This window comes from Streptomyces sp. SUK 48, assembly GCF_009650765.1.
GTDB lineage: Bacteria > Actinomycetota > Actinomycetes > Streptomycetales > Streptomycetaceae > Streptomyces.
Genome location: NZ_CP045740.1, coordinates 4,393,793 through 4,509,135, shown reverse-complemented (window position 1 = coordinate 4,509,135; position 115,343 = coordinate 4,393,793). Strand labels below are relative to the sequence as shown.

Below are 115,343 nucleotides of genomic sequence, written 5' to 3'. Positions count from 1 at the left end.
CCGGTGGAGGACGACAGCGAGGACGAGGTGGCCCGGCTGTCCCGGTCCTTCAACTCCATGACCGCCTCGCTGGCCGGCTCCCGGGAGCTCCAGCAGCGGCTGATCGCGGACGCCGGGCACGAGCTGCGCACCCCGCTGACCTCGCTGCGCACCAACATCGAACTGCTCACCCGCAGCGAGGAGACCGGCCGCCCGCTGCCGCCCGAGGACCGCAAGGCGCTGCTGAACTCGGTGAAGGCGCAGATGACGGAACTGGCCTCGCTGATCGGCGACTTGCAGGAGCTGTCGCGTTCGGAGGGGCAGCGCGGCGAGCGGGTGCAGGTGGTGCCGTTCCAGGACACCGTGGAGGCGGCGCTGCGCCGGGCCCGGCTGCGCGGCCCGGAGCTGACCATCACGGCGGACCTGGAGCCCTGGTTCGTGGTCGGGGAGCCGTCCGCGCTGGAGCGCGCGGTGGTCAACATCCTGGACAACGCGGTGAAGTTCAGCCCGGAGGGCGGCACCGTGGAGGTCCGGCTGACCGACGGCGTCCTCACCGTCCGCGACCACGGACCCGGCGTCCCCGAGGACGAACTCCCTCATGTCTTCGACCGCTTCTGGCGCTCCCCCGGCGCCCGCGCGCTGCCCGGCTCCGGCCTCGGCCTGTCCATCGTCGCCCGCACGGTCCAGCAGTCCGGCGGCGAGGTCACGCTGGCCCCGGCCCCCGGCGGCGGCTCGGTGGCGACCGTACGCCTGCCCGGGGCCCCGGTACCCCCGCCGGAACCGGCGGCGGCCGAGGTGGCAGGGTAGCGGCGTCCGGTCCTTTTGAAGGGTCACCATGTCCCGCGTACCCACCTGCGTACTCAGCAGCTTCCAGGCGCCCCTGATCCTGCACGGCCACGACCCCGACCGGTTCGTGCAGATCGGTTCCCTGACCAAGCCGCTCACCGCGACCGTGCTGACCGCCCTGGCCCATCGCGGGGTCCTGGCCCTCGACGACCCGATCGAACGGTTCCTGCCGGCGCCCGGCGGCACGGGGATCACCCTGCGCCACCTCGCCGAGCACACCTCGGGCCTGCCCCGGCTGCCCGGCGGCATCCGCGGACGCGACCCCTACGCGGGCTTCGACGAGCGGGCCCTGGACGCGGTCGTACGGCGCCTCGACACCCTGGCCACGGCCCCCGCGGGCAGCGCCGAGGAGTACTCCAACCTCGGATACGCCCTGCTCGGCGCCGCCCTGGTCGCGGCCACCCGCACCCCGTACGAGGAGCTCCTGCGCCGCCATGTCCTCGACCCCCTCGGCATCACCGACGTCGGCGCCGATCCCCCGGCGGACGTCCGGCTGTGCCGCCGGGGGCTGTTCGGACGGCCCGGGCGCCCCTGGACCATGACCGGCGCGATCCTGCCCGCCGGGGGTCTGTGGGCGACCCCCCGGGCCACCGCCCGCCTCGTCACCGGCCTGCTGGTCGAGCGCGGGCTCGGCGAGCCCGCGCCGGGGTGGCAGCGGACGGGGCGGCTGCTGTGGCACAACGGCGCGACACGCGGCGCGTCCGTCTTCGCCGGCGTCGTGCCGCGGGGCTGGATCGTCGTCCACCGCCTGACCGGTGCGAGCGACGCGACGGACAAGCTGGCCATGGACACCCTGAGCGCCTTCGTGCGGTCCGCGTGAAGGGCGCCGCGGCGCCGTCCTGGTGAACGCGCCCCGGCCGAACTCCCGGCCGGTGGTCACGGCGGCGCCCGTGACCGCCCCGTACCCTCGTACGCATGAGCAGCGACGACACCGTACGGGCCTTTCCCGCCCGCTCCATCGAGACCCATTCCGCGCTCACCCCGGACCAGGCCGAGGCCGTGCTCACCCTGCTCGGCGAGGCCGCGCGGGTCGACGGTCAGCAGCCGGTGTCCGAGCAGGGCCGTCTCCAGCTGCGCGCGGGAGCCCGGGAGGGCGTCTCGCATCTGCTGCTGTCCGTCGACGGCCAACTCGTCGGCTACGCCCAGCTGGAGGACACCGATCCGGTAGAGGCGCCGGCCGCCGAACTCGTCATCGGCCCCGAGTACCGCGGGCACGGGCACGGGCGGGCGCTGGGCGCGGCCCTGCTCGCCGCCTCCGGCAAGCGGCTGCGCGTGTGGGCCCACGGCGGCCACCCGGCCGCCCGCCATCTCGCCCAGGTGCTCGGCCTCACCCTGTTCCGCGAACTGCGCCAGATGCGGCGGGAGTTGACCGGTCTCGAACTGCCGGACCCGCAGCTGCCCGAGGGCGTGCGGGTGCGCGCATTCGAGCCGGGCGAGGACGACACCGCGTGGCTCGCGGTCAACGCGGGCGCGTTCGCCCACCACCCCGAGCAGGGCTCGCTGACCCAGCGCGACCTGGACGACCGCAAGGCCCAGCCGTGGTTCGACCCGGCCGGGTTCTTCCTCGCCGAGCGGCGCGGGGAGCTGATCGGCTTCCACTGGACGAAGGTGCACGCAGAGGAGGGCCTCGGCGAGGTCTATGTGCTCGGGGTCCGCCCCGGCGAGCAGGGCGGCGGCCTCGGCAAGGCGCTCACCACCATCGGGCTGCGCCACCTCGCCGCGCAGGGCCTGCCGACCGCGATGCTCTACGTCGACGCCGACAACAAGGCCGCGGTCTCGGTGTACGAGCGGCTGGGCTTCGCCACGTACGAGACGGACCTGATGTACCGCACGGAGACGTGACCTAGAAATGTGACATAAGACCCGCAGGGCGCCCTTAAGGGGCGGTCGTCTTGACGGCCGCCCCTTCTTTGCACCACCCTTTCACTACTCAATTAGTGAAAGGGTGGTGCTCTCGCGTGGTCGAATACCGCATCGACCGGCACAGCGGTGTCGCCACATACGTCCAGATCGTCCAGCAGACCAAACAGGCCCTGCGCCTGGGCCTGCTGCGCCCCGGCGACCGGCTGCCGACGGCCCGCGAGGTCGTCGAGGCCACCGCCATCAACCCCAACACCGTTCTCAAGGCGTACCGCGAGCTGGAGCGGGAGGGCCTGGTCGAGGCCCGGCGCGGACTCGGCACCTTCGTACGCCGCGCGCTGGGCGCCGCCCCCGCCGACTCCCCGCTCCGCACCGAGCTGGAGGACTGGGCCCGCCGCGCCGGCGCGGCCGGCCTGGAGCGGGAGGACGTGGCCGCGCTCTTCACCGCCGTACTCGACAAGCACTTCCAGGGAGATCCGTCATGAGCAGCGACACGGCCCTGCGGGCCGACGCTCTGGGCAAACGATTCGGCAGCCGGGGCGGCTGGGCCCTGCGGGACTGCGCCTTCGCCCTGCCGACGGGTCGCGTGTGCGCCGTCGTGGGCCCCAACGGGGCGGGCAAGTCCACCCTCCTGTCCCTCACCGCCGGGCTGACGGGCCCCACCGAGGGCACCCTCGCCGTCCTCGGCACCACCCCCGCGCAGGCCCGCCCCCGGGTCGGCTACGTCGCCCAGGACAAGCCGCTGTACCCGCAGCTCACCGTCGCGGAGACGTTGCGCATGGGCGCCGACCTCAACCCCGGGCGCTGGGACGCGGAGCTGGCCGGCCACATCGTCGGGCAGCTGGACGCGTCCGCCCGCGTCCGCACCCTCTCCGGCGGCCAGCGCACCCGCGTCGCGCTCGCCCTCGCCCTCGGCAAGCGGCCCGACCTGCTGCTCCTGGACGAGCCGATGGCCGACCTGGACCCGCTGGCCCGGCACGAGCTGATGGGCACGCTGATGGGCCAGGCCGCGATGCACGGCACCACGATCGTGCTCTCCTCGCACGTCATCGCGGAGCTGGAGGACTCCTGCGACCATCTGCTGCTGGTCGCGGGCGGCCGCATCCGGCTGGCCGGCGAGATCGACGAGCTGCTCGGCTCCCATCTGCGGGTCAGCGGCGCCGCGAGCGCCGACCTCGCCCCGCACACCGTCGTCGAGTCCCGCGTCACCGGCCGCCAGCTCACCGCGCTGATCCGCCCGGCCGGACCGCTCGCCCACGACTGGCGCACCACCGCGCCCTCCCTGGAAGAGCTGGTCCTCGCCCACCTGCGCGACGCCGGCGCCCCGAACCCCGCCGAGGAGCGTGCCGCGTGAGCGCCATGACCCTGACCGCCGCCCCCGCCGACCGGCCCCGGCAGACCCGCTGGCTGCTGCGCCTGCACCGGCCCGCGCTGTACACCTGGGCCGTGCTCTGGCTCGCCCTGGTCGCCCTGCTCATCGCCCTCTCCGGCCCGCTCGCGGACGCGGCGGCCGAGGGCTGGCGGCAGTACGAGGCATGCGGCATGAGCGAGCGGTGCAGCTACGACCAGAACGCGATCCTGCGCTACAAGTCCTCCTACGACTACGCCACCATCGCCCTGAACGTGCTGCCCTTCCTGCTGGCCGCCTGGGCGGGCGCCGCGCTGACCGGCCGCGAGCTGGAGTCCGGCACCGCCCGGCTCGCCTGGACCCAGGCCACCTCCCCGGCCCGCTGGCTGGCCGTGCGCCTCGCCGTCCCGGCGCTCGGCGTCACCGTCTGCACCGCACTGCTGGCCTGGCTGCACCACCGCGCCTGGGCCGCGGGCCAGGGCCGGATCGACTCCGCCAAGGAGTGGTACGACCGCTTCACCTTCCACGCGGGCGGCCCCACCCTCGTGGCCATGGCCCTCGCGGGGCTCGCGGCCGGCGCCCTGGCCGGCCTGCTGCTGCGCCGGACGCTGCCCGCACTGGCGGTCGGCCTGGTGGCGGCGGGCGTCGTGCGCGGGCTGACCGAGCTGGCGATGCCGCACCTGTGGCCCGCGGTGACCCGGCTGAGCACCGTCGACCAGGGCTTCCTCGGCAAGGGCATGGTGGTCGACCAGGGCATGGTGACCGCCTCCGGCGCCCATGTGCCGCCCCCGACGTGCGACTCCCCCGCGTCCTGCGCGACGGCGTTCGACCGCTTCACCGGCCGCTACAACACCTACCAGCCGCAGTCCCACCTCTGGGACCTCCAGCTCACCACCACCGCGCTGACCCTGGCCGTCGCCGCGCTGCTGGTCACCGGCTGCTTCCTGGTGCTGCGCCGGCAGACCGGGACGCTGCGCGCCGCGCGGGCCACCGGCTGACGCCTTCCGACCCCGGTGCGGGACCGTACGACGGCGTACGGTCCCGCGTCCGCGTTCCCGAACCCGTACGGCTTGGGACGACCGTGCCCGAGCCGCCGCGGAATCCCTCGCCGCCGCGTCCCCGACCCCCGGGAGCCGCCCCCCGCTATCCCGCACGTCATGTCGCCGTAACCATCGATTCAGACGGACTTGCGACGCTCGGCCAATGAAACCCGTCGTGCCAGAGCCTTCGCCGCCCCCGAGGGGCCCGCGGGGAACGGGACCGTGACGCTCCCGCCCGCACGTTCCGACGCGCCTGCCGCACCGGTCGCGCGGAAGAATGGGTTCATGAGCCAGCAAGACACCCAGGCAGAGGTACAGCACCCGCAGCCCTCCGTGGGCTCCATCGCGGCGCACCGGCCGCACACCCTGACCGCCGCGGTCTCCGACCTGGAACCCGACATCGACGCGGACCTCGACACGTACGAGGAGTCCCCGGCCGACGGCGCCCCGCTGCCCCAGGGCCGCTTCCTGGACCGGGAGCGCAGCTGGCTCGCCTTCAACGAACGCGTCCTGGAACTGGCCGAGGACCCGAACACGCCCCTGCTGGAGCGCGCCAACTTCCTCGCCATCTTCGCCAGCAACCTGGACGAGTTCTTCATGGTCCGGGTCGCCGGACTCAAGCGCCGCATCGCCACGGGCGTTGCCACCCGGTCCGCCTCCGGGCTCCAGCCGCGCGAGGTCCTGGAGATGATCTGGGCCCGCTCGCGCGAGCTGATGGCCCGGCACGCCGCCTGCTACCACGAGGACGTCGCCCCCGCACTCGCGGAGGAGGGCATCCACCTGGTGCGCTGGAGCGAACTGGCGGACAAGGAGCAGGCCCGCCTGTTCACGCTGTTCCGGCACCAGATCTTCCCGGTCCTCACCCCGCTCGCCGTCGACCCCGCGCACCCCTTCCCGTACATCTCCGGCCTGTCCCTGAACCTGGCCGTCGTCGTACGCAACCCGGTCAGCGGCCACAAGCACTTCGCGCGCGTGAAGGTGCCGCCGCTGCTCTCCCGCTTCCTGGAGTCCAGCCCCGGCCGGTACGTCCCCGTCGAGGACGTCATCGCCGCGCACCTCGAAGAGCTGTTCCCGGGCATGGAGGTGCTGGAGCACCACGCCTTCCGGCTCACCCGCAACGAGGACCTGGAGGTCGAGGAGGACGACGCCGAGAACCTCCTCCAGGCCCTGGAGAAGGAGCTCATGCGGCGCCGCTTCGGGCCGCCGGTGCGCCTGGAGGTCGAGGAGTCCATCGACCGCGAGGTGCTCGACCTGCTGGTGCGCGAGCTGAAGATCTCCGAGGCCGAGGTCTACCCGCTGCCCGGCCCGCTCGACCTGACCGGGCTCTTCCGCATCCACGGCCTCGACCGGCCCGAGCTGAAGTACCGCAAGTTCGTCGCGGGCACCCACCGCGATCTCGCCGAGGTCGAGTCGGCCTCCGCGCCCGACATCTTCGCGGCACTGCGCCAGCGGGACGTGCTGCTGCACCACCCGTACGACAGCTTCTCCACCTCCGTGCAGGCGTTCCTCCAGCAGGCCGCCGAGGACCCGGACGTCCTCGCGATCAAGCAGACCCTGTACCGCACCTCGGGCGACTCCCCGATCGTGGACGCGCTCATAGACGCCGCCGAGTCCGGCAAGCAGGTCCTGGTGCTGGTGGAGATCAAGGCCCGCTTCGACGAGCACGCCAACATCAAGTGGGCGAAGAAGCTGGAGGAGGCCGGCTGCCACGTCGTCTACGGACTGGTCGGCCTGAAGACGCACTGCAAGCTGTCGCTGGTGGTCCGCCAGGAGGGCGAGACCCTGCGCCGCTACAGCCACGTCGGCACCGGCAACTACCACCCGAAGACCGCCCGGCTGTACGAGGACCTCGGCCTGCTCACCGCCGACCCGCAGGTCGGCGCGGACCTCTCCGACCTGTTCAACCGGCTGTCCGGCTACTCCCGCCGGGAGACCTACCGCCGGCTGCTGGTCGCCCCCAAGTCCCTGCGGGACGGCCTGATATCGCGGATCACCAAGGAGGTCCAGCACCATCGTGCGGGCCGCCCGGCGTTCATCCGCGTCAAGGTCAACTCGATGGTCGACGAGGCCGTCATCGACGCCCTCTACCGGGCCGCCCAGGCGGGCGTGCCGGTGGACGTCTGGGTCCGCGGCATCTGCGCGATCCGGCCCGGCGTCCCGGGGCTCTCGGAGAACATCCGGGTCCGCTCGATCCTCGGCCGCTTCCTGGAGCACTCCCGGGTGTTCGCCTTCGGCAACGGCGGCGAGCCCGAGGTGTGGATCGGCAGCGCCGACATGATGCACCGCAACCTCGACCGGCGGATCGAGGCCCTGGTGCGGGTCGTCGACCCCGGCCACCGCGCGGCCATCAACCGGCTGCTGGACACCGGCATGTCCGACACCACCGCGTCCTGGCACCTCGGCCCGGAGGGCGAGTGGACGCGGCACGCGACCGACGCGGACGGCCAGCCCCTGCGCAACATCCAGGAGATGCTCATAGACGCCCGGAGGCGCCGGCGTGGCACAGCGACACCTTGACCCGATGGACCCCCCGGCCGAGGTGGTGAGGGGGACGCCCTCGCGGGCTATCTGCGCACCCACGCCACGGAGTTCCTGCGCGCCCTGCGGCTGCACCGGGAGACCGGGGGCGCCACGGGCTCCGGCGAGGAATCCGTCGACGCGGCCCGCGCCCTGCGCCGCTCGGCCCGGCGCATCAGCGGCAGCCTGCACACCTACCGCCCGCTGCTCGACCCCGCCTGGTCGGAGTCGATCCGGCCCGAACTCGCGTGGCTCTCGGGCACCTTGGCCCTGGAGCACGCGTACGAGGCCCGGCTGGAGCGGCTGTTGCAGGCGCTGCACCGGCTGTCGGGGGCGGCGGCCTTCCCCGAGCAGGTGACGGTGCCCGGCGGCCCCGCGGCCGCCGGGCCGGAGCGCGGCAACCTGACGGTGGGCGCGGCGAAGGCGGGCGCCCTGCTGGACCGCCAGCTCACCCTCGCCCGGACCCGCGCCCACTCCACCGCCCTCCAGGCGCTCGGCTCCAGCCGCTTCCACGCCGTCGCCGACAAGGTCGCCGTGCTCGCCAGCGAGGTCCCGCTCACCCCCGCCGCCCCCACCACCGACCTGCGCCCGCTGGCCGGCGCCGCGCGGGAGCGGCTCGCCGATGCCGTCACCGCGCTGCCGCTGCTCACCGCGGGCCATCCGTACAACGCGGAGGCCCTGGTCCACGGCCTGTCCCCGGACCCGTCCCCGCACCCCCAGGACGGCCCCTGGCACCAGGTACGGCTGCTGCTGCGGCTGCACCGCTACGCCCGCGAGGTGCTGGTCCCCGAGACCCCCGTGGACGTACGGCTGCTGACGGCGGGCCAGGCCCTGAACCGGCACCGCGACGCCTCCGAGGCGGCCGCCGCCGCGGCCCAGGCCGCCCGCACCCCCCGGATCGCCCCCGCCACCGCCTACGCCCTCGGCGTCCTGCACGCGGACCAGCGCCACGAGGTGGAGGCGGCCCGGTTCGCCTTCCAGCGCGCCTGGCAGCGCGAGGCGGTGGAGGCGGTATGACCGGGACCCCGGTACGGGCCGCGGGCTGCGTCCTGTGGCGCCGCTCGCCCTCCGGAACCGTGGAACTGGCCCTGGTCTGGCGCCCGAAGTGGTCCGACTGGTCCTGGCCCAAGGGGAAGCTGAAGCGCGGCGAGAGCGCCGAGGCGGCCGCGCTGCGCGAGGTCGAGGAGGAGACGGGCCACACCTGCCGGCTCGGCACCGCCCTGCCGACCGCCCGCTACGTCGACCACGCGGGCCGCCCGAAGGAGGTCACGTACTGGGCGGCCGAGTCGACGGGCGGCACCTTCACCCCCAACGCCGAGGTCACCACCCTCCTCTGGCTCCCCCCACCCGAGGCCCACACCCGCCTGACCCACCCCCACGACCGGAACCTGATCGGCCCGGCACTGGCGGCCATCGCGACGAGCCTCGGCTAGCAGCCGCTCTCGTGCCGGGTCGCGTCCGTTCTGGCCTGGCTGCGCGCTCTGCGGGCCGGGCCGCGCCAGCCGCAGGTGCAGCGGGCCACGCAGAAGCGGCCCTGCTCGGTCGTCGTCGTCAGATGGTCCGCGTCCCGCGCGTCCTGCTCCGCCACGCCGTCCACCGTACCGAGAAGCCAAGGGCAGAGCGTGACGGCAGTCCCCTACTCGTCGTTAACCGGACGACAGGGGGGCCGTAACGGACGTACCGGCTGGGGGAAGGCAGGGCGATGGAACGGCGGCAGTACAGACGGCGCACGGGCAGGACGGCCGGCGCGCTGGGCCTCACGCTCGCGCTGGGCACGGGCGTGGGCGGCTGCTCGGACCTCGGGCTCCCCGCGGCGGACGTCAGCAGCGGCGCGGGCGATCCGATCACCCTGCTGACCGGCGCCGCCGCGGCGCTGACCGACGCGGGCAGCTCCAAGGCCGGCACCGCCATGGAGATGGCCACGGGCGGCACCCGGGTCACCATCCGCGGCAAGGGGGTCTACGACTACGTCCACCGGCTCGGCCGGCTGACCGTCGTACTCCCCGAGGACCCGGCGGGCACCGCCGAGCACCGCCCGCTCACCGAACTCCTCGCGCCCGGCGCCCTGTTCATGAAGAACCGGGGAGCGGGGGTGCCCGCCGACAAATGGGTGCGGGTGGAGACGGCCACGCTCTCCGACGGCAATCTCGTCACCGGCGGCGTCACCGACCCGTACACCGCCGCCGAGGTGCTGCGCGGCACCCGGCGGGCGAGCTATGTGGGCCGTACCGAGGTCGCCGGCGTTCCGGTGCGGCACTACCGGGGCACCGCCGACCTCGCCCACGCGGCCCGGTACGCACCCGCGGACGTACGGAACTCCCTGACGGCCGCGGCGAAAGGGTTCGCCACGGCGCAGGTGCCCTTCGACGCCTATCTGGACGACCAGGGCCGCCTGCGCAAGCTGCGCCAGCGCTTCAGCTTCGTCAACGGCCGGCAGAAGACGCCCGTCGCGGTCACCTCGACGACCCTGCTGTACGACTTCGGCGCCCCCGCCGTCGTCGCGCTGCCGCACCAGAGGGACATCTACGCCGGCCGAATCGCGGAGGACGCGGGGACCGACGGGCCTGGCGGGGTTTGATGGGGCCCGACCGTGCCTGACAGGGGCTGAATCCGGCCACCCGCCGGACCCTTACTAGTCCCTTGACGCCACCCCGTAAGTAGCCCGTCCGTGCCATGCGCGCTAGGTAAACCGCCTCCTACCCTAGGAGTTCGGTGACGTCAGGGAAGAGGTGAGGCGGGTGGCGGCGGTCGGCGGTACGGCGGTTCAGGACCATGTGGCCCTCGCCGAGATCGAGCTGTGCGGCGAGCTGATCATCGCGGCCTCGGCCGCCGAGGACCGGCTCAGCCTGGAGAGCATCGACGAGGTGCTGCGGGTGGAACGGCAGGAACCGGACGACTGAGGCGCCGGGCGGGTATCAGGTGCGCAGCAGGCGGCCGATCGCCTTCGTCGCCTCGTCCACCTTCGTGTCGATCTCCTCGCCGCCCTTGAGGGCCGCGTCCGCCACGCAGTGCCGCAGATGCTCCTCCAGCAGCTGGAGCGCGAAGGACTGGAGCGCCTTGGTGGAGGCCGAGACCTGGGTGAGTATGTCGATGCAGTAGGTGTCCTCGTCCACCATCCGCTGAAGGCCCCGGATCTGCCCCTCGATCCGGCGCAGCCGCTTGAGGTGCTCGTCCTTCTGCTTGTGGTAACCGTGCGTGGTGTGCTCGGCGCAGTCCGTCTGCTCGGAGGGTGCCGTGGCGCCGGCCTCGGTGGTCGTCATAGCGGGCCTCCATCTCGGGACGGGTGTTCTCGGTCACACACCGGGGGACATATCACCCGGCATACCCCTACTGGGTATATGGTAGCGAATTTTGCTGGGTATGGGGGCCTTGGTACGCCCCCGTGATGATCGCTCTGCTCGATGGGCGACACTGGAGGGCGGCCCGATAGCCGTGGCCGGATGATGCGCCTAGCATCAGCCTGACCGAAACCGAAGCACCCCGAGGACCCCACGTGCGCTTTCGTCTGACCCCCAGGGAGACGAGCTTCTACGACATGTTCGCCGCTTCCGCGGACAACATCGTCACCGGCTCGAAACTCCTGATGGAACTGCTCGGGGCGGACTCCTCCGCCCGGGCCGAGATCGCAGAGCGTATGCGGGCCGCGGAACACGCAGGTGACGACGCCACGCACGCGATCTTCCACCAGCTGAACTCCTCGTTCATCACGCCGTTCGACCGCGAGGACATCTACGCCCTCGCCGGGTCCCTGGACGACATCATGGACTTCATGGAGGAGGCCGTCGACCTCGTCGTCCTCTACCAGGTCGAGGAGCTGCCCAAGGGCGTCGAGCAGCAGATCGAGGTGCTGGCCCGCGCGGCCGAGCTGACCGCGGAGGCGATGCCGAACCTCCGCACCATGGACAACCTCACCGAGTACTGGATCGAGGTCAACCGTCTGGAGAACCAGGCCGACCAGATCCACCGCAAGCTGCTGGCGCACCTCTTCAACGGCAAGTACGACGCGATCGAGGTGCTGAAGCTCAAGCAGATCGTGGACGTGCTGGAAGAGGCGGCGGACGCGTTCGAGCACGTGGCGAACACGGTGGAGACCATCGCCGTCAAGGAGTCCTGAGGCGTCGATGGACACCCTGGCTCTGGTCGTGACCGTAGCGGTCGCGCTTCTGTTCACCTACACCAACGGCTTCCACGACTCGGCGAACGCGATCGCCACGTCGGTCTCCACGCGGGCGCTGACCCCGCGGGCGGCGCTGGCGATGGCCGCCGTGATGAATCTCGCCGGCGCGTTCCTCGGCTCCGGGGTCGCCAAGACGGTCAGCGAGGGGCTGATCGAGACGCCGTCGGGCGGCACGGGGATGGGCATCCTCTTCGCCGCGCTCCTCGGCGCGATCGTCTGGAACCTGGTCACCTGGTACTACGGCCTGCCCTCGTCCTCCTCGCACGCGCTGTTCGGCGGCCTGGTGGGGGCGGCCCTCGCGGGCGGTACGGCGGTCCACTGGGACGGCGTGGTCAACAAGATCATCGTGCCGATGTTCCTGTCCCCGGTCGTCGGCCTGGTCGTCGGCTACCTCGTGATGCTGCTGATCATGTGGCTCTTCCGCCGCGCCAACCCGCACAAGGCCAAGCGGGGCTTCCGCATAGCGCAGACGGTCTCCGCGGCGGGCATGGCGCTCGGCCACGGTCTCCAGGACGCCCAGAAGACGATGGGCGTCGTGGTGATGGCCCTGGTCATCGCCGGGCACGGCACGTTCGACGACCCGATCCCGGTGTGGGTGAAGCTGGTCTCGGCGATGATGCTGTCGCTCGGCACGTACGCCGGCGGCTGGCGCATCATGCGCACGCTCGGCCGGAAGATCATCGAACTCGATCCGCCGCAGGGGTTCGCCGCGGAGGCGACGGGCGCGTCGATCATGTTCGGTACGGCGTACCTCTTCAAGGCGCCGATCTCCACGACCCACGTCATCACCTCGGCCATCATGGGCGTCGGCGCGACCAAGCGGGTGAACGCGGTGCGCTGGGGCGTGGCCAAGAACATCGTCCTGGGCTGGTTCATCACGATGCCGGCGGCCGCGCTGGTCGCCGCGCTGGCCTTCGGCCTGGTGAAGCTGACGGTCCTCTGACCGTCCCCGCTTCCCTCTCGCCCACCCGTCCCGCTCGGCCGCAAGGCCGTCGAGACGGGTGGGCTTTCTTCTGCCCTGCCGCGCCCGGGAGCGTCAGTCGGCGTACCGCGGGAAGTGACTGTGCCGCGCCGCGATCTGTCCGGCCGTGAGCGCCGGCACCGTGAGATCGCCGGTGACCAGGACGTCCTGGTTGCACCAGGAGCCGCCCAGCTCCACGGTCCAGCCACCGGGCGCCATCACCCAGTCGGCGTCGGAGAGCTTCACGACGACGCCGCTTCCGCAGATGAACGCCCGGGACGCCTGCGAGACGATCCACTCCGCCTTCCTGGCCTCCGCCGCCCCGTCGGTGTGGCACCTCTCGGCCATCCGCCACAGCAGGCGCCAGCCGATGCCGGGGGTCAGCGGCCCCACGTAGGCGAGCTACCGGTCCTCCACGAGCGTGGTCGCGTAGCCGAAGACGGGCCCGAACAGGGAGAAGACGGTCACCCGGCCCCGTCCTTTGACTCCCTCGGTGGTCACCACGGTCTCAGCAGCAGGGGCCGTCGCCGCAGCACGCCGGTTCGTTGCAGTCCGCCCTGGTGCCCCACAGGGACTCGTCCACCAAGAAGCCGTGGGCGCGGATCGTGGCCACGACATCCGCTGTCGTCACCCTGTCCCGGTACCGGGACCTGGGCGCGTGATGGACGAACCGGCCGTACCGCGTCCGGCAGAACGCGTCGTACTCCTCGGTGTGCAGCATGAACGTGTGCCACCCAGGGTCCACGGCCCTGGAGGGCGACATGGCTTCGCCGGTCCGGCCCATGACGTCCACGAAGGCCAGGGCCTCGTCCATGATCCGCTCGGCCAGGGAACGCTCGTACCCGTACTCCTCGGCGCAGAAGTCCGTCAGCCGTTCGAACAACTCGGGTGCCACGAGGTCGCGGCCGTGCCGCAGGGCGGCAACCGGCATTTCGGCGGTCACACTCATGGAACGCCCTCCCTTTCACCTGATCCGGTGTGTGCTCGGCGACCAGGCTGGAGCGGCGGAGAACTCGGGGTCCATGAGCTTCTACGGACTTGCGCGGCCGTCACCCAAGGGCATCGATGGCCGATGTGATGAGCGACCTGGCCTGCGCCCCGTACACGGCGATGGCGGAAAGCTCCACGAACGCTCTGGAATATTCGGCGATCTCGCCGGGCTGCGTGACCGTCAAGTGTGCCGACACGAGTTCTACGTTTGCCTGCGCGTCGTCGTACAAGGTGAACGACTCGACAGGCCAGCCGGCGCCACGGGGCGTACCGAGCGGGATGATCCCCAAGCTCACCGAGGGCAGTGAGGCTACGAAGACCAGGTGGCCGAGCGCGCCAGCCATGGTGTCGTTGTCGCCGATGACCGTGCGCAGCACCCACTCCTCTACGAGCATCGCGAATCTGTGGTCACCGGAGCGCAGGATGCGCTGGCGGTCCATACGGACGGCAACGGCGTCGTCGATGTCGTCGGGTACGTCTCGCAGGTGGGCCACTGTGCTCAAGACGGCCCGCGTGTACGCGGCCGACTGGAGTAGCCCCGGGATCACCCAGGACTGGTAAGCACGGAAGTGGCGCGTTCGCTCGAACAAGGGTGCCACCGATTGCTGGACCCGCTTCAGGCCCGCCCGCTCCATACGCCGCCACTGGACGTACGCGCCCTCTATACCGCGCGCCGTGGCAATGAGGTCGGCGGTCTCACCCTCGGCAGCGCAGTGCGCCGTGTACGTGCGGATGTCGGCGTCGGACGGCAGCGTGCGCCCGTTCTCCAGTCGTGAGCACTTCGACTCGTGCCAGCCCGCACGCAGGGCCAGCTCGCGCGCCGTAAGGCCGGCGTCCTTGCGGATCTCGCGCAGACGTCGGCCGAGGGCCTGCCGTGCTTGCCGAACACTGGATGAGGTCACGCCAGGAATGGTGGATCAGGAGAGCCGGTAGTCGGCGTGCGGCACCGCCAGGAGCCACACGGCGTCGAACGCGTCCGTGCACAGCTTCACAGTCGCCGGATCCTCGGTGAACTCCTCGTCGTCCGGCGCCAGCTCCCCGTCCCCGGCGAAATGGTGGAAGACCACCGAGCCGTCGTCGAAGAGCCAGAAATCGTTGCCCGGCAGCGCCAGCCCCGAGGCCAGACGGCGCGGCAGCCAGCGAACCTGCTCGCCCGCCACCACGGTGGGGCCGGTCAGGTGGTGCTCGAACCTGATGTAGTCCGAGACCGGTTCCGACACGATACGGGCCCTGCGCACCTCGACCCCTCGGCTCACCAGGCCGGCGATCAGCCGCAGCCACGGCCGCCGCACGGGGTCGCGGTCGGCCGGATCGTCCCGGACACCCTTCTGCCAGGCGGCGAACCGAGGATCGGAACGCATGTATCCGTCGCGCATCTCCAAGTGCACCGCAGACCGGACGCAGCCTCGAAGCCGCTCCTCAAGCGTCGGTGCGGTCAACGCCGTTCACCTTCAGGAAGAACTGCGCCATACGTCGCGGGATCTCCACCACGTCCTCATGGCCGGGAAGATCCAGCTGTGAACGCCTGTCCCCGTCATCCACCTTCCAGCCCTGGACCAAGTAGGTGTCCCTCTCCTCGTCCAGATACACGGTCGGCGACTTGCCCTCCGGGCTCTCAGGGTCCTTTCCCAGCATGCGCAGCGCCATAGGGCGGCCTCCTTCAGCCATGGTGCCATCCGTGCTCACGAGCTTGCACGTCGTGAGGCATGCGGCGCGACAAACTTGCACGGACTTCTACGGGGGCGAACGCCGTGGGCCCGCCCCGGGAAATCCGGGGGCGGGCCCTTCGCGTCCTCGCGGTGGCACCGCCATGCAGCACCGCGAGGAGTTCTACGCCACCGCCGGCTCAGCCGAAGCGGCCGGAGATGTAGTCCTCGGTCGCCTGGACCGACGGGTTGGAGAAGATCCGCTCCGTGTCGTCGATCTCGATCAGCCGGCCGGGCTGGCCGACCGCGGCGAGGTTGAAGAAGGCCGTGCGGTCGGAGACGCGCGCCGCCTGCTGCATGTTGTGCGTCACGATGACGATCGTGAACCGCTCCTTCAGCTCACCGATCAGGTCCTCGATCGCGAGCGTGGAGATCGGGTCGAGCGCGGAGCACGGCTCGTCCATCAGCAGGACCTTGGGCTCGACCGCGATCGCGCGGGCGATGCACAGCCGCTGCTGCTGGCCGCCGGAGAGACCGGAACCCGGCTTGTTCAGGCGGTCCTTGACCTCGTTCCAGAGGTTCGCGCCCTTGAGCGACTTCTCGACGATGTCGTTCAGTTCGCTCTTGCGGTAGCTGCCGTTCAGCCGGAGACCGGCGGCCACGTTGTCGAAGATCGACATGGTGGGGAACGGGTTCGGGCGCTGGAAGACCATGCCCACCTCGCGCCGCACCGACACCGGGTCGACCCCGTTGCCGTACAGGTCCTCGTCGTCGAGCAGCACCTTGCCCTCGACCCGCCCGCCCGGGGTGACCTCGTGCATGCGGTTCAGGGTGCGCAGGAACGTCGACTTGCCGCAGCCGGAGGGCCCGATGAACGCCGTCACCGAGCGCGGCTCGACGGTCATCGAGATGTCCTCGATCGCCTTGTGGGAGCCGTAGTAGGCGGTCAGTCCGCTTACGTCGATTCGCTTGGCCATTGCTTGCTTCACTTCCGTCAGTCGCTGAGGGGCCGCGTCAGCGACCGGTCTTCGGGGCCTTCCAGCGGGCGATGCCGCGGGCCGCCAGGTTGAGGATCATCACGAAGGCGATCAGCGTGAGCGAGGCCGCCCAGGCGCGGTCGTACGCCGCCGTGGAACCGGAGCTCTGCGAGTACTGCTGGTAGATGTAGAGCGGCAGCGACTGCTGAGCACCCGAGAACGGGTTGTTGTTGATGAAGGAGTTGCCCCACACCAGCAGCAGGACCGGCGCCGTCTCACCCGCGATACGGGCGATGGCCAGCATGATGCCCGTGGTGATGCCGCCGATCGAGGTCGGCAGGACCACCTTCAGGATGGTGCGCCACTTGGGCACACCGAGCGCCAGGGACGCCTCGCGCAGCTCGTTCGGTACGAGCTTGAGCATCTCCTCCGTGGAGCGGACCACGACCGGCATCATCAGGATCGCCAGCGCCAGCGAGCCGGCGAAGCCGAAGGGCTGCATGTCGGCCATCAGCATCAGGCTGAGGATGAACAGACCCGCGACGATCGACGGGATGCCCGTCATGACGTCGACGAAGAAGGTGACCGCGCGGGCGAGGCCGCCGCGGCCGTACTCCACCAGGTAGATCGCGGTGAGCACACCCACCGGCGCGCCGATCAGGGTGGCGAGGCCGACCTGCTCCAGGCTGCCGATGATCGCGTGGTAGATGCCGCCGCCCGGCTCGGAGTCCGCGACGACGCCCATGGAGTGCGTCAGGAAGTACGGGTCGAGGACCTTCACACCGCGCTTGGCGGTCGTCCAGACCAGCGAGACCAGCGGGACCACGGCGAGCAGGAAGGCGACCCACACCAGCGAGGTGGCGATGCGGTCCTTGGCCTGGCGCCGGCCCTCCACCGCGGAGGCGATGACGTAGGTGCCGAGGACGAACAGCAGCGCGGCGATCAGGCCCCACTGGATGTGACTGGTCAGGCCGGCGCCCTCGCCGATGCCCACCGCGACCACGATCGCGCCCGCGGCGATCGCCCACGGCGACCACTTCGGCAGGCTGGCGCTGCGCAGCGAGCTGCCGCGCTTGTCGGTGACGGCTGCGGTGCTCATGCGTTGGCCCCCGAGTACTCCTTGCGGCGGGCGATGATCGCGCGGGCCGCGCCGTTGACCAGCAGGGTGATGACGAACAGGACCAGACCGGAGGCGATCAGCGCGTCCCGGCCGTCCTGCGTGGCCTCGCCGAACTTGCTGGCGATGTTCTGGGCGAAGGTGCCGCCGCCCGGGTCGAGCAGGCTGGTCTGGATGTCGAAGGTCGGGGAGAGGACGGTGGCCACGGCCATCGTCTCGCCGAGCGCGCGGCCGAGGCCGAGCATCGAGGCGGAGATCACGCCGGAGCGCCCGAAGGGCAGCACCGACATGCGGATGACCTCCCAGCGGGTGGCGCCGAGGGCCAGCGCGGCCTCCTCGTGCATCCGCGGGACCTGGCGGAAGACCTCGCGGCTCACGTTGGTGATGATCGGCAGGATCATGATGGCGAGCAGGATGCCCACGGTGAGCATCGAGCGGGGCGCGCCGCCCTGCCAGGAGAAGATCCCGGTCCAGCCGAGGTACTCGTTGAGCCAGCCGAACAGGCCGTTCAGGTGCGGTACGAGGATCAGGGCGCCCCACAGGCCGTACACGATGGACGGCACCGCGGCGAGCAGGTCGATCACATAGGCGACCGGGCCGCTCATCCGGCGGGGGGCGTAGTGCGTGAGGAACAGCGCGATGGCGACGGCGACCGGCACGGCCAGGGCCATGGCGACGATCGAGGAGACCACGGTGCCGAACGCCAGGACCGCGATGCCGAACGACGGCGGCATCAGGTTGGTGTTCCACTCGAAGGTGGTCAGGAAGTTGCCGTGGTCCTTGCTGATCGCGAGGGACGCGCGGTAGGTGAGGAAGACCGCGATGGCGGCCATGATCACCAGAAGCAGGATGCCGGAGCCGCGGGACAGGCCGAGGAAGATGCGGTCACCGGCGCGGCCGGCGCCGCGGTTCGCGCTCTTCTTCGGTTCGGCGGTCGGCTGGGGTGCGGGGGGTGGTACGTCGGTTGTCTTCGTTATGTCCATCGGGTTCTCCGGTCTGCGGAGCCGTTCGTCCCGGTGGGGGCGTACGGCTCGTGGCGGCGGTGCACCGGACGGTGCGGCCCGGCCCGCGGAAAGGCCGTGGGACCGGGCCGCACTCTCGGATCAGGTCAGCTCAGGCCCGCGATGGTGGTGCGGACCTTGCCGATGATCGCGTCGGGCATCGGCGCGTAGTCGATGCCGCTGAGGAGCTTCTGGCCGTCCTCGGAAGCCATGTAGGTGAGGAACGACTTGACGGTGGGCAGCGTGTCGGCCTTGTTGCCCTTGTCGCAGGCGATCTCGTACGTCACCAGGGTGATCGGGTAGGCGCCGTCGGCCTTGGTGTTGTAGTTCAGCTGGAGCGACAGGTCGCTGCCGGTGCCGACGACCTTGGCGTCGGCGATGGCCTTGGTGGCGCTCGCGGTGCTGGGCGCGACCGGCTGGGAGGCACCGGTGCTGATGTTCACGGCCTTGACGCCGTCACCGACGTAGGAGAGCTCGAAGTAGCCGATGGCGCCGTTGGTCTGCTTGACCTGCTGGGCCACGCCCGAGGACTGCGCGGCGGACTGGCCGCCCTTGGCCTGCCAGGTCTTGCCGCCCGAGTACGTCCAGTTCTCCGGGGTGGCGGCCTTCAGGTACTTGGTGAGGTTGTCCGTGGTGCCGGAGTCGTCCGAGCGGTGGAACGCCTGGATCTTCAGGTCGGGAAGCTTCGCCGAGGGGTTCAGCTTCTTGATCGCGGCGTCGTTCCAGTTGGTGATCTTGCCGTCGAAGATCTTGGCGAGGGTGGGGGCGTCCAGGACGAGGTTGTCCACGCCGTTCAGGTTGTAGCCGATGGCGATCGGGCCGCCGACCATCGGGAGGTCGATGCCCTGGCCGCCGGAGCAGACCTTCTTGGACGCGGCGACCTCTTCGGGCTTGAGCGCCGAGTCGGAGCCCGCCCACGGGATCTGGCCCTGGGTGAAGGAGGTCACACCGGCGCCGGAGCCGCCGGCCTTGTAGTTGATCTGCACGCCGCAAGCCTGCGAGAAGTTCTTGACCCAGGCGTCGATCGCGTTCTTCTGGGCGGAGGAACCGTCCGAGAGCAGCTGGCCCTTGGCACCGTCGCACTTGATGGAGGAGGCGTTGGACGCCGAGGTGCCGCCCGAGGGCTTGGAACCGCCGCCGTTGTCGTCGGAGCCGCACGCCGTCAGGGCCAGGGCGCCGGAGACGGCGAGAGCACCGAGGGTCGCGGCGCGCAGCCGGTTCTTGCGCTGAAGCTTCACGTTCGGGAGTTCCTTCCAGGAGCCGCCGCTGATCGGCGGCGTGCGAAGTCGTGGGTGCGGTGAGCGCATCCGAACCGCACTCCGCACCGGGTAAGGCCGAAATTAGGCAGATCAGGTGAAGCGGCCGAAGGCCATAAATGAACGGCGGGTGAACCCCTGCCGTCAGCCCGGTGAGGTCACGGAACGCTCACGGGGAGGGCACGCCCCGATCCCGGCGACCGGGGCGCGGGAACACGCATGCGATCTCCGGCACCCGTACGGGGGAACCCTGATGTACCTGGCGTCGTCTCGTCTCCCGTAGGCCACTTTGGCCGCGGAAAGGCGACGGAGACATGGAACGGCGTACGTTCATCTCGGGCGGCGCGGCCGCGCTGGCGACGACGGCACTGACCGCGTGCGGTACGGGCGGGGGACATCCCGCCGCCGCGCGGGCGAACTCCCCGGGCGCGTCCGGGATCTCCTCGTCGTCGCTCACGGCGATGCGGACCACCGGCGCGAGCGGTACGGCCGGGGCGAGCGGCCCCGCCGACTGGACCGCCCTCGGCCGGGATCTCGACGGTTCCCTGGTGCGGCCGGGCGACGCCCAGTGGAAGACCGCGCACCAGCTGTACAACACCCGCTTCGACGGCCTGAAGCCCGCCGCGGTCGCCTACGTCGCGCACGCGGCCGACATCCGCACTGTGCTGTCGTACGCGAAGAGCCGGCACATACCGGTGTCGATACGCAACGGCGGCCACTCCTACGCCGGTTACTCCTCCGGCGACAACCGGCTGATCGTCGATGTCTCGCGGCTCAATCGGATACGGGTCGGCGGCGGGCAGGCGGTGGTCGGCGCCGGTGCCAAGCTGATCGACGTGTACCGGGGGCTCGGCGCGAAGGGCGTGACGATACCGGCGGGCTCCTGCCCCACGGTCGGCGTCTCCGGCCTGGTGCTCGGCGGCGGCCACGGGGTCGTCTCCCGGGCGTACGGCCTGACCTGCGACAGCCTCACCCAGGCGACCCTGGTCACGGCCGACGGCAAGCAGCTCACCGCGGACGCGACGCAGCACTCCGACCTCTTCTGGGCGCTGCGCGGCGCGGGCAACGGCAACTTCGGCGTCGTCACCGAGCTGCACTTCCGCACCCACCCGGCCCCGCAGGCGGTCACCGCGTACCTGTCCTGGCCGTGGTCGAAGGCGGCGGCGGTGCTCAAGGCGTGGCAGGAGTGGGGGCCGTCGCAGCCGGACGAGATCTGGTCCTCCCTGCACCTGGCGTGCGCGCCGGGCGGCAAGCCGACGATCTCCGTCTCCTGCTTCTCCATCGGCACCTACGGCGAGCTGCAGAACGCGGTGGACCGCCTCGCCCACCAGGCCGGCGCCAATGCCACCTCGGTCTCCCTGCACCGGCGGGGCTACGAGGAGGCGATGGAGATCTACGCCGGGTGCTCCTCCTTCTCCGCGCAGGCCCAGTGCCATCTGCCCGGCAGCACGCCGGGCCGCTCGGCGCAGGGGGCGCTCGGGCGCGAGACGTACGCGGCCCGCTCGGACTTCTTCGACCGGTCCCTGTCCGCGGCGGGCATCCAGACGGTGCTGCGACAGATCGCGGGGGTGCGCGGCGGGGCGGGCAGCGTCGCGTTCACGGCGCTCGGCGGGGCGGTGAACCGGGTCGCGCCGACGGCGACGGCCTTCGTGCACCGGCGCTCGCGGATGCTGGCCCAGTACATCGCGTCCTGGCCGGCGGGCGCGTCCGGCACCACGGCGCAGTCCTGGCTGACCTCGGCCCACAAGGCGATGGCGCCCTACGCCTCCGGCGCGGCGTACCAGAACTACACCGACCCGACGCTGACGGACTGGCGCAAGGCGTACTACGGGGACGCGGCGGCGCGGCTGGCGAAGGTGAAGCGGCAGTACGACCCGTCGAGGTTCTTCTCGTACGCGCAGGGCGTGTAGGGCGGGGTACGGGGGCGCCCCCAGGGGGCGCCCCTGAAGGGGCGCCGCTCCGGCCCGGCTACGCCGCCAGGTCCCGTTCCCCGGAGTCCATCGGCTCCACCGACCGGCGCGCGCCCGGGACCACCGGCACGTCCACGGCCGCCCTGCGGCGCACGAGCCACGCCGCCCTCGGCGTCCGCTCCACCGCCTTCATCAGCGGGGTGAGCAGGGCGGAGGCCAGCGGGGCCAGCAGCAGGGCGACCGCCGTGCCGAGGGCGAATCCGCCGATCACGTCCGTCGGGTAGTGCACGCCCATGTAGACCCGGCAGAACCCCTCCAGCAGGGCCAGCCCGATCCCGGCGACGCCGAACCTGCGGTGGGCGACGAACAGTCCCACACCGAGCGCCATCGTCAGGGTCGCGTGATCGCTGACGAAGGAGAAGTCGGTCTTGCCGGAGACGAGGACGTCGAGTCCCTGATGGTCCACGAAGGGCCGCGGCCGGGACACGAATCCCCGGATCGGGATGTTCACCAGCACCGCGATCCCGGCCGCGAGCGGCGCCCACACCAGCGCGGCCACGGACGTCGCCGCGTCCTCCGCGCCCCGGCGCCGCACCGACCACCAGCACCACAGCACGAGCAGGACCATCGCGAGCAGCAGTCCGTACTCGCCCACGAACTCCATGACCCGGTCGAACCAGTGCGGCGCGCTCCTGGCCAGACCGTTGATGTCATACAGCAGTTCGACGTCGGGGTTCGATCCGGATTCGGCGAGTACAGCCATGGTGCTGCGGCCCCTTCGTCGTCTTCCCGGACGCACCTCGTGTGCGTCGCACCGACCCCCGTCAACAGGAACGCACGGTCACCACCATTGCGTTCCACTCTCCACTGAAAGATCACGTAGACGTTATCGAAGAGATACTCATCATCGCAGCTCAGGGGGTAGGTTCACGCGCGGTTCACACCGTCGTGGGCAGCGCTTTTGCGCCATCTTCGGTCACCCGGGTGGCACCAAAATAATCCGCTCCGTCGATCGGGTCGAACCGGATCACCGCACCGGTGCGCGGCGCGTCGATCATGTAGCCGCCGCCGACGTAGATACCCACGTGGTGGATGGCCCGGGAGTCGGTGGGGTCGTGGGAGAAGAACACCAGGTCGCCGGGGAGCAACTGGCTGCGCGAGGGGTGCGGACCGGCGTTGTACTGGTCGTTCGCCACGCGCGGCAGCTTGATCCCGACGCTCGCGTACGCCGCCTGCGTCAGCCCCGAGCAGTCGAAACGCCCGCCCTGCGCGGCCGTTCCCACGCCGCCCCACAGATACGGCGTGCCCAGCTTCTTCTGCGCGAAGTCGATCGCGCCGGCCGCCTGCCGGGTGGGATCGAGCCGGCTGGGCGGGGCGGCGAAGCTCTCCGCCAGGCTGTTGATGCGCTGGACGTAGTTCTGCGTCTCGCTGATTCCCGGGACCCCGCCCGCCTGGATGACCCGGTACGCCCCCGCGTTGTACGCCGCGAGCATGTTGTCGGAGACGTTGCCCGGAACGTCCTTGACGTACTTGGCCAGTTCGCAGTCGTACGACGCGGCCGACGGAATCGCGTCGTTCGGGTCCCAGATGTCGCGCTTGCCGTCGCCGTTGCCGTCGATGCCGTGCGTCGCCCAGGTGCTCGGGATGAACTGCGCGATGCCCTGGGCGTCGGCCGGGCTGACCACCCGGGGGTTCCAGCCGCTCTCCTGGTACAGCTGCGCCGCGAGCAGCGCCGGGGACAGCGCGGGGCACAGGTTCCCCCACTTCGCGACCAGTTGCTGGTACGCCGCCGGCACCGCGCCCTTGGCCAGCGCCCGACCGCCCGAGGCCATGCCCCCCAGGATGTTCCCGGCGACCAGGTACACCGCGACCACGAGCACCATGACGAAACTCAGGCCGCCCGCCACGACGGCACCACCGACGATCCACGCCTTACGCACCGTCAACCGCCCCTCACCGTCGGCCAGTCCGCCGAGTGCAGTGTAGGAGCCGCGGCCGTCCAGCACGAGAACGCCCGTCCGAGTCACGGCGGTTCGACCGCGCGCGGGGGGAGGAGAGGGGTCAGCCGGCCGCCGTCGCGTCCCGGTACAGCCGCGCCGCCTCCGCGCTCAGCACCACGCTGTACGACACGTCGTCCGTGGAGCCGCCCTCCTCGTGGCCGCCGAGGATGCCGACGACCTGGTGGTCGCCGTTGATCCAGGGGCTGCCGCTGGTACCGCTCGTGAAGGAGGGGCAGTAGATGCGCTGCTGGGTGGAGCTCTGCCGGCGGGGCTTGTTGGTGCAGCGGATGGGCAGTTCGTGCGAGTCGGGGTAGCCGGTGACCGTGACCGCGGTCGCGCCGGTCGTCGCACCGGTGACGAAGCGGTTGCCGCCGACCACCTGTTCGACGCTCTGCCCGTCGGCATCGGCCACGGTGGCGAGGGCGACGTCGCTGTCCTCGTCCTGGGCCTTCGCCCAGCTGTCCGGCAGGAAGCGCCGGGTCACCCGCCACACCCCGTACGGCGCCCGCCCGTTCCGGTAGCCCGGCACGAACACCAGGTCCCGGTCCTGGGCGTTCACGCAGTGCGCGGCGGTGGCGATGAGGTCGCCCCGCGGACTGTGCACCACCGAGGCCGTACAGAAGTGGCCGCCGGCCAGCCGCGACGCCCGGTCCGCGTCGAACAACGCGCCCACCCGGGCCTCGCGCACGGACGCGACCGCGTCCGCGGTGACCCCGAAGGGTCCCGGCCCGTCATCGGCGGAAGCCACGGAAGCCGACGTCAGGGCGAGCATCACCACCGCCCCGAGCAACGCGGGACGCGAGGTGACCGAGATGCGTGAGATGCGCTTCATCAGCCCTCACTCTGTCTCACGAAGGTGAGAAACCCGCTCCGACTTCGCTGAGAATTCCCGCAGAAACCTCCCGATGGCCGGTGCGGGCACCACGCTACTGTTCCCCGGCCCGGGCCGCCTCCCCACCGGACACCGCGACATCGGCGAGCGTCAGAACGTCGTCGTCATCCCGCCGTCCACCGCGATGGTCTGCCCGGTGATGAAGGACGCCGCGTCGCTCGCCAGGAAGACGACGACCCCGGCGATCTCCTCCGGCCGGCCCCAGCGTCCGAGCGCGGTACGGGTCCGCAGCCAGCGCTCCCAGCCGGGATCGGTGGCCAGTTCCGCGTTGACCTCGGTGGCGAAGGTGCCCGGCGCGACCGAGTTGACGGTCGTACCGCTCGGTCCGAGGTCCGCCGCGAGGGCCCGGGTCAGGCCGTCCAGGCCCGCCTTCGCGGTGGCGTAGCCGACATCACCCGTACGGCCCAACTGCCCCACCACCGACGACACGTTGACGATGCGGCCCGGCACCCCGCGCGCGGCCAGTCCCCGGGCCACCGCCTGGCTGAGCGCGTAGGCCGAGGTCAGATCGATGTCGAGCAGCGCGTTCAGATCCCCGGGCGTCAGCTCCGCCACGCCCCGCCGGTCCCGGTGGCCCACGTTGTTGACCAGGATGTCGAGCTCGCCCAGCTCCTCGACCGCCGCTTGGGCGGCCGCCCGGTCCGTGACGTCGAAGGCGGCGGTCGTCACGTCGTACCCGCCCTCCGTCCGCAGCCGCTCGGCCACCGCGGCGAGGGCCGCCGGGTCACGGCCGTTGAGGACCACCCGGGCGCCGGCCCCGGCCAGACCGCGCGCCATCTCCAGGCCGAGGCCGCGCGCCGATCCCGTCACGAGGGCCGTACGGCCGTCGAGCCGGAAGGTCACGGGGCCGCCGCCGGGCGCGGGGGTGCCGCCGTTCACCGGGCCGCCGCTGCCGGCGCCCGTGTCTGCCGAGGTCATGGGGGTCGGTCTCGGTCCGTGGTGCGTCCTGACGATTCCTGGAAAGTTCCAGGCAATCCCTTACCCGCACCGTATCCGGTCCCCTACGGGTTTCCCCTCCCCTTCACCCGTTCCCGTCCCTTCACCCGCGCCCTCCCCTTCACCCGTTCCCGGCGGGTGCCTTCCACTCGACCCCGGTCAGCTCCTCCGACAGGGCCCACAGCCGCCGCGCCGCCTCCGGGTCGCTGGCCGCCGCGCTGCGGGCCGCCAGGGCCGGGGCGCCGCGGAACTCGCCGGGGCCGTCGGGGCCGACGTAGGCCGCGCCGGGCAGGTCCTGGGTGGCCGCGAAGAGGGTGGGCAGGGCGCCGGCCCGGTCGCTCTGCGCGACGACCCGGTTGGCGACGGCCATGCCGACCCGGGCCAGGGGGTTCGCGTGGTGGCTCTGGAGGTTGGTGGCCGCGTAGCCCGGATGGGCGGCCAGCGCGCGCACCCCGGAGCCGGCCGCGGCCAGGCGGCGCTGGAGTTCCAGGGTGAACAGGAGGTTCGCCAGCTTCGACTGGGCGTAGGCGCGGGTCGGGGTGTAGCGGCCGCGCAGGTTCACGTCCTCGAAGCTGATGCGCCCGTCGCCCCAGCGGTGCGCGGCGGAGGCCAGCGTCACCACGCGGTCGGTGAGGTACGGCAGCAGCAGGTTCGTCAGCGCGAAGTGCCCGAGGTGGTTGGTGCCGAACTGCCGCTCGAAGCCCTGCGCGGTGCGCTGCTCCGGCAGCATCATCACGCCCGCGTTGTTGATCAGCAGGTCCAGCGGGCGGTCCCAGCCGGCGGCGAAGGCGCGCACCGAGTCCAGGTCCGCGAGGTCGAGCCGGCGCACCTCGGTGCTGCCGGGCACCCGCGCCGCGGCGGCGCCGCCCCGCGCCTCGTCCCGTACGGCGAACACCACATGCGCGCCGGCCCGGGCCAGCGCCTCGGCCGTCACCAGGCCGAGGCCGCTGTTGGCGCCGGTGATCACGACCGTACGGCCGGTCTGGTCGGGGATGCGGGTCACGTTCCACTTGCGCGCACCGCGCGCGCCGGTCGTCTCAGCCATGGGGTCAATGTAGGCAGAGGCTACAATGCTGTCAATGACAACAATCGGGTGTCGCCCGGCCTCCGCCGCCCCGCCCGGCCGCCCATGATGACGCCGCCTACATCGGGATACGATGGCGCACATGCCCGCAAGCCGCCCCTACCACCACGGAGACCTGCGCGCCGCGCTGCTCCAGAGCGCCGAGCGCACCCTGCGGGAGAAGGGGGCCGGCGCGCTGTCGCTGCGCGAACTGGCCCGGGACACCGGCGTCAGCCACGCGGCCCCGGGCCGGCACTTCAAGGACAAGCAGGCCCTGCTCGACGCCCTGGCCCTGGAGGGGTACGAGCGGCTGGAGGGCGCCCTGGCCGAGGTGTACGGCGCGGGCCCCGGCTTCGAGCGGCGGATGGCGGCGCTCGCGCACGCCTACCTCGGCTTCGCCGTCGACCATCCCGAGCTGCTGGAGCTGATGTTCGCGCGCAAGCACCGCCCGGACAGTTCGGCGCGGCTCGGCGCGGCGGTCGACCGCACCTTCGGCTCGCTCACCCGGCTGTTCGCGGACGCCCAGGCGAGCGGCGAGATCGTCGACGGCGACCCCGAGCGCATCGCGCTGGCCGCCGCCGCCGGCCTGCACGGCCTGGCCGCCCTGATCGCCGGCTGCGCACTGGACGCGGACGAGGTCATGGCCGGTCTGGACGAGCACGTGCACCTGCTCCTGCACGGCCTCAAGCCCCGCTGAGCCGGGCCCACTTGCTCAATCCCTGCTCCACATATCCCACTTGACCTGCCCTGACGGTCATCTCGCCGCCATCGTGCCGTCATTGATCAGTAAGCCGGGCACCCCATTTGGGTAACGCGGAAGTCAGGAATCCGAAAGCCTCTTGTTGTCGCGTACTCAACAAGCGATGGTCGTCGCGGGCCGCCGCCCCCATCGGCGAACACGCCGGTGGTCCCCCACCGCAGGCCCCTGCCCCACCACTTCAGGAGGCTGTACCTTGCGCACGACCAGCACCCCCCACATATCCGGCAGATGGCGCCGGGTCGGCTCGGCCGCCGCTGCCGCCACCGCGCTCGCCCTCGCCGGCTTCGGTGCCGCCGCCCAGGCGGACGCCGCCACTCCCCACAAGGTCGGCGCCCGGACCATCGCCACCCAGGTGGCCAAGGCGCACGTGCAGACCACCAACGCGTGTGCCACGACCCCCAAGAAGGGCTACGCCTCCTGTGACGCGCTGCGCGTGACCGGTGGCACCACCGCCTTCATGGAGAAGCAGGCCGCGCTCAAGGGCGTCGCGCCCGCGACGATCAAGCCCCACGCCTCCGCCGGCACCCCGACCGGCTACGGCCCCTCGGACCTCCAGTCGGCCTACGGCCTGGCCTCCGCCGCCGCCGCCAAGGGCTCCGGCGCGACCGTCGCCATCGTGGACGCCTACGACGACCCGAACGCCGCGGCCGACCTCGCGACGTACCGCTCGTACTACGGGCTGTCCGCCTGCACCACGTCCAACGGCTGCTTCAAGAAGGTCAGCCAGACGGGCTCCACCACCTCGCTGCCGTCCGCGGACAGCGGCTGGGCCGGCGAGATCTCGCTCGACCTCGACATGGTCAGCGCGGCCTGCCCGAACTGCCACATCCTGCTGGTCGAGGCGAAGTCCGCTTCGATGGCGAACCTCGGCACCGCGGTCAACGAGGCCGTGAGCCTGGGCGCCAAGTACGTCTCCAACAGCTACGGCGGCTCGGAGTCCTCCTCCGACACCGGCTACGACACCAAGTACTACAAGCACGCGGGCGTCGTCATCACGGCGAGCGCGGGCGACGAGGGCTACGGCGCCGAGTACCCGGCCGGCTCCCAGTACGTGACCGCCGTCGGCGGCACCGCGCTCAAGAAGGCGTCCAACACGCGCGGTTGGAGCGAGAGCGTCTGGAACACCTCCAGCACCGAGGGCACCGGCTCCGGCTGCTCGGCCTACGACGCCAAGCCGTCCTGGCAGACCGACACGGGCTGCGCCAAGCGCATGATCGCGGACGTCTCCGCCGTGGCCGACCCGGCCACCGGTGTCTCCGTCTACGACAGCTACGGCGCCGACGGCACCGGCTGGAACACCTACGGCGGCACCAGCGCCAGCTCCCCGTTCATCGCCTCGGTCTACGCCCTGGCGGGCACCCCGAGCAGCGGCTCCTACCCGGCGAAGTTCCCGTACGCCAAGGCCGGCACCGCCGCGCTGAACGACGTCACCAGCGGCAGCAACGGCTCCTGCTCCACCAGCTACTTCTGCACCGCCCGGTCCGGCTACGACGGCCCGACCGGCCTGGGCACCCCCGAGGGCGTCTCCGCCTTCACCGGCTGAGCCACCGCCCCGAGGCCGTGACACCCCGTCGGGTCACGGGGGCGCCGCCGGACGAGAGGGGGACGTGGGGTCCCCTCGGCGGCAGGGCAAGAAGGAGGGCGGATCGCGGCAGCCGGCCGCGGTCCGCCCTCCGGCCGTTGCCCGGAGGGCCCTTACTTCCCGGCGGGCCCCGTTTTCCGTGCGTTCCCTGTGAGCCTGGTCAAGGCGACGGCAACGGAAGGTAAGGCGGAAGCCAGGATTCCCACGGGCCGGCCACGGACTCTTGTTGTCGCGTACTCAACAAGTCATCGTCTTCGTCGTACCGCCGCACGCACCAGCAACGTCCCTGTTCCCACCCCATGTCCGGAACATCTGGAGGCTGCACACATGCGTACGTCCCCCACCGCCACCACCCCGGCCACCGGCCGCAGACGCCGGATCGGCGCCGCCTTCGCGGCCGCCGCCGCGCTCGCTCTCGCCGGGTTCGGCACCGCCGTCCAGGCCGACGCCGCCACCGCCGCACCGGCCGCGGCGACCTGGGCCAAGACCCCCTGCGCCACCCCCAAGCACCAGGGCGAACTCGCCTGCAACTCGCTGCGGGTGACCGGCGGACTCACCGCCTTCCAGAAGCAGCGGGCCGCCGCCGGCATCACGCCCAAGGCCACGACGCCCTCCGGCTACGGCCCCTCCGACCTCCAGTCGGCCTACGGCCTGACCTCCGCCGCCGCGTCCAAGGGCGCCGGCGAGACCATCGCGATCGTGGACGCCTACAACGACCCGAACGCCGAGGCCGACCTCGGCAAGTACCGCTCGTACTACGGCCTGTCCTCCTGCACCAAGGCCAACGGCTGCTTCAAGCAGGTCGGCCAGACCGGCTCCACCACCTCGCTGCCCACCAGCGACTCCGGCTGGTCCGAGGAGATATCCCTCGACCTCGACATGGCCTCCGCGATCTGCCCGAACTGCCACATCCTCCTCGTCGAGGCCAAGTCGGCGACCATGGCCAACCTCGGCACCGCCGTCAACGAGGCCGTGAGCCTGGGCGCCAAGTACGTCTCCAACAGCTACGGCGGCTCGGAGTCCTCCTCCGACACCGGCTACGACACCTCGTACTTCAAGCACCCGGGCGTCGCCATCACCGTCTCCGCGGGCGACGAGGGCTACGGCGCCGAGTACCCGGCCGCCTCCCAGTACGTGACCGCCGTCGGCGGCACCGCCCTGTCCAAGGCGTCCTCCACCACCCGCGGCTGGTCCGAGTCGGTCTGGAACACCTCCAGCACCGAGGGCACCGGCTCCGGCTGCTCCGCCTACGACGCCAAGCCCTCCTGGCAGACCGACACCGGCTGCGCCAAGCGCACCGTCGCCGACGTCTCCGCCGTGGCCGACCCCGCGACCGGCGTCTCCGTCTACGACTCCTACGGCGTCACCGCGGGCTTCTACACCTTCGGCGGCACCAGCGCCAGCTCGCCGATCATCGCCGGCGTCTACGCCCTGGGAGGCACCCCGAGCAGCGGCAGCTACCCGGCCAAGTTCCCGTACGCCAAGGCCGGCACCACCGCGCTGAACGACGTCACCACCGGCAGCAACGGCACCTGCTCCACCAGCTACCTGTGCACCGCCCGTGCGGGGTACGACGGCCCGACCGGCGTCGGCACCCCCGAGGGCGTCTCGGCCTTCACCGGCTGACCGCTCGTCAATCCGCTCTTCCGCGGGCCCCGGTGGCATCGGCCGCCGGGGCTCGCGGCCGTCTTGTCGCGCCCGCGCGTGAGACCATCGAGACGGTCCCTCACCCGACCGGTCGTCACAGACCGTGCCAGGGCGTAAAGGAGGTCAACGACGGAACCACGTGGCAGGTTCCGGTCGGATCTCATTGCCCGGGGTGACCTGCCGTGATACACAGAGTGACCGTACGTGGTATTCGTACGAAACCCACCAGTCAATGACGTCAAGTCGACATACGACGGCGACGTTGTCGGCGACAATGAGTCCGACCTCTGCACACCGCAGGGGGCTCGCGGAACTACCCATCAGGGGCGGTGACTTACATGCTCTTTGCGGCCGACAAGGGAGACATCAACACCATCATCGGCGGGATCGCTCCGGACTGGGGGCCCTTCGGCAGCCTGGGCAACGAGGCCAAGGTGATGATCGAGGTGGTGATGGCGGTGGCCATCCTGCTGTGCCTCGGCATCGCGGTCTGGGGTGCGGCCAAACAGCGCATCGGGGCGACGGCGCTGCGCGACACCTTCAGCGCGGAACAGGGCAAGGGCCTCATCATCGCCGGGCTCACCGGGGTCTTCATCATCGGTTCCCTGGGCACGCTGTTCACCATCGTCTACGGCATGGCGGTCTAGCGCACCCGTGTTCCCCTCCCCTTAGAGGTTGCGTCTCCCTGATGTCGAGTCACCACACCGCGCCCGCGCGGGAACCAGCACGGCTACCGTCGTATGTCTACGAGGCGGAGGGGGCGTACACGGCATGAGTCACGGAGACGAGCAGGGCTACTCCGACTACGGCGGCACGGGGCACACCCGCACGCGCCTGCCCGACCAGGACCCCTACGGCGGCGCCCCCCGCCGCCCCACCCGGTCGCCGTCCCGGGGACTCATCACGGTCGTCGGCGTGGTCGTCCTGCTGATCGCCGCCATCGCCTTCGCCAACCGCGGCGACCACCCCTCCACAAACAGCTCGACCCCCAAGGGCACCCGCCCCCAAGCCGCCCCCACCTCCCCGACCGGCACCCACCCCGTGAACACCAAAACGGGCGGTATCCCCTCGGGCTTCGCCCGGACGCAGCAGGGGGCGGAGAGCGCGGCGGCCAACTATTCGGTGGCGTTGGGATCCGCCGACATGTTCAACACCGCAACGCGGCACGCGCTCGTCGACAGGCTGTACACCCCCGATGCCGCCGCAGGCAGGCAATCGGCGCTGGACAGCGCCTACACGAGCCCGAAGTTCCTCTCCAACATCGGCCTGACGAAGGACGGCACCGCACCGAAGGGCGAGACCTTCGTCTCCCGGGTCGTCCCCGTCGGGACCAAGACCACTGCCTTCTCGGAGGACACCGCCACGGTCGCGGTCTGGTACACCTCACTGTTCGGTCTCTCGGGCGACGCCTCGACCAACCCGGTGACCGAGAGCTGGTTCACCACGACCTACGAACTGAAGTGGGTCGACGACGACTGGAAGGTCAGCGACTTCCAGCAGAAGGACGGTCCCGTGCCCGTAGGCCGCGACCAGCAGGCATCCACCGCCACGGACATGACGAAGGCCGTCGAGGAGTACGGAGGGTTCACGTATGCGCGCTAACCACCGCTTCCTCAAGATCACTGCCGTGCTCGGCACTCTGCAGACGGCCACGGTGCTTCTGGCCGCGCGTGCCTTTGCCGCACCGTCCCCATCACCAACTACAAGCAGCGATCACTGCGACTTGGTGCGCGGCCCCGCCAAGCAGTACTGCGAACAGGGCAACAGCGGCTCCAAGGGTGGCACCGGTTCCGGTTCCAACCCCCTCACCGACACCCTCGACCCCCTCTCCTCCCTCGCGCAAGGTTGTGCCAAGGCCGCCTCCTGGACGGTCAACAAGCTCAGTTCCGCTGTCAAAGACACCGCCAATGTGGACTTCACCAATCAGAAGTTCCTTCAGCAGTACGCCATCGTCTTCGCCGCCTCGACCATCCTCACGCTGCTGCTCTGGCTCCTCGCCGTCGCCAAGCGCGCGGTGCGCGGCGTGCCGCTGACGACCGCGATCTCCGAGGCCGTCGGGTTCCTGTGGCTGACGGTGATGGCCTCGGCGTTCACACCGCTGATCCTGTACACCGTCGTCTCCGCGACCGACAGCGTCACCGACGTGCTGGCCAAGGCCACCGGCGACCAGGCGGACACGTTCTTCGGCACGTTCTCCGGCGCGCTGAACAAGGGCACCGACATCGGCGGCGGCCCCATCATGCTGATCGTCGTCTCCCTGGTGAGCATCCTCGCCGCCGGCGTCCTCTGGCTGGAGCTGGTCATCCGCGCCGCCCTCCTCTACGTCGGCGCCCTCCTCGGCACCGTCGTCTACGCCGGCCTCGTCGACAAGAACATGTGGGGCCACGTACGGCGCTGGGCCGGCATCATGATCGCCGTCATCCTGGTCAAACCGGTGATCGTGATCGTCCTCGGCCTCGCCGGCGCCCTCTCCTCCGGCAACGGACCCGACGCCTTCTCCGCCGTCGTCTCCGGCCTCGCGATCATCCTGCTCGCCATCTTCGCCAGCGCCGCCATCTACCGCTTCGTCCCCGGCTTCGGCGACGAGATCGCGGCCGGCCGCAACAACCGCCTCATGCAGGGCGCCGAGGGCAAGGCCGCCGCCGTCATCAGCTCCCCCGCCTCCCTCGTCGCACAGGGCATCAAGACCCACAGCACCCGCGCCGACAGCAACGCGGCACAGAGCGGCGGCGGCTCCAGCACCCCCCGCCCGGCCAACCCCGCCACCGGCGGCGTCGCCGCGCACAGCAGCCGTACCCCCGGCGGGAGCGGCGGGGCCCCCGCGCCCCGGGCGTCCAGCCCGCTCAACACCCCGCACGCAGGCAACACCCGCAACAACCGCACGGGAGGTGAAGGGCGTTGACGACCGATTCCCACCTGTCCCATCCGGTCACGCCCCGCCGTACGTATCTCATCGGCCGCGCCCGGCCGAACGCGATCGTCGGCCGCAACCGCGAGTCCGGAGAGATCGCGCTGATCATCGTCGGCGCGTTCCTCGGCATGATGTGCGGCCTCCTGGTGCCGACCCTCTCGCTGCGGATCGTGCTGCTGATGGGCTTCCCGATGCTCGCGCTCGCCGCGGTGTACGTGCCGTACAAGCGCCGCACCTTCTACAAGTGGTTCGAGATCAACCGCAGTTACAAGCGCACCGTGAAGCGCGGCGCCACCTACCGCTCCAGCGTCATGGAGGCCGGCACCCGCATCGACGGCGAGGAGGTGGAGATCGGGCCGCCGCCGGGCATCGGACGGATCAACTGGCTCGCCGCACCCTTCGGGCCCGACGAGATCGCCGTACTGCTGCACGCCGACCGCAAGACCGTCACCGCGGCCATCGAGATCGAGGGCCCCGGCGTCGGCCTGCGCGACTCCGAGGACCAGGAGGCCCTGGTCGACCGGTTCGGCACGCTGCTCAAGCACGTCGCCAACGGCGACGGCTTCGTCACCCGGCTCCAGATGCTCGCCCGCACCCTGCCCGCCGACCCCGACGCGCACGCCAAGGACGTCAGCCAGCGCGGCGACGGCCGCTCCCCGGCCTGGCTCCAGCAGTCGTACGACCAGCTCCAGTCGATGGTGTCCACGAGCAGCGAGCAGCACCGCGCCTACCTCGTCGCCTGCATGCACCACAGCCGTGAACTGGGCGCCGAGGCCCAGGCGATGGCCCGCGCCGCCCGTCCCCAGTCCGGCCGCAAGCTCGACCGGGACGCCGGGCTCGCCGTCGTCATGGCCCGTGAGCTGACGGACATCTGCTCCCGCCTCCAGGAAGCCGACATCCGCGTCCGCCAGCCGCTCGGCCAGGGCCGGCTCGCCTCCCTGATCCACTCCATGTACGACCCGGACCACCCCATCGACCACATCCAGGCGATGACCCGGCGCAACGCCTGGCCGGCCGAACTGGACGCCACCGAGCCGATGTTCCTCCAGGCCAAGACCCGCGAGTCCACCACCCGCGCCCCCTGGTGCCACGCCACCGCCTGGGTCAAGGAGTGGCCGATGACCCCGGTCGGCGTGAACTTCCTCGCGCCGCTGCTGGTGCACACCCCGGACGTCATCCGCACGGTCGCGGTCACCATGGACCTCGAACCCACCGAGGTCGCCATCGAGCGCATGCTGACCGAGAAGACCAACGACGTGGCCGAGGCGTCCCGCGCCGCCAAGATGAACCGCACCGTCGACCCCCGCGACATCGCCGCGCACAACCGCCTCGACCAGCGCGGCGAGGACCTCGCGAGCGGTGCGGCGGGCGTCAACCTCGTCGGCTACATCACCGTCTCCGCCCGTACCCCGGAGTCCCTCGCCCGCGACAAGCGGACGATAAGGGCCTCGGCGGGCAAGTCGTACCTCAAGCTGGAGTGGTGCGACCGGGAGCACCACCGCGCCTTCGTGAACACACTTCCTTTCGCCACCGGCATCCGAAGGTAGGGGCTGATTCGCCGATGCGGGATCCGCTGTCCGTCCTCACCGAGGCGTTCACCTCCTTCCTCTTCGGGAAGGTCGAGACGACCCGGCTGCCGGTGCGCACCTCCACGGGCCAGGCCCAGGCGGTCTACCTGCCCACGGCCGCGCCCGGCCTCGGGGACTCCGGCGTCATCATCGGCCGCGAGGTCTACTCCGGGAAGGGCTACATCTACGACCCCTTCCAGCTCTACGGCCAGCAGCTGCCGGCCCCGCACTGGCTGGTCCTCGGCGAGTCCGGCAACGGCAAGTCGGCGCTGGAGAAGACGTACGTCCTGCGCCAGCTGCGCTTCCGCGACCGCCAGGTCGTCGTCCTGGACGCCCAGGGCGAGGACGGGGTCGGCGAGTGGAACCTCATCGCCGAGGAGCTGGGGATAACGCCGATCCGGCTGGACCCCACGGCCGCCCTGGACCACGGCATCCGCCTCAACCCGCTGGACCCGGCGATCACCACCACCGGCCAGCTGGCGCTGCTGCGCACCATCATCGAGGTGGCGCTGGGCCACGGCCTGGACGAGCGCTCCGGCTTCGCCCTCAAGGTCGCCCACTCCTATGTCAACGAGACCATCGTGAACCGCCAGCCGGTCCTCACCGACATCGTGGAGCAGCTACGGCACCCCGAGCCGGAGTCGGCCGAGGCGATGAACGTCGCCCTGGACGACGTACGGGCGTGGGGCCTGGACGTCGCCCTGGTCCTGGACCGGCTGGTCGACGGTGACCTGCGCGGCATGTTCGACGGCCCGACCACGGTCGGCATCGACCTCGACGCCCCGCTGATCGTCTTCGACCTCTCGCACATCGACCGCAACTCCATCGCCATGCCCATCCTGATGGCGATCGTCGGCGTGTGGCTGGAGCACACCTGGATCCGGCCCGACCGCAAGAAGCGCATCTTCCTGGTCGAAGAGGCGTGGCACATCATCAACAGCCCCTTCGTGGCGCAGCTGTTCCAGCGCCTGCTGAAGTTCGGCCGGCGTCTCGGCCTGTCCTTCGTCGCGGTCGTCCACCATCTGTCCGACGTGGTGGACGGCGCGGCCGCGAAGGAGGCGGCGGCGATCCTGAAGATGGCCTCGACCAGGACGATCTACGCCCAGAAGGCCGACGAGGCACGGGCCACCGGCCGCGTCCTCGGCCTGCCACGCTGGGCGGTCGAGATCATCCCGACGCTGACCCCGGGCATCGCGGTCTGGGACGTCAACGGCAATGTCCAGGTGGTCAAACACCTCATCACCGAGTCCGAACGCCCGCTGGTCTTCACCGACCGCGCGATGACCGAGTCCTCCAGCGACCACGCGCCGGACGACGTCCTGCGCGCCGCGGAACTGGAGGCGGAGCAGCGGGCCGCGGCCTTCGTGGAACAGCACCTCGGCGACTCCGAGTCGACGGTGGCGTAGGGAGGCACGGCAGGTGGCACCGGACGCTCGCGCACCCCGGGAGGACCGGCGGGCGCAGGAGAGACAGGGACACGGCGGCATCCCCGACGGGCTGCTGCTCGGCCTCCTCGCCTTCCTGCTCGGCATCACCGTGCTGGTGTGGACGGCGACGGGCCTGGCGGCCCTCTTCGCCCACGGCGCCTGGCCCGGGGGCGTCACCTTCCCGCACACCCCCATGGCCATGCGCCATCTGCTCGGCCGGCCCCACGACCTCGCCGGCGCCTGGCCGGACGCCCCCGCCTCGGGGCTGTCCGGGTGGGGCCTGTTCTGGGGGCTGTTCATCGCCGAGCTGATGGTGCTGCTCGTCGCCATCGTGTTCGTGCTGGGCACGGTGGCGCGCTGGCGGGCCGGCCGGGCCCGGGCGCGGGCCGCCGCCGCGGCACCCGTACCGGAACCGGCGCCCCTGCTCACGCCCGAGCCGGTCGCGGCGGTCGCGGCGCCCGTGGAGGCACCGCAGCGGTACGACGTCCCGGTGCAGCGGCACGAGATGCCGCTGCCGCCGGCCGCGGTCGAACAGGCGCCCGCCGAGCCCGTGTTGACCCAACTCCCCGCGGAGGGACGACCGCGGGCCGGGCGGGAGAAGATCGTCATCGCACCGCCGGACATCCGCCGTACGGCCGCCGCAGGGGCCGTACGGGACGCGGTGGGGCCCGCCCTCGTCGTCACCTCGGACCCGGCCCTGTGGGCGGAGACCAAGGACGCCAGGGCCAAGCTGGGCCCCACCCATCTCTACGACCCGGCCCACCGCTGCGACACCCCGGCCCGCCTGCACTGGTCCCCCACGGCCGGCTGCGCGGACAAGCAGACGGCGCTCCAGCGGGCGACCGCGCTCCTCGCCCCCGTGCGCCCCACCGCGCGCATCGACCAGGCCGTGGTGGACACCGCGACCACCCTCCTGCGCAGCTGTCTGCACGCCGCCGCGCTGGAGAACCGCACCGTCCGGCACGTCCACCGCTGGTCCCAGGGCATCCAGGTGCAGGACGCCGTACGCACCCTGCGCACCCATCCCAAGGCCGCCCCGGGAGCCGCCGGCGAGCTGGAGGCCGCCCTCACCGCGCATCCCGAACGCCGGGACATCGCACAGGAGTTGACCGGCAGGGCGCTCGCCGCGCTCTCCACGGTCAACATCCGCGAGGCATGCACCCCGAACCGAACTGATGCGCTCGCCCTGGATTCCTTCGCCGACGAAGGGGGCACGCTGTACGTAGTCGGTGAATCCATCGAGGACCCGAGGAGCACGCCCGGCGCGATGCCCCTCCTGACGGCCCTCGTCTCCAGCGTGGTCGAGCACGGCCGGCACATGGCCGCACGGTCATCCTCCGGTCGGCTCGACCCACCACTGACGCTGGTCCTGGACGACATCGCCGCCGTCGCCCCCTTCCCCCAGCTCCCGGATCTGCTGGCTACCGGGGACGAGCAGGGCCTGCCGACGTTCGCTCTGTTCCGCTCGCGCGAACAGGCCCGCGCCCGCTGGCCGCACCAGGAACTGCCGGGCCTGCCCGGACTCCCGGTCTAGCGGTCCAGCGGGTCCGGCGGGCGGTCAGCGGTCCCGTACGAACTCCAGCTCGTTCTGCGTCGCGTCCTTCACGAACGGCACCCGCACCCCGCTCGGGCCGAACCCCGCCTTGCGATAGGCGCCCTGCGCCCGCTCGTTGTCCTCGTGCACCAGCAGCCGCACCCGCTCGGCGCCGCGGCCCCACGCCCAGGCCACACCCGCGTCGAACATGGCCTTGATCAGCCCGTTCCCCCGGTGCTCCGGGCGCACATACACCCCGACGACATGCCCCTGCCGGCGTTCCACCGGGAACCCGGCCCAGTCCTCGGTGCCGGCCTCCTCGATCAGCACGGTCAGCGAACCGGCCCATGACCCGTCGGGCAGCTCGGCGATGAACTGCCGTGCCGTCGCCGATCCCTCGCCCGAACCGGCCGCCCGGTCCTGCCAGAAGAGGTCGGCCCTCGCGGCCGCCTCCTCGTACCCCTCCAGGAAGGCGAGCGGCGCGGCCGGATCCCGCAGCGCGTCCAGCCGCAGGCCCCTCACCTTCTCCCACTCCGCGGGGCGTATGGCGCGTACGACGTAGTCCTCGCTGGTCAACCTGGTCATGCCCGCCACCGTAGTGCTGCCGCGGGGGCTCGGCATCCCATAATCTGCCCGCATGACCACTCTTCAGGAACGACCGCACACCGCCGTGCTCGTCATCGACGTCCAGAACGGGGTGGTCGCCGGCGCGCCCGTTCTGGACGATGTCCTCGCGAACATCAACACCCTGGTCGACAGGGCCCGCTCGGCGGACGTCCCGGTGGTGTGGGTGCAGCACCAGGACGAGGACCTGGTGCCGGGCACGGAGGACTGGGAGTACGTCGCCGGGCTGAAGCGCCTCGACACCGAGCCCCTGGTCGCCAAGAGCTACCCGGACTCCTTCGAGGACACCGCCCTCGAGTCCGTGCTCGCCGAACACGGAGTGGGCCGGCTGCTGGTGACGGGCGCGCAGACAGACTGCTGTGTCCGCTCCACCCTGCACGGAGCCCTGGTCCGCGGGTACGACACGGTGCTGGTCGCCGATGCCCACACCACGGAGGACCTCACGGCGTACGGCGCTCCGTCCCCGGAGCAGGTGATCGCGCACACCAATCTGTACTGGAGCAACCAGTCCGCGCCGGGCCGCGAGGCCGGAACGGTGAAGACGGCCGACGTGACGTTCTGAGATCGCCTCTGAAATTGCTCCTGAAACCGCCCTGAACGCAGAAAACCCCCGCACCAATGGTGCGGGGGTCTCCCTAAAAATTGTTCGGCGGCGTCCTACTCTCCCACAGGGTCCCCCCTGCAGTACCATCGGCGCTGAAAGGCTTAGCTTCCGGGTTCGGAATGTAACCGGGCGTTTCCCTAACGCTATAACCACCGAAACACTATGAAACTGACAACCGGCACTTTGGTTGTTCGTGGTTTCAGAACCAACACAGTGGACGCGAGCAACTGAGGACAAGCCCTCGGCCTATTAGTACCGGTCACCTCCACCAGTTACCTGGCTTCCAGATCCGGCCTATCAACCCAGTCGTCTACTGGGAGCCTTACCCCATCAAGTGGGTGGGAGTCCTCATCTCGAAGCAGGCTTCCCGCTTAGATGCTTTCAGCGGTTATCCCTCCCGAACGTAGCCAACCAGCCATGCCCTTGGCAGGACAACTGGCACACCAGAGGTTCGTCCGTCCCGGTCCTCTCGTACTAGGGACAGCCCTTCTCAAGACTCCTACGCGCACAGCGGATAGGGACCGAACTGTCTCACGACGTTCTAAACCCAGCTCGCGTACCGCTTTAATGGGCGAACAGCCCAACCCTTGGGACCGACTCCAGCCCCAGGATGCGACGAGCCGACATCGAGGTGCCAAACCATCCCGTCGATATGGACTCTTGGGGAAGATCAGCCTGTTATCCCCGGGGTACCTTTTATCCGTTGAGCGACGGCGCTTCCACAAGCCACCGCCGGATCACTAGTCCCGACTTTCGTCCCTGCTCGACCCGTCGGTCTCACAGTCAAGCTCCCTTGTGCACTTACACTCAACACCTGATTACCAACCAGGCTGAGGGAACCTTTGGGCGCCTCCGTTACTCTTTAGGAGGCAACCGCCCCAGTTAAACTACCCATCAGACACTGTCCCTGATCCGGATCACGGACCCAGGTTAGACATCCAGCACGACCAGACTGGTATTTCAACGACGACTCCACCCACACTGGCGTATGAGCTTCAAAGTCTCCCAGCTATCCTACACAAGCCGAACCGAACACCAATATCAAACTGTAGTAAAGGTCCCGGGGTCTTTCCGTCCTGCTGCGCGAAACGAGCATCTTTACTCGTAGTGCAATTTCACCGGGCCTATGGTTGAGACAGTCGAGAAGTCGTTACGCCATTCGTGCAGGTCGGAACTTACCCGACAAGGAATTTCGCTACCTTAGGATGGTTATAGTTACCACCGCCGTTTACTGGCGCTTAAGTTCTCAGCTTCGCCCCACCGAAATGGAGCTAACCGGTCCCCTTAACGTTCCAGCACCGGGCAGGCGTCAGTCCGTATACATCGCCTTACGGCTTCGCACGGACCTGTGTTTTTAGTAAACAGTCGCTTCTCGCTGGTCTCTGCGGCCACCCCCAGCTCAGGGAGTAAATCCCATCACCGAGCGTGGCCCCCCTTCTCCCGAAGTTACGGGGGCATTTTGCCGAGTTCCTTAACCATAGTTCACCCGAACGCCTCGGTATTCTCTACCTGACCACCTGAGTCGGTTTAGGGTACGGGCCGCCATGAAACTCGCTAGAGGCTTTTCTCGACAGCATAGGATCATCCACTTCACCACAATCGGCTCGGCATCAGGTCTCACCCTTATATGAATGGCGGATTTACCTACCACTCGGGCTACACCCTTACCCCGGGACAACCACCGCCCGGGATGGACTACCTTCCTGCGTCACCCCATCACTCACCTACTAACCGCTTGGTCCGGCGGCTCCACCACTCCCCTCAACTCCGAAGAGATCAGGGCGGCTTCACGGCCTTAGCATCACGATGCTCGATGTTTGACGCTTCACAGCGGGTACCGGAATATCAACCGGTTATCCATCGACTACGCCTGTCGGCCTCGCCTTAGGTCCCGACTTACCCTGGGCAGATCAGCTTGACCCAGGAACCCTTAGTCAATCGGCGCACACGTTTCTCACGTGTGTATCGCTACTCATGCCTGCATTCTCACTCGTCAACCGTCCACAACTACCTTCCGGTGCTGCTTCACCCGGCAGACGACGCTCCCCTACCCATCACAGCACCCGTTGGGGCTATATGCTGCAATGACACGACTTCGGCGGTACGCTTGAGCCCCGCTACATTGTCGGCGCGGAATCACTAGACCAGTGAGCTATTACGCACTCTTTCAAGGGTGGCTGCTTCTAAGCCAACCTCCTGGTTGTCTGTGCGACTCCACATCCTTTCCCACTTAGCGTACGCTTAGGGGCCTTAGTCGATGCTCTGGGCTGTTTCCCTCTCGACCATGGAGCTTATCCCCCACAGTCTCACTGCCGCGCTCTCACTTACCGGCATTCGGAGTTTGGCTAAGGTCAGTAACCCGGTAGGGCCCATCGCCTATCCAGTGCTCTACCTCCGGCAAGAAACACACGACGCTGCACCTAAATGCATTTCGGGGAGAACCAGCTATCACGGAGTTTGATTGGCCTTTCACCCCTAACCACAGGTCATCCCCCAGGTTTTCAACCCTGGTGGGTTCGGTCCTCCACGAAGTCTTACCTCCGCTTCAACCTGCCCATGGCTAGATCACTCCGCTTCGGGTCTTGAGCGTGCTACTGAAACGCCCTGTTCGGACTCGCTTTCGCTACGGCTTCCCCACTCGGGTTAACCTCGCAACACACCGCAAACTCGCAGGCTCATTCTTCAAAAGGCACGCAGTCACGAGATGCAGCAAGCTGCATCCGACGCTCCCACGGCTTGTAGGCACACGGTTTCAGGTACTATTTCACTCCCCTCCCGGGGTACTTTTCACCATTCCCTCACGGTACTATCCGCTATCGGTCACCAGGGAATATTTAGGCTTAGCGGGTGGTCCCGCCAGATTCACACGGGATTTCTCGGGCCCCGTGCTACTTGGGTGTCTCTCAAGCAAGCCGCTGACATTTCGACTACGGGGGTCTTACCCTCTACGCCGGACCTTTCGCATGTCCTTCGTCTACATCAACGGTTTCTGACTCGCCCTACGGCCGGCAGACCGTAGAAGAGAGATCCCACAACCCCGCACACGCAACCCCTGCCGGGTCTCACACGCATACGGTTTGGCCTCATCCGGTTTCGCTCGCCACTACTCCCGGAATCACGGTTGTTTTCTCTTCCTGAGGGTACTGAGATGTTTCACTTCCCCTCGTTCCCTCCACTTGCCCTATGTGTTCAGGCAAGGGTGACAGCCCATGACGACTGCCGGGTTTCCCCATTCGGAAACCCCCGGATCAAAGCCTGGTTGACGGCTCCCCGGGGACTATCGTGGCCTCCCACGTCCTTCATCGGTTCCTGGTGCCAAGGCATCCACCGTGCGCCCTTAAAAACTTGGCCACAGATGCTCGCGTCCACTGTGCAGTTCTCAAACAACGACCAGCCACCCATCACCCCACCAGACAAACTGGTGAGTGCACTGGGGCCGGCGACTGAGGAGAAGATCAGATCATTCCCTCAGACACCCAACAGCGTGCCCGACCAGAACCCGTCCGAGGATCATGCGTTCCACACTCCGAAGAGCAGTACTAACAGCCCCCGACCCGGATAACCGGCCGAGTAGTCAACGTTCCACCCATGAGCAACCAGCATCAGACATTCGCCGATGTACTGGCCTCTGACCGAACAAAGTCCGGTAAGAAGTGCTCCTTAGAAAGGAGGTGATCCAGCCGCACCTTCCGGTACGGCTACCTTGTTACGACTTCGTCCCAATCGCTGGTCCCACCTTCGACAGCTCCCTCCCACAAGGGGTTGGGCCACCGGCTTCGGGTGTTACCGACTTTCGTGACGTGACGGGCGGTGTGTACAAGGCCCGGGAACGTATTCACCGCAGCAATGCTGATCTGCGATTACTAGCGACTCCGACTTCATGGGGTCGAGTTGCAGACCCCAATCCGAACTGAGACCGGCTTTTTGAGATTCGCTCCACCTCACGGTATCGCAGCTCATTGTACCGGCCATTGTAGCACGTGTGCAGCCCAAGACATAAGGGGCATGATGACTTGACGTCGTCCCCACCTTCCTCCGAGTTGACCCCGGCGGTCTCCCGTGAGTCCCCAGCACCACAAGGGCCTGCTGGCAACACGGGACAAGGGTTGCGCTCGTTGCGGGACTTAACCCAACATCTCACGACACGAGCTGACGACAGCCATGCACCACCTGTACACCGACCACAAGGGGGCACTATCTCTAATGCTTTCCGGTGTATGTCAAGCCTTGGTAAGGTTCTTCGCGTTGCGTCGAATTAAGCCACATGCTCCGCCGCTTGTGCGGGCCCCCGTCAATTCCTTTGAGTTTTAGCCTTGCGGCCGTACTCCCCAGGCGGGGCACTTAATGCGTTAGCTGCGGCACGGACAACGTGGAATGTTGCCCACACCTAGTGCCCACCGTTTACGGCGTGGACTACCAGGGTATCTAATCCTGTTCGCTCCCCACGCTTTCGCTCCTCAGCGTCAGTATCGGCCCAGAGATCCGCCTTCGCCACCGGTGTTCCTCCTGATATCTGCGCATTTCACCGCTACACCAGGAATTCCGATCTCCCCTACCGAACTCTAGCCTGCCCGTATCGACTGCAGACCCGGGGTTAAGCCCCGGGCTTTCACAACCGACGTGACAAGCCGCCTACGAGCTCTTTACGCCCAATAATTCCGGACAACGCTCGCGCCCTACGTATTACCGCGGCTGCTGGCACGTAGTTAGCCGGCGCTTCTTCTGCAGGTACCGTCACTTTCGCTTCTTCCCTGCTGAAAGAGGTTTACAACCCGAAGGCCGTCATCCCTCACGCGGCGTCGCTGCATCAGGCTTTCGCCCATTGTGCAATATTCCCCACTGCTGCCTCCCGTAGGAGTCTGGGCCGTGTCTCAGTCCCAGTGTGGCCGGTCGCCCTCTCAGGCCGGCTACCCGTCGTCGCCTTGGTGAGCCGTTACCTCACCAACAAGCTGATAGGCCGCGGGCTCATCCTGCACCGCCGGAGCTTTACACCATCAAGGATGCCCAAGATGGTCATATCCGGTATTAGACCCCGTTTCCAGGGCTTGTCCCAGAGTGCAGGGCAGATTGCCCACGTGTTACTCACCCGTTCGCCACTAATCCACCCCGAAGGGCTTCATCGTTCGACTTGCATGTGTTAAGCACGCCGCCAGCGTTCGTCCTGAGCCAGGATCAAACTCTCCGTGAATGTTTACCGGTAATCCGGTGACACGTTGGAGAGCGGAACGGTCGGAGGAATAGTCCGACCGTTCACAGCGTCCTCGCTGTGTTTATTTCAAAGGAACCACGTCCCGATCGTGATGACCGGAGACGGGGTATCAACATATCTGGCGTTGACTTTTGGCACGCTGTTGAGTTCTCAAGGAACGGTCGCTTCCTTTGTACTCACCCTCTCGGGCTTTCCTCCGGGCTTCCCTTCGTGTTTCCGACTCTATCAGATCTTTTCTCGATCCGATTTCCTCGGTGCTTTCCAGGTTCTCGCTCTCGCGTTTCCCTTTCCGGCGATTCCGACTCTATCAGATCCTTTCGGCGTCTGACCCCCAGTCAGCGGGGCTTGTCTTCCCGGCCGTTGGGCCGTTCCGACGTCTCAAACCTTAGCGGATCGCTCCGGCAATTCCCAATCGGGCCGCCGAATCCCTATTCGAATTGAATTCGGGCACGCCGAAATCAACCCGGAGGGAGATCGTGCTGTTGGTGTGAGAGTGCCGCTCGAAGCGGCCAAGGTGTCACCGTGGAGACACTAAGGCTCCGTGGCAACCCGAAGAACTATACGGACCGGGCCGAGACGTGTCAACCGCGCCCTGTCAAGATCTTTTCTGCCGCTCAGTCGAGGTCGCTGAGCCGGCCGCCGGCGTCCGGCTGCGCGTGCTCCACCCTGCGCAGAAGCGTGGTGAGCACTTCGCCGAGGACCGAGCGCTCGGCGGCAGTGAGGTCCTGGAGCAGGTCCTCCTCGAAGACGGTCGCGAGGCGCATCGCCTCCAGCCACTTCTCCCGGCCCTCGGTGGTCAGCTCGATGATGACCCGCACCCGGTTGGCCTCGTCGCGCTCCCGGGTGACCAGCCCCTCGGTGACCATCCGGTCGATCCGGTGGGTCATGGCGGCCGGGGTGAGGCCGAGGCGCTTGGCGAGGTCGCTGGGGCCCAGGCGGTACGGGGCGCCGGAGAGGACCAGCGCCTTGAGCACCTCCCACTCGGCGTTGCTGATGCCGAGGGCGGCGGTCTGGCGGCCGTACGCGACGTTCATCCGGCGGTTGAGCCGGGACAGGGCCGACACGATCTTCTCGACCTGCGGGTCGAGGTCCTGGAACTCGCGCTGGTAGGCGGCGATCTGCTCTTCGAGGGTCGGCTCAGTGACGCCGGCGGTGTCGGCCATGGGCCGAGTATGGCACGCGGCCGCTTTGCCTTGAAGTCCTTCACTGTGTACTCTTTAGCTTCGAACTTTAGCTTTGAAGTCTTCACTCCTAACTAGTGAGAGAGGTGAACGTGACCAGGGCGATGGGCGCCGCGATGCGCCGGATCCACGTGGGCAACGCACTCAGCGCATTCGGGCTCGGCTTCACAGTCCCGTATCTGTACGTCTATGTGGCGCAGGTGCGGGGTCTGGGAGCCATGACGGCGGGACTGGTGCTCGCCGTCTTCGCCGTGGCCGCGTTGATCGTGCTGCCGTTCGCCGGCCGGGCGATCGTGCGGCGCGGCCCGTTGCCGGTCCTGCTCGCCGCCCTGGTCACCGCCGCGCTCGGGGCGCTGAGCCTGGGGCTCGCGGGCAGCGCGTGGTCCGTACTGCTCGCCGCCTCGGCGCTCGGTGCCGGCCAGGCCGTGATGCAGCCGGCGCTGGCCACGATGATCGTGGACTGCTCCAGCGCCGACACCCGCTCGCGGGCCTTCGCGATGCAGTTCTTCCTGCAGAACCTGGGCCTCGGCGTCGGCGGCCTCATCGGCGGTCACCTGGTCGACACCACGCGCGTCTCCTCGTTCACCCTGCTGTTCGCGATCGAGGCGGCGATGTTCCTGCTGCTGGTCGCGGTGATGGCGACCGTGCGGATGCCGCACTCCCCCCGTCTGGAGGACGCGCCCGCGTCCGCGAAGGGCAGCTGGAAGCGGCTGCTCGGCAACCGGGCGATGGTGCAGCTGTGCGTGCTGGGCTTCGTGCTGTTCTTCGCCTGCTACGGGCAGTTCGAGTCGGGTCTGAGCGCCTACGGCGTGGAGGCCGCCGGGATATCCACCTCCACGCTGGGTACGGCCCTGGCCGCGAACACGCTGATGATCGTGGTCGCCCAGTTCGCCGTGCTGCGGTTCGTGGAGCGCGCCCGGCGTACCCGGGTGATCGCCCTGGTGGGTCTCATCTGGGCGGTGGCCTGGGTGGCCGCGGGTTACGCGGGGCTCGGGCACGGCAGCCAGGAGATGGCGACGGCCGCGTTCGTGTCGACGTACGCGCTGTTCGGTCTCGGCGAGGCGATGCTGTCCCCGACGGTGGCCCCGCTGGTCGCCGACCTGGCGCCGGAGGGTCTCGCCGGTCAGTACAACTCGGCGTTCGCGCTGGTCAAGCAGCTCGCGCTGGCCGTCGGTCCGGCGGTGGGCGGCCCCCTCGGGGCGTCGCTGCACGCGCCGTACATCGTGACCTTCGTCCTGTTCTCGCTGGGCATCACCTATCTGGCGCTGCGGCTCGGGCGGCAGCTCACGGCGGTGCAGGACCAGCCGTGGTCGGTGCGGGCGAGCCGGGTGGTCAGCCGGGGCGGGGCGACCGCGGAGACGGTGCCCGCGGAGGCGTGAGCCCCCGGTGTGCCAGGACGGCCGTCACCTTCGGGTGGCGGCCGTCGCCGTATGCCCACGGCTCAGCGGATCGCCGTCACCAGCCGCACGGTGAAGGGGAGGACCGCCGTGCCGTCGGGCGCCGTGCGCGGTGCCAGCTCGCCGCGGACCAGCCGGGCGGCGCCCAGGACGGCCGCCTCTCCGCCCGCCGCCCTGAGCAGCCCGCCCCACAGAGCCGCCAGATGGTCGTGGGCGTACGCGTCCAGTGGCGGGAGCGCGATGTCGGACGTGATCTCGCGGTGGGTGACGGCGTCGTAGCCCGCCGCCCGGAGGGAGGCCGTGAGCTGGTCGGCCGTCCTGACGAAGGCGCGGGTGAAGTAACGGAGCGCGCCCGGGGCGTACCGCCGGAGCGCGCGCTCCTGGGCGAGGAAGTAGGGCTGGCGGTCGAGCGGGGCCCAGACGGTGGCGGCGAAGCGCCCGCCGGGGCGGGTGACCCGGGCCGCCTCGGTGAGGGTGGCCGTCAGGTCGGGGAAGAACTGGGCGCCCTGCTGGCAGACGACCGCGTCGAAGCCGGCGTCCTCGTACGGGAGGCAGTCGGCGGGGGCCGCGGTGAAGTCGGTCTCCGGACCGCGGGCCCGCGCGACCCGGACCATGCCCTCGTCGATGTCGGCGCCGCGGACCCGGCCCGCCGGGCCGACCCGGACGGCCGCCGCGCGGGCGGCGAACCCGGTGCCGCAGGCGAGGTCGAGCACCGTGTCACCGGGGCGGAGATCCACGGCGTCCAGCAGCGCGGCCACGAAGGGCCGCATGATCGGCGCGCTGTGGGTGTCGTACGCCTCGGGGCCCTCGGTGCCGCGGTGTCTGCCTGTCATAGGTGTGCTTGTAACACCGTGAGCGGTGTGCGGGCCAACCCGTGGCCGGCGCTCAGGGTCTCGGTCTCGGCAGCAGGAACTCGCACCAGACCGCCTTTCCGCCGCCCGGGGCGCGGCGGCAGCCCCAGGTGGAGGCGATGGTGGCGACGATGGCGATGCCCCGGCCCGACTCGTCGGCCGGTTCGGCGCGGCGGCGCCGGGGGAGGTGGTCGTCGCCGTCGGTGACCTCCACGATGAGGCGGCGGTCGGTGCGGCGCAGCCGCAGGCGCATGGGCGGGGTGCCGTGCTGGAGGCTGTTGGCGACGAGTTCGCTGGTGGCGAGGACCCCCAGGTCGTGCAGTTCGGTGGGGAAGCGCCAGCTGGTGAGGACGCCGGAGGCGAAGGCGCGGGCGCGCGGGGCGGCCTCGACGCCGCCGAGGAGTTCGAGGGCCGCGTTGCGGAACAGCTCGCCCTCGGGGCCGGTGCGGGCCGGGTGCTGGAGGACGAGGACGGCCACGTCGTCGTCGTGGTCGGCGGTGACGCCGGCCGAGCGGACCAGGCGGTCGCAGACGACCTGGGGGGAGCCGGTGGCACCGGCCAGGGCGCGTTCCAGGGCGGCGATGCCCTCGTCCAGGTCTTCGTCGCGGCGCTCCACCAGGCCGTCGGTGTAGAGGACCGCGGTGGAGCCGGGGAGCAGCGCGATCGAGCCGGAGGTGTGCATCCAGCCGCCGGTGCCGAGCGGCGGGCCGGTGGGTTCGTCGGCGCGCGAGACCGTGCCGTGCTCGTCGCGGACCAGGATGGGCAGGTGCCCGGCGGAGGCGTACACCAGCCGCCCCTCGTTCGGGTCGTGGACGGCGTAGGCGCAGGTGGCGATCTGGTGGGGGTCGATCTCGGTGGCGAGCCCGTCGAGGAGCTGGAGCACCTCGTGCGGGGGCAGGTCGAGGCGGGCGTAGGCGCGGACGGCGGTGCGCAGCTGGCCCATGACCGCGGCGGCGCGCACGCCCCGGCCCATGACGTCGCCGATGACGAGCGCGGTGCGGCCGCCGCCGAGGGTGATCACGTCGTACCAGTCGCCGCCGACCGCGGCCTCGGTGCCGCCGGGCTGGTAGGTGGCGGCGATGCGCAGGTCGTCGGGTTCCTCCAGGTCCTGCGGGAGCAGGGAGCGCTGGAGGGTGACGGCGGTCTCGCGCTGGCGGCGTTCGCTGGCGCGCAGCCGTTCGGCGGCCTCCGCGTGATCGGTGACGTCGGTGGCGAAGACGAGGACTGTGCCCTCGCCGTCCTCGCCGTCCTCGCCGCCCTTGCCGGCCGCGGTGACGGGGGTGCAGGTGAACGTGTAGGAGCGGCCGTCGGCCGCGCGGCGGGACTTCAGGGTGCGCGGGCGGCCGCTGCGCAGCACCTGGTCGAGCAGCGGGAGCAGGCCCAGTCCGGCGAGTTCGGGCAGCGCCTCGTGGGCGGGGTCGCCGGTCCGGCGGGCGCCGAAGGCCGTCGTGTACGCCTCGTTGACGTAGGCGAGGCGGTGGTCGGGGCCGTGCACGAGGGCGACGAGGGCCGGGACCCGGTCGAGGACGTCGCGGGCGGGCAGTTCGTCGACGGCGGGGACCGGGCCGGTCCCGTCGGCGGGGCCCCCGGCGCGGGCCGCGGGCACGGAGCCCTCCCCTCGCCGGTCCATGGGTACCGCGGTCTCGGTCCGCGCGGCGGCGCGGCGCTGCGTTCCGGGGAGCCGGGCGCTCCAGCGCGTGAAGTTCACTGTGGGCAGGGCCTCATGGGTGCTAGGGCGGGCGGGGGCCCGTCCGATGTCGTGGGGCAGTCTGGCAGGGAGCCGGCCGCGGCGGGCGACATCCGTCAGACGCTGGGGCGGGCCGTGGAGTTCCTGGATCCGGTCAGGAGGACCCCTTCGGGTCGTGAGGATGCTTTCCCCTGGCCGCGAGTTCGAACTCCGCGCGCGGGTGTTCGAGTGAACCGAGCGAGACGATCTCCCGTTTGAAGAGTCCGGAGAGAATCCATTCGGCGAGCACGCGGGCCTTGCGGTTGACGGTGGGCACCCTGCTCAGGTGGTAGACGCGGTGCATGAACCAGGCAGGGTAGCCCTTCAGCCGCCGTCCGTAGACCTGCGCGACGCCCTTGTGCAGACCGAGGGAGGCGACGGAGCCCGCGTAGGCGTGCTCGTAGGTGTCCAGGGGCTCGCCGCGCAGGGTGTGGACAAGGTTGTCACCGAGGACCCTGGCCTGGCGTACGGCGTGCTGGGCGTTGGGCGCGGTGAGGGCGCCGGGTCCGGCGGCGGTGACGTCCGGTACGGCGGCGGCGTCGCCCGCGCCCCAGGCGTGCCCGATTCCCTCGACGGTCAGCTGGGCGGTGCACCGCAGCTTGCCGCGGTCGGTGAGCGGCAGGCCGGTGGCGGCGAGCAGCGGGTGCGGCTTCACGCCGGCGGTCCATACGACCGTACGGGTCGGGAAGCGCTGGCCGTCGCTGAGCACGGCAATCCGGTCGGCGCAGGATTCCAGGCGGGTGCCGAGCAGTACCTGGATGTTGCGGCGGCGCAGCTGGGTGACGGTGTAGCGGCCCATGTCGGCGCCGACCTCGGGCAGGATGCGGTCGCTCGCCTCGACGAGGATCCATCTCATGTCCTCGGCGCGGACGTTGTGGTAGTAGCGGGTGGCGTAGCGGGCCATGTCCTCCAGTTCGCCGAGGGCCTCGACGCCCGCGTAGCCGCCGCCGACGAAGACGAAGGTGAGGGCGGCGTCGCGGATCGCGGGGTCGCGGGTGGAGGAGGCGATGTCCATCTGCTCGATGACGTGGTTGCGCAGCCCGATGGCCTCCTCGACGGTCTTGAAGCCGATGCCGTACTCGGCGAGGCCGGGGATGGGCAGGGCGCGGGCGACGGAGCCGGGGGCGAGCACCAGTTCGTCGTAGCCGAACCGTTCGGTGCGGCCCGCGTCGGCGGTGGCGAGGGTGGTGACGGTGGCGGTGCGCGCGTCGTGGTCGACGGCGGTCGCCTCGCCGACGACGACATGGCACTGGTCGAGGACCCGGCGCAGCGGCACGACGACATGGCGCGGCGAGATCGAGCCCGCGGCGGCCTCGGGCAGGAAGGGCTGGTACGTCATATAGGGGTCGGGTGTGACGACGGTGATCTCGATCTCACCGCGCCTGAGCTCGGCCTTCAGCTTCCGCTGGAGGCGCAGGGCCGTGTACATCCCGACGTAGCCGCCGCCGACAACCAGAATGCGCGCACGTTCCTTCACCATCCCATGACGCACCCGGCGCTGTGGTTTGTCCACAGGCCCGGCAATTTGTGTGACCGGAGCTCCTGTGACGGGTGGTGCGTGTCCGCTGGCCGGGTCGGTGCGAAGGGGGCAGGTCAGCGGGGGCGGACGCGCGATCGGGCGGGCCGGGAATCGGGACGTATACGGCTCGTACTCCGATCGGGGGGCGCAGTGTGCGGAACCTGCCCCTTCTGAATTGACTGCCTCTCAACTATGTTCGTGTCGACGGGGTGTAGGGGATGTGGTCGTACGGGCTCGGCGACGGGCGGGCCCGCGACGACCGGTGCCTCTTCGCACACTCCGGCATCAGTGACGGGGAGTGTCTCCGGGGGAGACGTCATGCACCGGGGGGAAACACATGCATATTCAGGACACACACTGGTCGGCCGCCACCGCGATGGTGGCCGGAGGACCGGCGATGCCGGGGGTGCCGGCGGTCGCGGCGGTGAACGGGCGCGCGGACGGGGCGCGCACGACGCCGCTGCGGGTGGACGCACAGCGCAATCTGGAGCACGTGCTGCGTGCGGCGCGTGAGGTGTTCGGCGAGCTGGGCTACGGCGCGCCGATGGAGGACGTGGCGCGGCGCGCACGGGTCGGGGTCGGGACCGTCTACCGGCGCTTTCCCAGCAAGGACGTGCTGGTCCGGCGGATAGCCGAGGAGGAGACCGCCCGGCTCACCGAGCAGGCGCGGGCGGCGCTCGGGCAGGAGGACGAGCCGTGGTCGGCGCTGTCCCGGTTCCTGCGCACATCGGTGGCGTCGGGGGCGGGCAGGCTGCTGCCGCCGCAGGTGCTGCGGGTCGGCTCCGCGGAGGGTTCCGCGGGTCCGGCCGGCGGTGTGCGCTCGGTCGTCGAGGAGGCCCGGGTGCCGCATCAGCGGCTCAAGACCGGGGCCGCCGAACTGCGGCTCGTGGGGCCGGACTCCACCCTCGCGGAGGACTCCGGCTCCGGTGAACTGCTGGCGGTCGTGGGGCAGTTGGTGGAGCGCGCACGGGCGGCCGGGGAGCTGCGGGCCGATGTGTCCGTCTCCGATGTGCTGCTGGTGATCGCGACGGCGGCCCCGTCGCTGCCGGATGCCGCGCAGCAGGCGGCGGCCTCGGCGCGGCTGCTGGACATCCTGCTGGAGGGGCTGCGATCCAGGCCCGCGATCGGCTGACCCCGTCCTCGGCGGGAGTTTCACCCGGCCACCCGCGTCACCCGAGCGATCTTCACGCCCGGGTGACGCGGGTGGCTTTTTTCGCGCCACCTTTCGCGTCGCCCTTCGCATCACCTTTCGCATCACCTCTCACGTCTTCTTTCGTGTCTTTTTTCGCACGTCCCCTCGGACGGGTGACAGGAGGCGGAGAGGGTCGTTGAAGAAATGACGATGTGGGACTCTGTGAGGGTGATGTCGGGCCGGGGCGGGGGCGTTCCACGATGAGTGTTGGCGGGGCGCGAGAGGACGAGGGCGCCGGGACGCAGGTGCCCAGCCAGGGGCGCCGGACGGGCAGCAGGAACGTCCCCGCACAGCGGGGCACCCCGACCGGTGACGCCGAGCTGATCGAGCGGATGCGGGGCGGCGACGACTCCGCGTACGAGGAGCTGTACCGGCGGCACGCGGCCGCGGTGCGCCGGTACGCGCGCACCTGCTGCCGGGACGCGTACACCGCCGACGACCTGACCGCCGAGGTGTTCGCCCGGATGCTCCAGGCGGTGCGCGGCGGCTCCGGGCCCGAGCACGCCGTACGGGCCTATCTGCTCACCTCGGTACGGCGCGTCGCCGCGCACTGGGTCGACTCGGCCCGGCGCGAGCAGCTCGTCGACGACTTCGCCGCCTTCGCCCAGCAGGCCGCCCGCTCCTCGGCGGTGTCGGACGACGACACCCTCGAACTCGGCGCGGACGTGAGGGCGTTGCACGACGCCGAGCAGTCCATGGCCATGCGGGCGTTCCGCTCGCTGCCGGAGCGCTGGCAGGCCGTGCTGTGGCACACCGAGGTGGAGGACGAGTCCCCGAGCGAGGTCGCCGTCCTGTTCGGGCTGGACGCCAACGGCACCCGGGTGCTCGCCAGCCGCGCCCGCGAGGGCCTGAAGCAGGCGTACCTCCAGGCCCACGTCAGCACCACCCTCACCGACGACGCGGAGTGCGCGCGCTACGCCGACCAGCTGGGCGGCTACGCCCGCCGCAAACTGCGCGTCCGTGCCGAACGGGGGCTGCGCAAACACCTGGAGGAGTGCGCCAGGTGCCGGCTCGCGGCGGCGCAGATCGAGGAGGTCGCGGGGGGCATCCCCGCGGTCGTGCCGGTCGCGGTCATCGGCTGGTTCGGGGCCGCCGGGTACGCCAAGGCGCTCGGCCTGGTCGCGGGCGGCGCGGGGGCCGGGGCCGCGGGCGCGGCCGCCGCGGCGGGCGGCTCCTCCGGCGGATCGGGTGCCGCGGGCGGGGCCGCCTCGGAGGCGGTCGGGGCGCCGGTCAAGGCGGGCATCGCCGCGGGGGTCGTCGCGGTCGCGGCCGCGGCGGTGGCCTTCGGCCTCGTCTACGACAGCCATCCGGCGAAGGAGGTCGCCAAGCCCTCGGCACCGCCCCCTCCGGTCGCCGTGCGGACGCCGTCCCCGACGCCCACCCCGCCGAAGCCGGCCCCGACACCGACCCCGGCCCCCGTCTCGAAGCCGACGCCCGCGCCGGTGGTGCCCGCCGCGCCCGCGCCGAAGCCGGCCCCGACACCCCCGCCGAAGCCGACGCCGAAGCCCACGCCCCCGAAGCCCACACCGACCCCCGCGCCCACACCCACGCCCACCCCGACCCCGACGCCCCCTCCCCCGTCGCCCCCCGCCGTCTACCAGCTCAGCGAGCTGGGTTACGACGTGAGCGGCGACGGCACCGGGCCCGAGATCGCGCTCGGCACGAGCAGCTGGGTGTGGCAGCGGTACGGCCTCGACATCGGCGGCACGCCGTACACACACGGCGCGACCGTCCACGGCGACTCCTCCGTGACCATCGACCTCAACCGGCGGTGCACCGCGTACGACGCGATGGCCGGCGTGGACGACATGACCCTCGGCCTCGGCAAGGTGAGCTTCGCCGTCTACGGGGACGGGGTCCCGCTGTGGCACTCGGGGACGGTCGAGGGCCGCGAGCGCGCCGTCCCCGTCCATGTGGACCTCACCGGGCGCAGGACCGTCCAGCTCGTCGTGCGCCCGCACCGCACCGCCTTCGACCCGACGGCACTGGCGGACTGGGCGGAGTCCCGGTTCACCTGCGAGTAGCCCCGTCCACCGGACGAGGACGGGCTCAACCGGCGGCGGCCGGGATCACCCGTCGGCGGTCCGGCGCAGCTCGCGCAGGACGTCGGCCGCGTCGTAGCCCGCGCCCCGGGCCTGTTCGGCCGCGTACCGGGCGGCGGGCAGGGCCGCGCGGGCGTCGGCACGGACCCGGGCGGCCTCGGCGCGCTCGGGTTCGCTGCCCGGGCAGCCGGCGCGCCAGTGGTCGGCGGCCGCGTACAGCCGTACCGCGCCCGGCAGGTCCCCGAGCCGGGCGAGCAGACCGGCCGCGGCGGCCACCATGCCACCGGTGACCGACTCGGCGCAGCCCGCGGCGACGGCCTGCTCCAGCGCCCCGGCCAGGATCGGCACGCCCTGCCCGGGGCCCGACTCCCCGGCGACCAGCAGCGCCTCGACGGTCCGCAGCCCGGCCACGAACTGCGGCGGGGACATCTCGGGTCCCGCCACCTCCCGGATCGCCTCGAAGTGCGCCCGCGCCTGCGGATACCGGCCGTCGTGCACGGCGATCCAGGACCGCATCAGCAGCACGAAGGCGCGGGACTCGGGGACCGCGTACCGGTCCGCGGCGGTGCTCGCCTCCTCCAGGGCGGCGAGCGCGGTGTCCCGGTCGCCGAAGCGGAAGGCGATGTCGGCGAGGCGGGCCAGCAGGAACGGCGACTCCGCGTACGCGCCCACCTCGTAGGCGAGCCGCAGCGCCTCCTCGTACTCGCCGCGCGCCTCGGTGAACCGGCCGCGCGCCATGTGCGCCTCGCCGGCCGCGCCGCACACCTGGGCCCGCATCCAGCGGTCCCCGACCCGGCGGCCGAGCACGCGCAGTTCGGCCAGGTCCTCGTCCACACCGTCCAGGTTGCCGGGGGAGTCGACCCGCACATGGGCGCGGAACATCAGCGCGGCGCCCAGCTCCCAGTCACCGCCGTACGCACGGCAGTTGGCGACCACCGGGGCCACGTCCCGGACGGCGTCCTCCGGGCCGCCCAGGTAGTAGCCGGTCATCGGCCAGACGACGCCGGGGAGGCGGGCCGCCGCCGGGCCGCCCGGCTCGTACGCGGCCCGGACCAGGGCGAGGTAGCGCGCGGCCCGTTCGTCGGTGGCCAGCTGGTCCATGCTGCCGCCCGCCGTCAGGAACAGCTCGAACAGCCGCAGGTCCATGCGGAGTTCGCGCAGTGGATGGGCGGCATCGGCCTCGGGGGCGGCGAGCAGGGCGGCCACATGGTCGGCCGACTCCGTCCGGGCCGGGAGGGTCGCCCGGTCGTCCGCCGCGCCGGCGTCGAGGGCGGCGCCGAGGCGGAGGACCTGGCGCACCCTGCCCACCCCTTCCTGGCGGTAGTTGCGCAGCCACCAGAACCAGCACATGGCCCGTACGACCGCGCCCGCCTCGGCCTCCTCGCCCGCGCGCACCGCGCGGTCGAGGGCGGCGCGGATGTTGTCCAGGTCGCTCTCCAGCCGGGCGATCCAGCGGAGCTGGTCGGCCGAGCGCAGCAGCGGATCGGCCTCCTCGACCAGGGCGCGCGCCCAGGCGCGGTGGCGGCGCTCGGCGGCGGCGCGCTGCCCGGGGGCCTCGGCGGCGCGCTCGACGGCGTACTCGTGGATGGTCTCCAGCATGCGGTAGCGCATGCCGCCCGCGCCGCCGGGGGCGGCGACCACCAGGGACTTGTCGACCAGCGACCCGATCAGGTCCGCCACCGGGCCGGTGCACACGGCCTCGGCGGCGGCGAGGTCCCAACCGCCGGCGAAGACGGAGACCTCGCGCAGCACGGTGCGCTCCCGCTCGTCCAGCAGGTCCCAGGACCAGTCGACGACCGCGCGCAGGGTCTGCTGGCGGGGCAGCACGGTGCGGCTGCCGGAGGTGAGCAGCCGGAAGCGGTCGTCGAGGCGGTCGGCGATCTGCCGGGGGGTCAGCAACCGCAGCCGGGCGGCGGCCAGTTCGATGGCGAGGGGCAGTCCGTCCAGGCGGCGGCAGATCTCCGCCACGGCCGCGGTGTCGGCGAGCACCGTGTCGGCGTCGGGGCGTACGGCCCGCGCGCGTTCGGCGAGGAGGCGGTGTGCCTGTTCCGGGGCGAGGGGTTCGACCGGGCGCACGAACTCGCCGGGCACGCCCAGGGGTTCGCGGCTGGTGGCGAGGACGGTGAGGTGCGGGCAGTGGGTGAGCAGGGTCTCGGCGAGGGCGGCGGCCGCGTCGATGACGTGCTCGCAGTTGTCGAGGACGACGAGTTCGGCGCGCGGGGCGCAGTACTCGATCAACAGGGCCGTCGGGTCGGTCTGTTGCGGGACCAGCTCGGTGTGGAGGAGCACGGTCTCGCGCAGGCCGAGGGCGCTGACCACGGCGCCGGGTACGGCGTCCGGCCGGTCCAGCGGGGCCAGTTCGACGAGCCAGGCCGGGGCGAGGGCGGCGGCGGCCTCCTCGGCCAGCCGGGTCTTCCCGGAGCCGCCGGGTCCGGTGAGGGTGACCAGCCGGGAACGTCTCACGTCGGCGCGTACGGCTTCGAGTTCGCCTTCTCTGCCGACGAAGGAGGTGAGCCGGGGGCGGAGGTTGCCGCGGCGGGCCGGGGGCGGAGGCGCGGGCCGGTGCTCCGCCGCCAGCAACTCGGCGTGCAGGGCGCGCAGTTCGGGACCGGGGTCGGTGCCGAGGGTGTCGGCGAGGGTGCGCCGGGCGGACTCGTAGGCCGCGAGGGCGTCGGCGGGGCGTCCGGTGCCGGCGAGGGCGCGGATGAGCAGGGCGTGCAGCGGTTCGTCGTACGGATGGGCCGCGGTCAGCTCCCGCAGCTGAGGTACGACGTCTTGGGCGCGGCCCAGGGCGAGCGCGGCGGCGGCCCGGGCGCGGGTCGCCTCCAGGCGCAGGGCCTCGGGGCGGGCGGCGGCGGTGCGGTCGGGGAGGTCGGCGAGGGCGGGGCCGTACCAGAGGGCGAGGGCGGCGGTCAGGGTGCGGTGGGCGGTGGCGGGGTCGCCGGCGGCGAGGGACTCGGTGCCGGTACGGGTGAGCCGTTCGAAGACGTACAGGTCGATGTCGTCCTCGGTCGCTTCGAGGCGGTACCCGCCGGGGGTGGAGGTGACGGCGTCCTTGCCGAGGGCGCGGCGCAGGCGGCCGACGAGCGCCTGGAGGGCCGCGGGGGCGTCCTGGGGCGGGGCGTCGGCCCAGATCTCCTGGACGAGGGTGCCGGGGGTGGCGGTGCGGCCGGGGCGCAGGGCGAGGGCGGCGAGAAGGGTGCGGAGGCGGGGAGCGGTGAGGACGTGGGGCGTGCCGTGGGCGTCCGCCGCCTGGGTGATACCGAGAATTTTGTACCGCACCGGGTCATTGTCGCCGGTGGCGGCGGCTGCGTACGAAGGGTTTGCGGCGGGGGCACGACGCCTGCGGCCGGAGCGCCCCGAAGGGGCGCGGGGAACCGCGCGACCAGCCCCCACCGGCCCGCGGCCGAACCACCGCCGCCGTCCCCCGCTCACATGCCGGAGGCCAACGCGTCCCTCCGCCGCTGGATCCCCGCCGGCACCGCCCGCGACCGCGCCGGCGTCCCCGTCCAGCACGTCCCCCTGCGGGACAGCAGCCGGTGCAGCCACAGCTCCAGGGAGACCAGGTCGGCCAGCCCCTCCACCGTGGCCCCCGCCGCCGCCGAGCGCAGCGCCTCGCGGACCACGCCCCCGTCCACCAGCCCCGCGTCCGCGAGCAGCGGGCGGGAGAAGAGGTCCAGCAGCGGCTCGGCGGACAGCCGCAGGCCCGCCCGCGCGGCGGCGGCCGAGGACGCGTGCGACGGGGTGCCCCAGCCGGGCGGCAGGTCGGTGATGCCGGTGCTCTCCAGGACCGTGCGCAGGATCTCGGCCCGCGCGCCGGGCCGCACCCGCAGCGCCTCCGGCAGCTCACGGCACGCGCGGACGACCTGGTTGTCGAGGAAGGGCGCGTGCAGCCGCTGCGAACGGATCTCCGCGGACTGCTCCAGCACCCGCAGATCCGCGGCGTACCGGGCGAGCGCCGCCCGCGCCCGGTGCTCGCCGGGCCGCTGGCCGCCCGTACCCGACCGGTCCCCCTCGACCCCGAGCAGAACCGATACTTCAGCCAGCGCCTCCCCCGTGAGCCACCGGGCGGCCGGACCCGGAGCCGCCCAGGTCAGCGCCGCGAGCGACGCCCCGACCGCCCCCCTAGGCTCCTCGAACCGCCGCCGCATCAGCCGCTCGGCCAGCTCCTCCAGGCCCGCCCGGTACGGCGTCCGCGCGAGCCGCCGGGCCGCGCCGTACACCCGCGCCGTCACGAGGACCGAGCCGTCCGCCCGGGCGAGGGCGGCGACCGGCCGGACCAGATGGCGGCGTCTTCGGTCCATCAGCAGGTCGGCGAGTCGGGCGGGGTGCGCGTCCAGGACCTGCCGCGCGCCGTGCCCGGTGAAGTGGTCGGCGCTGCCCGCGGCCAGCCGCGCCCGGTGGCGCCCGGCCGTGACCAGCGAGGGCCCGGGTTCGTCGGTGAGGGGGCCGTCGAGGTCGGCGTAGGGCAGCGCCTCCTCGGCGCCGGTCACCACCACGTGGTGCAGCCGGGGGTCGGCCGCGAGCGCCCCCGCCCGCTGCACCTCGGCCTCGCGGCCGCCGACGGCGAGGTCGTTGAAGGTGACGGCCAGGAGGCGTTCGCCGGTGCCGTGGCCGAGGAGGGTGCCGGGCCGGCCGGGCAGCCCGGCGGCGAGCAGCGCGAGGGTGGCGGAGGCCGGGCCGCCGGACAGGTCGGCGCCGATCCCGGGCACCGGCATCCCGCGCCGGGCGCGCCGCTCGGCGGGCCCCATCCCGGGCACCGGCCCCGGATCGAGGTCGGGCACGTGCCGCGGCGCCGCGAGCCGGGTGCGCACCGCCTCCACCAGGGCGTCGCGTACGGCGTCCACCGCGCGGTCGGGGTCGGCCGGGACCGCGGACACGGCGAGCGAGGAGACCGGGTCGTACCCGGCGATCTCCCGCGCCCCCGCGCGCAGCACCAGCGCGTGCCCCGGCGGAATGCGCCGTACCCCTTCGTAGGGGGTGGTGTCGCGCAGCGCGGCCGGGACGTCCGGGGCGGCGAGCAGGGCGGCGAGATGACCGAAGTCGAGGTTGGCCTCGATGAGGTCGGCGAGCGGCAGCGCGGCGGTGGCAAACGCCGTGCCGCCCGCCCACGGGGTGTGGAAGACCGGGCGGGCGCCGGCGAGATCGCCGCAGACGGTGACGCGGCGGCCGACCTGGACGACGGCCGTGTAGCTGCCGGGCCAGTTCGTCAGATGGCGCAGCGCGCCCCCGCGCGCGGTGAACAGGCCGCGCCGCAGGTCCTCGTCGGAGGCGCCGCAGATGCCGAGGACGGCGATCCGGTTCTGCTCGTCGGCCTTGACCACCCGCACCTCGTCCGGGCGCCAGTCGCCGACCGCCCACAGCGGGTCGGGGTCGCCCCACAGGAGCTGAGAGCCGACCGGGTGCAGGGTCTCGCCGTCGTGGCCCAGCGAGCCGGCGGAGCCGAGCCCGGCCGCGCGCGCGGCGGCGCTGCTCCACCCCACCAACCACCGCATCGTGCCTCCACAGCCTGTGGACAACCAGTGCACCGATCGAACCGGTCCCCATGCTGCCACGAAGGACGCCTGGGAGAGGTGTGGTGACACCGCTCGGAACGGCGGGAGGGAGAACGGGAGGGGAAGGGGGTTCGCGGCCGTACGGCCCTCATGATCCCGGCTCCGGGCGGGCGCCGCCAGGGAGCGCGCGACGCGAATGCGCCCCCGATACACTCCCCCAAAACGCCTTTCACGCCCCTGAGTCGCGTGATCGGAGCAGAAAATCCCCGGACAGCTGCGGGACGATTTTCAGCCAATTACCAAACCGCGCCCCGGAGATGAGCACGCTCCGTAGGGGCTCGCGACGCTCGCGGCACCCCGGACGCACGCACGGTCCGGGAGACGGCATCCGCCTCCCGGACCGGTCCGCCACCCGCGGGGATGAAGGTGGCGGTGTCCCCCAGCCCACTGGATCCAGTACAGCGGGCCGACCCACGCAAGACCAGGAAACCGTCGGCGAGTTGGCCGGAGAAGAGCGCACGGCCGGGCGCACGGCCACAGGCGCGGGGGCACGCGGGGACCGGTCCGTGCACGGTGCGTACTGGTCCGCACTCCCGTACGGACCACAATCCCGCCATCCGGAACAATGCCCCTTAACGCTTGGGATGCGGCGAACTACGCTGGGTTTACGAATGCCGCGCGGTTATGCCCGCGCGGCGGCCGTCTGTGTCGAGGGGTGGCGCATGTCCAGGGAGCAACGCGGGCCGAACGAAAAGCTCGGCGCCGTTCTCGCCCTCGCGGGAATCAGCAACGCAGGACTCGCGCGTCGCGTCAACGACCTTGGCGCCCAACGCGGGTTGACACTTCGCTACGACAAGACGTCCGTGGCGCGCTGGGTGTCGAAGGGCATGGTGCCGCAGGGCGCCGCGCCCCACCTCATCGCGGCCGCCATCGGACAGAAACTCGGCCGCCCGGTGCCGCTCCACGAGATCGGCCTGGCGGACGCGGACCCCGCGCCCGAGGTCGGCCTCGCCTTCCCGAGGGACGTGGCGCAGGCGGTGCGCTCGGCGACCGAGCTGTACCGCCTCGACCTCGCCGGGCGCCGGGCCGGCTCGGGCGGGATCTGGCAGTCGCTGGCCGGCTCCTTCGCGGTGAGCGCCTACGCGACGCCCGCCTCGCGCTGGCTGATAACCCCCGCCGACAGCTCGGTCGCGCGGGAGGACGGCTTCGCCGAGGGCACCGGCGCACCGGTCAGGGTCGGCCACAGCGACGTCCGCAAGCTGCGGGAGGCCGCCGAGGACGCCAGGCGCTGGGACTCCAAGTACGGGGGCGGCGACTGGCGTTCGTCGATGGTGCCGGAGTGCCTGCGCGTCGAGGCGGCGCCGCTGCTGCTCGGCGGGTACTCCGACGAAGTCGGCCGCGCGCTGTTCGGCGCCTCCGCCGAACTGACCCGGCTCGCCGGGTGGATGGCCTTCGACACCGGCCAGCAGGAGGCGGCGCAGCGGTACTACATCCAGGCGCTGCGGCTCGCCCGCGCGGCCGCCGATGTGCCGCTCGGCGGGTACGTCCTCGCCTCCATGTCGCTCCAGGCGACCTACCGGGGCTTCGGGGACGAAGGGGTCGACCTCGCGCAGGCCGCCCTCGAACGCAACCGGGGGCTGGCCACGGCCCGCACCATGAGCTTCTTCCGGCTGGTCGAGGCGCGCGCCCACGCGCGCGCCGGGGACGCCCAGGCGGCGGGCGCGGCGCTGAAGGCGGCGGAGAGCTGGCTGGAGCGCTCCCGCGAGGGGGACCCCGATCCCTCGTGGCTCGGGTTCTACGGCTACGACCGCTTCGCGGCGGACGCGGCCGAGTGCTACCGCGACCTGAAGCTGCCGCGCCAGGTGCGCAGGTTCACCGAGCAGGCGCTGTCGAAGCCGACGGAGGAGTTCGTGCGCTCGCACGGGCTGCGCCTGGTCGTCTCCGCGGTGGCCGAGCTGGAGTCCGGCAACCTCGACGCGGCCTGCGAGCAGGGGGTGCGGGCGGTGGAGGTGGCCGGCCGGATCTCCTCGGCGCGGACCACGGAGTACGTGCGGGACCTGCTGCACCGCCTGGAGGCGTACGGCGACGAGCCGCGGGTGGTCGAGCTGCGCGAGCGGGCCCGGCCCCTGCTGGTGACCCCTGCGTAGCGCCACGCCCCGGCACCGGTGCGGTACTGATCACCCCGGCGTTTGAAGGCACTGTCAGTGGCGCAGTGCACTATCGACGTGGGAGGTGGTGCAGGTGCCGGTCGGGGCGTACGACTGTGATGTGCTCGTGGTCGGAGGGGGGATCGTCGGGCTGTCGACGGCGTACGCGATCGGCCGGGCGGCGCCGGGGACGCGGGTGACCGTGCTGGAGAAGGAGCCGGGTCCCGCCCGCCACCAGACGGGCCGCAACAGCGGGGTGATCCACAGCGGGATCTACTACCGCCCGGGTTCCCTCAAGGCGCGGTACGCGGTGCGCGGCGCGGCCGAGATGGTGAAGTTCTGCGCCGAGTACGGCGTCGAGCACGCCGTCACCGGCAAGCTGATCGTGGCCACCGAGCGCGCCGAGCTGCCCCGGCTGCACGCCCTGGTGCAGCGCGGCCGGGAGAACGGAATCCCGGTGCGCGAGCTGGGCGCCGCCCAGATCGCCGAGTACGAACCCGAGGTGCGCGGACTGGCCGCGATACACGTCGGCAGCACCGGCGTGTGCGACTACGCGGGCGTGGCCCGGCAGCTCGCCCTCGCCTCCGGCGCCGACATCCGCTACGGCGCGCGGGTCGTCCGGGTGGACCGGCGCCCGGAGCGGGGCGTGGCCGTGCGCACCGCGGCCGGGGACGTGGTGCGCGGGCGGGTGCTGGTGAACTGCGCCGGGCTGTACTGCGACGAACTGGCCCGGCTGACCGGCGACGAGCCCGGCGTGCGGATCGTGCCGTTCCGCGGGGAGTACTACGAGCTGGCCCGGCCCGAGCTGGTGCGCGGTCTGGTGTACCCGGTGCCGGACCCGGCGTTCCCGTTCCTCGGCGTGCATCTGACCCGGGGCGTCGACGGCGGCGTCCACATCGGCCCGAACGCGGTGCCCGCGCTGGCCCGGGAGGGGTACGACTGGGGGGTCGTACGGCCCCGGGAGCTGGCCGGCACCCTGGCCTGGCCGGGATCGTGGGCGATAGCGCGGCGGCACTGGCGCTACGGCGCGGGCGAACTGCACCGCTCGCTGTCGAAGGGGGCGTTCCTTGCGGCGGTGCGCAGACTGCTGCCGGCGGCGCAGGCCGAGGACCTGGTGCCGGCGCCGGCCGGGGTGCGGGCGCAGGCGGTGCTGCGGGACGGCTCCCTGGTGGACGACTTCCTGATCAAGGAGGGCCCCCGCGCGGTGCATGTGCTGAACGCGCCGTCCCCGGCGGCCACCGCGTCCCTGCCGATCGGCCGGGAGGTCGCGCGCCGGGCGCTGGAGATGCTGGCGGCGGCCGGTGGCGCGGGCGTATCCGCGCCGCGCCCGTAGACTCGTTCGTACTGTGTCTGATGCGCTGAACACCCCCGACGTCCTGTCCGAGCCGGCCCCGGACGCCCCCGGTGCCGCCCCGCGGCCCGCCCGGGCCAAGGGCGAGCCGCGCTTCCCGGACGGCCCGCGGGCCGATCCCGCGGGCTCTCACTTCGAGCGGCGGATCCGCAGCTTCCAGCCGCGCCGCAGCCGGGTGACGACCGGGCAGGCCGACGCGCTCCAGCGGCTGTGGCCCGCCTGGGGACTGGACATCGACGGACAGCGGGTGCTCGACCTCGCCGCTCTGTTCGGCAACGACCGTCCGGTGGTCCTGGAGATCGGCTTCGGCATGGGCGAGGCCACCGCGCAGATGGCCGCCGCCGACCCGGGCACCCATGTGCTCGCGGTCGATGTGCACACCCCCGGCCAGGGCAATCTGCTGAACCTGGCCGAACAGAACGCGCTGGACAACGTCCGGGTGGGCAACGGGGACGCGATCATCCTGCTGCGCGAGATGCTCCGCCCGGACGCGCTCGCCGGGCTGCGGGTCTACTTCCCGGACCCCTGGCCCAAGAAGCGCCACCACAAGCGGCGGCTGATCCAGCCCGAGTTCCTCGACCTCGCCGCGACCCGGCTGCGGCCCGGCGCGCTGGTGCACTGCGCGACCGACTGGGAGCCGTACGCGGAGCAGATGCTGGAGGTGCTCTCCGCCCACCCCGCCTTCGAGAACACCCGGACCGACGGCGGTTTCGCGCCCCGGCCCGGGTTCCGGCCGCTGACCCGTTTCGAGGGCCAGGGGCTGGACAAGGGACATGTCGTGCACGATCTTCTGTTCCGCCGCAGGTAGACGCCGCGGCCGAAAGCCGCAGGTAAACCGCTCAGCCCCTCGTCCCGACACCGTTAGGGTCGATGCCGTGGCCACCCGTTCCGTGTACCCGACGTACCCCCCGAACCCCGGTGCCGAGGCGCTGCGCCACCCGCACTGGTGGCAGCTGCGCTGGGTGCGGTACGGCGCGCTGATCACCCTGCTGGCGATGTCCGCGCTGGTCATCCTGGCGCTGGTGCGCAAGGAGACCGGCACCGAGGGCTTCCTGGTGGGGCTCGGCCTCGCGGTGCTGCCGGTGCCGTGGCTGATCACCGCGTTCCGCTGGCTGGACCGGGTGGCGCCCTTCGCCTGGCGGAACCTGGTGTTCGCGTTCTGCTGGGGCGCGTTCGCGGCGGCGCTCATAGCCATCGTCGCCAACAGCTTCGCGACCAAGTGGATAGCCACCTCCACCGCGGACCCGGCGAGCGCCAACACCCTCGGCGCCACCGTGATAGCCCCGATCGTCGAGGAGTCCGCCAAGGCCGCGGCCGTCCTGCTCGTCTTCCTCTTCCGCAGACGCGAGTTCACCGGGATCGTGGACGGGATGGTGATAGCCGGGATCACCGCCACCGGGTTCGCGTTCACCGAGAACATCCTCTATCTCGGCACGGCCTTCGGCACCGACCAGGTCACCGGCGGCCACGGCATCGTCTCCGTCACCGCCGCCACCTTCTTCGTGCGCGTCGTGATGTCCCCGTTCGCGCACCCCCTGTTCACCACCTGCACCGGCATCGGCTTCGGCCTCGCCGCGGTGTACGGGTCCCGCGGGCGCGCCCGGCGGCTGCTGATCCCGCTCGGCGGGCTGCTCCTCGCGATGTGCATGCACGCCCTGTGGAACGGCTCCGCCAGCTTCGGCCAGTACGGCTTCCTCGCCGTCTACGGCGCCTTCATGCTGCCCGTGTTCGGGCTGCTGACCTGGCTCGGGATCTGGACCCGGCAGCGGGAGCTGCGCACGGTGCGCGAGGAGCTGCCGACGTATGTGCTGGCCGGCTGGCTGGGCCCGGCCGAGCCGTTCGCGCTGAGCTCGATGCGGGCCCGCCGGATGGCCCGTGACTACGCCCGCCACCACGCGGGACGGCCCGTGGCGCGGACGGTCGGGCAGTACGAGACGTACGCCACCGCTCTTGCGCAGCTGCGCGCGCGGGGCCGCCGCGGCCGGGCCGGCGCGGACTTCGCCGCCCGGGAACGGGAGCTGCTCCAAGAGCTGTGGCAGCGCCGGGAGGCCGCCCGCCCCGCCCTGGAGTACGCGGCCCGCAGGGCGGCCCCGGCCCCCGTCCCGATGGGGTGGTCACCCGCGCCGTACGGGCACGCGTATGTACGGGGTCCGGAGCACGGGCCCGGCCCCGGGTACGGGTATCCGCAGGGCCCGGGACACGGGTACGCGCAGGGCCCGGGGCCCGGGTACGGCTACCCGTCGGCGCCGTACCCGTCGTACAACCCGTACCGGATGTGAGCCTTACGCCGACGCGTCCGTCAGCTTCTTCAGTTCGTCGTCCGTCAGCTTCAGGTCGCCGACGGCCACCAGCGGCGGGAGCTGCTCCAGGGTGCGGGCCGAGGCGATGGGGGCCGTGACGGTCGGCTGGGCGGCCAGCCAGGCGAGGGCGACGGTGGCGTGCGGGGCGTCGTGCGCGGCGGCGATCTCGTCGAGGGCGGCGAGGACCTTCTGGCCGCGCTCGGTCTCCGCGTACTTCGCGGCCCCGCCGGCACGAGGGCTGTCCACCGTCGCGCCGGGCCGGTACTTGCCGGTCAGGAAGCCCGAGGCGAGCGCGAAGTACGGCACCGTGGACAGGCCCTCGCGGGCGACGAGGTCCTGGAGCGGGCCCTCGTAGGTGTCCCGGGAGACCAGGTTGTAGTGCGGCTGGAGCGCCACATAGCGGGCCAGGTTCTCGCGGGTGGAGAAGTCCAGGGACTCCTTGAGCCGCTCGGCGCTGATGTTGGACGCGGCGATCTGCCGGACCTTGCCGGCCTTCACCAGTTCGTCCAGCGCGCCGATGATCTCCTCGACCGGCACCTCGGGCTGGTCGAAGTGGGTGTAGTAGAGGTCGATGTGGTCGGTGCCCAGGCGGGCCAGGGAGGCGTCGGCGGCGGCCCGGATGGTGGCCGCGGACAGGCCCTTGTACTGCGGGTGCTGGCTGACCTTGGTGGCGATGACGACGTCGGAGCGGTTGCCGCGGGCCTTGACCCACTTGCCGATGACGGTCTCGGACTCGCCGCCCTGGTGGCCCTCGACCCAGGCGCTGTAGGAGTCGGCGGTGTCGATGAAGTTGCCGCCCGCGGCCGTGTACGCGTCCAGGACGGCGAAGGAGGTCTGCTCGTCGGCGGTCCAGCCGAAGACGTTGCCGCCCAGGCAGAGCGGGAAGACCTCGAGGTCGGAGGAGCCCAGTGTGCGCAGAGAAGTCATGCTTCACATCAACACCGGCGGCGGATGATCGCATTCCGCCGCCGGTGGGGAGATCCGCGCGGATCGCGCGCGGGTTCCGTCAGGGGTTGAGGCCCTTGTCGCGCAGCCAGGGCGCGGGGTCGACGGCGGTGGCCTGCCCGTTCGGGTGGACCTCCAGGTGCAGATGCGGACCGGTGACATTGCCGGTGGCGCCGACGCGGCCGATGACCTCGCCGGTGGTGACCTTCTGGCCGGCCGAGACATTGATCGAGGACTGGTGGCAGAACCACAGCTCGGTGCCGTCGTCCAGGGTGAGGACGGTGCGGTAGCCGTAGGCGCCGGCCCAGCCGGCCTGGGTGACGGTGCCGCCGTGCACGGCCTTGATCAGGGTGCCGGTGGGGGCCGCGAAGTCGAGGCCGGTGTGGTAGCCGGAGGACCACATGGCGCCGGGCTGCCCGAAGGTGCCGGTGATCGTGTACGAGACGACGGGCAGCGTGTACTGCTTGGCCAGCTCGGCCAGCCGCTTGGCCTCGGCCGCCTTCTTGGCGGCGGCCTCCGCCTTCTCCTTGGCGGCGGCGGCCTTGCCGGCGGCCTCCTGCTCCGCCTTGGCGGCCACGGCGTCGCTCTGCTGCTGGGCGGCGGCGACCCTCGCGGCGGTGGCCTTGCTGTCGGCCTGGCCCTGCTGCTGCTCGGCCTGGGCCATGATCCGGTTGCGCAGGGCCTCGCCGGCGCCGCTGTCCCTGACACCCTCGGTGGTGTGCCCGAGATCGGTGAGCGCGGTGGCGGTCTCGGCCTTGGGCCCGTCCGTGGAGTCGTCGCCGAAGAAGTGCTCGACGGTGGACAGCTGCGGCACCGAGACGTTCGGCATGTCCGGCATCGAGATGGAGACCGGCGGCTTGCCGGTGTTGGCGCTGGCGATGCCGCCCGCGCCGACGGCGGCGATCACGCCGACGCCGAGGACGGTGGAGCTGCGGGCGAAGCCGCCGCGCTGCTTGGCGACGCGGTGGCGGCCGCGGACCGGGGCGACGGTCTCCTCGGTCGGGTTCCACTCCTCCCAGGGGCCGTCGTCGTCGAGGCCGGGGCCGGGGCCGAACGACTCGGGCTCGCGCTGAGCGGGCACGAACGGGGATTCTGGGGCAGGCCGGTTGGACGCCACGGGGGCGTGCTCCTTTCCTTCCTCCGCCTACCGGGTTAGCTGACGGGTTCGGAGCAGGAAGGTCTCCTACGCGCGTATACCGCTCGCGGACCGGCGTGCGGTCCGTGACGGTTTTCGCGTGATTCACCCCAAGGTGGTGGTTCCCCGGTTCCCTTGCGGGATTCGGCGCGTGCGCGCGGAGCCGTCGCGGGTGACGGCTGGGACGACCGCGCTGCGTTATCGAACGTTAATAGACCCGGGGGAACTTTCCAAGCCGTTCGGCTTGATCATTAACGCTTCAGGCCATGGACGTATCCCCCAGCAGGCCGCCGAACCGGGCGAGTTGACCGGCGTTCAGCAGTCATCCGGTTTTTGATGGTGACTCAGACGTTATGCGCAGGGCGGTCGAACGGTCACTACGGGTAACCCCCGTATCCGGGCTCCGGAAAACACTCAGGGCCGGAATCCGTCAACTGGATTCCGGCCCTGAGATATCAGTAGCGGGGACAGGATTTGAACCTGCGACCTCTGGGTTATGAGCCCAGCGAGCTACCGAGCTGCTCCACCCCGCGGCGATGTCTCTACTGTACGCCATCCCAGGGGCGGAAAGCACATCGGTTGGGACAGGCCCCCGGATCAGCCCCGCAGATGCCGGTTCGGGGCCTGGGCCAGGGCCTCGTACTCGGGCAGGAGGACGACGTCGGCGCCCGCGCCGGTCAGCACTCCCGTGCCATCGGCCGCCACCACGAACGTGTCCGGCTCGCGCCAGGCGGTGACCACCCGGCGCACCCCCGCCCGCAGGATCAGCTCGGCGCAGGGCGCGGGCCGGGAGGCGCGGCGGGCGCAGGGCTCCAGGCTGCTGTAGACGGTGGCGCCGGGCAGCCGGGGGTCGGCGGGGTCGGTCCTGGCGAGCGCCGCCTCCTCCGCGTGCGCCACCGGGTCCGTGCCCTCCCGGGAGTGGCCGCGGGCCAGCTCGGTGCCGTCGGCGGCGACCACGACCGCGCCGACGCTGAAGGCCGTCTCCGAGGGCGGGCACAGCGCGGCCAGCTCGCAGGCGGTGCGCAGCCAGTGCCGGTCGGCGGCGGTGGGCACCGGGCCGGTGCCGGGCGCGGTGGGCTCGTAGCGCGCCAGGACCACGTCCTCGATCCGGCGGGACTCGACGAGCCGCAGCCGCCCCTCCTGGTAGCGGCCGGGCCCGAACAGCCGCGGGGCGGCCGGGTCGCCCACGATCAGCGGGGCGAGGGCCAGGTGCAGCTCGTCGGCGAGACCCTGCTGGAGGAGCTGGGTGTGCACGGCCGCGCCGCCCTCCACCATCAGCCGGCGCACCCCGCGCTCCGTGCGCAGATGCCCGAGCAGGGCCCGCCAGTCCAGCTCCGGGCCGAGCGCGACGACCTCGGCGGCACCGCCGAGCAGCCGGGCGGCCCGCGCCGCGCCCCGGTCGGTCGTGTAGACGAGTCTGTCGCCGCCGGTGTGCCAGAAGCGGGCCCCGGGGTCGAGATCGCCACTGCCCGTGACGGTGACCTTCAGCGGGTACTCCGGTTTGCCCCGCGCGAGCCGCGCCGCGCGCCGCTCGGCGGAGCCGACCAGGAGGCGGGGGTTGTCGGCGCGCAGGGTGCCGGCGCCGATCAGCAGGGCGTCGGCGGAGGCCCGTACCGCGTCGACCCGGTCGAAGTCGGCCGGTCCGGACAGCAGCAGCCGCTCCGGGCCGGTGTCGTCCAGGCAGCCGTCGAGGGAGACGGCGGCGGACAGCAGCACGTACGGGTACGGCGCGGACTCGGGGAGGGCTCGCTCGGCGCTCATCGTGCTCATGGTGCTCATCGGCTCCAGTGTGCGGCTCCGGGTCAGCCGGCCTGCTCCCGGGGACGGCGGGCGTCGCCCGGTTCCCGCCCGGTGAAGGACAGGACGACGATCAGTACACCGCCGCAGGTGATCGCCCAGTCGGCGAGGTTCATGACGCTGAAGTCGCGCACCGCGACGAAGTCGACCACCGCGCCGCGCAGGCCGCCCGGCGCGCGGAAGAGCCGGTCGGTCAGATTGCCGACCGCGCCGCCCAGCAGCAGCCCGAGGGCGATCGCCCAGGGCGTGCTGGTCAGCTTGCGGGACACCCGCACGATGACGGCGGCCACGGCGAGCGCGATCAGGGTGAACACGATGGTCGTCGCGCTGCCCATGCCGAAGGCGGCGCCGGGATTGCGCTGCACCCGCAGCTCCAGCCAGGACCCGAGCACCGGCACGGGACTCCGGCCCTCCAGGCCCGCGACCACCGCGAGCTTGCTCCCCAGATCGACGGCGTAGGCGACGGCGGCCACCAGCCACAGCGTCCGCACCCGCCGCGTCCCGCTCCCGGTGCCGTTCGACTCGCTCAGCGTCACCCGCGTACTCCTCCCCGACTCCCGCCCAGCGTACGGGCCGGCCGGCGGGACGTCACCGTGTTCCATGGCCCGTTCCCCGGCCCGCGAAAACCGCATTCGTATTTTCGCCAGTTGCTGTCATAGGACCGCCGAACCCCGCTTTCGAGCTATAGAAGCACCCGAATGCCCCACACCCCAGCTCCCGAGAGGCTCGTTAGCTGACCGTGGCACGCACAGAGAGACGCACAGCGCTGAATCTCCACTCGCCGGTCACATTCCGGCTGGAAAACAAGGAAAGCGAGGTGTTCACCGACGGCTGCTCGGATCTTCTTGACGATTTCTTGAAGAGAATCCGGCAGCTGGAGAGTGAGTACCTGCGGGCGATGGTGAGGCTCTAGGACCCAGCCGATGGACAGGATTCACGATGAAGACGTTTTGTGTGACTATGAGTTCAGCACGCTCGAGATGCAGTGGGACCCGGTCGAAGAGCTGGCCCAGATGCTGTCCGGGGCGTCCGCCGCGAATCCCGACCCGGCCCCGCCGCACGGCAGGTCCAGCCACCGGAAAAACCGTCGGCGCATCCGTACCGAGCCCGGATTGCTGCGTGACAATCAGCGCGGTGCGCCCGTCACGCTGCTGATCGCCACCATCTCGGTATGCGCGTTGTGCATGCTGGGCTGGTCCTTCTCCTATTCCTACGCCCAACTCCGCGCCACCGCTTCCTCCGTACTGCCGATGCGCCTCGCCCAGTGGTGGCCGTTGACGGTGTACGGACCCTGGCTCGTGGCGGCGCTGTCCATTCTGCGAGCGACGGTACAGAACAGAAGTGCCAGGAGATCCTGGGGAGTTCTGCTGGGCGCCTCCACGATGGCGGTCGCCCTGTGCGTCTGCCATGCGGCGCATTCCCCGCTTTCCCTGATCATCTTCGGAATTCCGCCGATCACCGCCCTGGTGTGTTTCTGGGAGATCGTCGGCCAGGTCTCCTCGAAGGTGGCCCGCCCCCGGCATGCCGCGCACAGCCGCCGCAACCTCAAGGCGCAGGGTCCGTACGACGTCAGGTGAGAACGCCGGGCCCGCCGGGAACACCGGCGGGCCCGGCCACCGCGGCCCCCCGTCACAGCAGCCCGGCCCCCGTCACGCCCGCCCCGGGCCGGCCGCCACCAGCAGCCGTACCACCTCCGCGACCCTTCGGCGGATGTCCGGGTCGGCGACGGCTCCGTCCTCCCCCACATCACCACGGCCCAACGGCACCCGCGCGCAGGCCGCCTCCACGACGGCGGCGCCGGTGTACCCGAGCACCGTCCGCAAGGTGGCCTCCGCGCCCCCTCCCCGGCCCGGTGCCGCCACGTTGACCCAGGCGACCGGCTTGTCGCAGATCTCGGTCCCGCCGACCGTCCAGTCCAGCAGGTTCTTGAACGCGCCCGGCAGCGTCCCGGCGTACTCCGGCGTGCAGATCAGCACCGCGTCCGCCGCGTCGATCGCCGCCCGCAGCCCGGCCACGGCCGCCGGCAGCGGTTCCCGGTCGTCATCGGGGTTGAAGTGCGGAAGCCGCCCCAGTCCGTCGTACACGAGGGCCTCCACCCCCGCCCGCGCCGCCACCGCCCGCGCCGTCCGCAGCAGCGCCTCGTTGCCGGAACCGGCCCGCAGGCTCCCGGACAGCAGCAGAATCATCACCGAACCCCCTGGAAAAGGACGAAGCCCCCAGCTCGAACTTCCTCTGAGCTGGGGGCGATTCCGTAGGCCCTGTGGGACTCGAACCCACAACCAATGGATTAAAAGTCCACTGCTCTGCCAATTGAGCTAAGGGCCCAGGCGATGTTGCCTGTCCGAGCATAGCCGCAGGAGGCCGGGTCTCCGATCGGGTAGGGGGACCCGGCCGCGTCGGGGGGCCGGATGGCTACTTCTTGACGGGGGCGGAGGCGGGGGCCAGGAACCAGTGGCGGGCGGAGACGAGCCACCAGATGGCGGCGAAGCCCAGGACGACCAGGACGGCGATGGGGGCGTAGTTGAAGGTCTCCCAGGTGACCGGGGAGACCTGCGGGAGCATGAAAAGGACGGTGATCGCCAGCACCCACAGGACCGAGACCACCCCGACCACGCCCGACCAGCGGCCCAGGTGCCAGGGGCCCCGCTGGAACGCCGCGCCCTTGCGGACCCGCAGGAAGGTCGGGACGACGTAGGCGAGGTAGAGGCCGATCACCGCGATGGAGGTCACCGCCGCGTACGCCGTCGAGTTGATCAGGTAGGGCAGGCCGAGGACCAGCGCGGCGAGCGCGGCCAGCCAGACCGCCGCCACGGGGGTGCGGGTGCGCGGGCTCACCGTGTGCCAGAGCCGGGAGAAGGGCAGCGCCCCGTCGCGCGAGAAGGCGTAGATCATGCGGCTGTTGGCGGTCACGGAGGCCATCCCGCAGAAGAGCTGGGCGCCGATCACCACCAGGAGCAGCAGCTTGCCCGAGGTGGCGCCGAGCGCGTCCAGGAGGATCTGGGCCGGCGGCGCGCCGGTCGCGGACGTCAGCTCCTTGTCGTACGACTGGATCGCGTAGGTGAAGCCGAGCAGCAGCACGAATCCCGCGATCCAGGACGTCCAGATGGAGCGCACGATGCCCTTCGGGCCCGCCGTGGCCGCGTCGTGCGTCTCCTCGGTCATATGCGCGGAGGCGTCGTAGCCGGTGAAGGTGTACTGGGCCATCAGCAGGCCGAGCAGCACGACGTAGACGCCGCTGCCCCAGCCCGTCCGGTTGACGAAGTGGGTGAGGACGAAGGACGTCGAGCGGTGGTGGTCGGGCACGACGGCCAGCGCGCCGACGATGACAGCCACCCCGAGCACGTGCCACCACACGCTCACGCTGTTCAGGAAGGCGACGATCCGTACCCCGAAGGTGTTCAGCAGGCCGTGCAGCAGCAGGATCGCGGCGAAGAGCAGGACCGTGCGCACGCGCGTGACCTCGAAGCCGAACTGGAGGTTCAGGTACGCGCCGAGGAAGGACGCGGCGCCGAAGTCGATGCCCGCGGTGACCGCGACCTGGCCCAGCACGTTGAACCAGCCCGTGAACCACGCCCACGCGGCCGCCGAGCGCGCGGGGGCCAGCCGGTGGGCCCAGAAGTACAGGCCGGCCGAGGTCGGGTAGGCCGAGCAGATCTCGGCCATCGACAGCCCCACGAGCAGCGTCATCAGGCCGACCGCGACCCAGCCCCAGGTGATCACGGCGGGGCCGCCGGTGGTCATGCCGAAGGAGTAGAGGGTCAGACAGCCCGACAGGACCGAGATGATCGTGAAGGACACCGCGTAGTTGGCGAACGCCGACATACGGCGGGCGAGGACCTGTGTGTAGCCGAGCTGGGCCAGCCGTTCCTCGTCCGACGTCCCGCCCCCGGTCGCGCCGCCTGCCGCGCCGTCCGTCGCGTCGCGTGTCGCGCCGCCTGTCGTCTCTTCTGTCATGCCCCCAGCAATTCCCCTGCCACGGGCGTGACATGCGTCACTCGGGGCGGCACGCGGAAGGGCCCGCACGACACAGGTCGTGCGGGCCCTTCGTGACGCGTTACGGCGATCCGTCAGCCGTTGCGCTTCCAGCGCGGCTTGTCGTCGCGGCGGCCGAAGGAGGAGCCGGTGCCGCGGTGGTCGTCACGACGGCCGTAGGGGCGCTCGTGACCACCGGAGCGGAAGCCCGGACGGTCGTCGCGGCGCTCGCGGTTGAACGGACGGTCGCTGCCCCGGTGGCCGCCCCGGTCGTCCCGGCGGAAGCCACCGCGGTCGTCGCGGCGCTCGAAGGAGCGGCCGCCACGGTCGCCGCGGTCGTCACGACGGTCACCGCGGTCGTCCCGGCGGAAACCGCCACGGTCGTCACGACGCTCGAAAGAGCGGCCACCACGGTCGTCACGACGGTCGTCGCGGCGGTCGTCACGACGCTCGAAGGAACGGCCACCACGGTCGTCACGACGGTCACCGCGGTCGTCCCGGCGGAAGCCACCGCGGTCGTCACGACGCTCGAAGGAACGGCCACCACGGTCGTCACGACGGTCACCGCGGTCGTCCCGGCGGAAACCGCCACGGTCGTCACGACGCTCGAAGGAACGGCCGCCACGGTCGTCACGACGCTCGAAGCCACGGCCACCGCGGTCGTCGCGGTCGAAGGTGCGGCGCTCCCGGCGCTCGTACGGCGCCGAAGCCGCCGGACGCTCCTCGCGCTCGGTCTCGCGCTCGACCGGCTCCTCGGCCACGGCCGCGGCCTCGGCCACCGCCGCCTGCGCCTCGGCCACCGCGGTCTCCGGGTCCTCGCCGCGCTCGCGGGCGACCCGGGCCACCAGGCGGTCGGCCTCCTCGCGCAGCTCCGTCGCGCGGCGCTGGGCACGCTCCAGCTGCTTGGTCAGCTGGCCGACCTCGCGCTCGGCCTGCTGCGCGGCGTTGCCGGCGGACTCGGCCTGCACCTCGGTCATGGACCGGGCGCCGGTGATCTCGGCGACCTCCGGCTCGAAGGCGGCGCCGCCCTGGATGATGTGGCGGCCCGCGTCGACGCCGGCGTCCTCCATCAGGCGGAAGATCTGGCGCCGCTGGTGCGGCAGCGACAGGGAGACGACGGTGCCGGTACGGCCCGCACGCGCGGTACGGCCCGCACGGTGCAGGTAGTCCTTGTGGTCGCCGGCCGGGTCCACGTTGAGGACCAGGTCGATGCCGTCGACGTGGATACCGCGGGCGGCGACGTCGGTGGCGACCAGGACGTTGACGTAACCGTCCTTGAAGTCGGCCAGGGTGCGGGTACGCGCGCCCTGGGTCATGCCGCCGTGCAGCGCGTCGGCCTTCACACCCGCGTCGCGCAGCTGCTCGGCGACGCGGTCGGCGCCCAGCTGGGTGCGGACGAAGATGATCGTGCGGCCCTTGCGGGAGGCGATCGCGGCGGTGACCGGCGCCTTGTCCTTGGGCTTCACGATGAGGATGTGGTGGGACATGGTCGTCACCGCGCCCTGGGCCGCGTCCACCTCGTGGGAGACGGGGTTCTTCAGGTAGCGGTCGACGAGGGTCTGGATCTCGTTCTCCATCGTGGCGGAGAAGAGCATCCGCTGGCCGCCGGCCGGGACCTGGTCGAGCAGCTCGGTGACCTCGGGCAGGAAGCCCAGGTCGGACATCTGGTCGGCCTCGTCCAGGACGGTGATCTGGACGTCCTCGAGCGAGCAGGCGCCGCGGTTGATGATGTCGCGCAGCCGGCCCGGGGTGGCGACGAGGATGTCGACACCGCGCTCCAGGGCGTAGATCTGGTTGCCCATGGAGGTACCGCCGCAGACGACCTTCATCTTCAGGCCGACGACGTCGCCGTACGGCTGGAGGGCGTCCGCGACCTGCATGGCCAGCTCACGGGTCGGGGTGAGGATGACCGCGCGGGGGCGCTTCTTCTCGGTGCGGCCGCCGGCCAGCTGGGCCAGCGTCGGCAGACCGAAGGAGAGGGTCTTGCCGGAGCCGGTGCGGCCGCGGCCGAGGATGTCCTTGCCGAGCAGGGCGTCCGGGATGGTCGCGGCCTGGATCGGGAAGGGGGCCGTCACGCCGTTCTGCGCGAGCTTGCGCACGACGCCCTCGGGGAGGCCGAGGTCGGCAAAGGTGGTCTGGGGGGCCTCGGGGGCCTGGGTCTCAGTGGCCTCGGTCGTCTCGTCCACGAGTACGTTCTCGTTCTCGTTTTCGGGCACGACGATCTGGTCAAAACTGGACACGGACATGCGAATGCGAAACCTTCCGGAGTCTCTTCGGCACGCGCCCGTCAACTCCGTGTTTCGCTCACGACCGCCTCAATGCGGTCCGCCACGGCAAAGGAGAGTACGCGCCACACGGCGCGCTCTGCAGTGGCGCCGGGCAAATGGGATCAAACGATCTACCACCATACGCACCCTCCACCCCTGAAGGCAAACCGATGGGCCGCTTCGGAGGGTGCGTCCGGTCACATCGGGACGCCCGCCGCGGGTGCCGGTTCCCGTTGCACCAGCTGGGGGCCGGGGTCCTCGTGCGCCGAGGAGGAGGGTTCGGCCGAAGGGGGTGGGGTGTCGGGCGGCGGCGGGGTGGTCGCCGGGGGCGGGGGCGGGGCGGTGGTGGGCCCGGGGGTCGGCTGCTGCGCGGGCGGGGCCGGTGGGGCGCCGGGGGTCTTGCGGGGCTTCGCGGGGTCGGCGGAGGCGCTGTCCGCGCCGGACGCGTCGGCCGAGGACGCCGGGGCCGACTCCCCCGGCTTCCGCTTGCCGCCGTGCCCGCGCTTGCCGTCGCCGCCGGACGCGGCGTGGCCGGGCACGGCCGCGCCGTCCGCCGCGGGCCCGGCGCCCGCCGCCGCTCCGGCGCCGCCGTGCCGCCCCGCGGAGGGGGAGGGCGGGGTGCGGCCGGCGGCGTCACCCACGCTCACACAGCCGGTGGCGGCGGAGACCGCCAGCGCCGTGACGGCCAGTCGTACGGATACGGGCAAGGGACGCACGGCGGCCACCTCCAGGGGCGGGGAACGGGGTCAACCTGTTCAACTCCCGTCCCCCGCAGGAGGACACGCGCCGCGCACGCATCACGTCATCCGGCCCGTAGGGCCCGTACGGCCCCCACGGCCGCGCCCGCGTTCCCGTGCGGCCCCCTTGACGGCCCGTCACCCGTAGCCGAGGGCGTGCAGCCGGGCGTCGTCGATGCCGAAGTGGTGGGCGATCTCGTGCACCACGGTCACCTCGGTCTCCGCCACGACGTCCTCGCGCGTGTCGCACATCCGCAGCGTCGGACCCCGGTAGACCGTGATCCGGTCCGGCAGCACGCCGGCGTACCACTCGCCCCGCTCGGTCAGCGGGGTGCCCTCGTACAGCCCGAGCAGATCGGGATCGGCGGCGGGCGGCTCGTCCTCCACGAACACCGCCACGTTGTCCATGAGCCGCGTCAGCTCCGGCGGGATCCGGTCGAGCGCCTCGGCGACCAGTTCCTCGAACTCCTCGCGCGTCATCTCCAGCACAGGGCCATTGTCGGGCACGGGAAGGCCGTACGGGAGCGGCGGTACGACGCGCGCACGGGAGCGGCGGACCGCCGCATACCCACGCCCGCATATGGGCATATGGGATCAATGGTCCGCGTCCCCGCCGCCGTCCTGAACCGCATGCCGAACCGCGTCGCAGCCCTCCTCCGCCGACCCCGCCCCGGTCCCGGCCGGCTCCCCGAGCTGGAACTCGCCGCCGGCCCCGGCCCGTGGCTGGGCGCGCTGGGCCTCACCGCGGTCGTGCTGGTGGGCGCCTGGCTCGGGCTGCTGGTCGTCGGCAACGTGCGGACGCCGGTCGGCCCGATGAACACCACGATGGCGCTGCGCCCCTCGCTGACCGGCGGTACCAGGATCAACGTGTCCCCGCTGGGCGCGCTCACCCTGGACAGCCATGTCGCGCCGGTCCGCCTGGACGTCAACGTCGACCAGCTGGACCCGCTGCGCTCCCAGGAACTCGTGGACCACCCGGAGCGGATCTCCGGCCTCCAGGACGAGGTGGTCCACGACGTGGAGCACGGCACCCTCGACCTCGCCGTGCGCTCCGGTGTCGCCGTGGTGCTCGGCGCGGGCGCCCTCGGGTTCGCCGTCTACCGGCGCCCGGGCCGCGCGCTCACGGCCGGCGGGCTCGCCCTCACGCTGCTGGCCGCCTCGGGCGCCTGCGCGTACGCCACCTGGAACCCGAAGTCGGTGCTGGAGCCGAGGTTCTCCGGGCTGCTGTCCTCCGCGCCCTCGGTGATCGGCAACGCGCGCAGCATCGTCACCGACTTCGACGTCTACGGGCAGGAGTTGGCCCGCCTGGTGACGAACGTGACCAAGCTGTACGACGTCACGTCCACGCTGCCGGCCTATCAGCCGGACCCCTCCACCATCCGGGTCCTGCACGTCTCGGACATCCATCTGAACCCGGCGAGCTGGAAGATCATCGCCTCGCTGGTGAAGCAGTACAAGGTCGACGTGATCGTGGACTCCGGCGACACCATGGACCACGGCACGGCGGCGGAGAACGGCTTCCTGGACCCGATCGCCGGGCTGGGCGTGCCGTACGTCTGGGTGCGGGGCAACCACGACTCCCCGGTCACCCAGCGCTACCTGGAGCACATGAAGAACGTCCGGGTGCTGGACGGCGGCCACGCGCGGACGGTGGGCGGGCTGCGCTTCGCGGGCATCGGCGATCCGCAGTTCACCCCGGACCGCGCGGTGGTGCCCGGCGGTGACGCCGCCGAGCGGCTGGCGGGCGACCGGCTGGACAGCGCGCTGCGCTCTCAGCGGGCGGCGGGGACGCCGGTGGACGTGGCGATCGCGCACGAGCCGGTGGCGGCGCGGGAGACGGACGGGGAGGTGCCGCTGGTGCTGTGCGGGCATCTGCACCACGAGGGGGACGAGAAGCTGCCGTACGGGACGCGGCTGCGGATGGAGGGCTCGACCGGGGGCAGCGGGCTGCGCGCGGTGGAGGGGAAGTACCCGGCGCCGATCGAGGCGTCGGTGCTCTACTTCGACCGCGACAGCCACCGGCTCCAGGCGTGGGACGCGATCGAGCTGGGCGGCCTCGGGCTGACGACGGCTGAGGTCAGCCGCCATCTGGCGGACGACAACCGGCCCGGTGCGACACCCTCGCCGACCGCTCCCGCACCCTCCGGGAAGAGGGGCTCCGCCCGCCGCCCGTAAACCGTTTTGGCGATCCCCCTCGCCATCCCATATGCTTCTCACGTCCCCGACGCGCTGAGAAGCGCCCAGGCGGGCCGATAGCCCTCATCGTCTAGCGGCCTAGGACGCCGCCCTTTCAAGGCGGTAGCACGGGTTCGAATCCCGTTGGGGGCACGCAAGACCGTGTGCGACACTGTTGCACACAAACAGCTGGGTCCTGTGGAGCAGTTTGGAGTGCTCGCCACCCTGTCAAGGTGGAGGCCGCGGGTTCAAATCCCGTCAGGACCGCTGAGGTTTCACGTGAAACCTCGTGGCTGGGTAGCTCAGTTGGTACGAGCGATCGCCTGAAAAGCGATAGGTCGCCGGTTCGACCCCGGCCCCAGCCACCACCCGAAGGCCCCGTTCGACGAACGGGGCCTTCGTCGTTTGCGGGCGTCGCGCTCCAGCCAGGTCGGGGGACCAATGAGCGGTACCGAGATCGAGCTCGAGAAGGACAAGGCGAAGTTCGGGCTGCTGGCGGTGATGGTCAGCAATGTCTCGATCGTCGCCGTGGCGGTCGTCGGGGTCTGGCGGCTGAAGGGCGACACCTCGGTGATCGTCGGCATCCTCACCGCCGCCTTCACCGCGGTCAGCAGCATGACCACCGCCTATCTGGGCATCAAGGCCGTCTCCAACACCGCGCGGTCCATGACCCTGGCCGCCGGACCGGCCCAGCAGCAGCCGCCCGCCCCGGCCCCCGCGGCCCCCGCCGGCACCGACGCGATCCCCGCCCCCGCGGCGCCCGCCCCGGCTTCCTAGGCCCCGGCCTCCTGGGCGCCGACCTCCTGGGCCGGGCCCGTCGAGCGGCCGCCCGGGTGGCGGTGGCGCCAGATCAGGAAGATCGCGCACGCCAGGACGGACCAGCCGGCCAGCACCAGGAACGGGAAGGCGTGCTGGTCGCCCCGGAAGTAGACCGCGGTGTGCTGGGCGTTGACCGAGGCGCCCGGCGGCAGCCAGCGGCCGATGGTGCCGAGCGCGGACGGCAGCAGGGGCCAGGAGACGGCGCCCCCCGACGAGGGGTTGCCCAGCAGCACCATCAGGCCCCAGGTCGGCAGCATGGCCCAGCGCCCGAACATGGTGTTGAACATCGTGAAGACCATGCCGGACGTGAACATCGTCAGGGCGAGGATCAGCCAGGACTCCACGAACGGCAGCCGCAGCGCGCCCAGCCACCAGTCCACCACCGCGGCGATCGTGAACCCGCCGAGCAGGGCGTAGGCGACGGTGAAGGCGATGCGCTCCAGCGGGTTCAGCGCCTTCGCGTGCACGCTGAGCTGGATCGCGCCGATGAAGCCGATCACCACGGCGGCGAGGGAGATGTAGAAGATCGCCAGCCCGCGCGGATCACCCTTCTGGAGCGGCTTGAGGTCGTGCAGCACGACGGGCGTCCCGGTGGCCCGGCCCACGTTCCCCGCCGCCTCCCCGAGGAGCTGAGCGACGGTCGCCCCGGAGGCCCCGGAGACGTCCACCCGGACCGGTCCGCCGCCCGTGGGGGCGCCGACCACCGCGAAGACGCGCTGCTGGTCCACGGCGCGTACGGCCGCCGCCCGGTCCGGGTACGGGTGCAGCTTCAGGGAGGCCGACAGGGCCTGCTCCATGCCCGCGACGAAGGCGCGCGCCGGTGGCCGGTCGTAGGGGCCGGTGACCGCGGCCGGAATGCTGTGCGGGGCCGGGTTCGCCATGGCGTAGGTGTAGGAGCCCGCGAAGAGGCCGGCGGCGGCGGAGATCAGGAGGAGCAGGACGGTGGCGGGGAGGAAGGGGGACCGCTTGAACGTCGTCCAGCGCGAATCGGACATACGCGAATCGGACATAGGGGAACTTTGGCATCTACCCGTGGGGGGTGCCTGTCGATCGCCGGGCGCGGACCCGCACCGGCGGCAAATCAGTCGACCGGGTTTCGGCCGAGGTGAGATCCTGGATCGCGTATGTCTACGCATCCAGCCCCCGCCCTCGGCTCCCTCGCCGCCCGTCTGACCGAGTTGTCGCTGCGTGACGCGCACCGGCTCGGACGGCGGCTCGAGGGCGCGCGCAAGATCCGTAAGCCCGAGGCCCGTGACGCCGTGCTCGCCGAGATCGAGGGCGAGTTCGACAAGGCAGCGGGCCGGATGGCCGAGCGGCACGCCCGTGTGCCGGCCGTCACCTACCCCGAACAGCTGCCCGTCAGCCAGAAGAAGGACGAGATCGCGGCGGCCATCCGCGATCACCAGGTCGTCATCGTCGCCGGTGAGACCGGTTCCGGGAAGACGACGCAGATCCCCAAGATCTGTCTGGAACTGGGCCGCGGCGTGCGCGGCATGATCGGGCACACCCAGCCCCGCCGGATCGCCGCCCGTACCGTCGCCGAGCGCGTGGCCGAGGAGCTGCGCACCCCGCTCGGCGAGGCCGTCGGCTGGAAGGTGCGCTTCACCGACCAGGTGAACCCGGACGCCACCTTCGTGAAGCTGATGACGGACGGCATCCTGCTCGCGGAGATCCAGACCGACCGCGAGCTGCGCGCCTACGACACGATCATCATCGACGAGGCCCACGAGCGGTCCCTCAACATCGACTTCCTGCTCGGCTACCTCGCCCAGCTGCTGCCCAAGCGGCCGGACCTCAAGGTCGTCATCACCTCGGCGACCATCGACCCCGAGCGCTTCTCCCGGCACTTCGGGGACGCCCCGATCATCGAGGTCAGCGGGCGGACGTACCCCGTGGAGGTGCGCTACCGGCCGCTCCTCGAAGCGGAGTCCGAGGACGCCGACCGCGATCAGATCACCGCGATCTGCGACGCGGTCGAGGAGCTCCAGGCCGAGGGCAAGGGCGACATCCTCGTCTTCCTCTCCGGCGAGCGGGAGATCCGCGACACGGCGGACGCGCTGGAGAAGAAGAAGTACAGATTCACCGAGATCCTGCCCCTCTACGCCCGGCTGTCGCACGCCGAGCAGCACCGGGTCTTCCAGCAGCACACCGGGCGCCGGATCGTGCTGGCCACGAACGTCGCCGAGACCTCGCTGACCGTCCCGGGCATCAAGTACGTCATCGACCCCGGCTTCGCCCGGATCAGCCGCTACAGCCACCGCACCAAGGTCCAGCGGCTGCCCATCGAACCCGTCTCGCAGGCCAGCGCCAACCAGCGCAAGGGCCGCTGCGGCCGTACCTCCGACGGCATCTGCGTCCGGCTGTACAGCGAGGACGACTTCCTTACCCGGCCGGAGTTCACCGACGCGGAGATCCTGCGCACCAACCTGGCCTCCGTCATCCTCCAGATGACCGCGGCCGGCCTCGGCGACATCGAGAAGTTCCCCTTCATCGACCCGCCGGACCACCGCAACATCCGCGACGGCGTGCAGCTGCTTCAGGAACTGGGCGCGATCGACCCCGGCGAGAAGGACCCGCGCAAGCGGCTCACCGACACCGGCCGCAAGCTCGCCCAGCTGCCCGTGGACCCGCGGCTGGCCCGGATGGTGCTGGAGGCCGACCGCAACGGCTGCGTCCGCGAGGTCATGGTCATCGCGGCCGCCCTGTCCATCCAGGACCCGCGCGAGCGCCCCGCCGACAAGCAGGCGCAGGCCGACCAGCAGCACGCCCGCTTCAAGGACGAGACCAGCGACTTCCTCGCCTACCTCAACCTGTGGCGGTACGTGCGCGAACAGCAGAAGGAGCGCGGCTCCAGCTCGTTCAGGCGGATGTGCAAGCAGGAGTACCTGAACTTCCTGCGCATCCGCGAGTGGCAGGACATCTACACCCAGCTGCGGACCGTCGCCAAGCAGATGGGCATCCACCTCGCCGAGGAGGACGCCCCCGCCGACCGCGTACACGTCTCCCTGCTCGCCGGACTCCTCTCCCACGTCGGGATGAAGGACGTACGGGAGGGCAACAAGAACGAGTATCTGGGCGCCCGCAGCGCCAAGTTCGCGATCTTCCCGGGCTCGGCGCTGTTCAAGAAGCAGCCCAAGTTCGTGATGTCGGCCGAGCTGGTGGAGACCAGCCGGCTGTGGGCGCGGGTCAACGCGAGGATCGAGCCCGAGTGGGTCGAGCCGATCGCCGGGCATCTGCTGAAGCGCACGTACAGCGAACCGCACTGGGAGAAGGACCAGGCGGCCGTGATGGCGTACGAGAAGGTCACGCTGTACGGCGTGCCGATCGTCGCCCAGCGCAAGGTGAACTACGGCCGGATCGACCCCGAGGTCTCCCGCGAGCTGTTCATCCGCAACGCGCTGGTGGAGGGCGACTGGCGCACCCACCACAAGTTCTACGCCGACAACCGCAAGCTCCTCAGCGAGGTCGAGGAGCTGGAGCACCGGGCGCGGCGCCGGGACATCGTGGTGGACGACGAGACGCTGTTCGACTTCTACGACCAGCGGGTGCCCGAACACGTCGTCTCCGGTGCCCACTTCGACTCCTGGTGGAAGCACAAGCGGCACGAGCAGCCGGACTTCCTGGACTTCGAGCGGGAGATGCTGATCCGGGAGTCCGCGGAGGCCGTCACCAAGGCGGACTACCCGGACAGCTGGCGGCAGGGCGCCCTGAAGTTCCGGGTCACCTACCAGTTCGAGCCGGGCGCGGACGCGGACGGTGTGACCGTGCACATCCCGCTCCAGGTCCTCAACCAGGTCACGGACGAGGGCTTCGACTGGCAGATCCCGGGCCTGCGGGAAGAGGTCGTCACGGAGCTGATCCGGTCCCTGCCCAAGCCGATCCGGCGCAACTACGTGCCCGCGCCGAACTACGCCAAGGCGTTCCTGGAGCGGGCGGTGCCCCTCCAGGAGCCGCTGACCACGACGATGGCGCGTGAGCTCAAGCGCATGGTCGGGGTGCCGTTCGAGGCGGAGGACTTCGACTGGGCCAAGGTCCCCGAGCACCTTCGGATCACGTTCCGGATCGTCGACGAGCGGCGCCGGAAGCTGGCCGAGGACAAGGATCTGGAGGCGCTGCAGCTCCAGCTGAAGCCGAAGGCGCGCAAGGCGCTCTCCCAGGCCGCGGCGGCGACCACGTCCCGCGAGGGCGGGCCCGGGCTGGAGCGCAAGGGGCTGACCGACTGGACGATCGGCACGCTGAGCCGGGTCTTCGAGACCCGCCGGGCCGGACAGCCGGTGAAGGCGTACCCCGCGCTGGTGGACGACGGCGACACGGTCTCCGTGCGGCTCTTCGACACCGAGGCCGGGCAGGAGGAGGCCATGTGGAAGGGCACCCGGCGGCTGATCCTGCGCAACATCCCGGTGAACCCGGCCAAGTTCGCGTCCGAGAAGCTCAGCAACCAGCAGAAGCTGGGGCTGTCCGCCAATCCGCACGGGTCCATCCAGGCGTTGTTCGACGACTGCGCGATGGCCGCCGCGGACAAGCTGATCGCGGACTTCGGGGGGCCGGCGTGGGACGAGGAGTCGTACCGGAAGCTGTACGACAAGGTGCGCGCCGAGATCGTGGACACCACGGTGCGCACGGTCGGCCAGGTGCAGCAGGTGCTGGCCGCGTGGCAAGCCTGTGAGCGGCGTCTGAAGGCCGTCCGCAGCCCCGCGCTGCTGGCGAACCTCACGGACGTCCGCGAGCAGCTGGACGCGCTGGTGAAGCCGGGGTTCGTCACCTGGGCGGGGATACGGCGGCTGCCCGATCTGATGCGCTACCTGGTGGCGGCGGACCGGCGGCTCCAGCAGATGCCGGCGAACGTGCAGCGGGACACCACGCGCATGGAGAAGGTCCACGAGATGCGGGACGAGTACGCCTGGCTGCTGGAGCAGCTGCCGCAGGGGCGGCCCGTGCCGCAGCAGGTCCTGGACATCCGCTGGATGCTGGAGGAGCTGCGGGTCAGCTATTTCGCGCACGCGCTGGGCACGGCGTACCCCGTCTCCGACAAGCGGATCGTGAAGGCGATCGACGCCGCCGCGCCGTGACCGACTGATCACAGGGGGTGAGTTCGACCTGGCGGGCCCACCTCCTGTACAGTCTCATCTCGCAGCACAAAGCAACAAGCCAAGTGCCGCGAAACCTGGTCCTGTGGAGCAGCTTGGAGTGCTCGCCACCCTGTCAAGGTGGAGGCCGCGGGTTCAAATCCCGTCAGGACCGCAGTAGAAGTGAGGCCCGTCATCCCCCGAGGATGGCGGGCCTCACTCATGTCCCCGGACCCGCCGCCCCGTCGAGGTGGAGGCCGGCGCCGCCCAACGGCCCTCAGGGCAACGGAACTCGGCGAACCCCACCAGAAGCCCACCCGGCCCCTCCCGGACGCCTCCGGGCGCCTTCCTGCCGTCGCGCGGCCTCGGCCGCGCCCGCTTCGCCCGGCACCCCATCGGCCGCCGCGGCCGGCGCCGAGCGGGGGCCGGCGGTCCCGTACGGCGCGACCGGCGCGGGCCCCAACTCCCGTACACACGGCGGGTAGTGGAACCATTGATTCCACTAGCGCACAAATGCCCGGGGCAACAAGTCACCTGGCATGTGACGGGTGTCACTGCATGAGTTTTCAGAACCATGCAACTTACACCCCTCCTACAACGGGTCAATTTAATATGTGCAATTGCACTCCACACCGGAGCGCGCCTTCAGCACCCTCACCGGCCCCCCACCCCGCCTCCGACCAGCGCACAAAACAGATCGCGCTGGACCCGGCGGAGTCCAGCGCGATCGACGACGCACCCTGTGTCGCTTGCCTACAACGTTCTTTTCGGCTTGGGCGTGGGGCCTGTTGGGGCAGGTCCCGCGTCGCTTGAAGCTAGGGTTTCGGGCGCCTCGGCAGGTTGGGGGGCCTGTCGTTTCGCCCTGTATTCAGTTGTTCCGCCTGCTCGGTCAGCCCTCGCTGCGCTGCTGCGGGATGCCCGCGAGCAGAGCGCGGACCTCAGCCTCGCGGTAACGGCGGTGCCCGCCGAGCGTGCGGATCGACGTGAGCTTGCCGGCCTTCGCCCACCGCGTGACCGTCTTGGGGTCGACACGGAACATGGTGGCGACCTCAGCCGGGGTCAGCAGCGGCTCGGCATCAGGGGTGCGAGCGGTCATGAGCGGCCTCCTCGGGAGAACCGAACCTTCTCGGTTCTTTCCTCTAAATTCTGCACCTTGACCCGCGTTGCCCGAAATGGCGGACGCGAGTCGAGTCGGTTATAGGACGAACGGCTTGTCCTCGGCACTACAACTACACCATCTGTCCAGCCCGGTCGGCCAAACCGATGGAATTGCCCTCCCAGGTGTTCATCAGCGACGGAAGCCGATGGACCATGCCATAGCGGACAGTCACGCCACAGTGACGATCAGTCACAGGGCGATCAGGAGGCACCAGACCCCCCAAAGCGTGCAATGCAGAGATTCCGCCCATAGTGCACCACACTTGGACGGAAGGAGCCCTCCCCGGACTCCTTGTCCTATTTTGGCATGAGGAGGGGGAAGAGGCGCAAGGGCCCCGTACGTGCAGTCCATCACCTTTCGGGCGTCCTTGACGCAAACGCCCGGATCGGGGCCGACGCCCCGTCAGTTGGATGAAACGCGCTTGACCGTACGCCGTCGAGCACCGTCCGGGCTGTGGCGCGGGTCACGTTCTGGCGGATTCTGTTTGCACGTCAGTTCGCCGAACGCCGGTCCCGCACCGCACGCCACCGCTCCACGAGCCGCGCGTACGCCTCTCCGGCCGCCGCCTCGTCCCCCTGGCGCAGCGCCTCGATGCCCTCGGCCACATCCGCCGCCGAATGGTCATCCGCCAGCTCGTCGGCCGGCAGCACGTGCACCAGACCGCCGTAGTCCAGCTCCACCAGCGACCGCGGATGGAACTCCTCCAGCCAGCGGCCGATGTCCAGCAGGCCGTCGATCAGCGGCCCTTCGGCCACGGTCTCCCGCAGGGTGCGCAGCGCCCTGGCCACCCGGCGCCGGGCCTGCACCATCGGCGTGCGGTAGCGCAGCACCGGGGGCGCCTCGGCACTCGCCTTGCCGTACTGCCGCTCCTCGTCCGTGACCAGCACGAACCAGTTCACCGGCACCTGCCACGTCGCCGTGCGGATCCACGGGCGCGCGTCGGGATTGCGGCCGAGCCAGCGCTCGTAGTCCAGGGCGGCCTGCCGGCGCACCACCGGCGGCAGCACCGCGTCCAGCACCGGCGGGGGCAGCTCGTCACCGAGTTCCTCCAGCGCCCGCCAGCCGCGCAGCCGGGTCCGCCAGGGGCACACGCAGACCACCCCGTCGACCTCCAGCACGAAGGCGTCACCGCTCTCGTGCACCGGCACCGCGATGGGCGGGGTCGGCACCAAGTCGGCGAGCGAGCGCCGCAGTTCGTCCTGGTACGAGGGCCGCTCCGGGCGGCGGGCGTAGCGCGCCCAGTGGCCGCGCTCCGGCTCCGGGAAGGCGCCCAGCGGCTCGTACACGCGCAGGTAGGCGGCATAGGGGACGACCACGGAGGACACCTTCGGCACGCCTGCTCCCTCCCCATCGGACCCGGCTGGAAACACTGCGAATCGTGCCACGGCCACAGGGGTGCGGTGGGCCCGTGCGAGTGATCCTGAACACTGCCCGGACGGGGGTCGGGCGCAGGCTCTACGCTCATGCCACCAGCACCCGCCACCCGTACGGGAGCTGGCCCCACCCGCCGCTAGTACACAGGAGTCACCACAGTGACCGACGTATCCGGCGCGCCTGCTGATGTCCTGCACACCCTGTTCCACTCGGAGCAGGGCGGTCATGAACAGGTCGTGCTCTGCCAGGACCGCGCCAGTGGCCTCAAGGCCGTGATCGCGCTCCACTCCACCGCTCTGGGCCCGGCCCTCGGCGGCACCCGCTTCTACCCGTACGCCACCGACGCCGAGGCCGTCGCCGACGCGCTCAACCTCGCGCGCGGGATGTCGTACAAGAACGCCATGGCCGGCCTGGACCACGGCGGCGGCAAGGCCGTGATCATCGGCGACCCGGAGCGCGACAAGACCGAGGAACTCCTCCTGGCCTACGGCCGGATGGTCGCCTCCCTCGGCGGACGCTACGTCACCGCCTGCGACGTCGGCACCTATGTGGCCGACATGGACGTGGTGGCCCGCGAGTGCCGCTGGACCACCGGCCGCTCCCCGGAGAACGGCGGCGCCGGCGACTCCTCGGTGCTGACCGCCTTCGGCGTCTACCAGAGCATGCGCGCCTGCGCCCAGCACCTGTGGGGCGACCCCTCGCTGCGCGACCGCACGGTCGGTGTCGCCGGGGTCGGCAAGGTCGGCCACCACCTGGTGCGCCACCTGCTGGACGAGGGCGCGAAGGTCGTGATCACGGATGTCCGCCCGGACGCCGTCCAGCGGATCCTCGACGAACACGCGGGCGTGACGGCGGTCGCCGACACCGACGCGCTGATCCGCCTCGACGGCCTGGACATCTACGCGCCCTGCGCGCTGGGCGGCGCCCTGAACGACGAGACCGTGCCGGTGCTCACCGCCACGGTGGTGTGCGGCGCGGCCAACAACCAGCTCGCCCACCCGGGTGTGGAGAAGGACCTCGCCGACCGCGGGGTCCTCTACGCGCCGGACTACGTGGTGAACGCGGGCGGGGTCATCCAGGTGGCCGACGAGCTGCACGGCTTCGACTTCGAGCGGTGCAGGGCGAAGGCGGCGCGGATCTTCGACACCACGCTGGCCATATTCGCACGTGCGAAGGAAGACGGGATTCCGCCGGCCGCGGCGGCCGACCGGATCGCCGAGCAGCGGATGGCCGAGGCGCGCGCGGGCCGCGGCGGCCACTGAACCGACCGCGCGAGGGGCCCCGCCGACCCGTCTTCGCACACATGAGCGGTACCCGCCGAGGGCAGCTTAGAGAGAACTCTCACTTCCATCGGCGGGTCGTTCCCCGATAAGTGGTTAAAATCGCCACTGACCAGCGAGGACAGGGCGCCTCGAAGGTTCTGTGCACACGCGCGTGCTGCGGGCGACGTACCGTATGGGCGCGGGCTCAGGTACCGTGGAAGCCCTACGGACCGGCCTCTCCACGGAGAGTCCGATCCAGATCATGAACGCGTGTCAGACTCTGGGGCCGTCGAGCCCCGTCACCGAGGGGGTCGAGCCATGGGGCGCGGCCGGGCCAAGGCCAAGCAGACAAAGGTCGCCCGCCAGCTGAAGTACAACAGCGGTGGGACTGACCTGTCACGTCTGGCCAGTGAACTGGGCGCATCAACTTCGAACCAGCCGCCGAACGGCGAGCCTTTCGAGGACGATGACGAGGACGAGGACGACCTTTACTCCCGTTACGCCGACCTCTATGAGGACGACGAGGACGAGGACGACGGTCCCTCTCAACACCGTCGCGGCGCTTGACCTTGTACTGAACACCTGTCCGGTCGGTGGCACAGCCACCGGCCGGCTTCTGTGCTACCCGCGAGCAGGTCTCGCGGGCACCACTCCGTAGGCGTCAGTTCGCGTAGTCCCCCACCAGCTCCGCGCCGCTGTCCTTGTCGCCGCGCTCGGTGATCTCACCGGCCACCCAGGCTTCGACGCCCCGGTCGGCCAGCGTCGCGAGGGCCACGTCGGTGGACTCCTCCGGGACGATCGCCATCATGCCGACGCCCATGTTCAGCGTCTTCTCCAGCTCCAGGCGCTCCACGTTCCCGGTCCTGCCGACCAGGTCGAAGATCGCGCCCGGGGTCCAGCCGGCGCGGTCGACCACGGCGTGCAGGTCGTCCGGGATCACCCGGGCCAGGTTCGCCGCGAGCCCGCCGCCGGTGATGTGGCTGAAGGCGTGCACATCGGCCGTGCGGGTCAGGGCCAGGCAGTCCAGCGAGTAGATCTTGGTGGGCTGCAGCAGCTCCTCGCCGAGGGTGCGGCCCAGTTCGGCCACCTCCGACTCCAGGGCCAGGCCCGCCGTGTTCAGCAGGACGTGGCGGACCAGGGAGTACCCGTTCGAGTGAAGCCCGGAGGCCGCCATGGCGATCACGGTGTCACCCTTGCGGATGCGATCCGAGCCGAGCAGCCGGTCGGCCTCCACGACGCCCGTACCGGCGCCCGCGAGGTCGAAGTCGTCCTCGCCGAGCAGGCCCGGGTGTTCGGCCGTCTCACCGCCGACCAGGGCGCAGCCGGCCAGCACACAGCCTTCCGCGATGCCCTTGACGATGGCGGCGACCCGCTCGGGGTGCACCTTGCCGACACAGATGTAGTCGGTCATGAACAGCGGCTCGGCGCCGCACACCACGATGTCGTCCATGACCATGGCGACCAGGTCGTGGCCGATGGTGTCGTAGACGCCCAGGCGGCGGGCGATGTCCACCTTGGTGCCCACGCCGTCCGTGGCGGAGGCGAGCAGGGGGCGCTCGTAGCGCTTGAGGGCGGAGGCGTCGAAGAGTCCGGCGAAGCCGCCGATGCCGCCGAGGACCTCGGGACGCCGGGTCTTCTTGACCCACTCCTTCATCAGCTCGACGGCGCGGTCGCCCGCCTCGATGTCGACGCCCGCCGCTGCGTAGCTGGCACCAGTTGTCTCAGACATGACTGTGAGAGCTTTCGTGTCGTACTGCGGGGGTGTTACGGGCGGCGGATCGCGTCGGCCGCGGCCGTTTCGGCGGGACCGGCCGCCAGCTCGGTCTCCAGCAGCTGCTTGCCGAGCAGCTCCGGGTCCGGCAGCTCCATCGGGTACTCGCCGTCGAAGCAGGCGCGGCACAGGTTCGGCTTCGCGATGGTGGTCGCGTCGATCATGCCGTCGATGGAGATGTAGGCGAGCGAGTCGGCGCCGAGGCTGGTGCCGATCTCGTCGATCGTCATGCCGTTGGCGATCAGCTCGGCGCGGGTGGCGAAGTCGATCCCGAAGAAGCAGGGCCACTTCACCGGCGGCGAGGAGATGCGGATGTGCACCTCGGCGGCGCCGGCCTCGCGGAGCATGCGCACCAGGGCCCGCTGGGTGTTGCCGCGCACGATCGAGTCGTCCACGACCACCAGGCGCTTGCCCTTGATGACTTCCTTGAGCGGGTTCAGCTTCAGCCGGATGCCCAGCTGGCGGATGGTCTGCGAGGGCTGGATGAACGTACGGCCCACATAGGCGTTCTTCACCAGTCCGGCGCCGAACGGGATGCCCGACGCCTCGGCGTAGCCGATCGCGGCCGGGGTGCCCGACTCCGGGGTGGCTATCACCAGGTCGGCCTCGGCCGGGGCCTCCTTGGCGAGCCGGCGGCCCATCTCCACGCGGGAGAGGTACACGTTCCGGCCGGCGATGTCGGTGTCCGGGCGGGCCAGGTACACGTACTCGAAGACACAGCCCTTGGGCTTTGCTTCCGCGAATCGCGAGCTGCGCAGGCCGTTCTCGTCGATGGCGACGAACTCGCCCGGCTCGATCTCGCGGACGAAGCTGGCGCCGCAGATGTCCAGGGCGGCGGACTCGGAGGCGACCACCCAGCCGCGCTCCAGGCGGCCGAGGACCAGCGGGCGGATGCCCTGGGGGTCACGGCCGGCGTAGAGGGTGTGCTCGTCCATGAAGACGAGCGAGAAGGCGCCCCGGACCTTCGGGAGGACCTGCTGGGCGGCCTCCTCGATGGTCAGCGGCTTGCCGTCCTCGTCGACCTGCGCGGCGAGCAGCGCCGTCAGCAGGTCGGTGTCGTTGGTGGCCGCGACCCGGGTGGAGCGGCTGTTGTTCTCGTTCGGGAGTTCGGCGACCATCTCGGCGAGCTGCGCCGTGTTGACCAGGTTGCCGTTGTGGCCGAGCGCGATCGAGCCGTGCGCGGTGGCACGGAACGTCGGCTGGGCGTTCTCCCACACGGAGGCGCCGGTGGTCGAGTAGCGGGCGTGTCCGACCGCGATATGACCCTGGAGCGATCCGAGAGAGGTCTCGTCGAAGACCTGGGAGACCAGGCCCATGTCCTTGAAGACGAGGATCTGGGAGCCATTGCTGACCGCGATTCCCGCGGATTCCTGACCCCGGTGCTGGAGGGCGTAGAGCCCGAAGTACGTGAGCTTTGCGACCTCTTCACCCGGAGCCCAGACACCGAAGACGCCACACGCGTCCTGGGGGCCTTTCTCACCGGGGAGCAGGTCGTGATTGAGTCGACCGTCACCACGTGGCACGGCTCCGAGTGTAGGCGAGGTCGACCACTGGTCCGAATTGGGGATACGCGGCCGTCACGGGTGGGGGACCTGCGGATCACCTTGTCGCTTTCCACATTTACGCAGGTCAATGCGGCGTGTCCGGTATCGTTCGGGGCTTTCTCCGGCCGCCCGGGATGTTCTGCGGGGCGGTTTGGCCGTATGCGTGAGTGAGGTGTCGCACATCATTCGGTTGTGCTGCGGGTGAGGTTGACGTGGTCCCCGTGACGCGTGGTGAGCGTGAGGTTGCCGTGGCCGGGGGCGGCGGTGAGGGTGTGGCCGCCGAGCAGCCCGCCGAGCAGCCGCTCGAAGGCCATCCGGGCCTCGTCGCAGGCCATCCTGGTGGTGCGCAGCCGCCCGAAGGTGAGGTGGTCGCCGCGCAGGGTGGCGGGGGCGCTGAAGCCGTTGCAGCCGAGGTTGCCGGCGGCGGTCCCGTCGCCGTTCAGGAGCAGGCGGGCGGAGGCCGGGGCGGGGTGCGTGGCGCCCTCGGCGGTGACGCTCACGACGCGCCATTCGACGCCGGTCAGGGGCTGGTCCTCGGTCACCGCTCCACTGTGCGCGGGCGCGGCGCCACAGGCCACCGCCACGGGGAGGAGAAGGGCGAGCGCGGCGGTCGCTTTGTTCCGTTTCATACGGATACGACGGCCGGCCGCCCCGACCGGTTCCCCCCGGTTTCTTCAGGCCCCCTCAGGACATGACCGGCAGGAGTGCCCCGATGTCGGCCCGCTCCCCGCTCGCGCTGACCTTGGCGTCGGCCACGGCGGTCCGCCAGTCCAGCCGCCCGGTGGCGAGCCGGACCCACGTCAGCGGGTCGGCCTCCACCACGTTGGGCGGGGTGCCGCGGGTGTGCCGGGGCCCTTCCACGCACTGCACCACGGCGTACGGCGGCACGCGCACCTCGGTGGAGCCGCCGGGCGCCTTCGCCGCGAGCGCGTCGGCGAGCAGCCGGGTGGTGGCGGCCAGCGCCTGCCGGTCGTACGGCACGTCGAGCCCTGGCACGGCGGCGTTCAGGTCGTCGGTGTGCACGACGAGTTCGACGGCGCGGGTGACCAGGTAGTCGTCCAGGGACAGGACACCGGCGCTGGTCGGCAGCAGCCGGCCGCCGGGGTGCTCGGCGAGGAGGCCGCGCAGGGTGGCGTCGATCTCCGCGAGGTGGGCGTCGAGGTCGGGATGTTCGGCGGTGAGGTCCCGGGTGAACGCGTCGATGGCCGCGGCGTTGGCGGCGGTCGCGAACGGCCAGTCGAGCAGCACGGAATCCGCCGTGGCCGGCTCGGGCTGCGCGAGCGCCCGCTGTACGGCCGTCAGCGCCATCCCGATGTGCACGGCCAGCTCCCGCACGGACCAGCCCCCGAGCCGGGTCTCCCCCGCCAACTGCTCGTCGCTCAGCCCGCGTACGGCCTCCCGCACCGCCCCGAACTGACCGAGGACCGCGGCACGGGTCCGGACGGGATCGTAGCTACGGGCACGCTTCTTGGCCGGGGACATGGGGCGAGCTTATGCGCACTCACCCGTGGGGGTGAGCACCAACGAAACCCCCGCCGCACGGCCGAGGGCGGGCAACACTGGCTTCCGCCTGGAAGGGGGTGCAACATGACGGTTATGGCCGAGCGCACGTCTCAGATGTCGGTGCAGGAGTTCGAAACGATCGCCCTCGCCGCTCCCGAGACCGTCACGTTGGAGTTCATCGACGGACGGATCGGAGTAAAGAAGGTGGCGGACGGAGATCACGACACCATCGTGACCTGGCTTACCCGGCGCTGTATGCAGGCCAGGCCCGACCTGGACCTGTACCAGGGCCGAGGACTTCAGGTGGAGGCATACCGGGACGGCCGGGCGCGACCCGATGCGCTGCTCGTACCGGAAGGCCACTTCGCGGGGCACGGTGAATGGGCCGACCCTGAGGGAGTGCTCATGATCGTCGAGGTCACCTCGTACGACTCGGACACCGACCGGCGAGACCGGCACGAGAAGCCGACCGCGTACGGACAGTCCGGAATCCCGCTGTACCTCTTGATCGACCGAGACTCCTGCACCGTCACCGTGCACAGCGGACCGGACCGGCAGGTCGGCGGCTATCGCGACCTCCACGTCGCCAAGTTCGGCGAGAAGGTCTCCCTCCCCGGTCCGGTCGGCTTCGAGCTGGACACGGAGATCCTCAAGAACTACGTCCGCTGAACCGGCACGGGAAACCCCCGCCCGGAACCTGGATCCGGGCGGGGGTTTTCGTGGCCGCTAGGCCAGCAGCGCGGGGATCGTGGCCTCGTGGGCCTCGCGCAGGGCGGTCAGGGGGAGGGTGAACTCGCCCTGGAGCTCGACCGCGTCGCCGTCCACGACGCCGATCCGCGTGGCCGGCAGGCCGCGCGCGCCGCACATGTCGGTGAAGCGGAGCTCCTCCGAGCGGGGGACGGCCACGAGGGCGCGGCCGGCCGATTCGGAGAGCAGGAAGGTGAAGGCGTCCAGGCCGTCGGGGACGACCAGGCGCGCGCCCTTCCCGCCGAGCAGCGCCGACTCGACCACGGCCTGCACGAGACCGCCGTCGGACAGGTCGTGCGCGGAGTCGATCATGCCGTCGCGGGAGGCGGAGATCAGGATCTCGGCCAGCAGCCGCTCCCGCTCCAGGTCGACCACTGGCGGCATACCGCCCAGGTGGTCGTGGATCACCTGGGACCAGGCCGAGCCGCCGAACTCCTCGCGGGTGTCGCCGAGGAGGTAGAGCAGCTGCCCCTCCTCCTGGAAGGCGACCGGGGTACGGCGGGCGACGTCGTCGATCACACCGAGGACCGCGACGACCGGCGTCGGGTGGATCGCCGCCTCGCCCGTCTGGTTGTAGAGCGAGACATTGCCGCCGGTCACCGGCGTGCCGAGCTGCAGGCAGCCGTCCGCGAGGCCGCGTACCGCCTCCGCGAACTGCCACATCACCGCCGGGTCCTCGGGCGAGCCGAAGTTCAGGCAGTCCGAGACCGCGAGCGGCTTCGCACCCGTCGTCGCCACGTTCCGGTACGCCTCCGCGAGCGCCAGCTGCGCGCCCGTGTACGGGTCCAGCTTGGCGTAGCGGCCGTTGCCGTCCGTCGCGATGGCGACGCCGAGGCCGCTCTCCTCGTCCACCCGGATCATGCCCGAGTCCTCGGGCTGCGCCAGCACCGTGTTGCCCTGCACGAAGTGGTCGTACTGCTGCGTGATCCACTTCTTGGACGCCTGGTTCGGCGACGCCACCAGCTTCAGGACCTGCTCGCGCAGCTCCTCGGAAGTCGCCGGGCGCGGCAGCTTGTTCGCGTCGTCGGCCTGGAGCTCGTCCTGCCAGGAGGGGCGCGCGTACGGGCGCTCGTAGACCGGGCCGTCGTGCGCGACCGTGCGCGGGTCGACGTCCACGATCTTGCCGCCGTGCCAGAAGATCTCCAGCCGGTCGCCGTCGGTCACCTCGCCGATGACCGTGGCGATGACGTCCCACTTCTGGCAGATCTCCAGGAAGCGCTCGACCTTCGCCGGCTCCACGACCGCGCACATGCGTTCCTGCGACTCGCTCATGAGGATCTCCTCGGGCGAGAGCGTCGAGTCGCGCAGCGGGACGTCGTCCAGGGTCACGCGCATGCCGCCGGAGCCGTTGGACGCCAGCTCGCTGGTCGCGCAGGAGAGGCCGGCCGCGCCCAGGTCCTGGATGCCGACGACCAGCTTCTCGCGGAACGCCTCCAGGGTGCACTCGATGAGGAGCTTCTCCTGGAAGGGGTCGCCGACCTGCACCGCGGGCCGCTTCGAGGGCTTCGCGTCGTCGAACGTCTCGGACGCGAGGATCGAGGCGCCGCCGATGCCGTCGCCGCCGGTCCGGGCGCCGTACAGGATGACCTGGTTGCCCGCGCCGGACGCCTTGGCGAGGTGGATGTCCTCGTGCCGCATCACACCGATCGCACCGGCGTTGACCAGCGGGTTGCCCTGGTAGCAGGCGTCGAAGACGACCTCGCCGCCGATGTTGGGCAGGCCCAGGCAGTTGCCGTAGCCGCCGATGCCCGCGACCACGCCCGGCAGGACGCGCTTGGTGTCGGGGTGGTCGGCCGCGCCGAAGCGCAGCGGGTCGACCACCGCGACCGGGCGGGCGCCCATCGCGATGATGTCGCGGACGATGCCGCCGACGCCCGTGGCCGCGCCCTGGTAGGGCTCCACGTAGGAGGGGTGGTTGTGCGACTCGACCTTGAAGGTGACCGCGTAGCCCTGGCCGACGTCCACCACACCGGCGTTCTCGCCGATGCCGACGAGCAGCGCGTCCGACTCGGGCGCCTTCTCGCCGAACTGGCGCAGATGGACCTTGGAGGACTTGTACGAGCAGTGCTCGGACCACATGACCGAGTACATGGCGAGCTCCGCGCCGGTCGGGCGGCGGCCGAGGATCTCCACCACCCGCTCGTACTCGTCCTTCTTCAGGCCGAGTTCGGCCCAGGGCAGCTCGACGTCGGGGGTCGCGGCCGCGTGCTCGACCGTGTCCAGAGGCGTCCGGCTCATGCGTTGACCAGCTTCTTGAGGATCGAGGTGAAGAAGGGAAGGCCGTCGGTGCGGCCCGAACCGATCAGCGGCTCGACGGCGTGCTCGGGGTGCGGCATCAGGCCGACGACGTTGCCCGCCTCGTTGGTGACGCCCGCGATGTCGTTGAGCGAGCCGTTCGGATTCACGTCCAGGTAGCGGAAGACGACACGGCCCTCCGCCTCCAGCTTGTCGAGCGTGTACGGGTCGGCGACGTACCGGCCGTCCATGTTCTTCAGCGGGATGTGGATCTCCTGGCCCTGGCGGTAGTCGCCGGTCCAGGCCGTCTCCGCGTTCTCCACCCGCAGCTTCTGGTCGCGGCAGATGAAGTGGAGGTGGTCGTTGCCGAGCATCGCGCCGGGCAGCAGGTGGGCCTCGGTCAGGACCTGGAAGCCGTTGCAGATACCGAGGACCGGAAGGCCGGCCTTCGCCTGCTCGATGAGCGTGTCCATGACCGGCGAGAAACGGGAGATGGCGCCGGCGCGCAGATAGTCGCCGTAGGAGAAACCGCCGGGCAGGACCACGGCGTCGACCTGCTTGAGGTCCTTGTCCTTGTGCCAGAGGGCGACCGGTTCGGCGCCCGCGAGACGGATCGCGCGCTGGGTGTCCCGGTCGTCCAGGCTGCCCGGGAAAGTGACGACGCCAATACGAGCGGTCACTTCGCCGCCTCCGCGACTTCCGCGCCCTCTTCCACCTTGACGGTGAAGTCCTCGATCACCGTGTTGGCGAGGAAGGATTCCGCGAGATCACGGATGCGGGCGAGCGCGGCCTCGTCGACCGGGCCGTCAACTTCCAGTTCGAAACGCTTTCCCTGACGGACGTCCGAGATCCCCTCGAATCCCAGGCGCGGCAGCGCACGCTGGACCGCCTGGCCCTGGGGGTCGAGGATCTCCGGCTTGAGCATGACGTCGACTACGACGCGTGCCACTGGCACTCCCGATGTGTGGTGCTGAGCAGGTTCCTTCAGACTACCCGCACAAAATTTCTACGCGGGTAGAGTTGGAGGAAACTACGTGAGGCGCATCACGATCGGGTGTCGGAGCCCGGTGGTCGTGAAAAGTTCTGGGAAAGTTCGACAGGCCGCCCGCAACCCCTATTGCGTTCGGACACGCGGACGGATTTAGTCGGGCTTCACTTTGCATTGCCGGGCACTGTACAAATGAATTGGCAATAGCCGATACTCGGCACGTCAACGCCGGTGAGCTGTATCGACGTGCCGCACGAAGGGACCGATATTCGTGGCGCAAAAGGTCGTGGTCACTCTCTTTGACGACATCGACGGCTCGGAAGCGGCGGAAACGATCGCCTTCGGACTCGACGGCAAGTCGTACGAGATCGACCTGAACGAAACCAACGCCAAGAAACTGCGCAAGGCGCTCGCGCCGTTCGTCGAGGCCGGCCGCAAGCGGTCGCGCTCCGGCAAGGCGTACAAGCAGACCGAGGTGGCGCCCGACCCGGCCGCCGTCCGCGCCTGGGCCCAGGCCAACAAGATGGACGTGCCCGCGCGCGGACGCATTCCCAAGAAGGTCTACGAGGCGTTCAGCAGCGCGCAGTGAGGCGTGCCGGGCCCGCGAAGGGGCGGCGCCCAGGGTCCGTCAGCGGGCCCTGGGCGCCGTGCACTTGGGCCGGGCGGGGGCGCGCGGACGGCCGTCCGGGAAGCCGACTTGCGCTACCCCCCTGCTGATCAGCTAATGTCTGAGACACGCCGAGGGGCGAGGCCGAAAGGCAGGAACCCCGAGGATCGTGCGGGTGTAGTTCAGTAGTAGAACATCCCCCTTCCAGGGGGAAGGCGCAGTGTGCGATTCCTGTCACCCGCTCTGGCATCGGCCGTCCCGACCACTCTTGTGGATCAGGTAGGCTGGTGCTCGCACCGATCGGTGGGAGCCGGTCGGGGGCAGTGCGGACGTAGCTCAGTTGGTAGAGCGCAACCTTGCCAAGGTTGAGGTCGCGAGTTCGAGCCTCGTCGTCCGCTCCAGAGAAAAGCCCCGGTCTTCGCGACCGGGGCTTTTTCGTGCCCTCCCGCGTGTTCTCCCCGAAGCGACTTCCGGATCTCCGCTGACATTTGTCATGCCGGCCGATGACACCGCGCACTGCCGGCCGTCCCCGGGCGCCGGGACGCTGAGGGCATGGACATCGACGGACACGATCGGGTGATCGAGGTCACCGGCCTCACCCGTGTCTACGGCGGCGGATCCGGCGGATTCGAGGCCGTACGCGGAATCAGCTTCTCCGTGGCGCGCGGGGAGATCTTCGCGCTGCTGGGCACCAATGGCGCGGGCAAGACCTCCACCGTGGAACTCCTGGAGGGGCTCGCCGCGCCGACCCGCGGCGAGATCAGGGTCCTCGGCCACGATCCCTACCGGGAACGGACCGCCGTACGCCCCCGCACCGGCGTGATGCTCCAGGAGGGCGGCTTCCCCGCGGAGCTGACCGTCGCGGAGACCGCGCGGATGTGGGCGGGCTGCACCAGCGGCGCCCGGCCCCCGAAGGAGGTGCTGGCGCGGGTGGGCCTCGGGGACCGGCACGCGGTACGGGTCAAGCAGCTGTCCGGCGGCGAACGGCGCCGGCTCGACCTCGCGCTCGCCCTGCTCGGCGACCCCGAGGTGCTCTTCCTGGACGAGCCGACGACCGGCCTGGACGCCGAAGGCCGCCGGGACACCTGGGAGTTGGTGCGCGCGCTGCGGGACGCCGGGACGACCGTGCTGCTCACCACGCACTATCTGGAGGAGGCCGAGGGCCTGGCCGACCGGCTCGCCATCCTGCACGCGGGCCGCATCGCCGCGGCGGGCACCCCGGCCGAGGTCACCGCGGGCCGCCCCGGCCGGATGTCCTTCCAGCTGCCCGAGGGCTATCACCTCGGCGATCTGCCCCCACTGGCCGGCCTCGGCGTCTGCGGCCACGAGCACGAGGGCCGGACCGTACGGCTGCACACCACCGACCCCCAGCGCACCGCCGCCGGCGTCCTCGCCTGGGCCGACCGCACCGGCCTGTGCCTGGCCGCCCTCGACGTGCGCTCGGCCTCCCTGGAGGAGGCGTTCCTGGGGATCGCCGGGCACGACGGCGGCTTCGGCCAGGGGGTGGCGGCATGAGCGGGGCGGCAGCCGGACGGACGTACCCGAGCGGGGGAGGAAGCGGCATGAGCGGAGTCGTACGGCCGGCGGCCCGGCGGCGGTTGGCGGCGCTCGGGCGGGCCGAGCTGGCGCTGCTCGGGCGGAACCGGGGGGCCGTGGTCACCGCGCTGCTGGTACCGCTCGCGCTGCCGTTCACCGTGCGCGGGGCGTACGACCGGCTCGATGTGAAGGCGCACGGGGTGAACGTCGGCATCGCGATGCTGACGGCCGCCATCGGCTTCTCCTTCCTCTTCGCCGTCTACACCGCGCTGGTCGGCGCGTTCGTCGCCCGCCGCGAGGAACTCGTCCTCAAGCGGCTGCGCACCGGCGAGCTCTCCGACGCCGAGATCCTCACCGGCACCGCCCTGCCCGCCGTCGGGCTCGGCCTCGCCCAGGTCCTGGTGCTGTCCGTCGGCTGCGCCCTGCTGCTGCACACCGGACCGCCGAAGGCACCCTGGCTGATCCTGCCGGGGCTGCTGTCCGGCCTCGTGGTGAGCGCCGCGCTCGCCGCCGTCACCGCGTCCTTCACCAGGACCACCGAGAGCGCCCAGGTGACCGCGCTGCCCCTGCTCCTCGTGTCCATGCTCGGCTCCGGGATCACCATCCCCGCCGCGGCCCTGCCCGACCGGATCGCGTCCCTCTGCGCGCTGCTCCCGCTGTCCCCGGCGATCCGGCTCGTCGAAGCGGGCTGGACCGGACGGTCGAGCGGCCCGGGGGCCCTGGCCGCCCTGGCCACCGCACTGGCCTGGACCGTGGTGGCGGTGTTTGCTGTACGACGGTGGTTCCGCTGGGAACCGCGGCGCTGAGGACGGGGGTGCGGCGCGTGCTGGGGCGGATGCGGGGCTGGCAGCGGCGGTACTGGGGCGAGCGGAGCAAGGCGGAGCGGGTCGAATTCCAGAGCGTGGTCACCTGGAAGGCCACCCTCTGGTTGTTCCCGCTGAGCTGGATGCTGCCCCCGATCACGGTCGGCCTCCACCGGCACCCCGGAGCCCTCGCGCTCGGCGGCCTGCTGATCGCCGTCGGCCTGCTCCAGTGCCTGGTCGCCTCCCGGCTCACGCGCCCCGCGCTCGACCACTACCTCGGCCGGTCCGACCTGCCCGCGCGCGCCCACCGCGGCGCGGCCCTGCTGCTCGCCCTGGCCCTGGCCCTGCTCGTGACCCTCGTCGCGCTCGGCAGGATGAACGGGCCCACCAGCCGGATGATGCTCAGCGCGGTGCTGGTGTCCTTCGGGATGACCTACGCGCTCACCGTCCCCATGGCGGTGTTCCTGCGCCGGTCCGCCGCCCTGACCGCGCTGCTCGTGGTCGTCCTGCTGCTCGCCCGTCCCAGCGGCCTCGGTGCGGTGGCGACCGCGCTGGCCGTCACGTTCGCCACCGGCTTCACCCTGCTGGCCGCCCGCTGCGGTGCCTGGACCCTCGCGGTGCTCTGGGAGGCCGAGCGCGGCCGGGAGATCCAGGCGCGGCTCGCGGTGGCCGAGGAGCGGCTGCGGTTCGGGCGCGATCTGCACGACGTCCTCGGGCGGAACCTCTCCGTGATCTCCCTCAAGAGCGAACTGGCCGTCCAACTGGCCCGGCGGGGGCGGCCGGAGGCGGTGGAGCAGATGATCGAGGTGCAGCGGATCGCGCAGGAGTCGCAGCGGGAGGTGCGGGCCGTCGTACGCGGCTACCGGGAGGCCGATCTGCGTACCGAACTCGCGGGCGCGCAAGGCGTGTTGGAGGCGGCCGGAATCGGCTGCGAGGTGCGCGCGGAGCCGGGCGGGCTGCCCGCCGAGGTGCAGTCGGCGCTCGGCTGGGTGGTGCGGGAGGCCACCACCAATGTGCTGCGGCACGGGGACGCGCGGCGGTGTGCGGTGGGGCTGGCGGTACGGGAGGGAGTGGTGGTGCTGACGGTGGAGAACGACGGGGTGCGGGCCGCCGCGACGCCCACGAGCGGCGGATCGGGGCTCGCCGGGCTGCGGGAGCGTCTCGCGGCGGTGGGCGGGACACTGGCGGCCGATGCCGCGGGTGAGGACGGGTTCCGGCTGGTGGCCGAGGTGCCCTTGCCGGACGGGGCGCCGCGAACGGCGCGGGAAGCGAGTGACCTCACGTCATGAGTGATCCGGTACGGCTGCTGCTCGCCGACGACGAGCATCTGATCCGGGGCGCGCTGGCCGCCCTGCTCTCCCTCGAGGACGATCTGCTGGTGGTCGCCGAGGCGGCCACCGGGCCCGAGGCGCTGGCGATGGCGCGGGCGCACACCCCCGATGTGGCGGTGCTGGACCTCCAGATGCCGGGCGCGGACGGTGTGAAGGTCGCCACATCGCTGCGCGCCGAACTGCCCGGCTGCCAGGTGCTGATCGTCACCGGGCACGGGCGGCCCGGGCATCTGAAGCGGGCCCTCGCGGCGGGGGTGCGCGGGTTCGTGCCGAAGACCGTCAGCGCCCGGCGGCTCGCCGAGATCATCCGGACCGTGCACGCCGGAAACCGTTATGTGGACCCGGAATTGGCCGCCGACGCGATCTCCGCCGGGGACTCGCCGCTGACCGCGCGGGAGGCGGAGGTGCTGGAGCTGGCCGCCGACGGGGCGCCGGTCGCGGAGATCGCCGAGCGGGCCGCGCTGTCCCCCGGGACCGTGCGCAACTACCTCTCCTCGGCCGTCACCAAGCTGGGCGCCGAGAACCGGCATGCGGCGGTGCGTCTCGCCCGCGAGCGAGGTTGGGTATAGTAGCTCTCGCGCCACGGCGCACTGCGGACGTAGCTCAGTTGGTAGAGCGCAACCTTGCCAAGGTTGAGGTCGCGAGTTCGAGCCTCGTCGTCCGCTCCAGAGAAAGACCCCGGTCCATCGGACCGGGGTCTTCTTCGTGTGCCTAGGACCATCTGGTGCCGGTCAGACGCTCGTACGCCTCCAGGTACTTGGCGCGGGTGGCGTCCACGACCCGCTGCGGCAGCGGCGGCGGGGGCTGCTCGCTGCGACGGTCCCAGCCGGACTCCGCGGAGGTCAGCCAGTCGCGCACGAACTGCTTGTCGTACGACGGCTGCGCCCGGCCCGGCTGCCACTGGTCGGCCGGCCAGAAGCGGGACGAGTCCGGGGTGAGCACCTCGTCGGCGAGGACGAGCGTGTCCCCGTCGAAGCCGAACTCGAACTTGGTGTCCGCGAGCACGATGCCCCGCTCGCGGGCGATGTCGCGGGCCCGGGAGTAGACGGCGAGGGTGGCCTGGCGCAGCTGGGCTGCGGTCTCGGCGCCGACCTGACGGGCGACCTCCTCGTACGAGACGTTCTCGTCGTGCTCGCCGACCTCGGCCTTGGTGGCCGGGGTGAAGATCGGGGCGGGCAGCTCGGAGCCGTCGACGAGGCCCTCGGGCAGCGCGAGGCCGCACACGGTCCGGGACTCCTCGTACTCCGCGAGACCCGAGCCGGTGAGGTAGCCGCGGGCCACGCACTCGACCGGGACCATCTTCAGCGACGTGCAGACCAGAGTCCGGCCCGCCCAGTCGGCGGGGGCGCCGGCGGGCAGCTCCTCGGAGATCACATGGTTCGGGGCGAGGTCGCGCAGCTGGTCGAACCACCACAGGGAGAGCCGGGTGAGGACGCGGCCCTTGTCGGGGATCTCCGTGGGGAGCACCCAGTCGTAGGCCGACATGCGGTCGCTGGCGACCATCACGAGGTCGCCCGCCTCGTTCCGGTACAGGTCCCGCACCTTTCCGGTGTGCAGGTGCACCAGGCCCGGAACCTGGATCGGCTCGGGCTTTTCTACGAATCCGGACACGGTTCCTCCCCGTGGTTCTGTCCAACTGCCTCGATTCTCCCTTATGCGGGAGGCCGCTTTCGGCCAGGGGTCGCCCGGGACCGGGGAGCGGCTCAGTCGCGTTTGCAGATGCGGTCCAGAAGGTTGGCCGTGGCCCGCTGGATACGGGGGTCCACATGGCCGGGGCGGTCCAGGGCCGGGGACCAGGCGAAGGTGCCGGAGGCGAACACCCAGGCGCCGGACGGGGCCCGGTACAGGGAGGTCTCCTGGTGGCGCAGGGCGCCGCCGGTGTCGGTGTAGGGGGAGTGCGCGAGCAGGATGCGCTCGTCGTGCGCGGGCAGCGCGGTGCGCGGGAAGTACCGGTCCGCCTCGCCCGCGACCAGGCCCGGGATCTCGTCACCCTCGTGCGCCCCGGTGGCCTCCCAGAGCCAGTGGCCGGCGTTGCGCACGATCAGCGGGCGCGGTTCGGGCACCCGGCCCGCGTACTGGATGCCGATCAGCTCCTGTTCGGGGCGGTCGACCTCCCGCCACAGCACCGGCTTGCCGGGGCCCTTGCGCTTGCGGCAGGTCAGCAGCCGGTCCGGCGCCCCGGACGGCGAGGCCCCCAACTCGACCTGCCAGTACATGGTGTTGGCGGACAGGAAGACCAGCGAGGTGCCGTGGTCGCGGGCCCGCTCGGCGGCGCGGCGCATCGGCAGCGTCCAGTACTCGTCGTGCCCGGGGAAGATCAGGCCCCGGTAGCGGGTGGGGTCCACCCGGCCGGCGTGCAGGTCGCGGGCGTCGGCGTAGGCGAGGTCGTAGCCGTAGCGCTCGGCCCAGCGGATGACGTCGTAGGCGTGTCCGACGTGCAGCGGCAGGCCCGCGCCCGCGTACGGCCGGTCGAAGGAGACCGTGGTCGCCGCGTCGGCCTCGCCGAGCAGCGCGCCCTGTTCGTCCCAGGCGTGGTAGAGGCTGGCACCGGTGTGCCCGTCCTCCGGGTACAGGTTGTACGCCTGCCACGTCACGTCGGGCAGCAGCAGGAGCAGATCGGCCGGGCGGTCGTCGCGGACCGTGAACGGCACATGGGAGCGGTAGCCGTCGGCGGTGGTCAGCACGGCCACATAGGCGCCGACGCTCCAGTGCGAGGGCACCTGGAGGCGCCAGGACAGCCACCAGTGGTGGCAGGAGACGGTGCGGTCGGCGGTCAGCGGCGGGGACTGCACGATGCCGGACAGCCGGGGGCTGGTGGTGATCTTGGCGGCGCCGTCGCCCGCGTAGTGGCCGATCCGGTAGATGTCGACGGAGAACTCCTGCGGCGGGTCGACCGTGACATGGAAGTCGATCGCCTCGCCGGGCGCGACCGCGCCGGTGGCGGTGAAGCCCTTGATCTGGCGGTGCACGTCGTCGGCCGAGCGGGGGCCGCCGGGGGAGGTGCGCGGCGCGGGGATGCGCGTGTCGCCCCGGGTGTGCTGCTGCGGCACGGCGTCGACGTACCAGGGCACCACGTGGCCGGTGTCGTCGAAGTAGGTCTCGCTGCCGCGCAGCCAGGGCACCGGGCCCAGGCCGAAGGGATCGGTGACGGCGTGCGCGATCGCTCCGGACTCCCAGCGGCGGATGTGGTCCGAGGCCATGGTCGCTCCCCTCCCCGAGCCCCCCGAAGCCTGTAGGCGGGCGGTGCTCGCGGTGCTCGGCCCTGCTGTCGTATGTCGCATGCCTTTGCCAGGTGCGTGATGTGTTCCAGCACATCACATAACGCACGGGCTCGGTCACTATTCGTTGCGAATTGACCTGAAGTGGAAGCGGAGGCTCCCGTTGGGCGAGGTGCCCCGGCGGTCAGACGAGGCGTATCGGCTTCTCGGGGCGTATCCCCGCGGCGGCCAGCCAGTCGCGCAGCGGGCCCGGGTCGCCCTCCTCGATCAGGCTCAGCACCCGGGGCGTCAGGTCGGCCGCGCGCTCGCCGTGCAGCAGCAGGGACGGGCCGTCCAGCCAGTCCAGGGCCGGGACCGCGCCCGCGGTGTCCACGGCGGCGCAGCACACCATCGCCGTGACGTGATCGGTCAGCAGTTCGCGGGCGGTACGCGGGGGCTGGAGGGGGACCAGCGGCAGCGCGCCGCCGTCCCACAGGGTGCAGGGCGGGCTCTGTCCGGCGGCGGTGGCGCCGCGCGGTACGGCGTTCTCCTCCCGGGCCACCTCGGCGCTGAGGCCGGCGGCGAGGAGGGCGCTGCGTTCGGTGCCGGGGTCCTCGTCCTCGCCGTCTTCGTCGTGCTCGTCGTGCTCGTCGGCCCCGCGGTCCTCGGCGGTCGCCGGGTGGTCCGGGAAGGCGTCCGCGCCGGTGTGCGCGGGGACGAGGGCGGTGCCGGGCGCGGTCCGCGCCGGTCCGCCGGGGTCGCCGGTGGCCTCGCGCTCGTTGTGCCCGGTGGCATCGTCCGCGGGGTCCGCGGGCCCGGGAACGGGGTCCGGGTCCGTGGGCTCGGTGAGGTGGTCGAGGATCCGGGCCAGGGTGGGGGCTCCGGTGTGCCGGGCCGGGCGGGTGCCGAGGGAGTCCAGGACGCGGTGCAGCCGGGCCGCGTCGGCGCGCCAGGTGCGGTCCACGACCTCCTCCGGGTACGACTGCCAGTCCACCGGCGCCCAGTCGGCGCGGGGTCCGGCCGGGCCGCCGTGGAAGAGGCGCGCGGCGAGCAGCGAGGTGGCCTCGTCCACGCTGCCGGGCTCCTCCAGCAGATCGCAGGCGGGCCGCTCGCCGAGGCGGGAGGTGAAGCCCTCGGCCAGCCGGTCGCGCCGGGACAGCTCGGTGAGCGCGGCCACCACGCCCGCGTCGAGGCGGGAGGGCCAGCGGCCCATCCGCCAGGCGGGCAGCGCCACCCGGGTCAGCAGCCGGTCCCAGCCCGCGTACGCGAGCCCGACCTGCTCCTGGGCGACGATCCGCAGCCCGTAGTCCACCGTCTGCGCCCGCTCGGCGGCCGCCGCGGCGACCCCGCGCTCCATCTGCGCGGCGTGCTCGCGGCAGGCGCCAAGCAGCAGCCGGGCCACCCGGCCGAGAAGCGCGCACGCCCCGCGGGCCAGCGGGCCCCGCCGCGGCGTGGCGGCCACGGCCAGGGTGGCGTCCAGGCCGCGCACGAAGCGCCGGGCGGCGGCTATGTCGGGCTGTGCCGAGGGGCCCGTACCGGCGACGACCGGGGCGATGACGGCGCGCAGCTCGCCGACCCGCATCCACCACAGGAACGGGGAGCCGATGACGAGGACCGGCGCGACGGGGGCCCGGCGGGGGCGGCGCCCCTCGCCCGGTATGTCCGCCTCGCCGGGACCGGGCCGGGCGGGCGGGCCGTGCGCCGCGTGTGTACGGTCCTCCAGCCAGCTGTCGCAGTCCGGGGTGAGGGCTATGGCGGAGGGCGCCGGGACCTCCAGCCGCTCGGCGAGGTCGCGCACCATCCGGTACAGGTCGGGGGCGGACTCCTCGGCGACCGGCACCGTGGGCGTCATGGCGGGGCGGGCCCGGGCGACGACCAGGGCGATGCCGGCGGTGGCCAGCAGGACGAGGACCGCGAGGGCGCCCACGGCCCAGCGGGCGGCGTCCCAGCCGGGGCCGACCAGGTGGCCCGTGGCCGCGCCGGCCAGCAGGATCACCTCGGCCGCCGCGGGCAGCACGGCCACGCCCAGGGCCCGGCCCCGGACCCGCAACACCGCGAGGGCCCGGGAACGCGCGGCCTGCGCGCCCGCTTCCACACCGATTCCGGTCACCTGCCGCTCACCCCCTCCCCTGCCGATGCCGCCCTGTCCTGGTGCTGCTCACTCCCCCACTGTGGCACCCGTCACTGACAACGCAATGCCGGTGGGCCAAGTGCGCAGTGCCGATGAGCCGCGTGCGCAATGCCGGTGTGCCAAGCGCCGGAACGCCTGCGCGGCACCCTAGTTGCGGCCCCGGCCCACGTCAGCCGTATGGGCGATTGCTCACTCGATGGAATGGCTTTGGTCAGAGCTGGGTGACAGACAGCAAAGATCAGGCCCCGGATTGCGGATCCGGGGCCTGGGGGGGTGAAACGGGAGCCGGGAGGCGTCGGGAGGGCGCTCAGCGCGCGTCGGCGGCCGCCTTCGCCGCGATGTCCGTACGGTGCTGCCCGCCGTCGAGCCCGATCCGGCCCACCGCCCGGTACGCCCGCTCGCGCGCCTCGGTCAGGTCCTCGCCGGTGGCGGTGACCGACAGCACGCGGCCGCCCGCGCTGACGACCGCGTCGCCGTCCTGCCGGGTGCCCGCGTGCAGCACATAGGCGTCCGGGGCGTCCTCGGCGGCCACCTCGGCCAGACCGGTGATCGGGTCGCCGGTGCGCGGGGTGCCGGGGTAGTTGTGCGAGGCGACGACGACGGTGACGGCCGCGTCCTCGCTCCAGCGCAGCGGCGGCAGGTCGGCGAGGTTGCCGGTGGCGGCGGCCATCAGCAGCCCGGCCAGCGGGGTCCGCAGCCGGGCCAGCACGACCTGGGTCTCGGGGTCGCCGAAGCGGGCGTTGAACTCGATGACCCGCACGCCCCGGCCGGTGATCGCCAGACCGGCGTAGAGCAGCCCGGAGAACGGGGCGCCGCGGCGGCGCAGTTCGTCCACCGTCGGCTGGAGCACCGAGTGCAGCACCTCGTCGACCAGCTTCGGATCGGCCCACGGCAGCGGCGAATAGGCGCCCATGCCACCGGTGTTGGGGCCCTCGTCGCCGTCCAGGGCGCGCTTGAAGTCCTGGGCGGGCTGGAGCGGTACGACGGTCTCGCCGTCGGTCACCGCGAACAGGGACACCTCGGGGCCGTCGAGGAACTCCTCGATCACGACGCGCTCGCAGGCGGCGGCGTGCGCCTGGGCGGCGGCCAGGTCGGAGGTGACGACGACGCCCTTGCCGGCGGCGAGTCCGTCGTCCTTGACGACGTAGGGGGCACCGAAGGCGTCGAGGGCCTCGGCGACCTCGTCGGCGGTGGCGCAGACGTACGAGCGGGCGGTCGGCACCCCGGCCGAGGCCATGACGTCCTTGGCGAACGCCTTGGACCCCTCCAGCCGGGCGGCCTCGCCGGACGGGCCGAACACCGGGATGCCCGCGGCGCGCACGGCGTCGGCGACACCGGCGACCAGGGGCGCCTCCGGGCCGACGACGACCAGCTCGGCACCGAGCCGCTGCGCCAGCGCGGTCACCGCGGCACCGTCGAGCGCGTCGACCTGGTGCAGCTCGGCGACCTCGGCGATGCCGGCGTTGCCGGGGGCGCAGTGCAGCGCGGTGACGTCGGGATCGAGGGACAGGGAGCGGCACAGGGCGTGTTCGCGGGCGCCGCTGCCGATGACGAGGACGTTCACGGGGTCAGCCTAATGGCAAGGCCGCCGAAGTCCGGGGGGCGGGGAAGCCGTACGTTCCTACAAGGGGGCCGGGGTGGGCGCGGGCGGGGGTGGACCGTCCGTGTTCCGGCGCGGGTGCGAGTGCGGACACGGGTGCGGGTCCGTGATGGCTGATCGCGCAGTTCCCCGCGCCCCTCAGGGGGTTGCCGAGGGCATCGGCTGCAAGGGGCATGGGGCGGCGGTCACGGGTGGCTCAGGGCCGTCGTACGAGTGCGGGACCGTGGGGGCAGGTGCGCAGTTCCCCGCGCCCCTCGGGGGTCGCCGGGGGCCTCGGATTCTCGGTGCTGCCTGATTGCGGGCGGGGGCGTGCGGGCCGTCGTCGGGCGCGGGGCCGTCGTGGCTGATCGCGCAGTCCCTCGCGTCCCTCAGGGGGTTGCCGAGGGCGTCGGATGCAAGTTGCCGGGGGCCTCGGTCCCTTCGTTCCTCACTCGTTGGTGAATTCCTCCACCACCGTGGCGCCCAGTTCGCGCATGATCAGGTCGTGGCCGGAGAGGGCGGACTCGTCCAGGTCGGGATCGTCGTCCTCGGGGATGTCGTCCTCGATGGAGACAGGGGGCGGCTCGGGAGCGGCCGGGCGGGGCGTGGCCGGGCCGGACGCGGGCGGGGTCGGGCCGCCCGACGCGGGGCCGGAGGGCTGCGGGGCGGACTGGGAGGGGCCGCTCGGGCGGGGCGCGGGCGTGGAGCCGTAGCCGCTGCCGGCGGGCGCGCCGCCACCGCCGTAACCGCCGCCGGGGGCACCCGAGCCGCCGCCGAAGCCGGAGGAGCCGCCGCCCGGAGCCGGGGGCGCGGAGCCGCCGCCGGACGGGTCGATCAGCGACTCGATCTTCCACTGCACGTTGAACTGCTCGGCCAGCGCGGCTCGCAGCACGTCCTCGCTGCCGCTGCTCGCGAAGTTGTCACGCGCCCCGGCGTTCACGAAGCCGAGCTGGAGGGTGGTGCCGTCGAAGCCGGTGACCTGGGCGTTCTGGCTGAGCAGGATCCAGGTGAAGCGCCGGCGGTTCTTGACGGCCTCCAGGATGTTCGGCCAGAGCATGCGGGGGTCGAGACCGCCGGCGGGGGCGGCCGCGGGAGGCTGGGGGGCCGAGGGCACGGCGGCGGGGGCCTGCTGGGCCGACGGCTGGGGGGCGGCCGGGGGAGCCTGCTGCTGCGGAGCGCCGGGAGCCGCGGCCGTGGGCCAGCCACCGGGGCGCCGTCCGCCACCGGCGGGAGCGGCCGTGGGCCACGCGCCGGGCGCGGCGGAGGCGGGAGCCTGCGCGGCCGGGGCCGGCTGCTCGGCGGGAGCGGGAGCCAGGGCCGACGCGGGAGCGGGCGCCACCGGAGCGGCGGGCTCGGGGGCGGGAGCAGGCGCGGGCGCGGCAGCGGGGGCGGGCGTGGGGGCAGCCGGAGCCGCACCACCGAAGTCGGACGCGCCGGACGCACCACCGGCACCCGGGCCGGACCCGGGAACCGCTCCCCCCGGCACCCCCCGCACCGCCGCCCGCGCCGCCGCCGGGCCGCCGCCGGGCGGGACCATCGCGGCCGGGGCGCCGCCGTGGGCCTCGGGGCCGGGGACGTAGCCCATGGCGGGGGCGCCGGCGCCCGCGCTGAAGTTGACGCCGCGCTCGATGCGGTCGAGGCGGGCCATGAGGGAGCGCTCGTCGCCGTACGCGGCGGGGAGCAGGACGCGGGCGCAGATGAGTTCGAGCTGGAGGCGGGGCGAGGTGGCGCCGCGCATCTCCGTGAGCCCCTCGTTGACGAGGTCGGCGGCGCGGCTCAGCTCGGCCGCGCCGAAGGTGGACGCCTGGGCCTGCATGCGCTCCAGGACGTCGGCGGGGGCGTCGATGAGCCCCTTGTCGACGGCGTCCGGCACGGCGGCGAGGATCACCAGGTCACGGAGGCGTTCGAGCAGGTCGGCGACGAAGCGGCGGGGGTCGTTGCCGCCCTCGATGATGTGGTCGACGACCTCGAAGGCGGCCGCGCCGTCACCGGTGGCGAATGCCTCGACCACGGAGTCGAGGAGGGAGCCGTCGGTGTAGCCGAGGAGGGCGGTGGCCATGGCGTACGTCACACCGTCCGCGCCCGCGCCGGCGAGGAGCTGGTCCATGACGGACATGGAGTCACGGACGGATCCGGCGCCCGCGCGCACGACGAGGGGGAGCACACCGTCGTCGACGGGGATGTCCTCCTTCTGGCACACCTCGCCGAGGTAGTCCCGCAGGGTGCCGGGCGGCACCAGCCGGAACGGGTAGTGGTGGGTCCGCGAGCGGATGGTGCCGATGACCTTCTCGGGCTCGGTCGTGGCGAAGATGAACTTGAGGTGCTCGGGCGGCTCCTCGACGACCTTCAGCAGGGCGTTGAAGCCGGCCGACGTGACCATGTGGGCCTCGTCGATGATGTAGATCTTGTACCGGCTGCCCGCCGGGCCGAAGAACGCCTTCTCGCGCAGTTCTCGGGCGTCGTCCACGCCACCGTGGGAGGCGGCGTCGATCTCGATGACGTCGATCGAGCCCGGTCCGTTGCGCGCGAGGTCCTGGCAGGACTGGCACGTGCCGCACGGGGTGGGCGTGGGGCCCTGCTCGCAGTTGAGGCAGCGGGCGAGGATGCGCGCGCTGGTGGTCTTCCCGCAGCCACGCGGCCCGCTGAACAGGTACGCGTGATTGACCCGGTTGTTGCGCAGCGCCTGCTGCAACGGGTCGGTGACATGCTCCTGCCCGATGACCTCGGCAAAGGTCTCGGGACGGTAGCGGCGGTACAGCGCGAGAGACGACACGCTTACGAGGTTATAGGCGACCGCTGACAACCGGTCCCGTCGAAGCCCCCGCCAACGCAGACGCCCCCCACGCACCCGCCAGAGCCGACCTACCCTTGCTGCCTTCCGGCCCTGGGGGAGTTCAGTCAGATAGCGCCGCGTGAGGGGCTACGCAGAGAGTACCCGATCCGGGCCGGCGGGAACGAGTTCGCGAGCACCCTCCTCGGTCATGTAATGTTCCGACCGGAGGATTCGCCTAGTGGCCTAGGGCGCACGCTTGGAAAGCGTGTTGGGGGCAACCCCTCACGAGTTCGAATCTCGTATCCTCCGCCAGTGCCTCACCGGGCACGATGTCGAAGGGCCCCACTGCTCGCAGTGGGGCCCTTCGACGTTGAGGGTTGCAGTTTGGGTTGCAGTTGCCGCGATCAGGCCGCGACGGCCCCCTGCGGGAGAGGGCTGCAGCCCTCTCGCCAAGACGACCTGCACGCCTGAACCGTGGCCCGCAGGTTTCGCGCGATTGCCGTGCTGCGCAGGGGACCGTACTTGAGATGCCGGGGCGTTCCGCTTCTTGATCAGACGAGTGGCCGTTGGATAGGCTCCACCGATACGGCGTGTGACGCACGGGGAACATCCTGTGTGCAGCCACCGGCGCAGGGGGGTGGGCTGTGCCTGACTCGATAGCCGTGCCGACGGGTGTCCAGCCAATCAGCTTCGACGTGCACGCAGTCCGCGGGGGAAGCCTCGGCGGAGCCCGCGACGACTTCGAAACGATGATCGCTCAGCTTGCCGCCGCAACGACCCCAAACGTACGGTCCGTCGCTGCGAACCCGGGCGACTGGGGTATCGACGCCTTCGCCGGAAACCTCGGCGGAGCGATCACAGTGTGGCAGTCCAAGTACTTCATGCCGGTCACCACCAAGAAGCACGTACAGCAGGTCACAGACTCGCTCGACAACGTGCTGAAGGCAGCCGTCAAGAACGGCCACACCATCGCCAGCTGGATTCTGTGCATCCCTTCCAGCATGGACGGCCCCATGACGGCATGGTGGGACACGTGGACGAAGGCGAGGGAGAAGGAACTCGGCCTCGTCATCCAGCTCTGGGACGAGACCGCCCTCCGGAAGAAGCTTCTTAGCCCCGAAGGCGACGACGTGCGTCGCGGCTTCTACGAGACGTACGCTCAGGCCGCCTCCGCCCCGGCCCCCGTGGAGCAGCTTCGGCTGGTACTCGAGGTCGAGGACGACAAGGCAGCTGCCCTTGGCTCCGCCTTGTTCATTCGGCAGATGACAGAGGCCGGCCACGTGGAGCTGGACTCGGCCAAGAGGCAGTTCTTCAATGCCGATCTGGTGGCTCGCGAGATCGCGCACAAGGATGTTCCGGCTGAGGTGGCGGCGCTCAGTTCTGCCGATGCGACGCTCCACGGGCTATGGGAGATGCAGTTCAATGAATGCGCGGCTGAGGACGCGCTTCGAGTTCTCCACACCCGTGTCTGGCGGGATGTACGCAACGAGCACGACAAATTGCCGAAGTCGCTCCGCCTGGAGCTGGTGCACAGCTGGGGGCTGGTCCACCGGCTCGTGGACAACCGCAAGGCGGGCTGGGTCAAACACTGGCGGCAGATCGCCGCCGAGCACCCCGACGGCTGACCGCCGTCACCTGTCCTGTCAGACCTACGAGGAGTTCGCTGTGGAAGCACACCGGCCGGTGATGATGCCGGAGGACGAGGTGACCTTCCGGCTGGCGCAGCTGCTGCTTCTTCTCGACGCTGTCGCCGGACAGGACGCGAAGGGGGCGAGCCTGGAGCGCATCGGCTATTACGACTTCCTGTCTGCGAATCCCTTCCTAGTCGTCAATTCCGACGGCCGGGAGGGCAATATGCTCAGGCTGGCCGGGTTCGATCCGCAGGTGCTCTCGTACGCGTCCTCCTCGCAGCGCTTCACCAGTCGACGCGAGCGCATCCAGCACGATCTCGGGCTGCTCGTGGCTTACGGGTGTTGCGAGGTTCACAACCGCAACGGCGCCTTCGCCTATTCGATCAGCAACCGCGGTCGGGAACTCGGGGCTCGCTTCACCGCCACCTACGCCGCGTCGTTCACCACTGCGGCGTCCATCGTCGTGCGTAGCCTCCGCAAGCTCAGCGACAAGGCGCTGCGGGAACAGACCGCACGGTGGCTGAGGCCGGATGGCGAGGGCGGTCCCGGTGCCGCGCTCCTCAGCGTGCTGGGTCCGGGACCGCAGGCACCTGACATGCCCTGGGAGGGATGACCACCATGCAGCCTCTGCCTGGCATCCGGATCCGGCGCCTGCGCCTTGCTGGCGTCAGCCGGAACTATGACGTCGATTTCACGCAGGACCAGCGGGTGCGGGACCTGTCCGTGGTAGCCGGGGCATTCAGCTCGGGCAAGACCGCGGTGTTGGAGTTCATCGCCTACGGCCTCGGCGGGAAGCGTCATCCACGGCATCCTGAGGTGCTGCGGAAGGTCCGTTCCTGCCTTCTGGAAGTCGAGCTGTCCGGCGAACCGCACGTCATCGAGCGGCCCGTCGGGGAACCGTCGAAGGTCGCCTACGTACGCCGGGGGACGCTGGACAGCCCGCCGCTCTCCAAGCCTGAGAGCAGGACCATCGAGCCGGCGGGAGCACCCGAGAGCCTCTCCGCTCTGCTGCTGGGGCATTGCAAGCTCGAAGGCGTCCAGCTGCGGGAGGCCCCCTCCAGTCGTGAGTCCCGGACCGACCCCCTGAGCATCCGCGACCTCATGAACCTCGCGTTTCTGCCCAACGAGCGCGTCGCCTCCAAGAACTTCCTGTTCGAGAACGAGTACATGAAGAAGCACAAGCTGAAGCAGGTGGTCGACGTCGTCTTCGGCGTTCACGACGACCGCGCCGTCGAGCTTGGGCAACGCATCAAAGAACTGGGTGCCCGACTCACCCAGGCACGCTCCGAACTCGCCGCGGCACGGGCGTTCGTCGACGAGCAGGACGTTCCCACGGTCGGCGCGCTGATCGCTGAGCAATACGAAGGCGAGCTGCGGGAGCTGACCGAGCAACTACGGGTCCTCGACGAGGCAGCGCAAGCCGGCACCGCCTTCGCCGGGCGTCTGCGCCGCGAGCACCAGCAAGCTGCCCAGCGCGCCCGGCAAGCCGCCGGCGTGGTACGTGACTGCGAGACGCAACTCACCCGGATGATGCCGCTGCGGGCGCAGTACGCGGACGACCTCGTCAAGCTCAATATGCTGGCCGAAGCGCAGCGCCTGTTCGACCCCCTCAGCGTCACCAACTGCCCGGCGTGCCTGAACCGACTGCCCGCTCCCCCGTCGGTGGAAAACGGCTCGTGCAGTCTTTGCAGCCACGAGCTGCCCCACGGCGACGGTCACCTGACGCTCGGCACCGCCACAGCTGAGCACTCGTCGGATGAAGGGCGGCTGGACGTCGCAGCCGAGGTCAGGGCCACCAAGGCCCGTTTGAAGGAGATCACTGCCTACATCGAGGGCCTGGACAGCTCGCTCGCCACGTTGAAGCTCCAGGCAGAAGACGCCTCCATCGACGAAGAACGTGCCGCGGCCGCGGTCGACGAGGCCACTTCGCCCACCGTCACCCCGTTCCTCGCCGCTCGCGACAACCTCCAGCGCCGGCGCGAGGAAGTCCTCCGTCATCTACAGCACGCCGAGAACGCGACGAAGCTTCAGGCTGGCCTGGAGAAGCGCGCCGCGCTCGTGGAGCGGCATGAGGCACAGATCGAACGTCTGCGGGAGGAACGCGACCGGCTGGGAGATGCCGCACAGGACCGGGACCTGATGGTCGGCCGAATCAGCGGCCGGTACAGCGACCTCCTGCGGCAGTGGCGCTACCCGAAACTCAGCCAGCCGATGATCGACACGAACCTGGTTCCTAACGTACGCGGCGACTCCTACCGCGAGGCATCATCCGGCGCCCGAACACTCCTGACCCTGGCCTGGCAGCTGGCCGTCTTCGAGGTCGCCGTCGAAACATCGGCAGCCCACCCCGGCTTCCTCATGATCGACAGCCCACAGAAGAACCTGGGCCACGGCGCCACCCGGGATGCGGTAATCGCAGACGCGATCGCCATCGACGACTTCTACCGCCACCTGAGCAGCTGGCTGGCTGAACAGGGGGCCGGTGCCCAGGTGATCATCGTCGACAACAGTCCGCCCATGCTCGTGGAAGAGAACGTCGTGGTCCGGTACAGCCGCAACGAGGACCGACCCCCCTACGGGCTGATTGACGACGAGACCACTACAGACGAAGGCAGCCCCGAATAGCCTCCCACCTAGAAGGAGGACTCGTAGGGAGCCGACCCAAGTCGGCCCGAA

At 71.3% G+C, this 115,343-nt stretch carries 92 protein-coding genes, 10 tRNA genes, 3 rRNA genes, 1 other RNA gene, 1 pseudogene and 1 riboswitch (1 of these 108 cut by a window edge); of the genes and pseudogenes, 54 read left to right on the top strand and 53 right to left on the bottom strand.

What is annotated here, in order from left to right; genetic code table 11:
* The 9 genes and pseudogenes from GHR20_RS19590 to GHR20_RS19550 form a co-directional block, all read left to right on the top strand.
* Positions 1-786, top strand: partial view of a HAMP domain-containing sensor histidine kinase gene (locus tag GHR20_RS19590; protein WP_153813917.1) — the 3' portion only. It extends 696 nt beyond the left edge of the window; 786 of the gene's 1,482 nt are visible here — the last part of the coding sequence; its start codon lies beyond the left edge, outside the window; the stop codon is at positions 784-786.
* A gap of 28 nt (positions 787-814) precedes the next feature.
* The gene (locus GHR20_RS19585; RefSeq protein ID WP_153813916.1) at positions 815-1,645 is read left to right on the top strand and encodes a serine hydrolase domain-containing protein; all 831 of its coding nucleotides are present in this window, start codon (positions 815-817) and stop codon (positions 1,643-1,645) included.
* A gap of 95 nt (positions 1,646-1,740) precedes the next feature.
* Positions 1,741-2,667, top strand: coding sequence for a mycothiol synthase (gene mshD / locus GHR20_RS19580; protein WP_153813914.1), 927 nt, complete (start codon positions 1,741-1,743; stop codon positions 2,665-2,667).
* A gap of 116 nt (positions 2,668-2,783) precedes the next feature.
* Positions 2,784-3,170 carry a GntR family transcriptional regulator gene (locus GHR20_RS19575; RefSeq protein ID WP_111583987.1) on the top strand — a complete coding sequence of 129 codons (387 nt, stop codon included), beginning with the start codon at positions 2,784-2,786 and terminating at the stop codon, positions 3,168-3,170.
* Positions 3,167-4,039 carry an ABC transporter ATP-binding protein gene (locus GHR20_RS19570; RefSeq protein ID WP_153813913.1) on the top strand — a complete coding sequence of 291 codons (873 nt, stop codon included), beginning with the start codon at positions 3,167-3,169 and terminating at the stop codon, positions 4,037-4,039. Before GHR20_RS19575 ends, GHR20_RS19570 begins: the two co-directional genes overlap by 4 nt.
* Before the next feature lie 5 nt (positions 4,040-4,044).
* Positions 4,045-5,031 (top strand): ABC transporter permease, encoded by a 987-nt coding sequence (locus GHR20_RS19565; protein WP_153816050.1) that lies wholly within the window; start codon positions 4,045-4,047, stop codon positions 5,029-5,031.
* A gap of 327 nt (positions 5,032-5,358) precedes the next feature.
* Positions 5,359-7,590 (top strand): RNA degradosome polyphosphate kinase, encoded by a 2,232-nt coding sequence (locus GHR20_RS19560; RefSeq protein ID WP_153813912.1) that lies wholly within the window; start codon positions 5,359-5,361, stop codon positions 7,588-7,590.
* Positions 7,571-8,607, top strand: a pseudogene (locus GHR20_RS19555) (CHAD domain-containing protein). The gene GHR20_RS19560 and the pseudogene GHR20_RS19555 overlap by 20 nt, the downstream one beginning before the upstream one ends.
* Complete coding sequence (locus GHR20_RS19550; protein WP_153813911.1) at positions 8,604-9,023, top strand: NUDIX hydrolase; 420 nt, start codon at positions 8,604-8,606, stop codon at positions 9,021-9,023. The pseudogene GHR20_RS19555 and the gene GHR20_RS19550 overlap by 4 nt, the downstream one beginning before the upstream one ends.
* On the opposite strand, the gene GHR20_RS36825 is transcribed toward GHR20_RS19550, so the two are convergent.
* The gene (locus GHR20_RS36825) at positions 9,020-9,178 is read right to left on the bottom strand and encodes a hypothetical protein (RefSeq protein WP_194859171.1); all 159 of its coding nucleotides are present in this window, start codon (positions 9,176-9,178) and stop codon (positions 9,020-9,022) included. The two genes, GHR20_RS19550 and GHR20_RS36825, sit on opposite strands and share 4 nt — an antisense overlap.
* 114 nt (positions 9,179-9,292) lie before the next feature.
* On the opposite strand from GHR20_RS36825, the gene GHR20_RS19545 reads away from it, so the two are divergent.
* A complete protein-coding gene (locus tag GHR20_RS19545; RefSeq protein WP_153813910.1) occupies positions 9,293-10,168 on the top strand; it encodes a hypothetical protein in 876 nt (291 codons plus the stop codon).
* Between the two features lie 160 nt (positions 10,169-10,328).
* Positions 10,329-10,490, top strand: coding sequence for a hypothetical protein (locus tag GHR20_RS36820; protein ID WP_181516378.1), 162 nt, complete (start codon positions 10,329-10,331; stop codon positions 10,488-10,490).
* A gap of 15 nt (positions 10,491-10,505) precedes the next feature.
* On the opposite strand, the gene GHR20_RS19540 is transcribed toward GHR20_RS36820, so the two are convergent.
* The gene (locus GHR20_RS19540) at positions 10,506-10,850 is read right to left on the bottom strand and encodes a metal-sensitive transcriptional regulator (RefSeq protein WP_111583993.1); all 345 of its coding nucleotides are present in this window, start codon (positions 10,848-10,850) and stop codon (positions 10,506-10,508) included.
* Between the two features lie 233 nt (positions 10,851-11,083).
* Here GHR20_RS19540 and GHR20_RS19535 point away from each other — a divergent pair, with 233 nt between their 5' ends.
* Both GHR20_RS19535 and GHR20_RS19530 read left to right on the top strand, forming a co-directional pair.
* Positions 11,084-11,704 (top strand): DUF47 family protein, encoded by a 621-nt coding sequence (locus GHR20_RS19535; protein ID WP_037653474.1) that lies wholly within the window; start codon positions 11,084-11,086, stop codon positions 11,702-11,704.
* Between the two features lie 7 nt (positions 11,705-11,711).
* A complete protein-coding gene (locus GHR20_RS19530) occupies positions 11,712-12,710 on the top strand; it encodes an inorganic phosphate transporter (protein ID WP_111583994.1) in 999 nt (332 codons plus the stop codon).
* 93 nt (positions 12,711-12,803) lie between these two features.
* On the opposite strand, the gene GHR20_RS19525 is transcribed toward GHR20_RS19530, so the two are convergent.
* The 9 genes from GHR20_RS19525 to pstS form a co-directional block, all read right to left on the bottom strand.
* On the bottom strand, positions 12,804-13,121 hold the full coding sequence (locus GHR20_RS19525) for a hypothetical protein (RefSeq protein ID WP_153813909.1): 318 nt from the start codon (positions 13,119-13,121) through the stop codon (positions 12,804-12,806).
* A 115-nt stretch (positions 13,122-13,236) separates the two neighbouring features.
* Complete coding sequence (locus GHR20_RS19520; RefSeq protein WP_181516367.1) at positions 13,237-13,677, bottom strand: hypothetical protein; 441 nt, start codon at positions 13,675-13,677, stop codon at positions 13,237-13,239.
* 100 nt (positions 13,678-13,777) lie between these two features.
* Positions 13,778-14,629: a helix-turn-helix transcriptional regulator gene (locus GHR20_RS19515; protein ID WP_153813908.1), complete on the bottom strand. Its 852-nt coding sequence runs from the start codon at positions 14,627-14,629 to the stop codon at positions 13,778-13,780.
* A 6-nt stretch (positions 14,630-14,635) separates the two neighbouring features.
* The gene (locus GHR20_RS19510) at positions 14,636-15,094 is read right to left on the bottom strand and encodes a DUF6879 family protein (protein ID WP_343336013.1); all 459 of its coding nucleotides are present in this window, start codon (positions 15,092-15,094) and stop codon (positions 14,636-14,638) included.
* A gap of 43 nt (positions 15,095-15,137) precedes the next feature.
* On the bottom strand, positions 15,138-15,365 hold the full coding sequence (locus GHR20_RS19505; protein WP_111583998.1) for a hypothetical protein: 228 nt from the start codon (positions 15,363-15,365) through the stop codon (positions 15,138-15,140).
* 199 nt (positions 15,366-15,564) lie between these two features.
* The gene (pstB, locus tag GHR20_RS19500) at positions 15,565-16,341 is read right to left on the bottom strand and encodes a phosphate ABC transporter ATP-binding protein PstB (protein ID WP_111583999.1); all 777 of its coding nucleotides are present in this window, start codon (positions 16,339-16,341) and stop codon (positions 15,565-15,567) included.
* Between the two features lie 37 nt (positions 16,342-16,378).
* Complete coding sequence (gene pstA / locus GHR20_RS19495; RefSeq protein ID WP_148025090.1) at positions 16,379-17,440, bottom strand: phosphate ABC transporter permease PstA; 1,062 nt, start codon at positions 17,438-17,440, stop codon at positions 16,379-16,381.
* Positions 17,437-18,441 carry a phosphate ABC transporter permease subunit PstC gene (gene pstC, locus GHR20_RS19490; protein ID WP_111584001.1) on the bottom strand — a complete coding sequence of 335 codons (1,005 nt, stop codon included), beginning with the start codon at positions 18,439-18,441 and terminating at the stop codon, positions 17,437-17,439. The genes pstA and pstC overlap by 4 nt, the downstream gene beginning before the upstream one ends.
* A gap of 125 nt (positions 18,442-18,566) precedes the next feature.
* Positions 18,567-19,697, bottom strand: coding sequence for a phosphate ABC transporter substrate-binding protein PstS (pstS, locus tag GHR20_RS19485; protein ID WP_153813906.1), 1,131 nt, complete (start codon positions 19,695-19,697; stop codon positions 18,567-18,569).
* 332 nt (positions 19,698-20,029) lie between these two features.
* On the opposite strand from pstS, the gene GHR20_RS19480 reads away from it, so the two are divergent.
* On the top strand, positions 20,030-21,625 hold the full coding sequence (locus GHR20_RS19480; protein WP_148025092.1) for an FAD-binding oxidoreductase: 1,596 nt from the start codon (positions 20,030-20,032) through the stop codon (positions 21,623-21,625).
* A 58-nt stretch (positions 21,626-21,683) separates the two neighbouring features.
* On the opposite strand, the gene GHR20_RS19475 is transcribed toward GHR20_RS19480, so the two are convergent.
* The 5 genes from GHR20_RS19475 to GHR20_RS19455 form a co-directional block, all read right to left on the bottom strand.
* The gene (locus tag GHR20_RS19475; protein WP_153813905.1) at positions 21,684-22,388 is read right to left on the bottom strand and encodes a phosphatase PAP2 family protein; all 705 of its coding nucleotides are present in this window, start codon (positions 22,386-22,388) and stop codon (positions 21,684-21,686) included.
* Positions 22,389-22,563: 175 nt separating this feature from the next.
* A complete protein-coding gene (locus tag GHR20_RS19470; RefSeq protein ID WP_272920073.1) occupies positions 22,564-23,571 on the bottom strand; it encodes a bifunctional lytic transglycosylase/C40 family peptidase in 1,008 nt (335 codons plus the stop codon).
* A gap of 115 nt (positions 23,572-23,686) precedes the next feature.
* Complete coding sequence (locus GHR20_RS19465; protein WP_153813904.1) at positions 23,687-24,457, bottom strand: trypsin-like peptidase domain-containing protein; 771 nt, start codon at positions 24,455-24,457, stop codon at positions 23,687-23,689.
* Between the two features lie 150 nt (positions 24,458-24,607).
* Positions 24,608-25,435, bottom strand: a complete 828-nt coding sequence (locus tag GHR20_RS19460) for an SDR family oxidoreductase (RefSeq protein WP_153813903.1) — start codon at positions 25,433-25,435, stop codon at positions 24,608-24,610.
* 139 nt (positions 25,436-25,574) lie between these two features.
* On the bottom strand, positions 25,575-26,498 hold the full coding sequence (locus GHR20_RS19455) for an oxidoreductase (protein WP_153813902.1): 924 nt from the start codon (positions 26,496-26,498) through the stop codon (positions 25,575-25,577).
* A 112-nt stretch (positions 26,499-26,610) separates the two neighbouring features.
* On the opposite strand from GHR20_RS19455, the gene GHR20_RS19450 reads away from it, so the two are divergent.
* The 9 genes from GHR20_RS19450 (at position 26,611) to GHR20_RS19410 (ending at position 37,945) form a co-directional block, all read left to right on the top strand.
* Positions 26,611-27,213: a TetR/AcrR family transcriptional regulator gene (locus GHR20_RS19450; protein WP_111584008.1), complete on the top strand. Its 603-nt coding sequence runs from the start codon at positions 26,611-26,613 to the stop codon at positions 27,211-27,213.
* A 256-nt stretch (positions 27,214-27,469) separates the two neighbouring features.
* Positions 27,470-28,819, top strand: a complete 1,350-nt coding sequence (locus GHR20_RS19445) for a S53 family peptidase (RefSeq protein ID WP_153813901.1) — start codon at positions 27,470-27,472, stop codon at positions 28,817-28,819.
* Between the two features lie 366 nt (positions 28,820-29,185).
* Positions 29,186-30,484: a S53 family peptidase gene (locus GHR20_RS19440; RefSeq protein WP_153813900.1), complete on the top strand. Its 1,299-nt coding sequence runs from the start codon at positions 29,186-29,188 to the stop codon at positions 30,482-30,484.
* Between the two features lie 359 nt (positions 30,485-30,843).
* On the top strand, positions 30,844-31,152 hold the full coding sequence (locus GHR20_RS19435; protein ID WP_014673544.1) for a hypothetical protein: 309 nt from the start codon (positions 30,844-30,846) through the stop codon (positions 31,150-31,152).
* 124 nt (positions 31,153-31,276) lie between these two features.
* Positions 31,277-32,107 carry a hypothetical protein gene (locus GHR20_RS19430; RefSeq protein ID WP_153813899.1) on the top strand — a complete coding sequence of 277 codons (831 nt, stop codon included), beginning with the start codon at positions 31,277-31,279 and terminating at the stop codon, positions 32,105-32,107.
* Positions 32,097-33,407 carry a hypothetical protein gene (locus GHR20_RS19425; RefSeq protein WP_153813898.1) on the top strand — a complete coding sequence of 437 codons (1,311 nt, stop codon included), beginning with the start codon at positions 32,097-32,099 and terminating at the stop codon, positions 33,405-33,407. The genes GHR20_RS19430 and GHR20_RS19425 overlap by 11 nt, the downstream gene beginning before the upstream one ends.
* On the top strand, positions 33,404-34,963 hold the full coding sequence (locus GHR20_RS19420) for an SCO6880 family protein (protein ID WP_111584013.1): 1,560 nt from the start codon (positions 33,404-33,406) through the stop codon (positions 34,961-34,963). Before GHR20_RS19425 ends, GHR20_RS19420 begins: the two co-directional genes overlap by 4 nt.
* Positions 34,964-34,977: 14 nt before the next feature.
* Positions 34,978-36,390, top strand: coding sequence for an ATP-binding protein (locus tag GHR20_RS19415; RefSeq protein ID WP_111584014.1), 1,413 nt, complete (start codon positions 34,978-34,980; stop codon positions 36,388-36,390).
* 13 nt (positions 36,391-36,403) lie between these two features.
* Complete coding sequence (locus GHR20_RS19410) at positions 36,404-37,945, top strand: type IV secretory system conjugative DNA transfer family protein (RefSeq protein ID WP_153813897.1); 1,542 nt, start codon at positions 36,404-36,406, stop codon at positions 37,943-37,945.
* Positions 37,946-37,969: 24 nt separating this feature from the next.
* Here the strand turns inward: GHR20_RS19410 and GHR20_RS19405 are convergent, their stop codons facing one another.
* Positions 37,970-38,530 carry a GNAT family N-acetyltransferase gene (locus tag GHR20_RS19405; protein ID WP_194858924.1) on the bottom strand — a complete coding sequence of 187 codons (561 nt, stop codon included), beginning with the start codon at positions 38,528-38,530 and terminating at the stop codon, positions 37,970-37,972.
* Positions 38,531-38,582: 52 nt separating this feature from the next.
* Between GHR20_RS19405 and GHR20_RS19400 the strand changes: the two genes are divergently transcribed.
* The gene (locus GHR20_RS19400; RefSeq protein ID WP_111584016.1) at positions 38,583-39,131 is read left to right on the top strand and encodes a cysteine hydrolase family protein; all 549 of its coding nucleotides are present in this window, start codon (positions 38,583-38,585) and stop codon (positions 39,129-39,131) included.
* Between the two features lie 82 nt (positions 39,132-39,213).
* On the opposite strand, the gene rrf is transcribed toward GHR20_RS19400, so the two are convergent.
* The 4 genes from rrf to GHR20_RS19380 form a co-directional block, all read right to left on the bottom strand.
* Positions 39,214-39,330: ribosomal RNA gene (rrf, locus tag GHR20_RS19395) — 5S ribosomal RNA — on the bottom strand.
* Positions 39,331-39,402: 72 nt separating this feature from the next.
* Positions 39,403-42,524 (bottom strand): 23S ribosomal RNA (locus GHR20_RS19390).
* Between the two features lie 313 nt (positions 42,525-42,837).
* Positions 42,838-44,361: ribosomal RNA gene (locus GHR20_RS19385) — 16S ribosomal RNA — on the bottom strand.
* Together the 16S, 23S and 5S rRNA genes form the textbook arrangement of a ribosomal RNA operon.
* A gap of 635 nt (positions 44,362-44,996) precedes the next feature.
* Entirely contained in the window at positions 44,997-45,545 is a 549-nt protein-coding gene (locus tag GHR20_RS19380) for a MarR family transcriptional regulator (RefSeq protein ID WP_111585838.1), read from the bottom strand.
* A 134-nt stretch (positions 45,546-45,679) separates the two neighbouring features.
* Here GHR20_RS19380 and GHR20_RS19375 point away from each other — a divergent pair, with 134 nt between their 5' ends.
* Positions 45,680-46,942 (top strand): MFS transporter, encoded by a 1,263-nt coding sequence (locus GHR20_RS19375; protein ID WP_181516591.1) that lies wholly within the window; start codon positions 45,680-45,682, stop codon positions 46,940-46,942.
* Between the two features lie 62 nt (positions 46,943-47,004).
* Here GHR20_RS19375 and GHR20_RS19370 read toward each other — a convergent pair whose 3' ends face one another.
* The 3 genes from GHR20_RS19370 to GHR20_RS19360 all read right to left on the bottom strand — a co-directional run bounded on the left by GHR20_RS19370 (position 47,005) and on the right by GHR20_RS19360 (position 51,017).
* On the bottom strand, positions 47,005-47,793 hold the full coding sequence (locus tag GHR20_RS19370; RefSeq protein ID WP_153813896.1) for a methyltransferase domain-containing protein: 789 nt from the start codon (positions 47,791-47,793) through the stop codon (positions 47,005-47,007).
* A gap of 52 nt (positions 47,794-47,845) precedes the next feature.
* Complete coding sequence (locus GHR20_RS19365) at positions 47,846-49,519, bottom strand: SpoIIE family protein phosphatase (RefSeq protein WP_153813895.1); 1,674 nt, start codon at positions 49,517-49,519, stop codon at positions 47,846-47,848.
* Positions 49,520-49,652: 133 nt separating this feature from the next.
* On the bottom strand, positions 49,653-51,017 hold the full coding sequence (locus GHR20_RS19360) for an NAD(P)/FAD-dependent oxidoreductase (protein ID WP_153813894.1): 1,365 nt from the start codon (positions 51,015-51,017) through the stop codon (positions 49,653-49,655).
* A gap of 376 nt (positions 51,018-51,393) precedes the next feature.
* Here GHR20_RS19360 and GHR20_RS19355 point away from each other — a divergent pair, with 376 nt between their 5' ends.
* Complete coding sequence (locus GHR20_RS19355; RefSeq protein ID WP_153813893.1) at positions 51,394-52,188, top strand: helix-turn-helix domain-containing protein; 795 nt, start codon at positions 51,394-51,396, stop codon at positions 52,186-52,188.
* A 260-nt stretch (positions 52,189-52,448) separates the two neighbouring features.
* Positions 52,449-54,272 carry a sigma-70 family RNA polymerase sigma factor gene (locus GHR20_RS19350; RefSeq protein WP_194858923.1) on the top strand — a complete coding sequence of 608 codons (1,824 nt, stop codon included), beginning with the start codon at positions 52,449-52,451 and terminating at the stop codon, positions 54,270-54,272.
* 45 nt (positions 54,273-54,317) lie between these two features.
* On the opposite strand, the gene GHR20_RS19345 is transcribed toward GHR20_RS19350, so the two are convergent.
* Both GHR20_RS19345 and GHR20_RS19340 read right to left on the bottom strand, forming a co-directional pair.
* The gene (locus GHR20_RS19345) at positions 54,318-57,572 is read right to left on the bottom strand and encodes a BTAD domain-containing putative transcriptional regulator (protein ID WP_194858922.1); all 3,255 of its coding nucleotides are present in this window, start codon (positions 57,570-57,572) and stop codon (positions 54,318-54,320) included.
* Positions 57,573-57,721: 149 nt separating this feature from the next.
* Positions 57,722-59,785, bottom strand: a complete 2,064-nt coding sequence (locus GHR20_RS19340; RefSeq protein ID WP_153813892.1) for an asparagine synthase-related protein — start codon at positions 59,783-59,785, stop codon at positions 57,722-57,724.
* A 722-nt stretch (positions 59,786-60,507) separates the two neighbouring features.
* Here GHR20_RS19340 and GHR20_RS19335 point away from each other — a divergent pair.
* The 4 genes from GHR20_RS19335 (at position 60,508) to GHR20_RS19320 (ending at position 65,562) form a co-directional block, all read left to right on the top strand.
* Complete coding sequence (locus GHR20_RS19335) at positions 60,508-61,932, top strand: MFS transporter (protein ID WP_111585830.1); 1,425 nt, start codon at positions 60,508-60,510, stop codon at positions 61,930-61,932.
* Positions 61,933-62,017: 85 nt separating this feature from the next.
* Positions 62,018-63,265 carry an L-2-hydroxyglutarate oxidase gene (lhgO, locus tag GHR20_RS19330; RefSeq protein ID WP_153813891.1) on the top strand — a complete coding sequence of 416 codons (1,248 nt, stop codon included), beginning with the start codon at positions 62,018-62,020 and terminating at the stop codon, positions 63,263-63,265.
* Positions 63,266-63,308: 43 nt separating this feature from the next.
* The gene (gene trmB, locus GHR20_RS19325; RefSeq protein WP_243878371.1) at positions 63,309-64,091 is read left to right on the top strand and encodes a tRNA (guanosine(46)-N7)-methyltransferase TrmB; all 783 of its coding nucleotides are present in this window, start codon (positions 63,309-63,311) and stop codon (positions 64,089-64,091) included.
* A 67-nt stretch (positions 64,092-64,158) separates the two neighbouring features.
* The gene (locus GHR20_RS19320; RefSeq protein ID WP_243878076.1) at positions 64,159-65,562 is read left to right on the top strand and encodes a PrsW family glutamic-type intramembrane protease; all 1,404 of its coding nucleotides are present in this window, start codon (positions 64,159-64,161) and stop codon (positions 65,560-65,562) included.
* Positions 65,563-65,565: 3 nt separating this feature from the next.
* Here the strand turns inward: GHR20_RS19320 and GHR20_RS19315 are convergent, their stop codons facing one another.
* The 5 genes from GHR20_RS19315 to lspA form a co-directional block, all read right to left on the bottom strand.
* Positions 65,566-66,510: an aldo/keto reductase gene (locus tag GHR20_RS19315; RefSeq protein ID WP_111585827.1), complete on the bottom strand. Its 945-nt coding sequence runs from the start codon at positions 66,508-66,510 to the stop codon at positions 65,566-65,568.
* A 79-nt stretch (positions 66,511-66,589) separates the two neighbouring features.
* The gene (locus tag GHR20_RS19310) at positions 66,590-67,645 is read right to left on the bottom strand and encodes a M23 family metallopeptidase (protein WP_153813889.1); all 1,056 of its coding nucleotides are present in this window, start codon (positions 67,643-67,645) and stop codon (positions 66,590-66,592) included.
* Between the two features lie 7 nt (positions 67,646-67,652).
* A riboswitch (cyclic di-AMP (ydaO/yuaA leader) is annotated at positions 67,653-67,823 on the bottom strand.
* 299 nt (positions 67,824-68,122) lie between these two features.
* Positions 68,123-68,196 (bottom strand) — tRNA-Met (locus tag GHR20_RS19305).
* 64 nt (positions 68,197-68,260) lie between these two features.
* Positions 68,261-69,433, bottom strand: coding sequence for a dihydrofolate reductase family protein (locus tag GHR20_RS19300; RefSeq protein WP_243878369.1), 1,173 nt, complete (start codon positions 69,431-69,433; stop codon positions 68,261-68,263).
* 32 nt (positions 69,434-69,465) lie between these two features.
* Positions 69,466-69,996 (bottom strand): signal peptidase II, encoded by a 531-nt coding sequence (gene lspA, locus GHR20_RS19295; RefSeq protein WP_243878075.1) that lies wholly within the window; start codon positions 69,994-69,996, stop codon positions 69,466-69,468.
* 387 nt (positions 69,997-70,383) lie between these two features.
* Here lspA and GHR20_RS19290 point away from each other — a divergent pair, with 387 nt between their 5' ends.
* Positions 70,384-71,037 (top strand): DUF2637 domain-containing protein, encoded by a 654-nt coding sequence (locus GHR20_RS19290; protein ID WP_111585824.1) that lies wholly within the window; start codon positions 70,384-70,386, stop codon positions 71,035-71,037.
* Between the two features lie 72 nt (positions 71,038-71,109).
* On the opposite strand, the gene GHR20_RS19285 is transcribed toward GHR20_RS19290, so the two are convergent.
* From GHR20_RS19285 to GHR20_RS19260, 6 genes are all read right to left on the bottom strand, one after another.
* Complete coding sequence (locus GHR20_RS19285) at positions 71,110-71,646, bottom strand: NADPH-dependent FMN reductase (RefSeq protein ID WP_153813888.1); 537 nt, start codon at positions 71,644-71,646, stop codon at positions 71,110-71,112.
* Between the two features lie 66 nt (positions 71,647-71,712).
* A tRNA-Lys gene (locus GHR20_RS19280) sits at positions 71,713-71,785 on the bottom strand.
* An 87-nt stretch (positions 71,786-71,872) separates the two neighbouring features.
* Positions 71,873-73,414 carry an amino acid permease gene (locus tag GHR20_RS19275; protein ID WP_243878074.1) on the bottom strand — a complete coding sequence of 514 codons (1,542 nt, stop codon included), beginning with the start codon at positions 73,412-73,414 and terminating at the stop codon, positions 71,873-71,875.
* A 113-nt stretch (positions 73,415-73,527) separates the two neighbouring features.
* Complete coding sequence (locus tag GHR20_RS19270) at positions 73,528-75,678, bottom strand: DEAD/DEAH box helicase (RefSeq protein ID WP_153813887.1); 2,151 nt, start codon at positions 75,676-75,678, stop codon at positions 73,528-73,530.
* 218 nt (positions 75,679-75,896) lie between these two features.
* Positions 75,897-76,415, bottom strand: coding sequence for a hypothetical protein (locus tag GHR20_RS19265; protein ID WP_153813886.1), 519 nt, complete (start codon positions 76,413-76,415; stop codon positions 75,897-75,899).
* A gap of 159 nt (positions 76,416-76,574) precedes the next feature.
* On the bottom strand, positions 76,575-76,925 hold the full coding sequence (locus tag GHR20_RS19260; RefSeq protein ID WP_037650716.1) for a metallopeptidase family protein: 351 nt from the start codon (positions 76,923-76,925) through the stop codon (positions 76,575-76,577).
* Between the two features lie 108 nt (positions 76,926-77,033).
* Between GHR20_RS19260 and GHR20_RS19255 the strand changes: the two genes are divergently transcribed.
* The 5 genes from GHR20_RS19255 (at position 77,034) to GHR20_RS19235 (ending at position 79,388) form a co-directional block, all read left to right on the top strand.
* Positions 77,034-78,611: a metallophosphoesterase gene (locus GHR20_RS19255; protein WP_194858921.1), complete on the top strand. Its 1,578-nt coding sequence runs from the start codon at positions 77,034-77,036 to the stop codon at positions 78,609-78,611.
* A gap of 80 nt (positions 78,612-78,691) precedes the next feature.
* Positions 78,692-78,764 (top strand) — tRNA-Glu (locus tag GHR20_RS19250).
* A gap of 39 nt (positions 78,765-78,803) precedes the next feature.
* Positions 78,804-78,878: transfer RNA gene (locus tag GHR20_RS19245), tRNA-Asp, on the top strand.
* Between the two features lie 24 nt (positions 78,879-78,902).
* Positions 78,903-78,979 (top strand) — tRNA-Phe (locus GHR20_RS19240).
* A gap of 73 nt (positions 78,980-79,052) precedes the next feature.
* A complete protein-coding gene (locus tag GHR20_RS19235) occupies positions 79,053-79,388 on the top strand; it encodes a hypothetical protein (RefSeq protein WP_153813884.1) in 336 nt (111 codons plus the stop codon).
* On the opposite strand, the gene GHR20_RS19230 is transcribed toward GHR20_RS19235, so the two are convergent.
* Positions 79,385-80,425, bottom strand: coding sequence for an ABC transporter permease (locus GHR20_RS19230; RefSeq protein ID WP_194858920.1), 1,041 nt, complete (start codon positions 80,423-80,425; stop codon positions 79,385-79,387). The two genes, GHR20_RS19235 and GHR20_RS19230, sit on opposite strands and share 4 nt — an antisense overlap.
* Before the next feature lie 129 nt (positions 80,426-80,554).
* Here GHR20_RS19230 and hrpA point away from each other — a divergent pair, with 129 nt between their 5' ends.
* A complete protein-coding gene (gene hrpA, locus GHR20_RS19225) occupies positions 80,555-84,499 on the top strand; it encodes an ATP-dependent RNA helicase HrpA (RefSeq protein WP_153813882.1) in 3,945 nt (1,314 codons plus the stop codon).
* 97 nt (positions 84,500-84,596) lie between these two features.
* Positions 84,597-84,671 (top strand) — tRNA-Asp (locus tag GHR20_RS19220).
* A gap of 714 nt (positions 84,672-85,385) precedes the next feature.
* Here GHR20_RS19220 and bldC read toward each other — a convergent pair.
* Positions 85,386-85,592, bottom strand: a complete 207-nt coding sequence (gene bldC / locus GHR20_RS19215; RefSeq protein WP_020869672.1) for a developmental transcriptional regulator BldC — start codon at positions 85,590-85,592, stop codon at positions 85,386-85,388.
* 554 nt (positions 85,593-86,146) lie between these two features.
* On the bottom strand, positions 86,147-86,989 hold the full coding sequence (locus GHR20_RS19210; protein ID WP_148024443.1) for a hypothetical protein: 843 nt from the start codon (positions 86,987-86,989) through the stop codon (positions 86,147-86,149).
* A gap of 198 nt (positions 86,990-87,187) precedes the next feature.
* Here GHR20_RS19210 and GHR20_RS19205 point away from each other — a divergent pair, with 198 nt between their 5' ends.
* Positions 87,188-88,291 carry a Glu/Leu/Phe/Val dehydrogenase dimerization domain-containing protein gene (locus tag GHR20_RS19205; RefSeq protein WP_153813881.1) on the top strand — a complete coding sequence of 368 codons (1,104 nt, stop codon included), beginning with the start codon at positions 87,188-87,190 and terminating at the stop codon, positions 88,289-88,291.
* Positions 88,292-88,609: 318 nt separating this feature from the next.
* Positions 88,610-88,858, top strand: a complete 249-nt coding sequence (locus tag GHR20_RS19200) for a DUF3073 domain-containing protein (protein ID WP_111585817.1) — start codon at positions 88,610-88,612, stop codon at positions 88,856-88,858.
* 94 nt (positions 88,859-88,952) lie between these two features.
* On the opposite strand, the gene purM is transcribed toward GHR20_RS19200, so the two are convergent.
* From purM to GHR20_RS19180, 4 genes are all read right to left on the bottom strand, one after another.
* Positions 88,953-90,020, bottom strand: coding sequence for a phosphoribosylformylglycinamidine cyclo-ligase (gene purM, locus GHR20_RS19195; RefSeq protein WP_153813880.1), 1,068 nt, complete (start codon positions 90,018-90,020; stop codon positions 88,953-88,955).
* Between the two features lie 35 nt (positions 90,021-90,055).
* On the bottom strand, positions 90,056-91,585 hold the full coding sequence (purF, locus tag GHR20_RS19190) for an amidophosphoribosyltransferase (RefSeq protein ID WP_111585815.1): 1,530 nt from the start codon (positions 91,583-91,585) through the stop codon (positions 90,056-90,058).
* Between the two features lie 203 nt (positions 91,586-91,788).
* A complete protein-coding gene (locus GHR20_RS19185; RefSeq protein ID WP_153813879.1) occupies positions 91,789-92,235 on the bottom strand; it encodes an META domain-containing protein in 447 nt (148 codons plus the stop codon).
* 55 nt (positions 92,236-92,290) lie between these two features.
* Complete coding sequence (locus tag GHR20_RS19180; RefSeq protein WP_153813878.1) at positions 92,291-93,088, bottom strand: maleylpyruvate isomerase family mycothiol-dependent enzyme; 798 nt, start codon at positions 93,086-93,088, stop codon at positions 92,291-92,293.
* A gap of 105 nt (positions 93,089-93,193) precedes the next feature.
* Here GHR20_RS19180 and GHR20_RS19175 point away from each other — a divergent pair, with 105 nt between their 5' ends.
* Entirely contained in the window at positions 93,194-93,778 is a 585-nt protein-coding gene (locus GHR20_RS19175) for a Uma2 family endonuclease (RefSeq protein WP_148024438.1), read from the top strand.
* A gap of 57 nt (positions 93,779-93,835) precedes the next feature.
* On the opposite strand, the gene purL is transcribed toward GHR20_RS19175, so the two are convergent.
* The 3 genes from purL to purS are packed head-to-tail and all read right to left on the bottom strand — an operon-like array spanning position 93,836 to position 97,040.
* Positions 93,836-96,094 carry a phosphoribosylformylglycinamidine synthase subunit PurL gene (purL, locus tag GHR20_RS19170; RefSeq protein WP_148024437.1) on the bottom strand — a complete coding sequence of 753 codons (2,259 nt, stop codon included), beginning with the start codon at positions 96,092-96,094 and terminating at the stop codon, positions 93,836-93,838.
* Positions 96,091-96,771 (bottom strand): phosphoribosylformylglycinamidine synthase subunit PurQ, encoded by a 681-nt coding sequence (gene purQ, locus GHR20_RS19165; protein WP_111585811.1) that lies wholly within the window; start codon positions 96,769-96,771, stop codon positions 96,091-96,093. The genes purL and purQ overlap by 4 nt, the downstream gene beginning before the upstream one ends.
* A complete protein-coding gene (gene purS, locus GHR20_RS19160; protein WP_037650676.1) occupies positions 96,768-97,040 on the bottom strand; it encodes a phosphoribosylformylglycinamidine synthase subunit PurS in 273 nt (90 codons plus the stop codon). The genes purQ and purS overlap by 4 nt, the downstream gene beginning before the upstream one ends.
* 310 nt (positions 97,041-97,350) lie before the next feature.
* Between purS and GHR20_RS19155 the strand changes: the two genes are divergently transcribed.
* The 8 genes from GHR20_RS19155 (at position 97,351) to GHR20_RS19120 (ending at position 102,024) form a co-directional block, all read left to right on the top strand.
* A complete protein-coding gene (locus GHR20_RS19155; RefSeq protein WP_037650674.1) occupies positions 97,351-97,668 on the top strand; it encodes an Lsr2 family protein in 318 nt (105 codons plus the stop codon).
* A gap of 189 nt (positions 97,669-97,857) precedes the next feature.
* Positions 97,858-97,929: transfer RNA gene (locus tag GHR20_RS19150), tRNA-Gly, on the top strand.
* A gap of 82 nt (positions 97,930-98,011) precedes the next feature.
* Positions 98,012-98,087: transfer RNA gene (locus tag GHR20_RS19145), tRNA-Gly, on the top strand.
* 151 nt (positions 98,088-98,238) lie between these two features.
* Positions 98,239-99,201, top strand: a complete 963-nt coding sequence (locus GHR20_RS19140) for an ABC transporter ATP-binding protein (protein ID WP_111585810.1) — start codon at positions 98,239-98,241, stop codon at positions 99,199-99,201.
* Positions 99,202-99,248: 47 nt separating this feature from the next.
* Positions 99,249-100,028 carry an ABC transporter permease gene (locus GHR20_RS19135; RefSeq protein ID WP_153813877.1) on the top strand — a complete coding sequence of 260 codons (780 nt, stop codon included), beginning with the start codon at positions 99,249-99,251 and terminating at the stop codon, positions 100,026-100,028.
* Complete coding sequence (locus GHR20_RS19130) at positions 100,001-101,314, top strand: sensor histidine kinase (RefSeq protein ID WP_343336012.1); 1,314 nt, start codon at positions 100,001-100,003, stop codon at positions 101,312-101,314. The genes GHR20_RS19135 and GHR20_RS19130 overlap by 28 nt, the downstream gene beginning before the upstream one ends.
* Complete coding sequence (locus GHR20_RS19125) at positions 101,311-101,925, top strand: response regulator transcription factor (protein WP_153813876.1); 615 nt, start codon at positions 101,311-101,313, stop codon at positions 101,923-101,925. Before GHR20_RS19130 ends, GHR20_RS19125 begins: the two co-directional genes overlap by 4 nt.
* Positions 101,926-101,948: 23 nt before the next feature.
* Positions 101,949-102,024 (top strand) — tRNA-Gly (locus GHR20_RS19120).
* Positions 102,025-102,067: 43 nt separating this feature from the next.
* On the opposite strand, the gene GHR20_RS19115 is transcribed toward GHR20_RS19120, so the two are convergent.
* From GHR20_RS19115 to ffs, 6 genes are all read right to left on the bottom strand, one after another.
* The gene (locus GHR20_RS19115; RefSeq protein WP_153813875.1) at positions 102,068-102,967 is read right to left on the bottom strand and encodes a phosphoribosylaminoimidazolesuccinocarboxamide synthase; all 900 of its coding nucleotides are present in this window, start codon (positions 102,965-102,967) and stop codon (positions 102,068-102,070) included.
* Positions 102,968-103,059: 92 nt separating this feature from the next.
* Positions 103,060-104,556, bottom strand: a complete 1,497-nt coding sequence (locus GHR20_RS19110; protein ID WP_148024434.1) for a N,N-dimethylformamidase beta subunit family domain-containing protein — start codon at positions 104,554-104,556, stop codon at positions 103,060-103,062.
* Positions 104,557-104,758: 202 nt separating this feature from the next.
* Entirely contained in the window at positions 104,759-106,663 is a 1,905-nt protein-coding gene (locus tag GHR20_RS19105) for a hypothetical protein (RefSeq protein WP_153813874.1), read from the bottom strand.
* Between the two features lie 328 nt (positions 106,664-106,991).
* Positions 106,992-108,248, bottom strand: a complete 1,257-nt coding sequence (gene purD / locus GHR20_RS19100) for a phosphoribosylamine--glycine ligase (RefSeq protein WP_153813873.1) — start codon at positions 108,246-108,248, stop codon at positions 106,992-106,994.
* A gap of 463 nt (positions 108,249-108,711) precedes the next feature.
* Entirely contained in the window at positions 108,712-111,036 is a 2,325-nt protein-coding gene (locus tag GHR20_RS19095) for a DNA polymerase III subunit gamma and tau (protein ID WP_153813872.1), read from the bottom strand.
* Between the two features lie 55 nt (positions 111,037-111,091).
* Positions 111,092-111,188, bottom strand: an RNA gene (ffs, locus tag GHR20_RS19090) — signal recognition particle sRNA small type.
* 72 nt (positions 111,189-111,260) lie between these two features.
* On the opposite strand from ffs, the gene GHR20_RS19085 reads away from it, so the two are divergent.
* The 4 genes from GHR20_RS19085 (at position 111,261) to GHR20_RS19070 (ending at position 115,292) form a co-directional block, all read left to right on the top strand.
* Positions 111,261-111,348 (top strand) — tRNA-Ser (locus GHR20_RS19085).
* Positions 111,349-111,680: 332 nt separating this feature from the next.
* A complete protein-coding gene (locus GHR20_RS19080) occupies positions 111,681-112,661 on the top strand; it encodes a serine/threonine protein kinase (protein ID WP_234376278.1) in 981 nt (326 codons plus the stop codon).
* 40 nt (positions 112,662-112,701) lie between these two features.
* The gene (locus GHR20_RS19075) at positions 112,702-113,280 is read left to right on the top strand and encodes an ABC-three component system middle component 2 (protein WP_100575788.1); all 579 of its coding nucleotides are present in this window, start codon (positions 112,702-112,704) and stop codon (positions 113,278-113,280) included.
* Entirely contained in the window at positions 113,277-115,292 is a 2,016-nt protein-coding gene (locus GHR20_RS19070) for a DNA recombination protein RecN (protein WP_153813871.1), read from the top strand. The genes GHR20_RS19075 and GHR20_RS19070 overlap by 4 nt, the downstream gene beginning before the upstream one ends.
* The last annotated feature ends 51 nt before the right edge of the window (positions 115,293-115,343 follow it).

Excerpts from the sequence above, each read along its gene's own strand:
- GHR20_RS19585 (WP_153813916.1), top strand. The coding sequence starts at position 815 with ATGTCCCGCGTACCCACCTGCGTACTCAGCAGCTTCCAGGCGCCCCTG.
- mshD (WP_153813914.1), top strand. The coding sequence starts at position 1,741 with ATGAGCAGCGACGACACCGTACGGGCCTTTCCCGCCCGCTCCATCGAG.
- GHR20_RS19570 (WP_153813913.1), top strand. The coding sequence starts at position 3,167 with ATGAGCAGCGACACGGCCCTGCGGGCCGACGCTCTGGGCAAACGATTC.
- GHR20_RS19565 (WP_153816050.1), top strand. The coding sequence starts at position 4,045 with ATGACCCTGACCGCCGCCCCCGCCGACCGGCCCCGGCAGACCCGCTGG.
- GHR20_RS19560 (WP_153813912.1), top strand. The coding sequence starts at position 5,359 with ATGAGCCAGCAAGACACCCAGGCAGAGGTACAGCACCCGCAGCCCTCC.
- GHR20_RS19550 (WP_153813911.1), top strand. The coding sequence starts at position 8,604 with ATGACCGGGACCCCGGTACGGGCCGCGGGCTGCGTCCTGTGGCGCCGC.
- GHR20_RS19545 (WP_153813910.1), top strand. The coding sequence starts at position 9,293 with ATGGAACGGCGGCAGTACAGACGGCGCACGGGCAGGACGGCCGGCGCG.
- GHR20_RS19540 (WP_111583993.1), bottom strand. The coding sequence starts at position 10,850 with ATGACGACCACCGAGGCCGGCGCCACGGCACCCTCCGAGCAGACGGAC.
- GHR20_RS19530 (WP_111583994.1), top strand. The coding sequence starts at position 11,712 with ATGGACACCCTGGCTCTGGTCGTGACCGTAGCGGTCGCGCTTCTGTTC.
- GHR20_RS19520 (WP_181516367.1), bottom strand. The coding sequence starts at position 13,677 with ATGAGTGTGACCGCCGAAATGCCGGTTGCCGCCCTGCGGCACGGCCGC.
- GHR20_RS19510 (WP_343336013.1), bottom strand. The coding sequence starts at position 15,094 with ATGCGCGACGGATACATGCGTTCCGATCCTCGGTTCGCCGCCTGGCAG.
- GHR20_RS19505 (WP_111583998.1), bottom strand. The coding sequence starts at position 15,365 with ATGGCGCTGCGCATGCTGGGAAAGGACCCTGAGAGCCCGGAGGGCAAG.
- pstB (WP_111583999.1), bottom strand. The coding sequence starts at position 16,341 with ATGGCCAAGCGAATCGACGTAAGCGGACTGACCGCCTACTACGGCTCC.
- pstA (WP_148025090.1), bottom strand. The coding sequence starts at position 17,440 with ATGAGCACCGCAGCCGTCACCGACAAGCGCGGCAGCTCGCTGCGCAGC.
- pstC (WP_111584001.1), bottom strand. The coding sequence starts at position 18,441 with ATGGACATAACGAAGACAACCGACGTACCACCCCCCGCACCCCAGCCG.
- GHR20_RS19480 (WP_148025092.1), top strand. The coding sequence starts at position 20,030 with ATGGAACGGCGTACGTTCATCTCGGGCGGCGCGGCCGCGCTGGCGACG.
- GHR20_RS19475 (WP_153813905.1), bottom strand. The coding sequence starts at position 22,388 with ATGGCTGTACTCGCCGAATCCGGATCGAACCCCGACGTCGAACTGCTG.
- GHR20_RS19465 (WP_153813904.1), bottom strand. The coding sequence starts at position 24,457 with ATGAAGCGCATCTCACGCATCTCGGTCACCTCGCGTCCCGCGTTGCTC.
- GHR20_RS19460 (WP_153813903.1), bottom strand. The coding sequence starts at position 25,435 with ATGACCTCGGCAGACACGGGCGCCGGCAGCGGCGGCCCGGTGAACGGC.
- GHR20_RS19455 (WP_153813902.1), bottom strand. The coding sequence starts at position 26,498 with ATGGCTGAGACGACCGGCGCGCGCGGTGCGCGCAAGTGGAACGTGACC.
- GHR20_RS19450 (WP_111584008.1), top strand. The coding sequence starts at position 26,611 with ATGGCGCACATGCCCGCAAGCCGCCCCTACCACCACGGAGACCTGCGC.
- GHR20_RS19440 (WP_153813900.1), top strand. The coding sequence starts at position 29,186 with ATGCGTACGTCCCCCACCGCCACCACCCCGGCCACCGGCCGCAGACGC.
- GHR20_RS19435 (WP_014673544.1), top strand. The coding sequence starts at position 30,844 with ATGCTCTTTGCGGCCGACAAGGGAGACATCAACACCATCATCGGCGGG.
- GHR20_RS19430 (WP_153813899.1), top strand. The coding sequence starts at position 31,277 with ATGAGTCACGGAGACGAGCAGGGCTACTCCGACTACGGCGGCACGGGG.
- GHR20_RS19425 (WP_153813898.1), top strand. The coding sequence starts at position 32,097 with ATGCGCGCTAACCACCGCTTCCTCAAGATCACTGCCGTGCTCGGCACT.
- GHR20_RS19415 (WP_111584014.1), top strand. The coding sequence starts at position 34,978 with ATGCGGGATCCGCTGTCCGTCCTCACCGAGGCGTTCACCTCCTTCCTC.
- GHR20_RS19405 (WP_194858924.1), bottom strand. The coding sequence starts at position 38,530 with ATGACCAGGTTGACCAGCGAGGACTACGTCGTACGCGCCATACGCCCC.
- GHR20_RS19400 (WP_111584016.1), top strand. The coding sequence starts at position 38,583 with ATGACCACTCTTCAGGAACGACCGCACACCGCCGTGCTCGTCATCGAC.
- GHR20_RS19380 (WP_111585838.1), bottom strand. The coding sequence starts at position 45,545 with ATGGCCGACACCGCCGGCGTCACTGAGCCGACCCTCGAAGAGCAGATC.
- GHR20_RS19375 (WP_181516591.1), top strand. The coding sequence starts at position 45,680 with ATGCGCCGGATCCACGTGGGCAACGCACTCAGCGCATTCGGGCTCGGC.
- GHR20_RS19370 (WP_153813896.1), bottom strand. The coding sequence starts at position 47,793 with ATGACAGGCAGACACCGCGGCACCGAGGGCCCCGAGGCGTACGACACC.
- GHR20_RS19360 (WP_153813894.1), bottom strand. The coding sequence starts at position 51,017 with ATGGTGAAGGAACGTGCGCGCATTCTGGTTGTCGGCGGCGGCTACGTC.
- GHR20_RS19355 (WP_153813893.1), top strand. The coding sequence starts at position 51,394 with ATGCATATTCAGGACACACACTGGTCGGCCGCCACCGCGATGGTGGCC.
- GHR20_RS19350 (WP_194858923.1), top strand. The coding sequence starts at position 52,449 with ATGAGTGTTGGCGGGGCGCGAGAGGACGAGGGCGCCGGGACGCAGGTG.
- GHR20_RS19340 (WP_153813892.1), bottom strand. The coding sequence starts at position 59,785 with ATGCGGTGGTTGGTGGGGTGGAGCAGCGCCGCCGCGCGCGCGGCCGGG.
- GHR20_RS19335 (WP_111585830.1), top strand. The coding sequence starts at position 60,508 with ATGTCCAGGGAGCAACGCGGGCCGAACGAAAAGCTCGGCGCCGTTCTC.
- GHR20_RS19315 (WP_111585827.1), bottom strand. The coding sequence starts at position 66,510 with ATGACTTCTCTGCGCACACTGGGCTCCTCCGACCTCGAGGTCTTCCCG.
- GHR20_RS19300 (WP_243878369.1), bottom strand. The coding sequence starts at position 69,433 with ATGAGCACGATGAGCGCCGAGCGAGCCCTCCCCGAGTCCGCGCCGTAC.
- GHR20_RS19290 (WP_111585824.1), top strand. The coding sequence starts at position 70,384 with ATGGACAGGATTCACGATGAAGACGTTTTGTGTGACTATGAGTTCAGC.
- GHR20_RS19285 (WP_153813888.1), bottom strand. The coding sequence starts at position 71,646 with ATGATTCTGCTGCTGTCCGGGAGCCTGCGGGCCGGTTCCGGCAACGAG.
- GHR20_RS19275 (WP_243878074.1), bottom strand. The coding sequence starts at position 73,414 with ATGACAGAAGAGACGACAGGCGGCGCGACACGCGACGCGACGGACGGC.
- GHR20_RS19270 (WP_153813887.1), bottom strand. The coding sequence starts at position 75,678 with ATGTCCGTGTCCAGTTTTGACCAGATCGTCGTGCCCGAAAACGAGAAC.
- GHR20_RS19255 (WP_194858921.1), top strand. The coding sequence starts at position 77,034 with ATGGTCCGCGTCCCCGCCGCCGTCCTGAACCGCATGCCGAACCGCGTC.
- GHR20_RS19235 (WP_153813884.1), top strand. The coding sequence starts at position 79,053 with ATGAGCGGTACCGAGATCGAGCTCGAGAAGGACAAGGCGAAGTTCGGG.
- GHR20_RS19230 (WP_194858920.1), bottom strand. The coding sequence starts at position 80,425 with ATGTCCGATTCGCGCTGGACGACGTTCAAGCGGTCCCCCTTCCTCCCC.
- hrpA (WP_153813882.1), top strand. The coding sequence starts at position 80,555 with ATGTCTACGCATCCAGCCCCCGCCCTCGGCTCCCTCGCCGCCCGTCTG.
- bldC (WP_020869672.1), bottom strand. The coding sequence starts at position 85,592 with ATGACCGCTCGCACCCCTGATGCCGAGCCGCTGCTGACCCCGGCTGAG.
- GHR20_RS19200 (WP_111585817.1), top strand. The coding sequence starts at position 88,610 with ATGGGGCGCGGCCGGGCCAAGGCCAAGCAGACAAAGGTCGCCCGCCAG.
- purM (WP_153813880.1), bottom strand. The coding sequence starts at position 90,020 with ATGTCTGAGACAACTGGTGCCAGCTACGCAGCGGCGGGCGTCGACATC.
- GHR20_RS19185 (WP_153813879.1), bottom strand. The coding sequence starts at position 92,235 with ATGAAACGGAACAAAGCGACCGCCGCGCTCGCCCTTCTCCTCCCCGTG.
- GHR20_RS19180 (WP_153813878.1), bottom strand. The coding sequence starts at position 93,088 with ATGTCCCCGGCCAAGAAGCGTGCCCGTAGCTACGATCCCGTCCGGACC.
- GHR20_RS19175 (WP_148024438.1), top strand. The coding sequence starts at position 93,194 with ATGACGGTTATGGCCGAGCGCACGTCTCAGATGTCGGTGCAGGAGTTC.
- purL (WP_148024437.1), bottom strand. The coding sequence starts at position 96,094 with ATGAGCCGGACGCCTCTGGACACGGTCGAGCACGCGGCCGCGACCCCC.
- GHR20_RS19140 (WP_111585810.1), top strand. The coding sequence starts at position 98,239 with ATGGACATCGACGGACACGATCGGGTGATCGAGGTCACCGGCCTCACC.
- GHR20_RS19135 (WP_153813877.1), top strand. The coding sequence starts at position 99,249 with ATGAGCGGAGTCGTACGGCCGGCGGCCCGGCGGCGGTTGGCGGCGCTC.
- GHR20_RS19125 (WP_153813876.1), top strand. The coding sequence starts at position 101,311 with ATGAGTGATCCGGTACGGCTGCTGCTCGCCGACGACGAGCATCTGATC.
- GHR20_RS19110 (WP_148024434.1), bottom strand. The coding sequence starts at position 104,556 with ATGGCCTCGGACCACATCCGCCGCTGGGAGTCCGGAGCGATCGCGCAC.
- GHR20_RS19070 (WP_153813871.1), top strand. The coding sequence starts at position 113,277 with ATGACCACCATGCAGCCTCTGCCTGGCATCCGGATCCGGCGCCTGCGC.